Genomic DNA, 113,012 nt, shown 5'->3' on the forward strand with positions numbered 1-113,012 from the left:
GCGGCGGTGGTCAAGGATCACACGCCCCCGCCCGCGCCGAAGGCCTCCGAGTTCACCGTGGCCCGGACCATCGACAGCGAGGACTACGTCCTGCCGCCGGCCGACCTGCTCATCGAGGGCGAGCCGGCCAAGGCGGGGACCAGCGCCAACGACGCCATGATCGACGCGATCACGGGGGTCATGGAGCAGTTCAAGATCGACGCCGCCGTCACCGGGTACACCCGTGGCCCGACCGTGACCCGGTACGAGCTCGAGCTCGGCCCCGGCGTCAAGGTCGAGAAGGTCACCCAGCTGCACCGCAACATCTCCTACGCCGTCGCGACGGACAACGTGCGCCTGCTCGCGCCGATCCCCGGCAAGTCCGCCGTGGGCATCGAGGTGCCCAACACGGACCGCGAGATGGTCCGCCTGGCCGACGTGCTGGCGTCCGACAACACGCGCCGGGACACGCACCCGCTGGTCATCGGCCTCGGCAAGGACATCGAGGGCGAGATGGTCAACGCCAACCTCGCGAAGATGCCGCACCTGCTCGTCGCCGGTTCGACGGGCTCCGGCAAGTCCAGCTTCGTCAACTCGATGCTGGTCTCGCTGCTCGCCCGCGCCACCCCGGACGAGGTGCGGATGATCCTCATCGACCCGAAGATGGTCGAGCTGACGCCCTACGAGGGCATCCCGCACCTGATCACGCCCATCATCACCGATCCCAAGAAGGCCGCCGCCGCGCTGGCCTGGCTGGTCGAGGAGATGGAGCAGCGGTACAAGGACATGCAGGCCTCGCGCGTGCGGCACATCGACGACTTCAACCGCAAGGTCCGCTCGGGCGAGATCACGACGCCGCTCGGGTCCGAGCGCGTGTACCGGCCGTACCCGTACATCGTCGCCATCGTCGACGAGCTCGCCGACCTGATGATGACCGCCCCGCGCGACGTCGAGGAGGCGATCGTCCGGATCACGCAGAAGGCGCGCGCCGCCGGCATCCACCTCGTGCTCGCCACGCAGCGGCCGTCCGTCGACGTCGTGACCGGCCTGATCAAGACCAACGTGCCCTCGCGCCTGGCCTTCGCGACCAGCTCGCTGACCGACTCGCGGGTGATCCTCGACCAGCCGGGCGCCGAGAAGCTCATCGGTATGGGCGATGCGCTGTTCCTGCCGATGGGCGGCAAGACCACCCGTATGCAGGGCGCGTTCATCACCGACGAGGAGATCGCCTCGGTCGTCGAGTTCGTGCGCACCCAGGCGGAGCCGGAGTACGCCAACGGCGTCACCGAGACCAAGGTCGAGAAGAAGGACGTCGACCCGGACATCGGCGACGATCTGGACGTCTTCCTGCAGGCCGTCGAGCTGGTGGTGTCCTCGCAGTTCGGCTCGACGTCGATGCTGCAGCGCAAGCTGCGCGTGGGCTTCGCGAAGGCCGGCCGCCTGATGGATCTGATGGAGACCCGCGACATCGTCGGCCCGTCGGAGGGGTCGAAGGCGCGCGACGTCCTGGTCACCCCCGACGAGCTGCCAGGCCTGCTGATGGTGCTGCGGGGCGGCGACGCCTCCGCTTCGGAGGCGGACGAACCGGACTTCTGATAGAGTTCCGCGTGCATGTGTGAGGGGAGTATCCCGCTCGCGGCGTGAACGTCAACACGGTGGATCGACATCCACCCGGGCGCGCCGGACCCGCAGGTCGGGTCGGGAGAGACCTCCGGATCTGTACCGGAGGTGTATGCAATGCACGTTTCTGCGCTCGTCTGGATCGTCTCGATCGTGGTCGTCCTCGGGCTCTTCGTCTTCGACTTCTTCAGCCACGTGCGGACCCCGCACGAACCGACGCTCAAGGAATCGGGCCTGTGGACCGTCGTCTACGTCTCGCTGGCCGTGGTCTTCGGCTTCGGCGTGTGGGCGGTGTCGGGATCGAAGTACGGCGGGGAGTTCTTCGCCGGCTTCGTCACCGAGAAGGCGTTGTCGGTGGACAACCTCTTCGTCTTCGTCATCATCATGGCGAAGTTCGCGGTGCCCCGGATCTACCAGCAGAAGGTGCTGCTGATCGGCATCGTCATCGCGCTGGTGCTGCGCGGGTTGTTCATCGCCGTCGGCGCCGCCGCGATCTCGACGTTCAGCTGGGTGTTCTACCTGTTCGGCGTGTTCCTCCTGTACACCGCGATCAAGCTGGTCAAGGAGGCCGCGCACGATCCGGTCGAGGCCGAGGAGGAGCGCGAGAGCCGGCTGGTCCGGTTGTTCAAGCGCGTGGTGCCCACCTCGGACGAGTACGACGGTGACCGGCTCCTCACCCGGGTGAACGGCAAGCGGCTCGCGACGCCGATGCTGATGGCGCTCCTCGTGATCGGCTTCACCGACATCCTCTTCGCCCTCGACTCCATCCCCGCGATCTACGGCCTCACGCAGGAGCCGTACCTGGTGTTCATGGCGAACGCCTTCGCGCTCATGGGTCTGCGGCAGCTGTTCTTCCTCATCGGCGGCCTGCTCGACCGTCTGGTGTACCTGTCCTACGGTCTGTCGATCGTGCTCGGCTTCATCGGCGTCAAGCTGGTGCTGCACGCGCTGCACGAGAACACGCTGCCGTTCATCAACGGTGGCGCGCACGTCGCGGTCCCCGAGGTCTCGATCGCGGTGTCGCTGAGCGTCATCATCGGCGTCCTCGTGATCACCACCGTCGCGTCGCTGATCAAGTCGAAGCGCGACGAGCAGAAGGAACTGGCGAACGGAGGCTGACGTCGCGCCCTCCCGCCGGACGGGCTCGGGCCCGGGATCCGGCTGACCCGTTCGATCGTGTGCCGTTGACCACACGGTCTCAGGCGCAGGAGTGCGGGCTGTCGAACCGCGCGATCGATCATCGCCTGGCGAGTGAGCGGTGGACCTCGGTCGGGCGCGGGGTCTTCCTATCCACCGAGCACGAGTTCTCCGACGAGGCCCGGTTCCGCGCGTCGGTGCTGGTCACCGGTGAAATCGCCGACCGCGAGGCGGCGCTGTGGTGGCACGGTCTGGTCGCCGACTCACCGCAGTCGTGGACCGTGACGGTGCCGAGGAACCGGCGGGGCGTGCCCAGGTTCATCGCGCCGCTCTCGGCGCACCGGCGGGACCTGCTCGACGAGGACATCGAGGTCGTCCGGGGCGTCCGCGTGACCAGGCGGCCCTTGACCCTCCTCGATGTCGTCCCCGTGGTGCCCGATGCGTCCACGATTCTCGATCGCGCGCTCCAGACCGGGGAGGTCGTGCCGTCGGCGCTACGTGCCGCGCTGGACCGCAACGCCGGCCGCACCGGAATGGCCGAGGCGAGGCGGATCGTTGAGGTCGTCGAATCCGATACCGAGTCCGAGGCCGAGCGCCGGTTTGCCGCGCTGCTGCGCATCGAGGGCATCACGGGCTGGGAGACCCAGCTCACGATCGGCCGCTACCGCGCCGACTTCACCTGGCCCGAGGAACGCCTGGTGGTCGAGGTGGACGGTTGGGCCTTCCACAAGGACGCGGTGAGGTTCCAGCGCGACCACGACAAGCGCAACGACTTCGCCCGACGCGGCCTCACTGTGCTGGCGTTCACGTGGCACGACGTGGTGAACGACGCGGTGTCGACGATCGAGTCGGTGGTCGGCGTGCTCAGCGAGCGCCGGGGCGCGGCGTCCTGACCCGCGGGCACGGGTGGTGCGCGCTGCGCGCACCGATGGTGACGGAGGGAAACCTGTAGCGCGCAGAGCCGCGGATTCGGCGTACCGATAGGCTGATCGACGTGAGTACAACGGACGGCGTGCAGCAACCCGCGAGCACACCTGTCCCCAACGTCAACGTCGCGAACGGTCTGACGGTGCTTCGGATCGTACTCGTTCCCGTCTTCCTCGCGGCGCTGTTCGTCGGCGGCGGTCATTCGACCACGTGGCGCTGGGTGGCCTTCGGGATCTTCGCCGTCGCGATGGTCACCGACCGTGTGGACGGCCAGATCGCCCGCCGCTACGGCCTGATCACGGACTTCGGCAAGCTGATGGACCCCATCGCGGACAAGGCCCTCACCGGTGCCGCCTTCGTGGGACTGTCGGTACTGGCGGAGTTGCCGTGGTGGATCACGATCGTGATCCTGGCCCGCGAATTCGGCATCACCGCCTTCCGCTTCGCCGTGATCCGCGACGGGGTGATCCCCGCCAGCCGCGGCGGAAAGCTCAAGACGCTGGTGCAGACCATCGCGATCGGCCTCTACCTGATGCCACTGCCGTCGTGGATGGACCTGCCCAGCCGGATCATGATGGGCGCGGCCGTCGTCGTCACCGTCGCGACCGGTGTCGACTATCTGGTGAGCTGGTGGCGTGGCCGCAAGTGACGCCGAGCGCCTGGTCGCCGCGCTCGCGGAGCGCGGTGAGACGGTCGCGTCCGCGGAGTCGCTCACGGCCGGCCTGTTCGCCGCGACGATCGCCGACGTCCCCGGCGCCAGCGCCGTCCTGCGCGGCGGGCTGATCGTCTACGCGACCGACCTCAAGGTGAGCCTGGCGGGCGTTCCGTCGGACGAGCTCGAGCGCAACGGCCCCGTCCACCCCGACACCGCTCGCGCCCTCGCCGACGGTGCGCGGGCGCGCTGCGGCGCCGACTGGGGAGTCGGCCTCACCGGCGTGGCCGGGCCGGCCGAACAGGACGGCGTGCCGGTCGGCACCGTCCACCTGGGGATATCCGGGCCGGCCGGCACGTCGGTGAGCACTCTGCGGCTCGACGGTGACCGTGCCGCGGTCCGCAAGGGCGCCGTGGAGGCGGCGCTGCGGGGGCTCGCCGCGCGGGTTTCGGCGAATCGGGAACCATCCGGGCTGCTGCCGCGTTGACTGAACAGATACCACGACGGAGGTGAGCATGGCCCTACTGCTTCGCGAGGCGATCGGCGAGAACCTGCGCAAGACCCGGGTGCGCCAGAGCCGCACGCTGCGGGACGTGTCCTCGGCCGCTCAGGTCAGCCTCGGCTACCTGTCGGAGGTCGAGCGCGGCCAGAAGGAGGCGTCCAGCGAACTGCTGGCCGCGATCTGCGGCGCCCTGGCGGTCGAGGTGGCCGATGTGGTCGCCCAGGCCAGCGTGTCGATGCGCCCGATCCCCACCGTGGTGATCCCGGCGCCGGCGCTCGCCGCGGCCTGACCCCGAGACGGGGGATCCGCGGGCCGGGGATTTCCCTGAACCCGCGGCCCGGGGCGGCGCAACGGGCCCGTTTCCCGATAGATTGGTCACTACGAGTCCGGCGTCGCCGGGCGGCCGGACGCGGATCCGGAGACGAAACGTATCGAGGCGGAGGAGAAACTGACGATGGCTAACCCGTTCGTCAAGGGATGGCGCTACCTGATGGCCCTGTTCAACGCGAAGATCGACGAGAACGCCGATCCCAAGGTGCAGATCCAGCAGGCCATCGAGGACGCGCAGCGCCAGCACCAGGCCCTCTCGCAGCAGGCCGCCGCGGTCATCGGCAACCAGCGCCAGCTGGAGATGAAGCTGAACCGTCAGCTGGCCGAGGTCGAGAAGCTCTCCGCGAACACCCGCCAGGCCGTGCAACTGGCCGACCAGGCCGCCGCGGCCGGTGATGTCTCCAAGGCCACCGAGTACACCAACGCCGCCGAGGCCTTCGCCGCCCAGCTGGTCACCGCCGAGCAGAGCGTCGAGGACCTCAAGGGCCTGCACGATCAGTCGCTGCAGGCCGCGGGCCAGGCCAAGCGCGCCGTCGAGCAGAACGCGATGCAGCTGCAGCAGAAGCTCGCGGAGCGCACCAAGCTGCTCAGCCAGCTCGAGCAGGCCAAGATGCAGGAGCAGGTGTCGGCCTCGCTCAACCAGATGGGGCAGCTCGCCGCGCCCGGCAACACCCCCAACCTGGACGAGGTGCGCGAGAAGATCGAGCGCCGCTACGCCAACGCCCTCGGCTCCACCGAGCTGGCGCAGAACTCGGTGCAGGGACGCATGATGGAGGTCCAGCAGGCCACCGTGCAGATGGCGGGCCACTCGCGGCTCGAGCAGATCCGCGCATCGATGCAGGCCAACGGCCAGATCCAGGGTGCTCCCGCGGCGCCGCAGGCCGCGCCCGCCCCGCAGACCCCGCAGCAGGCGCCGAACCCCGGCCAGCACTGACCCCCAGGGCAGGACCACGAGCTCGGGGCAGGACCACAAGAAGGAACCATGACCGATCAGCGAGGCCGCTACCGCACCGACTTCTCGGCGGTGGCGGCCTCTGCCGGTCGGATGGCGGCGTCCGCCATCACGGCGGCCTCGACCGCCATGGAGTCCGCCGCCCGCGCCGCCGACGAGGCACGCGACAGAGCCGCCCGCCGCAAGGACCCGAAGGCGGCACATCAGCGCTCCCTCAAGCAGGCGCGCTACGCCGTCAACAGCTGGGCCGCCACGACGTCCACGTCCGCCGTCGTCGCCGTCGGGGGATTCGCCGCGGCAGCACCCGTAGTCGGCGGTACCGCGACCGCGGTCACCGCGCTCGTCGCGGTCCCGGCGGGCTACGCCGTGCGCAAGTTCCGCCGCCTGCGGCGCACCCCACCGCCACCTCGCACGTACGCCCGGCGCGCCGTTCCCGCGCGCTCGTCGGCCCTGCACGAGCCGGTGCGTGCCCTCGCCGAGGCCGAGCAGGAGTTCCTGGCGTTGATGGCCGTGCTGTCCCGGTCGGGCGCGCTCCCGCCGGAGGCGCTCAGCGAACTCGATGACGACGCCGAGTCCTCGGCCGACGCGATCGTCGCCTACGCCGAACAACTCGCCGACCTGGAGCGCGTCGTCGTCGGCGGCGGGAGCTCCGCGGCCTACCTGCGCGCGACCTTCGAGGAGGGCCGGGACAGCCTCGACGAGGGCGTCGCCGCCTATCGCGAGATGGTCGCCTCCGCCGCCACGACGGTGGCCGCGGCGCGCCGCTCCCTCGGCTCGCCCGCCCGGTTCGACGAACTCAGCTTCGCGACCCCACGCCTGCAGGAGACGGCCGAGCGGCTCCGCGCGTGGGCCTACGGCATCGCCGCGCTCCCGCCCGTGCCGGATCCGCGCACCTGGTGACCCGGCCTCCGGGTTAACCCCCAATTCTCCCTGAAACCGCAGTTCAGAGCGTGACTTCCGCGCGCTGCCGGGGCCAGTATGGAAGGCGGAAGACCATCACGAACCCCTCGAAAGGTGCACCGCAATGTTCTGGAAGATCCTCGGCGCCATCGTCGTCATCTGGCTCGCCCTGATGGTGGCTTCGGCGATCATCAAGTCCCTGTTCCCGCTCGCCGTCATCGCGCTCGTGATCATCGGTATCGTCACCGTGGTCAAGTGGCTGAGCTCGGGGAAGAAGACCCCCAACACGTTCTAGGAGTGCGGGTGCGCGTAGCGATCGTCGCTGGATCCGAGGCCGGGCACGCACTGCCCGGCCTCGCCCTTGCGCACCGACTGCGGGACGCCGGACACGAACCCGTCGTCTTCACCGGCCGGAAATGGGGCGCGATCGGCGAGCGCTACGGCATCGACACCCGCGAGCTCCCGGGCCTCGCCGCCCGGCCCGGTGACGACGACGGCGACGCCGGATCGAAGATCCACGGCCGCGCCGCGTACATCGCCACGCAGGTCCTGCCGGACATCCGGTCCGTGCGCCCCGACCTCGTCGTCGCCGACATCCTCACACCCGGCGGCGGGATGGCCGCCGAACTGCTCGGCGTGCCCTGGCTCGAACTCAGCCCGCACCCGCTGTACCTGCCGTCGAAGGGCCTCCCACCGATCGGCGCGGGCCTCGCGCCCGCGGAGACACCGCGCGAGCTGTTCCGCGACGCGGTGCTCCGCGCCTTCACCGCCCGCGACCTGCGCAACGGTCGCCGGCAGCGCGAGGCCGCCCGGGTCGGCATCGGGCTCCCGCCCCGGGACCGCGGACCGGCCGGGCGGCTCGTCGCCACCATCCCCGCCCTCGAATTACCGCGCCCCGACTGGCCTGCGCGCACGCACCTCGTCGGCCCGCTGACCCTGGAACCGACCGACGAGCCGTGCCCCGTGCCCCCCGGCGGCGGCCCGCTGGTGATGGTGGCACCGTCGACCGCGGCGACGGGGGAGCAGAACCTCGCCGAGGTCGCCATCGACGGGCTCCGGGGCGCAGGGGTGCGAGTGGCGATCAGCGGCCTCACCCCGCCCGTCTTCGACGGTGACCCGTGGGTCGCCAGCGGATTCGGCCGGCAGGACCGGCTCGTCGAGCGGGCCGACGCCGTCGTCTGCGGCGGCGGCCACGGGATGCTCACCAAGGCGCTTACGGCCGGTAGGCCCGTCGTCGTCGTGCCCGGCGGCGGCGACCAGTGGGAACTCGCCAACCGCGTCGCACGGCAGGGGAGCGGCGTGCTCGTGCGGCCCGCGACCCCCGGCGCGATCCGGGCCGCCGTGCGCCGGGTGCTCGACGAGCCCGGTTTCGCCCGCGCCGCGCGCGCAGCCGCCGACGGTGCGCACCGCGTCGCCGACCCCGTGCTCGTCTGCGAGGCCTATCGGTAACCTGGTGCGGTGCGCCTCACCGACTTCCGCGAACTGCTCTACGCCGAGTTCGGCACCCTGCGGGGCGATACCCTGATGCGCGATCACCGGCTCGGCGACTTCGGTGTCACCGGTGATGAGGCCATCGAGTCCGGTGTCGACCCGCGGGACGTCTGGCGGGCTCTGTGTTCCGAGTTCGACGTCCCCCGGTCTCGCTGGTAGCCGGGCCCGGTCATGCCGGGGTCGGCCCCGGCGACCACAGGCCGGACCGGGTGATCTCCGTCCGAACCAGCTGTGCCGGCGGCGCGTCGACGTACGGCACGTAGCGCTCCAGCGCGCCCCATTCCCGGCCCCAGTCGTGGTTCAGGTAGGTCGGCACCGTCTGCGCCTGGGCGAGCAGCAGTGCCCAGCCCAGCGGCCCGCCGGCGCTGCCGCCCTGCCAGGTGGTGGTGGCCGCGGCCGCGAGGTCGCGTTCGGGCAGGATCCGCCACTTCGGCAGCTCCGCCACGCCGCCGTTCTCGCGCCACTGCCGCTGGCAGGGGAAGCCGATGCCGGCACCCCAGTCGACCAGCGTCGGATCGTCACCGAGCAACTGCTGCAGGGTCTCGAGCTTCGGGGCGCGCGGCGGCGTGTACGCGACCCAGGTGCTCTCCGACGGTGCCGTGATCGTCGCTCGCACGCGCACGGCGCTCGCCCCCGCCGGCACCGCCTCGGCGGGTACACGGAGGTTGCGCCATGCCGGCGCCGGGCCGATGTCGATCGGCGTGACCGCCCCGTTCGGGGTGATCGTGCCCTGGCCGGTGCCGAACTCGAGCTGCAGGTCGCCGGGGCCGAAGCGGCCGGCGACGCTGATCGTCAGCAGCCGGTCGATCCCGCCGGCGGGCAGGGCGTACCAGCTCGAGACGGCCCGCGCGGAGTGCTGCGGGCCCGTCTGCCGACTGCCGACCACCGGCACCCGCGCCGGGTCGAGACCGAAGGGCAGGGCGGCGGTGGAGCCGTTGACACCGGGGACCTCGAGCGTGCCGCCGCCGGTGCCTCCCGTGTTCGACGGGGTGTTGTCGGCGTCACCCGTGCGCACCAGGTCGGCGGCGCCGCGCGAGGACGACGTGAGGCTGCCGGCGATGCCGTTGGGGGTGAAGTTCGCGTTCGACTCCCCGACGAGCGGATCGCGTGCGGCGCCGATCGGGGTGAGCACGCCGGCGTTCGCGTCCCGTTCGACGAGGACCTCGTCGGCCATGCCGCAGGGGTGGCCGGCGAGCGAGCGCAGGTTCTGCTGTCCGTAAGAGTAGGCGGGTCGCTGGATCAGGATCGACGCGACGTTCGTGGCACCGATCATCGCGATGATCAGCGTCGCGACCAGGGTGATCGGCGTGGCGAAGCCGGGGAGCCGGCGCGCGATGGACGGGATCCGCGGCGCCCACCCGGTCACGTGCACCACGAGCGCCGCGAGCAGCAGCACGACGGTGATCGCGCCGAAGACGGTCGCGATCTTCACGCCCGCCACGGTCGGCTCGGCGCCGCCCCAGGGGATCCCGAAGTTGCCGGGGTAGAACCAGCCGTTGGTGCTCTCGAAGGCGAGCGTCGCGCAGCCGGCGACCGCGGCGAGTGCGAGGAGCCGGAACTGCGGGCGCCGGATGGTGCGCGGCCCCACGGCCACGACCGCGATCGCCGCGACCATCGCGCCGAGCGTGGCGAAGGCGCCGAAATGGTGGGTCCACTTCGTCGGGTTGAAGGCCATGACCATGAGGGAGACGCCGATCGCGGCGACCACGCGACGTGCCGGCCCGGTCGCGATTCCGGGGATCCGGCGGCGCCACAGCAGCAGCGTCGCCACGATCGCGGCCCCGAGGAAGAGCGCGAGCATCGCGAACCGCCGGGCGACCGAGCCGTTCGGGTTCTGCTGGAAGAGGGCCTCGTACCGGATGATCTCGCGGTGCCAGGCCTCGCTCGGCCCGACGTCGCCGAGCAGCTTCGTCGACTGCAGCATCTCGACGAGGCCGTGGTCGGCGAAGACGAGGAAGAGCACGGACGCGCCGGCCGCCGCGAGCGTGAGGAGCGTGGCGGCGTAGCCGTTGGCCCGGACGTGCGCGATCACCGCCCGCCACAGCGGCGCGGCCGCGACCAGGAAGACCACGAAGGCGAAGCTGCCCGTCGGTGCCGCGGAGAGCGTGAGGCCCGCCACGACGAGCCCGACCGCCGCGGGCGCGAGACGCCGGGTCGCGATGGTGCGCTCCACGAGGCACCAGGTGACGACGGTGCCGACCGCCACGATCGGCTCGGGCCGCAGACCGGGGTTGTAGGTGAGCCAGAACAGGGTGAACACCGCCGCCATCGCCCACAGCGCCCGCGCGTAGTCCCGCGGCGCGCGCCGACGGCTCAGCCCGAGGCGCGGCAGCACCTCGCGGGAGAGCAGGAACCAGGCGAGGATGCCGGAGAGCAGTGCAGGCAGGCGCAGCCAGGGGCTCGCGACACTGAGGTCGGCCATCCACGAGACCACGTAGAAGGGCATGCCGAAGGGTGCGTAGGGCGCGTCGTAGTACCGGAAGACCTCCGGCATGTATCCGGAGGACGGCGCGGCCTTGATCATCCCCAGGATGTAGCCGTCGTCCGAGGTGGGCGCCCCGACGATGTGCCAGGCCAGCAGGCTGCCGACGACGGCGGCGTCCGCCAGGCTCAGGTGCAGCCAGCGCCGGGGCAGGAGGGCGCCCTTGCGCCGCCCGTCGGCACGGTCCAGCAGTGCCAGCGCGAGCAGGGAGACGAGCACGCAGGCCGTCCCGACGAGGATCGCGATCCCCTTGAGCACCGAGGGCGACGAGGTGTACCGCGAGTCGACCGCGATCGTCACCTTCGGTGCGGGACCCCGGAGGTCCGCCGGCAGGTCGGAGTAGACACCCACCACCTGCGGGCGCAGGTCCCGGCGCACGTCGCCCTCGCCGGCGATGCCGGTGGCGGTCGCGAAGGCGTGGTCGGCGTCGATCGCGATCCGCAGCTCCCCGCAGCGCGCCAGCTCGGCGCGGGGCACGGCGTACACCAGCTCGCCGCGCGAGCGGACCGTCAGCGCATCCCCGTCGACGGTGACGTACAGTCCGGCCGTGCGCGCCCGGTCCCCGGCGGGCGGGGGCGTCGTGGCGGCGAGCACCGTCTGCCTGTCCGACGGTGCCGCCGCGGCGACCGTGCACGGGACGGTGGCTTCGACATCGAGCGGCTTGTACATCGTGAGCGGGGCGGTGACCGGGGCCAGCGAACCGGACTGCGGCCAGTCGATCGTCACGGCGGTCTGCTTGATCGGCAGCAGCGGCGTCGCCAGCGCGAGCACCAGGCCGAGCAGGCCGGCGACGACGGCGACGATCCGGGCGATTCGGAGTTCCACGATCACCGAGGGTATCGGCCCGGTCCGGCAGGTCCGGACGGCGCGCGGCGCGTCGTCCGAGACGGCCGTGAAATGTGCCGCGCCGGCGGCTATGCTGTGACCACCGACACAGCCCGCGCCGGTTCCGCCACCCCTGGAGCAGCGCACGAGAGAAAGCACGGTGGTTTCAGTGACCCTTGACGCCAATTCGGATCTTCACCAGGGCCGGCACGATGCGGATCCCCGCGGCGGGCGGCCCGCCGCGATCGAATCCTTCTCCCTGGACGATCGGTACACGCGCGAAGAGGGCACGGTCTACCTGACGGGCATTCAGGCCCTGGTGCGCATGGTCCGCGACCGGGCGCGCCTCGATCGCCGGCAGAACCTCTCGACGGGCTCGTTCATCTCCGGTTACGAGGGCTCGCCGCTCGCGGGCTACGACCTGGAGATCGCCAAGCGCACGAAGTACCTCAAGGACTTCGACATCGTGCACCGGCCCGGCCTCAACGAGGAGCTGGCCGCCACGTCGGTGATGGGCTCGCAGATCGCCGCCCAGGTCGCGCACCTCGACCGCGGGCTCGACGGCGTGACCGGCTACTGGTACGGCAAGGCCCCCGGCCTCGACCGCGCGACGGACGCGCTGCGGCACGCCAACATGATCGGCACCCATCCCACGGGCGGCGCCGTGGCCCTCGTCGGGGACGACCCGGGGGCCAAGAGTTCGACGGTGCCGTGCGCCTCGGAGATGGCGCTGGCCGATCTCTACATGCCGATCCTCTACCCGGCCGATTCGCAGGACATCCTCGACCTCGGCGTGCACGCCGCGATCATGTCGCGCGTCTCCGGCCTGTGGACCTCGCTGAAGATCTCGGCCCACGTGGCGGACGGCGCCTCCACCGCCGACGTGCACCCCGACCGGATCCTGCCGGTCTACGGCGATCTCGGCACCAGCCCGCACGTCCCGTCGGGCCGGCTGCTCGGCGCCAAGCTGATGGAGCTCGAGCAGAACCAGCTCACCATCCGCATGCCGCGCGCCACGGAGTACGCCCGGATCAACCGGCTCAACCGGATCACGGTGCGCTCCGGCGACGACCGGATCGGCATCGTCTGCGCGGGCAAGACCTACCTCGACGTGCGCGAGTCGCTGCGGCTGATCGGCATCGAGGACGCAGACCTGAACGGCCTCGGCATCCGGATCCTCAAGATGGGCATGGTCTACCCGTTCGAGCGGCAGATCCTGCACGAGTTCATCGACGGGCTCGACGAGGTGATCGTGGTCGAGGAGAAGCGCGACTTCCTCGAGACGATGATGCGCGACATCCTGTTCCGGCACCCGGGGGCGCCGAACATCGTCGGCAAGACCAACGAGGACGGCTCCACGCTGTTCTCCCGCTTCGGTGAGCTCGACGTGGACTCGGTCTCCCGCGGTCTCGCCTCCCGGTTGGCCCGCGTGCACCAGGTCGCCGCCGCGAAGGACTGGCTGGACCGCAAGGCGCAGGTGCGCACCCGGATCGAGTTGCCGCTCGCCGCGCGCAGCCCGTACTTCTGCTCGGGTTGCCCGCACAACACGTCCACGAAGGTCGCCGACGACACACTGGTCGGCGCCGGCATCGGCTGCCACGCCATGGTGCTGCTCATGGACCCGCAGCAGGTCGGCGACGTCACCGGCGTCAGCCAGATGGGCGGCGAGGGCGCGCAGTGGATCGGCATGGCCCCGTTCGTCACCGAGAAGCACTTCGTGCAGAACATCGGCGACGGCACGTTCATGCACTCGGGTTCGCTCGCGCTGCGCCAGTCGGTGGCCTCGGGCGAGCGGATCACCTACAAGCTGCTCTTCAACGGCACCGTCGCGATGACGGGCGGCCAGGATCCGGTCGGCGAGATGACGCTCCCGCAGATCTGCACCCTGCTGCTCGCCGAGCGCGTGACCAAGGTGGTGGTGACCTCCGACGATCCCAAGCGCACGAAGGCGCTCGGCCTGCCGAAGGGCGTCGAGGTCCGCGACCGCGCGGACACGCTCGACGTGCAGCGGGAGCTGGCCGAGGTGCCCGGAGTCACCGTGCTGGTGCACGATCAGCACTGCGCCGCGGAGAAGCGCCGCAAGCGCAAGCGCGGCAAGTACCCCGTGCCGAACCAGCGCGTGGTCATCAACGAGCGCATCTGTGAGGGCTGCGGCGACTGCGGCCAGAAGAGCAACTGCCTGTCGGTGCACCCCGTCGAGACGGAGTTCGGCCGCAAGACCCGCATCGACCAGAGTTCCTGCAACCTCGACTTCTCCTGCCTCAAGGGCGACTGCCCGTCGTTCGTGACGGTCACGCCGGGCGAGGTCGGCAGGGTTCGCAAGTCCGTGCCGGACATCACGGCCGAGTCGGTCCCGCAGCCGAAGAAGGCGCGGCGCGAGGCCGACGGCATGGCCATCCGGGTGACCGGTATCGGCGGCACCGGCGTGGTCACCGTCTCGCAGATCCTGGCGACGGCCACCGTGCTCGACGGTCACTCGGCGCGCACCGTCGACATGACCGGCATGGCCCAGAAGGGCGGCGCCGTGGTCTCGGACATCAAGGTCTCGGCCGGCTACGTCGACCAGGCCGCGAAGGTCGCCTCGGGGGATTGCGACGTCTACCTGTCCTGCGACAGCCTCGTCGGCGTCGACCCGGCGAATCTCAAGGTGGCCTCGCCCGAGCGCACCACGTCCATCGTCTCGACCACCGAGGTGCCCACGGGACAGATGGTGATCGACACCTCGGTGGGCTACCCCGATGCACGGAGCATCCACGAGGCGATCGACCGGGCCTCGCTGCGTACCGTCTACCTGGATCCGGGCGAGCTGACGCTGCAGCTCTTCGGGGACGAGCAGTACGCCAACATGCTCATGGTCGGTGCCGCGTTCCAGACCGGTGCGCTGCCGATCAGTTCCACGTCGATCGAGCGGGCCATCGAACTCAACGGCGTGGCCGTCGAGAAGAACCTGCAGGCGTTCCGCCGCGGCCGCCAGTCGGTCTCGGATCCCGCCGGCGTCAAGGCCGCGATCGACGCGCTGCACCCGGTGCCCGGGCCTGCGCCGGTCAGCGCGTTCGCCAAGGGCCTCGTCGCCCGGCTCGACGGTGCCTCGCCCGAGCTGGCGCGGCAGGTCGGCATCCGCGTCGACGAGCTCGTCGCCTACCAGGACGCCGCCTACGCGCAGCGCTACCTCGACGATGTGGCCCGGGTTCACCGCGCCGAGAAGTCATGGGGTTCGGAGGATCTCACGGCTGCCGTCGCGCACAACCTGCACAAGCTCATGGCCTACAAGGACGAGTACGAGGTCGCGCGGCTGACCCAGGACGCCGGCTTCGCGGCGCAGGTGGCCGACGAGTTCGGCGCCGACGCGAAGAAGGCGATCCGCCTGCACCCGCCGACGCTGCGTGAGATGGGCCTGAAGAACAAGCTCGCGCTGGGCGAGTGGGTCAACCCGGGGATGAAGACGCTGGCGCGGATGAAGCGCCTGCGCGGCACCAGGCTCGACCTGTTCGGCATGACCGGGATGCGCCGCATGGAGCGCTCGCTCATCGCCGAGTACCGGGCGCTGGTGGGCCTGATGATCGCCGCCGCGGAGGGCGGCCGGGTGACGGAGGAGCAGCGCGAGCAGGTGGTCGCGCTGGCCGAGCTGCCGGACATGGTCCGCGGCTACGAGTCCGTCAAGGAGGGCAACGTGGAGAAGTACCGCGCCGCGGTGCAGGCGCAGTTGGAGAAGCTGGGCTGGTAGACCCCGTCCCGGGTTCGACGGTGGCCGTCCCTCACTCGGAGGGGCGGCCACCGCGTGGTGTGAGTTGCCCGCAGGCCATGGCGACGAGCGCGAGGGCGAAGCCGGCGAGCTGGAGCGGGCTGAGCGCCTCGCCCGCGACCAGGGCGCCGATCGCGGCCGCGACCAGGGGAGACAGCAGTCCCAGCAGCGCGGTGGCGGTCACGGGGAGCCGGCGGATCGCGGCGAACCACACCGAGTACGCGAGCAGCGCCCCGGCGAGCCCGAGCCAGGCGTAGCCGAGGACGGCGGCACCGTCGATGCCCGACGGGATGCCGTCGACGACGAGGGCCGGCACCAGCAGGACCAGCCCGCCGGCGGTCAGCTGCCATCCGGCCAGGCCCACCGCCGAGACGCCCTCGGGTCGGCCCCACTTCTTCGTGAGCACGACGCCGGTGCCCATCGACACCGCCCCGCCGAGCCCGGCAAGCACGCCGACGGGATCGAGCGCGGCACTCGGTCCCAGGACGACCATCGCCACCGCGGCCACGCCGACCAGGCCCCACCCCACCCGCCACAGCGAGAGCCGCTCGCCGAGGATCCCCACGGCGAGAACGGCCACGACCACCGGCTGAGTGGCGCCCAGCGTGGCGGCGACGCCGCCCGGCAGGTGCTGCGCGGCGATGAACAGCAGGGGGAAGAACGCCCCGAGGTTCAGCGTGCCGAGGACCAGGCTCTTGAACCACCACGCCCCGTGCGGCAGCCTACGGGCGATGAGCAGCGCGACGAGACCCGCGGGGAGCGCACGCATCAGGGCCGCGAAGAACGGATGGCCCTCCGGGAGGAGCCGGGTGGTCACGATGTAGGTCGTGCCCCAGACGATCGGGGCGAGGGCGGCGAGCGAGGTCCAGGCGATGCGCTGGGCGTCCATTGCGGACCCGTCCGCGGGCGAGCCCGCAGCTGAGGGACGAGCGGGGGTGGTGGTCATGGAATCATCGTGCGCGCCGCCGATGAATGAGTCCAAGACATGTTTTTCATCGCATCCATGCTCTGAGATCATCGATCTATGGAGCTGCAGCAGATGCGGTACGTGGTCGCGATCGCCGAGGAGGGGAGTTTCACCCGGGCGGCGCAGCGCTGCTTCGTGGTGCAGTCGGCGCTGAGCCACCGGATCAAGGCCCTCGAGCGGGAACTCGGCGTCGAGCTGTTCGCCCGCACCAGCCGCCGCGTCGAGCTCACGGCCGCGGGCGAGGCGTTCCTCGTCGCCGCCCGCGCGAGCCTCGAGGCGGCGGATCGCGCCGTCGCCGAGGCGGTCTCCGCGACCGGGCGGATCCACGGCACCGTCACCCTCGGCCTCATCCCGACGGTGACCGCCGTCGACGTCCCCGCAGCACTGCGGACGTTCCGGGCGCTGCACCCGCAGGTGCGGATCCGGATGCGGGGCGGTGGCAGCGACGACTTCCTCGCCGCGATCGCCCAGCGCGAGATGGACATCGCCGTGCTCGGCCTGCCCGGCGACACCCCGCCCCGGGGCGTCGCCTCACGGACGCTGGTCCGCGCGCGCCACGTCGCCGTCGTGGGGGCGGGGCACCGTCTGGCCGCCCGACGGCGCCTGCGGCTGGAGGACCTCGCCGACGAGACCTTCGTCGACTTCCCGGCGGCGACGCCGGGCCGGGCCCAGTCCGACCTCGCCTACGCCGCGGCGGGATTGCGGCGGGAGGTGATGTTCGAGGCGATGGACGTTCCGATGATCCTCGAGCTGATCCGGCAGGGGCTCGCCGTCGCGCTGCTCCCGCCCGGCGTCGTGCCCGACGGTGCCGGCACGGGCCTGCGCACGATCCCTGTCACCGGCGGGCCGGTGCGGACAGAGTACCTGGCCTGGAGCGCGTTCAACCCGAGCCCCGCGGCGTCCGCGCTCCTGCAGCACCTCGGCGGGTGACGACGGTGCCGGCCGGCTCCTACCGCCTGCCCCGGCGGTAGGGATCGGGGACGCCGGTGGTGTAGAGCATCTCGTGCTGGTCGGACCCGGAGACCACGGGCAGGCGGCCGAGCTTGCGCTCGACCTGGTGGCCCTGGTGCGCCAGCGGCACCGTCGTCCGGCTGTGCCGCGCGATGCGCACCGGGGTGCCGCGGACGTACACCTCGAGGGCGTCCGCCTCGCCGTCGGTGATCTCGAAGGCGATCTCGTCGCGCGTCAGGGTCACCGTCAGCCGGGTGTCGCGGAGGCGGATCCGCCAGGTGAGCGACTCCCAGTCGGCGGGAAGACGCGGGTCGAAGGAGATGTCGCCGCCGTTGTCGCGCATGCCGCCGAAGCCGTAGACGAGGCTGTTCCAGACGCCGCCCGCGGACGCGACGTGCACCCCGTCGGAGGCGTTGCGGTGCAGGTCGGCCATGTCCACGAACAGGCTCGCGAGGAAGTAGTCCCGGGCCAGATCGAGGTAGCCGACCTCCGCGGCGATGATCGACTGGACCACGGCCGAGAGCGACGAGTCGCCGGTGGTGATCGGGTCGTAGTACTCGAAGTCGGCGAGCTTCTCCTCGGCGGTGAACTCGTCGTTCTGCAGGAACAGCGCGGCCACGACGTCGGCCTGCTTGAGCACCTGGAACCGGTAGATCACCAGCGGGTGGTAGTGCAGCAGCAGGGGGTGCTTGTCGGGGGGCGTGGCCGCGAGATCCCATACCTCGCGCTCGAGGAAGTGCTGGTCCTGCGGGTGCACCTTGAGTCGCGGGTCGTACGGGATGTAGATGCCGCGGGCGATGTGCGCCCACTCCTCGACCTCCTCGGGGAGCAGGTCCAGCCGGTCGACCATCCGCTGGTAGGCCTGCGGATCGTGGTCGGCGATGTACCGGGTCCAGTACGCGGCGTCGCGGAGGTTCGCCTTCGCCATGACGTTGGTGAACAGGTTGTTGTTGACGACGGTCGTGTACTCGTCGGGGCCGGTCACACCGTGGATGTGGTACTGGCTCTCGCCGCCGTTGCCGCTGTGCAGCCAGAATCCGAGATCGGCCCACATGCGCGCCGTCTCGACCAGGACGTCGATGCCCTCGTGCACCATGAAGTCCACGTCACCCGACGCGTGGACGTACTTGACCAGGGCGTACGTGACGTCGGCGTCGATGTGGTACTGCGCGGTGCCGGCGGCGTAGTAGGCGGACGCCTCCTCGCCGTTGATGGTGCGCCACGGGTACAGAGCGCCGCGCTGCGCGAGGTCGCGCGCCCGCTGGCGGGCCGTCGGGAGCATCTGGTAGCGGAAGCGCATGAGGCCGCGGGCGGCGTGCGGAGCGGTGTACGTGAGGAAGGGCATCACGTAGATCTCGCTGTCCCAGAAGAAGTGGCCCTCGTAGCCGGACCCCGTCACGCCCTTCGCGGGAACGCCGCCCTGGCCGACCCGCGCGGTCGCCTGCGCCAGCTGGAAGAGGTTCCACCGGATCGCCTGCTGCACGGCGGGCTGCCCGGTCACCTCGACGTCGGAATCGGCCCAGAACTTCTCGAGCCAGGCGCGCTGTTCGGTGAAGGCCGACTCGACGCCGTGGTCGCGCAGCCGGGTCAGGGTCCGGTCGCAGCGGTCGATCAGCTCGCGGACGGGGACCCCGCGCGACGTGTGGTAGGCGACCGCCTTCGTGATGCGGATGGGGACGCCCTCGCGCGCGACGATGCGGTAGATCTTCTTCGCCCGGTCCGGTTCCGCGCGGTCGAGTTCCTCGTAGGAGTTCTCGGTCTCGATGGTGTGATCGACGGCCACCGCGAGCGTCATGCCCGACGACGCCGTCCGGTAGCCCAGGACGATCCGGTCGTGGTCCGCCGAGTGCTCCTGCGGCTCGAGCACGCGCTCGGAGAAGTCGCTGGCCCTGCGCGGGTCCACGCCCTCGCCCATCGCGGCCGCGCGCACGTAGTACTCGTCGCGCCCGTCCTGCCGGTTGAGCACCTGCGAGGAGATCGCGATCGGCGCGTCGCCCGAGAGCATCGTCACTTCGAAGGTCATGACCGCCAGGTGACGCTGCGTCAGGGAGACCATCCGGCGGCTGGTCACCCGGACCTTCTTCCCCGACGGGGTGCGCCAGATCAGGTCCCGCGTGAGGACGCCGTCGGCGAAGTCCAGCGTGCGGCTGTAGGTCTCGAGGTCGGCCACCGACAGCAGCAGCGGCTCGTCGTCGATGTAGAGCTTGATGGTCTTGGCGTCCGGGACGTTGACGATGGTCTGCCCCACCCGGGCGAATCCGAACGCCTCCTCGGCGTGCCGGATGGGCCAGGTCTCGTGGAAGCCGTTGATGTACGTGCCGTGCGCGTGGGTCTCGCGCCCCTCCTCGACGTTGCCGCGCATGCCCAGGTAGCCGTTACCGACGGCGAAGACCGTTTCGGTGACCCCGAGGTCGTCGGGGCTGTACCAGTCCTCGGTCAGCCGCCACTCGTCGACGGGAAAGCGGGTGCGGTCGAGAGCAGTGGTCGCGTCGACCGGGTTCTGCGTAGTCACTGCACGAGGTTAACCGCTTCCGGGCCGCATCGAGCGGTTCCGCGGTGTCCGTCAGATCATCTGCTCGAGATCGGTCACCACGATGTCGGCCCCGGCGGCCTCGAGGGCGTCGGCACCCACCCCGCGGTCGACGCCCACGACCAGCCCGAAGTCACCGGCCCGGCCGGCCGCCACCCCCGACGTGGCGTCCTCGAGGACCACGGCGCGGTCCTTCGGGACGCCCAGCCGCTCGGCCGCCGCGAGGAAGGTGTCGGGTGCGGGCTTGCCCGGCAGGCCCTCGCGGGCCGCCAGCGCGCCGTCGATCACGATGGTGAACCGGTCCGCCAGTCCCGCGGCGGCGAGCACCGCGGGGGCGTTGCGCGACGAGGAGACCACGGCGACCCCGGTGCCCCGCTCGGCGAGCGCGTCGAGCAGGCGGACCGAGCCCGGGTAGGCCTGGACGCCGTCCGTGCTGAGGATGCGGGTGAACTCCGCGTTCTTCCGGTTGCCGAGTCCGCAGACGGTCTCGGCGTCCGGGGAGTCGTCCGGCGTGCCCTCGGCCAGCGTGATGCCCCGGGCAGCGAGGAACGAGCGCACCCCGTCGTACCGGGGCTTGCCGTCGACGTAGGCGAAGTAGTCCGCGTCGGTGTACTTCTCGGCGATGCCCCGGGCGGCGAGGTAGTCGTTGAACAGCCGGTCCCAGGCCCGCATGTGCACGTCGGCGGTGGGGGTGAGGACCCCGTCGAGGTCGAAGAGTGCGGCGTCGTAATCGTTCCAGTCCACGGACGCCAGACTAGGGCAGCGCGGCGGCGCGCGGGCGATGTCGCGCAGGCATCGGGGGAGCGCGGGCCCCGGATCGACCGTTGCGGCGTGTCGCGCGTTCGATACCCGTTTCGAACGCAGGTTCGCCTATAGTCGACGGTGTTCGACGTGAAAGTGAGCCGGTGAGAGCGCGCCCGACCGCGGGTGCGAAAACTTGTCAGTGGGTCCCTCTAGCGTCCGTAGCAACAGTAGAACCCAGCGCCGGCGGCTCTTCCCAGTCCCGGCCTTCAAGGACGGAGAGTCCCATGGCACCTGCACCCGCGGATCGCGATAAGGCCCTCGAGCTGGCGCTCGCACAGATCGACAAGAACTACGGCAAGGGCTCGGTCATGCGCCTCGGGGACGAGGTGCGCCAGCCCATCGCGGTGATCCCCACCGGCTCCATCGCGCTGGACGTGGCGCTCGGCATCGGCGGCCTCCCGCGTGGCCGCGTCATCGAGATCTACGGCCCGGAGTCCTCGGGTAAGACCACGGTGGCGCTGCACGCCGTCGCGGAGGCGCAGGCCAACGGCGGCATCGCCGCGTTCATCGACGCGGAGCACGCGCTCGATCCCGATTACGCCGCCAAGCTGGGTGTCGATACCGATGCGCTGCTCGTCTCCCAGCCGGATACGGGCGAGCAGGCGCTGGAGATCGCGGACATGCTGATCCGTTCCGGCGCTCTCGACATCATCGTCATCGACTCGGTGGCCGCGCTGGTCCCCAAGGCCGAGATCGAGGGCGAGATGGGCGATAGCCACGTCGGCCTGCAGGCCCGCCTCATGAGCCAGGCGCTCCGCAAGATGACGGGCGCGCTCAACAACTCGGGCACCACCGCCATCTTCATCAACCAGCTGCGCGAGAAGATCGGCGTCATGTTCGGCTCGCCCGAGACCACCACGGGCGGTAAGGCGCTGAAGTTCTACTCGTCGGTCCGTCTGGACGTGCGGCGTATCGAGACCCTCAAGGACGGCTCGGACGCCGTCGGCAACCGCACCCGGGTGAAGGTCGTCAAGAACAAGGTCTCGCCGCCCTTCAAGCAGGCCGAGTTCGACATCATCTACGGCCAGGGCATCAGCCGCGAGGGCTCCATCATCGACATGGGCGTGGCCGAGGGCTTCATCCGCAAGTCCGGCTCCTGGTACACCTACGACGGTGACCAGCTGGGCCAGGGCAAGGAGAACGCCCGCAAGTACCTGCTCGAGAATCCGGACGTCCGCGACGAGATCGAGAAGCGGATCAAGGAGAAGCTCGGCGTGGGGGCCGATGTGACGGCGGACGCCGACGAGATCGCCCCGGCGCCCGTCGACTTCTAGTCCGCGATGGCCGACTACGCGGACGACGAGGTCGTCTCGCGGAGTCGTCGGCGTGGCCGCCGGCCGCGCGACGGTGACGCGGAACCTCAGCAGCAGGTCGAGCAGGATCCGGCGAAGCGCGAAGCGCTGGCCCGGGACCTGATCTACCGCGCGCTCGGCATGCGGGATCATTCGCGTGCCGAGCTGCGGGCCAAGCTCGCCAGGCGCGGCTTCGACGAGGAGCTCACCGAGCGGATGCTCGACAAGTTCGTCGCCGCCGGCCTCATCGACGATGCCGCATTCGCGCAGCGCTGGGTCCAGTCCCGGCACGAGTTCTCGGGCCGGGGCCGGCGCGCCCTGGCGCAGGAGCTGCGGACGAAGGGCGTAGGGGAGTCGGAGGCCGCCGCAGCTCTCGACACGGTCAGTCGCGAGGACGAACGCGACCGTGCCGTCGAGCTGGTCGAGCGCAAGCTCGCCCGCGTGGAGATCCCGGAGGACCGCACGGAGCGCGACAAGCTCACGAAGCGGCTCGTCGGGATGCTGGGTCGCCGCGGCTACCACCCGTCGCTCGCCCTGTCCGTCGTCCTCGACGCCGTACGTGCGAAGACGGAGCACCACTAGGTATCGTCGGTGACATGACTGCCGGAACGGCCTCGGGCCACACACGGACGGGCGATCCGGCGAACGGTTGACGGCGCGGTCTCCGCCGTTCGGAAATCAGGCGCTCATACCCCGATTCCGAACCCGAAGGAGATTCCATGCCCGCACGCTTCAACCACACCATCATCGCGGCGAACGATCGCGCCGCATCCGCTGCGTTCTATCGCGACCTGCTCGAGGCGAGCGACGCCCCGTCCTGGGGACCGTTCACCAACCTGCTCATCGACGGCGGAGTTCTGCTCCAGTTCGCGGAACCTCCCGTGGACGAGATCCAGATGCAGCACTACGCGTTCCTCGTGGACGACGACCACTTCGACCGCGCGTACGCGCTGATCTGCGATCGCGGGATCGATCACGCCGCGGACCCGTTCTGGGAGCGGCGCGGCGAGATCAACCACGGGCACGGAGGCCGCGGCGTCTACGTCTTCGATCCCGCCGGCCACGGCATCGAGCTGCTCACCCGCCCGTACCTGTGAGGATCACCGTGCGGTGCAGGGCGAGCCCGTCGTGGCGAGGAAGGTGAGGTCGCCGATCCGGGCGAGAGCCTCGGCCGCACCCCCGTCCCGCTCGAGGGTGCGCGTGGCCTCGGCGTCGCCGACGGCGCGACGCAGCGATTTCTCCCACTCGCCGGTCTCGAGCATCTGCCGTAGTGCGGCGTTGACGGCGTCGCGGGCCGCGGTGTCGTCCTTCCCCAGACCGATGCCGTAGCGCTCGACGGCGAAGGGCGAGCCCGCGGTCCGCAGCTTCCCGTCGACGCACTTGTCCTTGGGCACCGTCATATCGACCAGCCGGAACGCCGACGGGCGCTGGGCGACGAATCCGGCCAGGATCACCTCGTCCGTGGTGACCGCGTCGACGCTCTTACGAGCGAGGGCGTCGACGCAGGCGGAGTAGGTGTCGAACTCCGTCAGCCGCACCCCCGGCAGCATCGCCTTCACCGCGCGCGCAGAGGTCGAGCCCGTCACCGAGCACAGGCTCCGGTCCCGCGCGAGATCGGAGACCGTACTGATCGCCGACTCGTCACGCCGCACCAGGAGGCCCTGCCGGGTCACCAGGTAGGGACCGGCGAAGCCGACCTCGCTCGCGCGGGGGCCGTCGATCGAATAGGACGCCACCACCGCGTCCACCTCGCCGTTGTCGATGAGTTGTTCGCGCTGCGAGGTCGGAGTCTCCCGCCAGGTGATCTTCGGCTCGGCCTTGCCGCGGGCCGCGGCCACCGTCCGCACCACGTACCGGGCCACGTCCGCGTCGAACCCGGAGAGATCACCGTCGGGCCCGCGCAGCCCGAGCCCGGGCTGATCGACCTTGACACCGATGAGGACGGCACCGTCGTCGATCGACCGCAGCAGGTTCCGCGGCGACGGCCCCGAGCACGCGCAGAGCGCGGCCGTGAGCACCGTGATCAGTGCCAGGGCCGCGCCCGCGCGGGACGAGGGGAACACGGCGGTCAGTCGCCGTAGTCCTGCCGCAGATCCTTGTGTTTCGGGTCCGGGCGGGTCGTCTCCAGCACCTCCTTGGTCATCAGCCCGGGCTCGGGAAGCGGTTGCGGAGCGTCGATGATCAGCTTCTTCTTGCGGCCCTCGCGCAGGTTCTTCTCGATGTTCGATGCCAGCGCCGACAGGCCGAAGTTGATCAGGATCATGATGACGGCCACCACGATGAGCGAGGGGATCACGTTGCCCCACTCGTTGCCCGCCTGGATGCCGGACTTCACGACCTCGATGTAGCCGATCTGGTAGCCCAGGGCGCTGTCCTTGAGCGCGATCACCATCTGCGAGATCAGGGCGGGCAGCATCGCGGCCACGGCCTGCGGGAGGAGGATCAGGCGCATGGTCTGCGACTTGCGCAGGCCCAGGGCCTTGGCCGCCTCGAACTGGCCGTTCGGCAGCGAGTTGATGCCGGAGCGCAGGATCTCCGCGATCACCGAGCCGTTGTACAGGGTGAGGCCGAAGACCACCGCGAAGAAGGCGATGTAGTCCGAGGTGAACACCTTGTAGACGCCGAAGACGATGTACAGGAAGTAGATCAGGATCAGCACGGGGATCGCACGGAAGAACTCGACGATCGCGCCCGTCGCCCAGCGCACCGAGCGGTGGTCGGACAGGCGACCGATGCCGAGGAGGGCGCCCATGATCATCGCGAGGACGATCGAGGCCAATGCGGCCTTGAAGGTGCCCCACAGGCCCGGGAGGATGTACGTCCCCCAGTAGTTCTTGTCGACGAAGGGCTCGAGCTTCTCCTGATCGAACTGGCCGTTGCCGGCGAATGCCGTGATCACGCAGGCGAACAGGGCCACCAGCACCACGATGAAGGCGACGGCGATGATGTTGTTGCGCACCCGGGCCTTGGGACCCGGCGCGTCGTAGAGGACGGTCGAGGTGGACTTGCTGCTCATCGCTTCACCGCCAGTCGCTTGGCGAAGTAGCCGAAGACGGCTCCCTCGAGGAGTGTGATCACCATGAAGCACGCCGCGAAGACGATGAAGATCGGGATCAGCTGGTCGCTGTGCAATTCGAGCTGTTCCTTCATCAGCAGGGCCGCCTCACCGACGCCGATGATCGACGCGATCGTGGTGTTCTTCGTCAGCGCGATGAGCACGCTGCCCATCGGCGCGATCACCGCGCGGCCGGCCTGCGGCAGCACGATGAGCTTGAAGACCTGCATGAACGACAGGCCCAGCGAGCGCGCCGCCTCGGCCTGGCCCAGCGGCACGGTGTTGAAGCCCGACCGCAGCGTCTCGCAGACGAAGGTGGCCGTGTAGGCGACGAAGCCGACCACCGCGAGCCAGAAGTTGTTGTTCGCGGTGAAGTTCGCGTTGTTCGCGGCCAGGGCGAAGCCCATGTTCTGGTAGAGGCCGAGCGAGAGGAACAGGATGATCAGCGTCAGCGGCGTGTTGCGGACGATGTTGACGTACGAGGTGCCGAACACCCGCATCGCCGGCACGGGGGAGACGCGCATGCCCGCGAGGACCGTGCCCCAGATCGTCGCACCGATCGCGGAGAAGAAGGTGAGCTTGATGGTCACCCAGAACGCCGGCCACAGCTGTGGCCCGAGGTCTTGCCACATACTCACGCACCTGCCTTCGCGCACCACGTCTGCGGATCGGTCTGCGGCACCGTCACCGTCTTATTGTCCGGCCCCTTCAACGGGATCGCCTTCGGGAGCAACCACGTCTGGTCCCCGGGGAGCGCCACGAGGGTGGCCTTCGGCTTACCGCCGTCGACGGGGCGTCCCTGGTCGATCATGGTGGTGGCGTAGTCGCCGAGGTTCGTGCGCAGCGCCTGGAAGAGCGCGTTGTCGGGGTGGGCGTAGGTCAGCCCGGTGAACTTCGCGACCACGTCCGACGGAACCACGCAGGTGGGCGAGGCGGGGGCCGCCTCGGCGTCGTACGTCGCCGCGCCCGCGTCGCCGAGCATCATCTGCCGCAGCGCGCGATTCGCCTCACGGAGCGAGGCGCTGTCCTTCTTCCGGATGCCGATGCCGTACCGCTCCACCGAGAACGGATCGCCCTTCTTCTTCTCCGTACCGTTCGGCAGCGTGGTGTCCTTCGGGTAGTTCATGGGCACGATGTCGAATTCACCGGGGTACTTCGCCTGGAAGCCGGCGAGGATCGTCGCGTCGGTGGTCAGCGCGTCGATCACGCCGCGGCGCACGCCCTCGACGCACGAGGCGTAGCCGTCGTACTGCTGCAGCTGCACGTTCGGCAGAGCCGCCTTGACGTTGATCGCCGACGACGAGCCCGACACCGAGCACAGCCTGCGGCCCGAGTTGAGATCCTCGAGGTTCCGGATCGGGTTCGCGCTCTTCTTGCTGACCAGCAGCGCCTGGTAGGTGGTCAGGTACGGTCCGGCGAAGTCGACCTTCTTGAGGCGGGCGGCGGTGATCGAGTAGGTGGCCGCGATCATGTCGACCTCGCCGTTCTCGATCATGCGCTCGCGCAACGCGGACGGGGTCTCCTTCCACGTGATCTTCGGCTCGGCCCAGCCGTTGTTCTTGGCGATCTGCTTGACCACGAACTCGGAGACGTCCACGTCCGAGCCGCTGTGCGACTTGTCCGGGTTGCGGTTGGCGAGGCCCGGCTGATCGTATTTCGTGCCGAGGACGACGCTGCCGTTCCGGATCGAATCGAGCAGGCTGCGCGGGGTGTCCGTACCGCACGCGGAGAGCAGGGGGACGGTGACCACGGTGGCGGCCAGCGCGGCGAAGAGGCCGCGCCACCGCCGGGTTCGGGTGCTCTGCGGTGACGTCATCAGTGCCCCAGGATCTTGCCGAGGAAGTCCTTGGCGCGGTTCGATTTCGGTGCGGTGAAGAAGGACTCGGGATCGGTGTCCTCGACGACCTCACCGTCCGCCAAGAAGAGGATGCGGTCGGCGGCCTTGCGGGCGAAGCCCATCTCGTGGGTCACACAGACCATCGTCATGCCGTCCTTGGCGAGGCCGACCATCACGTCGAGCACCTCGTTGACCATCTCCGGGTCGAGCGCCGAGGTCGGCTCGTCGAAGAGCATGACCTTGGGATCCATGGCGAGAGCGCGGGCGATGGCGACGCGCTGCTGCTGCCCACCGGAGAGCTGCGCCGGGTACTTGTCCTTCTGGGCGACGATGCCCACCCGGTCGAGCAGCTCGAGCGCGCGCTTCTCGGCCTCGGCCTTGTTCTTCTTGCGCACCTTGATCGGACCGAGGGTCACGTTGTCGAGGATGGTCTTGTGCGCGAAGAGGTTGAACGATTGGAAGACCATGCCGACCTCGGCGCGCAGGTTCGCGAGCCCGCGCCCCTCCTCGGGCAGCAGGGCACCGTCGATCTTGATCGAACCCGAGTCGATGGGCTCGAGCCGGTTGATCGTGCGGCACAGGGTCGACTTGCCCGAGCCCGAGGGGCCGAGCATCACGACGACCTGTCCCTTGGGGACGGTGAGGTTGATGTTCTTGAGCACATGGAGGTCGCCGAAGTGCTTCTCCACTGCATCGATCTCGATCATCGGAGCGGCACCTGTGGGCTCGTTCACGGGACTGGTCATTATCCGAGCCTAGGAGTTCCTGCGTTTCGCCCGCGTTAACTCGGGCGGATTGGTACCGGAAATCTGTGAAGTCACCGCGAGTGTGCCCGTCTCGGTCGGTGTCATACTGGCGGCATGGTCGTCACCGCGGAGCAGCAGTTGGCCCTTGAGCGCGAGATACTTCCGCTCGGAGGCGAACGACTCGTGCCGCGGGAGGTCGTCGCGCGGGACGACTCGGACCCCGACGGTGACGCTGTCCTGGTGTCCGTCCGGCTCGAAGCCGACGACGCGGACGACGGGTGGGATCGGGAAGAGTTCTGGCGGATCCGTGTCGCGGCGCGAAGGATCGCCGATGCGGTGTTCGGGGCGAGTGGTCAGGTGCGTGTCGTCTACGAGCCGTACCGCACTGCGGACGACGCACCACCGGTCGCCGATGGCGGCAAGCACTGATGGCGCGGCGCTTCATCCAGAGCGAGGAGTTGCTGACGCTCGCGGATGAACTGGCGGGCCGCGATGACGGTCGAGGCAGACCCCGGACGGTCGCGCTGCGCCGGTCGACGAGCACGGCCTACTACGCGGTGTTCCACAGGCTGACGCAGCACACAGTGCAGAGACTTCTCGGAGACGGCCGCTGGACCGACACGCATGCGGCTGTTGCGCGGTGGATGACGCACACCGATCTCGCGGCGCTTGCCAAGGCAGCGACGGGTGTCGGTGGGGGCGGGGCGCTCGGAATCGCGTTGGGCGTAGTGGATGAGCGGCTCGGGCGGGTGGGGCAGCTGTTCGTGGATCTCCAGGATCGGCGTCATCAGGCCGACTACGACGACCTGTTCGAGATCGACAAGGCGTCCGCACTGACGTCCGTGGACGATGCGCGCCAGGCCGTCGCCCTCGCCGACGCGCTGTACTCCGAGAAGGAGGGCAGTTATCAGCGGTTCCTCGGACTTGCGGTCGGTGGAGCCAAGATCGCCAAGAGGCGATAGAGATCGCGGCGATTTGCATACCCTCGATACCCTGGTGAGGTGATCGAAGCCGCCCCTACCGTCCGAACGTACGAGGTCCGCACCTACGGGTGTCAGATGAACGTGCACGATTCCGAGCGTCTCTCGGGTCTGCTCGAGGACGCCGGCTACGTGCGTGCGGACGGCGGCGAGCAGGCGGATCTGGTGGTCTTCAACACCTGCGCGGTCCGGGAGAACGCCGACAACAAGCTCTACGGCAACCTCAGTCACCTCGCGCCGGTGAAGAAGGAGCGGCCGGGCATGCAGATCGCCGTCGGCGGCTGCCTCGCGCAGAAGGACCGCGGCACCGTCGTCAAGAAGGCGCCGTGGGTCGACGTCGTCTTCGGCACCCACAACATCGGATCGCTCCCGGCCCTGCTCGAGCGCGCGCGGCACAACCGCAAGGCCGAGGTCGAGATCAAGGAGGCGCTCGACGCCTTCCCGTCGACGCTGCCCGCCCGCCGGGAGAGCGCCTACGCGGGATGGGTCTCCATCTCGGTCGGCTGCAACAACACCTGCACCTTCTGCATCGTGCCGAGCCTGCGCGGCAAGGAGGTCGACCGCCGGCCGGGCGACATCCTCGCCGAGGTGCAGGCCCTCGTCGACCAGGGCGTCTCGGAGGTCACGCTGCTCGGCCAGAACGTCAACGCCTACGGCGTGAACTTCGCCGATCCCGAGCTGCCGCGGGACCGGGGCGCCTTCGCCGACCTGTTGCGCGCGTGCGGTCGGATCGAGGGCCTCGAGCGGGTGCGGTTCACCAGCCCGCACCCGGCGGAGTTCACCGACGACGTCATCGACGCCATGGCGGAGACCCCGAACATCTGCCCGCAGCTGCACATGCCCCTGCAGTCGGGCTCCGACCGGGTGCTCAAGGAGATGCGCCGCAGTTACCGCAGCGCCAAGTTCCTGGGCATCCTCGATCGCGTCCGTGCGAAGATCCCGCACGCCGCGATCACCACCGACATCATCGTCGGCTTCCCGGGCGAGACCGAGGAGGACTTCCAGGCCACCCTCGACGTGGTCGAGAAGGCGCGGTTCTCCAGCGCCTTCACCTTCCAGTACTCGATCCGGCCCGGCACGCCCGCGGCGGACCTGCCGGAGCAGCTGCCGAAGAAGGTCGTGCAGGAGCGGTACGACCGGCTCATCGCCCTGCAGGAGCGGATCACGCTCGAGGAGAACCAGAAGCAGGTCGGGCGCACCGTCGAACTGCTCGTCGCGCTCGGCGAGGGCCGCAAGGACGCCGAGACCAAGCGCATGTCGGGCCGCGCGCGCGACGGCCGGCTCGTGCACTTCGCCGGCGGCGATGGCATCCGGCCCGGCGACGTCGTCGAGGTGGAGATCACCGGCGCCGCGCCGCACCATCTCGTCGCCGACGGTGGCGTCCTCCGCCACCGCAGGACTCGCGCGGGCGACAACGTCGAGGCGTCGATCACGCCGGTCACGGCTCCCGTCGGGGTGGGCCTGGGCCTGCCGCCCGTGGGGCGCCCGGAGGCGGCCTCCGCACCCGCGCCGACGGGGTGCTCGACCTGCTGACCGGACCTACGACGACCTGTAGGAGACAACCCCGCCCGCGGGGTGGACAATGGAGGCCATGAACGCCGACAGCGAGAACCCCCGGAGCGCCGAAGATCTGGAGAGCCTGCGCACGCAGGTCGAGTCGGTCGAGCGCAAGCTCGCCGGAGAGTTCCAGGTCGGCCCGCGCATCCTGGTGGCGGCGATCGCGGTGGTCGCGGTCATCGGCTCGCTCGCCCTCCCGCACACGGGCTCGGTCACCGGCATCGAGATCGTCACCGGCGATCCGCGCATCAACGGCAGCTCACTGGTCATCGTCTCGAAGATCTTCGTCTGGCTCGAGGTGTTGTTCGGCGTCCTCGCCTCCGGTGCGGCGCTGCTGACCCGCCGCTGGGCCCTGTCCGTGATCGCGGGCGCGGGCTGCGGTGTCGCCTTCGTCTTCGGGCTGCTGTCGGTGTGGTCGCGGCAGACGACCGGCCTGCACGGCGAGCCGCCCACGGGTGCCGGGGTCGGCCTCTACCTGGGCTGGCTCGCGATGATCGTGCTGGCGGTCGTGTGGATCAAGACGATCTGGGCGCGCACGCCCTTCCAACTCGCCGCCGAGCAGGACCGCCGCGACGCGGCCTCGCAGTGGGACGATTTCGCGCGGTCCCACCGGATCGGCAACCAGCCGCAGCGCCCGCACCGCCCCACCGACGAGTAGGTCGACGCGGCTACCGGTGCTCGATCGCGCCCTCGGCCGCGTCCGCCCACTCGCGCCACTGCTGCGCCTGCTCGCGCAGCCGCACGGCGTCCTTGGTCTTGCCCGCGGCCTCGGCCTTCTCGGCCTGCTCCTCGAACTGCGCGACGCGGTCGCGGAACTGCGCGGCGCGCGCGGCGGCCTCCGGGTCGGTGCGGCGCCACTGGGTCTCGTCCGCGGCCTTGACCTTCTTCTCCAGCGCGCGGATCCCGGCCTCCAGTGAGCCCATCTGCTCGCGCGGGACCTTGCCGATCGCCTCCCACTTGTCCTGCAGCTCCCGCAGCGCCGTCTTCTGCGCCGCGAGGCTCTGCGCGGAGTCGATGCGCGGGGTGTACTCGTCGAGCAGCGCCTGCTTGGCCCTGCCGTTCTCGGCGAACTCGGCGTCCCGCTCGCCGGCCGCCGCGTTGCGGGCGGCGAAGAACTCGTCCTGGATGCCCTTGAACCGGGCCCACAGCGCGTCATCGGTGTCGCGCGGGGCGCGGCCGGCGGCCTTCCACTTCGCGAGCAGATCCCGGAACTTCGCCGAGGTCTCGCCCCATGAGGTGTCGTCCTTGAGCTTCTCCGCCTCGGCGATCAGCTCCTCCTTGCGCGCCTTCGCGCCGGCGCGCTCGCGGTCGAGTTCGGCGAAGTGCGCGCCGCGGCGCTTGTTGAAGGCATCGCGGGCCTTGGAGTAGCGCTTCCACAGCGCATCGTCGGTCTTGCGGTCGACGCCCTTGATCGTCTTCCACTCGTCGAGCAGCGCGCGCATCCGGTCACCCGCGGTCTTCCACTGGGTCGCCTCTGCCGCGATCTGCTCGGCCTCCGCGGCGAGCGCCTCCTTGCGGGCGATGCCCTCCGAGCGGCTGCGCTCGCGGTCCGCCTGCGCCGTCACGATGGCGGTGTCCGCGCCGGTCAGCAGCGCACCGACACGCGCGGCGAGGGCGTCGAGGTCGCCCACGACCGCCGCGGTGGGCAGCGCGTCCGCGATCTGCTGGGCCGCCGTCCGGACCTTCTTCGGGTCGCTGGTGCCGCTCGCCAGGCGCTCCTCGAGCACCTCGACCTCGGTGGCGAGCTCGTCGTACTTGCGGCCGTAGTGCGCGAGGCCCTCGGCGCCCTCACCGGCCTGCCACGAGCCGACGGCGCGCTCGCCGCCGGAGGTGATGACGTAGACGGTGCCGTCGTCGTCGACCCGGCCGTGCTTGGTCGGATCGGAGGCGGGCCGGGCTCGGGGCGGGGTGTGGGCCGCCGCGGCGGGAGTCTGCGGCCGCGGCACACCGGGCCGGGGGCCGGGATGCGGCTTGGGGCCGGGCCGCGCGCCCGGGACGGGCTTCGGTGCGGCGCCCTCGATCGGCGTGCTCTCGGCGATCGGGTCGTTCTCGGCCACTTCGGTCTCCCCTTCGTCTGCGCCGCGCGTCACGGCTGCCGGTCGTCACGGACCCGCGCAACGGCACGGACCCGGATCCATTCAAGCACTCCGCGGGCTCCCTGGCGCGATCGATTAGCGTTCTTCTCGTGCACCCGTCTCCGTCCGACCACCGGCCCGTCGCCGTGATCCCCGGCGCCCCGCTGCTCGTTCCCGAGCTGGTGGGCGCCCCGGGCGACCCCGACGCCGACCGCGTCCGGGAAGCGGTGCTCGCCGCGGGCACCTGGCTCGGGGCGCGGGCGCGCACCTGGCGTGTCGTCGCGCCCGTCCCGCTGACCAGGCCCGACGGTGCCGCCGCCGGCACCTTCGCCGGTTTCGGAGCGGACGTGATCGTGACGACGGGGCCGGGAGCACCGTCGAACGACCTGCCGCCCAGCGCCGCCTGGCCGGTCCCGCTGCTGGTCGCAGCCTGGGTGCGAGGCGCCGCTGCGCCGTCGGTCCGCCTCGTCGACGGTGACGACGAGGCCGAGGGGCTGCTTTTCGTTCTCGACGGCCCGAACACCCTTACCGCCCGCGCGCCCGGCGGACACCGGCCCGAGGACGTCGCCGTCTTCGACGCCCAGGTCGCCGCCGTCTCCGCGGGCGGTCCGGCGGACGGGCTCGACGACGCCTGGCGCGCGGCCGCCGCGGCCTGCGCGGGCGGCCCCGTCGACGTGCTGTACCGCGACGCCCCGTTCGGCGTCGGGTACCTCGTGGCGACCGCGGGAGCGCCGTGACCGTCCGTCCCATCGCCGTCGTCGGGCCCACCGCGACCGGTAAGTCCGACCTCGCGCTCGATCTCGCCGAGCGGCTCGGTGGCGAGATCGTCAACATCGACGCGATGCAGATGTACCGCGGCATGGACATCGGCACCGCGAAGCTCCCGGTCGCCGAGCGCCGCGGCATCCCGCACCACCAGCTCGACGTCCTCGAGGTCACCGAGACCGCCACCGTCGCCGCCTACCAGGAGCGGGCCCGCGCCGATGTCGAGTCGTTGCTCGCCGCCGGGCGGACCCCGGTCATCGTCGGCGGCTCGATGATGTACTTCCAGGCCCTGCTCGACGAGTGGCGCTTCCCCGCGACCGATCCCGACGTGCGCGCCCGGTTCGAGGAGCGACTCGCCGAGATCGGCCCGCTCGCCCTGCACCGCGAGCTCGCCGCCCTCGACCCCGCGGCCGGCGCGAAGATCCTGACCACCGACGGCCGGCGCATCGTCCGGGCGCTCGAGGTCGTGACGATCACCGGCGAGCCCTTCGCCGCGTCGGCGCCCGGCATCGGCCCGGCGCGCTGGGACACCGCGATCGTCGCCGTCGACCGCGAGACCGCGGAGCTCGACGCCCGGATCGCGCTGCGTACGCGCCTGATGTTCGACTCCGGCCTCGCCGACGAGGTCCGCGCCCTCGAGGCGCGCGGCCTCCGCGAGGGCGTGACCGCCTCGCGCGCGATCGGGTACGCGCAGGTCCTCGCGGCCTTCGACGGGGAGTACGACCTCGAGCAGGCCCGGGAGCTGACCTTCATCGGCACGCGCCGGTACGTCCGGCGGCAGCGCTCCTGGTTCCGGCGCGACCCGCGCGTCGTCTGGCTCGACGGTGCCGCCCCCGGTCTCGTCGGCGCGGCGCTCGCCGCGCACGCCGCCCCGGCGTGGCGCCCGTAGACTGGCCGGTATGAAGGCTCAGGTGACGGCGGTGGACTTCCTCAAGGGCCACGGTACGGAGAACGACTTCGTGATCCTGCCGGATCCGGGCGTCGACCTCGACCTCACGCCGGAGCTGGTGGCCGCGCTGTGCGATCGTCGTGCCGGGATCGGTGCCGACGGGGTGCTCCGCGTCGCTCGCGCGGGGGATCTGCTCGACGCGGGCGTCCTCGACGCGCTGCCCGACGGCGTGCGCCGCGAGGACTGGTTCATGGACTACCGCAACTCGGACGGGTCGATCGCCGAGATGTGCGGTAACGGTGTTCGCGTCTTCGCGCACTTCCTGGCCGCGTCCGCGCTGGTCGCGGGCGAGGAGTTCACGGTCGGCTCCCGCGCCGGCGCCAAGCCCGTCCGGGTGCACCACGCCGATCCCGAGACCGCCGAGGTCTCCGTGTCCATGGGCGTCCCGCGGGTCTTCGGCACCTCGTCCGCGGGCGTCGACGGGCGCGATCTCGCCGGCATCGCGGTCGACGTCGGCAATCCGCACATCGCGTGCGTCGTGCCGGGCCTTACCGCGCAGGATCTCGCCGCGCTCGACGTGGCGAGCGCACCGACCTTCGACCGCGGGCTCTTCCCGCACGGCACGAACGTCGAGGTCCTGACCCCGCTCGTCGACGGTGCGGTGCACATGCGCGTGCACGAGCGCGGCTCCGGCGAGACGCGGTCCTGCGGGACCGGCACCGTCGCCGCCGCGGTCGCCGCGCTGCGCTCCGCCGGCCTGGAGACCGGCACGGTCGACGTGCACGTGCCGGGCGGGGTGGTCACCGTCACCGTCGGCGCCGACGGTGCCGTGCTCCGCGGCCCCAGCCGCATCGTCGCCTCCGGCACCGCGCGCCTCTCCGCGCTCTGAGCGGTTTCGCCACGAGAAAACTCGCGTGACCCGCAGCGCCGCGACGTGCGAGAATGGGTCGCATATGACACAGACAGATACCTGGGAACCGACGGATCCGCATCAGCCGAACGCACCGGGCCCGCTCGCTCCGCTCCCGGCGCCCACCATCGGTGAACTCCAGCTCCAGGAGCGCTCCTCGCTCCGCCGCGTCGTCGGCCTCTCCACCGAACTCGAGGACGTCACCGAGGTCGAGTACCGCCAGCTGCGGCTCGAACAGGTCGTGCTGGTCGGGGTGTGGACCACCGGCTCCGCCGCGCAGGCCGACGCCTCGCTCGCCGAGCTCAAGGCCCTGGCCGAGACGGCCGGTTCGGCGGTGCTCGACGGCGTGATCCAGCGTCGCGACCGGCCGGATCCCGCCACCTACATCGGCTCGGGCAAGGCGCACGAGCTGCGGGAGATCGTCCTGGCGACCGGCGCCGACACCGTGATCTGCGACGGTGAGCTCACCCCCGCCCAGCTGAACGCGCTGGAGAAGGTGGTGAAGGTCAAGGTGATCGACCGCACCGCCCTCATCCTCGACATCTTCGCGCAGCACGCCACCTCCCGCGAGGGCAAGGCGCAGGTCAGCCTCGCGCAGATGGAGTACATGCTGCCCCGGCTGCGCGGCTGGGGCGAGGCCCTCTCGCGGCAGGCCGGCGGTCGCGCCGGCAGCAACGGCGGCGTGGGCCTGCGCGGCCCCGGTGAGACGAAGATCGAGACCGACCGCCGGCGGATCCGTGAGCGGATGGCGAAACTGCGCCGCGAGATCAAGGGCATGAAGCAGGCCCGCGACACCAAGCGCGGCGCGCGCCGCCGATCCGGCGTGCCCGCGGTGGCCATCGCCGGGTACACGAACGCGGGGAAGTCGAGCCTGCTCAACGCGCTCACCGACGCCGGTGTGCTGGTGCAGAACGCGCTCTTCGCCACGCTCGATCCGACCACCCGGCAGGGCACCCTGACCGACGGTCGCGACGTGGTTCTCACCGACACCGTCGGTTTCGTGCGGCACCTGCCCACCCAGCTCGTCGAGGCCTTCCGGTCGACGCTGGAGGAGGTCGTCGACGCGGATCTCCTGCTGCACGTCGTGGACGGCAGCGACGTGATGCCGCAGCGCCAGATCGACGCGGTGCGCGAGGTGCTCCGCGAGGTCGCGGGGGAGCGGGAGGCGTCCCTGCCGCGGGAGCTGCTGGTGGTCAACAAGATCGACGCCGCCGACCCGGTGGTCCTCGCCCAGCTGCGGGTCGCGCTGCCGGAGGCGGTCTTCGTCTCGGCGCACTCCGGCGAGGGCGTCGACGAGCTGCTCGAGCGGATGACGCAGCTGATCACCGTCGGAGACCTCGAGGTCACGGCGCTCCTGCCGTACGACCGAGGCGACCTGGTCGCCCGGATCCACGCCGAGGGCACGATCCTGGACGCCGACCACGTGGCCGAGGGGACGAGGATCACCGCGCGCGTGCCGGGGGCGCTGGCGGGGCTGCTGGCGCAGTACGGGGTCTAGGAGCGCACAATCGTCGCATGAGTGCACCGGTGACCACGCCCCTCCTGTCCGTGGTGGCGCGCGCGGCGCTCGCGCTGCTCCTCGGGCTCGTCGTGGGCGGCCTCGTCGGCGCGTTCGTGGACGGCACCCTCGGCGTCCTCGTCGGGATCGGCGCTGCTGCGGCGGCCTTCGTCGCGATGGGATGGGCGATCCTGTGGCCCCTCGATGCCGCGTCGACCCGGGCCACGGTGCAGCGGGAGAACTTCCGCCCGCGCGTCGCGGAGGTCGTGGTCGCGGTGATCGCGCTGAGCGGCCTGGTCGCGATCGTGGCGCTGCTCATCACGGGCAAGTCGGGGCATCGGGACGCCGGCGCGGCGGCCGCGCTGTTCGCGGCGTTCGCGGTGTGGGCCGCCCTGCACCTGACCTATTCGACGCAGTACGCGGCCCAGTACTACGGCGACCCCGGTGACGAGGCGGGCGGGATCGACTGGAACGGTCCGGCGGCACCCACGTACCGGGACTTCTTCTACTTCAGCTACAACCTGGGGATGACCTACCAGGTGTCGGACACCTCGGTCTCCTCGCCGGCGATCCGCAGCGTGGTACTGCGGCACTGCCTGCTCTCGTACGTCTTCGGGACGCTCATTCTCGCGACCGCGATCAACCTGGTCGTGGGCATCGTCTCCGGTTAGCCCGAGCCGGTCGCGCCGTCGAGGAGCAGTTCCACGAGCGCGGCGGCCTTGTCGGGCTGGGGCGGGGTGCCGATGATCATGTCGGACCACAGGAAGGACTCGGCGAGCCGCACGATCGCGTACGCGAGGTCCGCACGCGTGACGCCGTGGGCACCGTCGGGCGGGGGAACGGCGAGGTCACCGAGCCAGCCCTGCACCCACGTGACGAGCCGGGCCTGGACGACGCTGCCGCCGGACTGCAGCACTCGCATGGCGAACTCCGGTTCGTCGGCGGCGAACGCGGCGAGCGGCGGATACTCCCGGACCTCGTGCGCCAGGCGGGTGAAGGACCGCAGGAAGGCGGCGCGATCGCGACTCGGCTCGTCGGCCTCGACCCGGGTGATCGCCTGCGCGATGCCGAGCCAGATGGCCTCTCCGACCACCTGTTCCCGCCCGTCGAACCACCGGTAGAGCGTGGCCCTGCCGACGCCGCTCGCCTTCGCCAGCTGTCCCAGATCGATCCGCCGCCCCGCGCGGAACCAGTGCGCGGCGCGGCGGATCACCTCGATCTGCTTGTCGCCGTGCTCCGGATGAGACATACTCGTATTTTGTCTCGCCAGTGCGAGGGTGTCAACGAGCGGAGGACCCGGATGGACGTGACGTTCACAGCGGCGGAGGAGGCGTTCCGCGAGGAGGTGCGGCAGTTCCTGGACACGCACCTCACCGACGATCTGCGCGCCGCCGGCGACCTCGCCACCAGTGTCTACTCCGAGCACGAGGCGAGCCTGGCCTGGCAGGCGATCCTGCACGAGCGCGGCTGGGCGGCGCCCGCGTGGCCCGTGGAATGGGGCGGCTGCGACTGGACAGTCGCGCAGCACTACATCTTCGCTCGGGAGTCCGTGCTGGCCGGCGCACCGTTCCTCTCGCCGATGGGGATCCGGATGGTGGCGCACGCGATCATCCGGTTCGGGACGGAGGAGCAGAAGCGGTTCTTCCTGCCCGGCATCCTCGACGCCTCGGTCTTCTTCTGTCAGGGCTACTCCGAGCCCGAGTCGGGATCGGACCTGGCGTCGCTGTCGATGCGTGCCGAGTCCGACGGGGACGATCTGGTCCTGACCGGTTCGAAGATCTGGACCACCCACGCGCGGGAGGCGAACTGGATGTTCGCCCTGGTCCGCACGTCGAAGCAGGAGCGCAAGCAGCAGGGCATCACCTTCCTGCTGGTGGACATGACGGCGCCCGGCATCGAGATCCAGCCGCTGGTCATGGCCTCCGGCGAGGAGGTGCAGAACGTCGTCTTCTTCGACCACGTGCGGGTGCCGAAGGCCAACGTGCTCGGCAGGATCGACGACGGCTGGACCGTCGCGAAGTACCTCCTCGAGTTCGAGCGCGGCGGCGGCGCATCGGCGCCGTGGCTGCAGGTGTCGCTCGACCGTCTCGCCGAACGGGCGGCGACGGTGCCGGGCCGGGCGGGCCGCCCCCTGTCCGAGGACGACGACTTCCGGCTGCGGCTGGCCGAGCTGCAGGCGCGCGTGGACGTGCTGGAGATCCTCGAGCACCGCTCGCTCGCCGTGCTCGCCGCCGGGGGCAATCCCGGGCCGGCGGCATCGATGCTCAAGATCCTGGGAACCGAACTGAGCCAGGCGGTCACGGAGTTCATCCACCTCAGCGCGGGCCCGCGCGGCCGGGTCTACCAGCCGCACGTCACCCGCCCGGGCGGACCCGTGGTCGACTACCTCCCGCCGGCCGACGGCGCGCACAGCGGTGACCCGTGGCAGGCCGTGGCGCCGCTGCGCTATTTCAACGATCGTGCGGGCTCGATCTACGCGGGCTCCAACGAGATCCAACGGAACATCCTGGCGAAAGCGGTATTGGGGCTGTAGATGGACTTCACACTCACCGACGAACAGACGATGCTGCGCGACGCCGTGCGGTCCTACCTCGCCGGACGCTATCCGCTGGCGCCGTCGCGGAGCGCCGCGCGCTCGGCGGAGCGCTGGCAGCCGTCCGTCTGGGAGGCCTTCGCCTCCGAGCTGGGCATTCTCGCCGCGCTGGTGCCCGAATCACTGGGCGGGCTGGGCGGCGGGCCCGAGGAGATGATGGTGATCGCCGAGGCGCTCGGCGGAGCGCTCGTGGTCGAGCCGTACATCGGCACCGCCGTCGTGGGTGCCGCCCTGCTCCGCGAATCGGGCGGCCCGGTCGCCGACGGGCTGCTGGCGTCCATCGCCGAGGGCGGCGCGCGGATCGCCTTCGCCCTGACCGAACCCGAGTCGGGACGCGAGAGCTGGGACGTCCGGATGCGGGCGCTATCCGACGGTGACGGCTACCTCCTGTCCGGGGCGAAGATCGTGGTCGCCGACCTGCCCCTGGCGACGCACCTGATCGTGGCCGCACGCACCGGCGGCGACCGACTCGATCGCGACGGCCTCTCACTCTTCCTCATCGAGTTCGACCCGCAGTCCCCGCCCGCCGGGATGAGCGCGCACTACTTCCGCACGATCGACGATCACCACACCGGCGACCTGGTGCTGCGCGACGTCCGGGTGCCGGCCGCCGCGCTGCTCGGCGCCGAGGGCGGAGCGTGGGAGGTGATCGAACGCGCCCTCGACGACGGTGCCGCCGCCGTGTGCAGCGAGGCGGTCGGGATCATGCGGCGTGTGGTAGCTGAGACCGTCGAGTACGCCAAACAACGCCGGCAGTTCGGTGTGCCGATCGGTTCGTTCCAGGCGCTGCAGCACCGCATGGTGGACATGTCGCTCGAACTCGAACAGGCCGTGGCGGCGACCTATCTCGCGATCCTCCACCTGGACGCCGATCCGCAGGTACGGCGGAGGGCCGTCTCCGCGGCGAAGATCACGATCGCGCGGGCGGCGCGATTCGTGGGCCAGAACGCCGTGCAACTGCACGGTGGTATGGGCATGACGGAGGAACTCGCGATCGGTCACTGCTTCAAGCGGCTCACCGCGATCGAGACCGAGTTCGGTTCCGCGACGGACCACCTGCGCAGATACGCGGACGTCAGATCCGGCGCATGACCGTCACGACCTTGCCGAGGATCACCGCGTCGTTGCCGTGGATCGGGTCGAACGCCGGGTTGTGCGGCATCAGCCAGATGTCGCGCCCGGTGCGGCGGAAGGTCTTGACCGTGGCCTCGCCGTCGAGCATCGCGGCAACGATGTCGCCGTTCTCCGCCACGGACTGCTGCCGTACGACCACCCAGTCACCGTCACAGATCGCGGCATCGGTCATCGACTCGCCCACCACCTTGAGCAGGAAGAGCGAGCCCTCGCCCACGAGCTCGCGGGGGAGGGGGAAGATCTCCTCGACCGCCTCCTCGGCGAGGATCGGCCCGCCGGCGGCGATCCGCCCGAGGACCGGGACGAAGGCGGGTTCCGGCATCCGGTCCTCGTCCTCCATGACCTTCTGAATGACCTGAGCGGTGCGCTCCTCGGCGCCCTGGACGTTCACGGCGCGGGGGCGGTTCGGGTCGCGGTGCAGAAAGCCGAGGCGCTCCAGCGTGCGGAGCTGATGGGCGACCGACGACGTGGACGTGAGCCCCACCTCGTCACCGATCTCGCGGATGCTGGGCGGGTACCCGCGCTCGCGCACGGAACGGCGGATCACTTCGAGGACCTGCTTCTGGCGGCGGGTGAGGTGATCCTCGGAGACGTTGCCCTGCGCATCGCGGAAGCGCTTGTCCCGGTGCTGAACCTGTCGTTCTTCTGTCATGTGTCGCTCCTCACGCCCGTTCTGTTCCGCCTCCACTCTAGTCCAGCTCGGACGTGCTGACAAACATCTGTTCGAGAAATTTCTCCGCGTGTCTTCCGCTCGCCACGGGGGTGTGGTAGAAATCGAACAGAAGTTCTCTCGAACACCTGCACGCACTCCGGTGTGACTGGTGGGGCTGGATGGAAAAACTTGTCAGTCCCCTCCGATAGACCTGTGGTGAGCGAGAAGGAACCGCTACCGATGTCAGGAGAGACCATGACCGCGATCATCGATCGAGACGTCATCACCGCAGCACAGAACGATGGCGCCCCGGCGCCGGCACTCGTGCGGCACGGCTCCGCCGCTGCTGATCGTCGCGGCGCCACCCGTGCTCGCGGGGTCTCGCCCCGGCTCGCGCGCAGCCGTTCGTCGGAGTCCTCGGCCCTTTCGATCACCCCGTCGAACGGGAGTGCCGAGGGGCTTGTTCGAACGGTGCCGGCGGCCGTCCGGGTGACGGGCGCGCGCGGATCCGCTCGGCGCACCGTCGAACGTCCGGGCGTGCGTTCGGCGGCTCGGCGCGCACCGCTCGGCGCCTCGCGGGTCGGGGGCTGCGCCCGCCGCACCCCGGGTCCGTCGATCGCCGCGTGCGTGCTGTTCGCCGCCGGGGTCTTCGCCGCGCTGCTGGTGCTCTTCGGCGGGGCTCCGCAGGCGGAGCCGGCACCGGCGGGCGCCGCGCAGCCCGCGCTGACGTCGGTCGTCACGGTGCGCTCCGGCCAGAGCCTCGAGCAGATCGCCCGCGAGATCGCCCCCGGGCGGGCGCCCGCCGCGGTGATCGCCGAGATCAGCGAGATCAACGGCCTGCAGGACGGCCGTGTCCACCCGGGCCAGACCCTGGTCACGCCGCGGTACTGACCGATCATCAGCGAAGGAGATGCGACGATGACCACCCTCATCTCGATAGTGGATTCCCGGCAGCGCGGGCGCTCGGCCCACCTCGGCAACGTGCTGCCGTTCCCGTCCCGCGTATCCTCAAGGGCGAGATCGCGGGGCGCGGCGGTGGCAGGGGCCACCGTGCTGCAGCTGCCCCGCCGGACGTCCGAGCGCAGCCGCGCGGGAGGTGGACCCATGTACTGCCCGTTCTGCAAGAACGAGGACACGCGTGTGGTCGATTCACGTGTCTTCGACGACGGCCAGGGCATCCGCCGGCGCCGCTCCTGCAATGCGTGCGGTCGCCGCTTCACCACCGTCGAGAGCGCCGTCATGGCCGTCGTCAAGCGCAACGGCGTCACCGAGCCCTTCAGCCGGGAGAAGGTGGTCAAGGGCGTGCGCCGCGCGTGCCAGGGTCGCGATGTGGCCGAGGACGATCTGCACAAGCTCGCGCAGCAGGTCGAGGAGGCCATCCGGGCCACCGGCGTGGCCGAGGTCCCGGCCAACGAGGTCGGTCTCGCGATCCTCGGCCCGCTCCGGGATCTCGACGAGGTCGCCTACCTGCGCTTCGCCTCGGTGTACCAGGGCTTCTCGTCCATCGAGGACTTCGAGGCCGCGATCCGCGATCTGCGTGCCCGCGCCGCCGCGGCGGACCCCACCGACGCGGCGTAGCTGGCACTGTTCCTCGGCCGAGGGCCCTCAGCCGAGGGCGGCGATCGCGCCCAGCACCTTCTTCTCGGAGACGGAGCCGACCGTCCCCAGTGACTGCGCGAACAGGCTCACGCGGAGTTCCTCGATGAGCCAGTGCACCTGCTCCAGCGCGGCGTCCCGGCGGTGTTCGGGGAGGGTGTCCAGCTTCGAGGTGAGGGCGGCGTAGACCCGGTCGAGCGTCGCCATCCCGCGATCGTCCCGGTCGATCGAGCCGGGCAGCGCCGCCCACCGTGCCGCCGCTGCGGCGGCGTACCTCGGGAGGTGCTGCAGATGCACGCCGGGCGTCGCGGCGACGAAACCCGGGAACAGGAGGGCGTCCAGCTGCTCCGCGATGTCCTCCGCCGCGTCTCGCATCGCAGGCGGCGCCGAGGCGATCGCGCCGCGGACCTCCGTCACGGTGGCCACGGCGGTCGCCACGTGCGCGAAGTCCTGCTGCAGCTCGGCGCCGAGCCCCGCCCGCACCGTCGCGGCGAGGGCGGCGAACTCGTCCGGAGTCCACGCCAGGCCCGCGCGGGCGCGCAGATCGGTGATCGCGCGGCGCCGGCAGTCGGCCAGGAGGTCCATCGGCGTCGCGTAGGGGCTCTGCGAGAGCGCGAGCCGCTCCCGCTGTCCGACGGACTGGAGGACCGATTTGTGCGCCGCCGGAAGGACGTTCGCCAGCAGCACGTCCAACGCGGCGCCCATGAGCGCCCGCTGCTCCGCCTCGGCGGCCACCACCTTCACGCCGGCCCGGTCACCGTCGGGATAGAGCGTGCCGAATCCGGTGACCCGGCTGCCCCGCACCTCGGTGTCGACGGTGCGCGGCACATCGCCGAGTGTCTCCGCCGTCCACTGCTTCGCCGGCGCCCGTTCGTAGGCGCCGGCCCGCGAGGAGAGGTCCCGCTGCACGGCCGCGCCGAGCTTGCGCTTGAGCGCGTCCAGGTCCTTGCCGGAGCCGAGGACCCGCCCGTCGTCGCCGATCACCGTGAATGTCACGCGCAGGTGATCCGGGACGGCGGCGGGGGAGAAGTCGCCCCCACGGATCACCGTGCCGGACAGCTGCGTGAGCTCGCGCGCCAATCCCTCGGTGAGCGGCTCGGCGCGAGGCGTCAGCCGCGCGAGCGCGGCCGCGGCGAAGTCCGGCGCGGGCACGACCTCGCGGCGCAGCTGCTTGGGCAGCGACTTGATGAGCGCGACCGCCAGTTCCTCCCGCATGGCGGGGACGAGCCACTCGAAGCCGTCCGCGCGCACCGTCGCGAGGTCCTTCACCGGGATCCGCGCGGTCACGCCGTCGTCCGCCGCGCCCGGCTCGAACCGGTACTTCAGCGGCATCTCGATGCGGCCCTGCAACCACGTCGTCGGATAGGCCTCGGCCGTCACCTCGGCGGCACCGTCGGAGAGTAGATCGTCCTCGGTGAAGTCGAGGAGGGCGGGATCGGTGCGCGAGGCCTTTTTCCACCAGGAGTCGAAGTGCCGCGCCGAGACGATGCCCTCCGGCACCCGGCGGTCGTAGAAGTCGAACAGGCCGTCCTCGTCGACGACGATGTCGCGGCGGCGCGCCTTGTCCTCGAGGTACTCCGCGTCGTCGAGGAGTGCCCGGTTGCGGGCGAAGAAGGGATGCCGCGTGCGCCATTCGCCCTGCACGAGCGCGTGCCGGATGAACAGCTCCCGGGCGACGACGGGATCGATCCGCCCGTAGTTCACCGTGCGATCGGCGACCAGCGGCACACCGAAGAGCGTCACCCGCTCCTTCGCCAGCACGGCCTCCCGTTTGGTGGACCAGTGCGGCTCGGAGTAGTGGTGCTTCGCGAGCGGCCCCGCCAGCTTCTCCGCCCACTCCGGCTCGATCTTCGCGACGGTCCGCGCGAACAGCCGCGAGGTCTCCACGAGCTCGCCGGCCATGACGAACCGCGGCGGCTTCTTCGCCAGCGCCGAGCCGGGGAAGACGAGGAACTTCGCATTGCGGGCGCCCAGGAACTCCCTGCCGTCCGGCTCGCGCAGCCCGATCTGGGAGAGCAGCCCGGCCAGCATCGCCTGGTGGATCTTCTCGGGCGACGGTGCGGGCTCCCGGCCCAGCGATTCGACCTTCCAGCCCAGGTCCCGGCAGATCTGCCGGAGCTGCCCCTGCAGGTCCTGCCATTCGCGGATCCGCACGTAGTGCAGGAACTCCCGCTGGCACTCGCGGCGGAAGGCGCTCGAGCTGAGCTCGGCCCGGCGGTCGCCGAGGTGGCGCCACAGGTTGAGGTAGGAGAGGAAGTCCGAGGTGGGGTCGGCGAACCGGGCGTGCATCTGATCGGCGGCCTGACGGTGCTCGGCCGGCCGCTCGCGCACGTCCTGGATCGACAGGCCCGCGACGATGACGAGGACCTCGGGCAGCACGCCGAATTCGCGGGCCGCGACCAGCATCCGCGCCATTCTGGGGTCCACGGGAAGGTCCGCGAGCTGGCGGCCGACGGCGGTGAGCCGTTTGTGGCCCTCCTTGGCGTCTTCGAGAGCACCGAGTTCCTCGAGCAGGGCGGTGCCGTCGCGGACGGCGCGCTCGTCGGGAGGCTGCACGAACGGGAAGGCGGAGACCTCGCCGAGTTCGAGGGCCGTCATGGACAGGATGACCGAGGCCAGGTTGGTGCGCAGGATCTCGGGATCGGTGTAGACGGGCCGCGCGTCGAAGTCGTCCTCGGAGTAGAGGCGGATCGCGATGCCGTCGGAGGTGCGGCCGCAGCGCCCGGACCGCTGCTGTGCCGACGCCTGCGAGATCGGCTCGATCGGCAGTCGCTGCACCTTCGTGCGCAGCGAGTACCTGGAGATGCGTGCGGTGCCCGTGTCCACGACGTACTTGATGCCCGGCACCGTGAGTGAGGTCTCCGCGACGTTGGTGGACAGGACGATCCGGCGCCCCGTATGCGGTGCGAAGACGCGGTGCTGCTCGGCGGAGGACAAGCGGGCGTAGAGCGGCAGGATCTCCGTTCCGGGCTTGACGTGCGCGGCCAGTGCCTCGGCGGCGTCGCGGATCTCGCGCTCGCCGGAGAGGAAGACCAGCACGTCGCCGGGGGCCTCCCGGGAGAGCTCGTCGACCGCATGCACGATGCCGGTCACCTGGTCGAGCGGCTCGGTGTCGTCGGTCATCTCGTCGAGCGGCCGGTACCGGATCTCCACCGGGTAGGTGCGGCCGCTGACCTCGATGACGGGGGCGGGGGCACCGTCGGGCTTCGCGAAGTGGGCCGCGAACCGCTCCGGCTCGATGGTCGCCGAGGTGACGATCACCTTGAGATCGGGCCGGCGGGGGAGGATCTGCCGCAGGTAGCCGAGGAGGAAGTCGATGTTGAGGCTGCGCTCGTGCGCCTCGTCGATGATGATCGTGTCGTAGTCGCGCAGCAGCCGGTCGCGCGTGAGTTCGCGGAGCAGGATGCCGTCGGTCATGAGCTTGACCGAGGTCTTCGGCGAGACCCTGTCGGTGAACCGGACCGCGTACCCGACGGCCTCGCCCAGCTCCGTCTTCGTCTCCTCGGCGATGCGTTCGGCGACGCTGCGCGCGGCGAGCCGCCGGGGCTGGGTGTGGCCGATCATCCCGCGTACGCCACGGCCGAGTTCGAGGCAGATCTTGGGCAGCTGGGTGGTCTTCCCCGAGCCGGTCTCGCCGGCCAGGATGATCACCTGGTTCTCGGCGATGGCCTTGGCGATCTCCTCGCGCCGTGCGCTGACGGGCAGGTTCTCGGGGTAGACGATCGCCGGCACGGCGTCGCGGCGCTCGGCGAAGCGTCCCCGCGCGGTCTCGATCTCGCGGGCCAGCTTCGGCAGGTCGGACGGCTTTGCGCGCCCCAGTCGGGCACGCAGGCGCGTCTCGTCCCGGAGGGTGAGCGCGGGGTCGGCGTCCGTGCCGAGCGCGGCGTACAGATCGCGCTTCGTGGAAGGGAGGAGCTGTCCGTCGTCTGCGTCCCTTCGTACGGCGCGCGCCTGCTGCTCAGTCATTTGCTCTATTTTATGCCTATGAGCGGACAGGGACCCACGACCTCATCGGCACTCTGGCACGGCTTCGCCGACATGGGCGCCGTGCAGCGCGACGGCGCCTTCGTCTTCGCCCGCGGCGAGGGCGCGTACGTCTTCGACACCGACGGCAACCGGTACCTGGATGCGACCGCCGGACTGTGGTTCGCCAACGTCGGCCACGGCCGGGCGGAGGTCGCTGACGCGGTGCGCGACCAGCTGCTCCAGGTGGCGCACGTCACCGGCTTCGGCGATGCCGCGACCGACACGACGGTGGCGCTGGCGAACCGCCTGCAGTCGATCGCCCCCGTGCCGGACAGCAAGATCTTCTTCACCTCCGGCGGCTCCGACTCGGTCGACTCCGCGATCAAACTCGCCCGCCGGTACTGGCAGGAGAAGGGGCGACCGGGGAAGAAGCTGATCGTCGGGCGGTCCAACGCCTACCACGGCATGCACGTGGGCGGCACCTCGCTCGGCGGCATCCCGGTGAACGCCGAAGGCTACGGCGGGGTGCTCTTCGACGACACGGCGACCATCGCCTGGGACGACGCGAAGGAACTACTGGGCCTCATCGAGCGCGTCGGCGCGGACTCGATCGCCGCGTTCGTCGCCGAACCCGTGATCGGTGCCGGCGGCATCCTGCCTCCGCCCGAGGGATATCTGCGCGAGGTGCGCGAGATCTGCCGCGAGCACGACGTCCTGTTCATCGCCGACGAGGTGATCACCGGCTTCGGGCGGATCGGCGGCGCATGGTTCGCGTCCAGCCGGTTCGATCTGCAGCCCGACCTGATGACCACGGCGAAGGGGCTCACCAGCGGCTACGTCCCGATGGGGGCGCTCTTCGTCGCCCCGCAAGTCGCTGAGCCCTTCTACGCCGGCGGCGTCTGGTGGCGCCACGGCTACACCTACGGCGGCCACGCTGCGGCCGCGGCGGCGTCGATGGCGGTTCTCGACATCATGGAGCGGGAGAACCTCGTGGTCGAGGCGTTGCGTCTCGAAGGAACGCTCCTGCGCGAGCTGTCCGCGCTCGGCGATCATCCGAAGGTCAAGGAGGTGCGCGGCGGCGTCGGCGCGGTCGCCGGCGTGCAGTTGCACGAGCCCGCGGAGGCCATGGCGATGGTGAAGAAGCTCCGGGCGCAGGGCGTCTCGGGGCGCGCCGCCGGCCTCGGCACGCTGCAGTACTCCCCGGCGCTGGTCGCGACCGACGATCAGATCGCCGAGATCGCGGCGGCGACGCGACGGGCCCTCGACGCCTGACGGCGCGGCGCGGCACCGCCGCCGCGCCGGGCCCGGGCGGGCCGGGGGCGGGGCCCGGCACCGTCGGGCCTGCCGGGTTGCACGGGGTTGCACGGCGATTGTGAACGATTCGTACCCGTGCGTAATGTGGTCCATGCCACACTTTCGGGCGTGAACGAAGACGAAACGGCAGCGGTCTACCGACGCGCCTACGACAGCAAGGAATTCCACGAGCTCCGCCGCAGGCTGGCGCTGTTCGTGATCCCGATCTCCGTGGCCTTCCTGCTCTGGTACGTCCTGTACGTGCTGCTGGCCACCTACGCGCACGAGTTCATGAGCCACAAGCTCGTCGGCAACATCAACGTGGCCCTGGTGATGGGTCTGGGGCAGTTCGTGACCACGTTCGCGATCACCTGGGCGTACGTCCGGTTCGCGAACAACACGGTCGACCCGATGTCCACGGGCCTGCGTGAGCACATCGAGGGCGAGCTCAAGGCCGGGGAGGCGGGCCGGTGACCGATCTCCTCGCCTGGGAACCGGGCACGATCACGGTCGGCCAGCAGGTCGGCTCCACCGCTCTGAACATCCTCGTCTTCATCCTGTTCATCGGCGTCACCATGGGCCTGGTCATCAAGGCCAGCCGCACCACGAAGAAGGCCACCGACTTCTACACCGGCGGCGCCACGTTCACGGGCCCGCAGAACGGCTTCGCCATCGCCGGCGACTACCTCTCGGCCGCCAGCTTCCTCGGCATCTGCGGCGCCATCGCGGTCCAGGGCTACGACGGCTTCCTGTACTCGATCGGCTTCCTCGTCGCCTGGCTGGTCGCGCTCCTGCTGGTCGCCGAGCGGCTGCGCAACGTCGGCAAGTTCACCATGGCCGACGTGCTCAGCTTCCGGCTGAAGCAGCGGCCGGTGCGGATGGCGGCCGCGCTCGCGACGCTCACCGTTTCGCTGTTCTACCTGATCGCGCAGATGGCCGGCGCGGGCGGCCTCGTTTCGCTGCTGCTCAACATCAAGGGCACCACCGGACAGGCGATCGTCGTCGCCGTGGTCGGCGTCCTGATGATCCTGTACGTGCTGGTGGGTGGCATGAAGGGCACCACCTACGTGCAGATGGTCAAGGCCGTGCTGCTCGTCGGCGGCGCGCTCCTGATGACGCTGATGGTGCTGGCCGCGGTCAAGGGCAACTTCTCGGACCTGCTGCAGAAGGCCATCGACGGCAGCAAGTCGGGCGAGAAGATCATCGAGCCGGGCCTCAAGTACGGCAAGACCGAGACCACGAAGCTCGACTTCCTCTCGCTGGCGCTCGCGCTGGTGCTGGGCACGGCGGGCCTGCCGCACGTGCTGATGCGCTTCTACACCGTGCCCACGGCCAAGGAGGCGCGCCGCTCGGTCACCTGGGCGATCGGACTCATCGGTGCCTTCTACATCTTCACGCTCGTGCTGGGCTTCGGCGCGGCGGCGTACGTCGGCGCCGACGTGATCGCCAAGGCCCCGGGCGGGGTGAACTCGGCGGCACCGCTGCTGGCGTTCTCGCTCGGCGGCACGATCCTCATGGCGGTCATCTCCGCGGTCGCCTTCGCGACCATCCTGGCCGTCGTGGCCGGCCTCGCGATCACCGCGTCCGCCAGCCTCGCGCACGACATCTACAACGGCGTGATCAAGCACGGCAAGGCGTCCGAGGAGGCACAGGTACGCGTCTCGCGGATCACCGTCGTCGTGATCGGCATCGCGTCGATCATCCTCGGCATCGGGGCGATGGGGCAGAACATCGCCTTCCTCGTGGCGCTGGCCTTCGCCGTCGCGGCGTCGGCCAACCTCCCGACGATCCTGTTCTCGCTGTTCTGGCGGAAGTTCAACACCACCGGAGCGGTCCTGTCGATGTACGGCGGCCTGATCTCGGCGATCGTCCTGATCGTCTTCTCGCCGGCCGTCTCGGGCAAGCCGACGTCGATGTTCAAGTCCCTGGACTTCCACTGGTTCCCGCTCGAGAACCCCGGCCTGGTGTCCATCCCGATCGGTTTCGGCCTCGCGATCCTCGGCACGCTCCTCGGCAAGCCGGATGCGGATCTGGCCGACAAGGCGGTCGAGATGGAGGTCCGCTCGCTCACCGGTGTCGGTGTCGAGAAGGCCATCGACCACTAGCCTCCCGCGGACGGGCACCGTCGTTCCCGGTCAGAGCGGGACGACCTCGCTGCCCGCCACCTCGTCCGTGCGCAGGGTGACGTCGAGGGCGGCGATGCGGCCGTCCTCGGTGAAGGTCACGTCGCCGAGCAGCAGGTATCCGGGCGCGCCGGGCAGCCGCACGGTGTAGCCGAGCACCCCGTCGACCAGCGCGACCAGCGCGGTCTTGGCCTTGAACAGGAAGGCCTCCGCGATCGCGGGCGCGCCGGTCAGGACCGACGACGGTGCGTCGTCGGTGTGCGTGCGGAAGACCGCGTCGGGATCGAGCAGGGCGACGAGGGCCGTGAAGTCGCCGTCGCGCGACGCGGCGAGGAAGGCGCGCACGGCGTCCGTGCGGGCCGCGTCCGGACGGGGCGCGCCCGCCACCCGGCGGCGGGCGCGGCTGGCGAGCTGGCGCGTGGCGGCGGGACTCCTGCCGAGGATCGTCGCGACATCGTCGAAGGGGACGGCGAAGACGTCGTGCAGGACGAAGGCCACCCGCTCGGCGGGGGCGAGGTCGTCGAGCACCGCGCCCATCGCGGCGCCCACGGATTCCGCGAGCTGGGCGTGCGCGTCGGGCGACGGTGCGGTGTCGACGGGCTCCACCTCGTCGAGGGGCGTGGTGTCGCGCCGCGCACGCAGCCGGTCCAGGCAGATCCGCGAGACCACCGTGGTCAGCCACGCGGTCGGGTTGTCGACGGTGCCGTCGCCGCCGGCCCGGTCGGCGCGCAGCCACGCCTCCTGCACCGCGTCCTCGGCGTCGGTGGGTGAGCCGAGCATCCGCGTGGCCACCGCGAGCAGCCGGGGGCGGGCGCTGATGAAGTCGTCCAGGTCCATGTGTCACATCCTCCGTCGGTGATCCGTCAACACCATGACGGGGCGCCCGCCCCGAGTGTGACCGACCGAAGGAGACTCCCATGACCGCACGGATGACGAACCCCGCCTTCGCCCTGCCCGGGGCGATGGACGCGCTGACGAAGCTCGGCGAGGCGGTGGCGGCCTCGGGCCTCTCACCGGAGCTGCTGGAGCTGGTCAACATGCGCGCCAGTCAGCTCAACAGCTGCAGCACCTGCCTCGACGGGCACTGGCGGATGGCGCGGAGGCACGGTGCGTCCGACGACAAGCTCTTCGCCGTCGGTGCGTGGCGGCACACGCCCTACTTCTCCGAGGCCGAGCGGATCGCGCTGGAGTTGACGGAGCAGCTCACGGCGCTCGCCGGCAACCCCGACGCGGTGCCCGACGAGCTGTGGGACGCCGCCGCCGACGAGTTCGACGCCGTCCAGCTGGCCGCGCTCGTCCTCGCCGTCGGACAGATCAACCTCTGGAACCGGGTGAACCACGCGACCCGTCAGGAGGCGGGCTCCTGGCGTCCCTGACGCGGGCGGGCTCGCGGCGGTGCCCCACGGGGGCACCGCCGCCGGGTCCTAGACTCATAGGCATGTCCGATCAGCCCTATCAGCCGACCCTCGCGCAGCTGCGTGCTTTCGTCGCAGTGGCACGCACGCGCCACTTCGGCACCGCGGCCACCTCGCTGGGGGTGAGCCAGCCGTCGCTGTCGCAGGCACTGGCGGCGCTCGAGGCGGGGCTCGGTGTGCAGCTCGTCGAGCGCAGCACTCGCAAGGTGCTCATCACCGAGGCCGGGACGGCGCTCCTGGAGCAGGCGACCGGCATCGTCGCGTCGGCCGCGGAGCTGGTCAGTTCGGCAGCGGGCCTTACCGGTGAGCTGCGCGGGACGCTGCGCCTGGGGATGATCCCGACGGTCGCGCCCTATCGGCTGCCGCGCCTCCTACCGCAGTTGCGCGCGGAGGTCGCCGATCTCCAGGTCACCGTCGTCGAGGATCAGACGGCCCGGCTGCTCGAGGCCCTGCGATCCGGCCGGATCGACGCGGCCTTCCTGGCCCTGCCGGTGCTCAGTGCGTCCATCGCCGAGATCCCGCTGTACGACGAGGAGTTCGTCCTCGTCGTACCGCCCGGCCACCCGCTCGCCGGCCGCGACGATCTCACCGCGGACGATCTCGCGGGCCTTCCGTTGCTCCTCCTCGACGAGGGGCACTGCCTGCGCGATCAGGCCCTCGACCTCTGTCGACAGGCGGAGGCCGGGGCCGGAGTGATGGGCGATACCCGCGCCGCCTCGCTCGCCACCATCGTGCAGTGCGTCTCGGGCGGCCTCGGCGTGACCTTGCTGCCCGAGCCCGCGGTCACCGTCGAACTGCGCGGTACCGACCTGGCGACGGCGCGGTTCGCGGCGCCCGCCCCGGGCCGCCGGATCGGCCTGGCCTATCGGGCCTCGAGCGCGAAGACCGAGGGCTTCACCCGCCTCGCCGAGATCGCCCGCGCCGCCGCCGACGTGCCCGTGACCAGCACGTAGTCGTAGGCCGCGGACTAGACTGGCGCCATGCACGAAGCGACCCGACCGCACCTCCTGTCGTTGGAGGAGTGGAGTGCCTTGGGGGAGGACTCGACGTCGCACACGGAGCTGCAGGAGGGGGTGCTGCTCGTGTCGCCGAAGCCGAGGCCGGAGCATCAGCGCGCAGGGGGAAGGCTGTTCGCGGTGTTGGACGATGCTGCGCCGGCGTCCTTCGACGTCTTTCCGGAGGTCGATCTCATCGTGGAGGCGCGCCCGCCGGCCACGGTCCGGGCCCCGGATGTCGTGGTGATGCGACGAGACGCTGTACGGCCTTTCACAGCTTCCGATGCGATCCTCGTCGTCGAGGTCCTCTCGCCCGGGACTCGCGGCGTGGACCTGGTGATGAAGCGGTACGAGTACGCCGGTGCGGGGATCCCGCACTACTGGATCGTCGACCTCGCGGGTGACGACGTCACCCTGGAGGTGCTCACGCTGGTGGACGGCGTGTACGAATCGCATTCGTACACGGGAACGTTCGAGGCCACGGCACCGTTCCCGGTTCGGGTAGACCTCGCGGCGCTCCGCTAGAGGCGGCCGGTCATGCGGTAGCGAATCGGTCGCCGGAGGCTAGCCTGGGGGCATGTCCTCCTCGCGCACCGTCCTCGTTCTCATGGATTTCCAGAAGGGCATCGTCGACGGTGCGGGGCGCGCCGGCGCCGCGGCCGTGGCGTCGGCGGAACGCGCCCTGTCGGCGGCGCGGGACCGGGGCGTCCCCGTCGTGCACGTGCGGGTGGCCTTCCGGCCCGGCTATCCCGAGATCGCGCCGACGAACCGGGCTTTCGCGATGATCCGCGAGGCCGGCGACTCCATGACCGAGGCGTCCGCACTCACCGCGATCGTTCCCGAGGTGGCACCGCTGCCGGGGGAGCCGGTGGTGACCAAGCGGCGGTTCAGCGCGTTCAGCGGCAGCGATCTCGACGTGGTCCTGCGGGGGCTGCAGGCGGATCACCTGGTACTCGCGGGGATCTCGACCAGCGGTGTCGTCCTTTCGACGGTGCGCTACGCCGGAGATCTGGACTACGGCCTCACCGTGCTCTTCGACGCCTGTGCCGATCACGATCCCGAGGTGCACCGGGTGCTCATGCGCAAGGTCTTCCCGCGCCAGGCCGAGGTGGTCACCGTCGACGAGTGGATCGCCGGACAGGCGTGAGCTCAGCGGCGGGTCCGCTTGGCGGGCTTGCCCTTCGACGGGCTCGCCTTCTTCCCGGAGGCGGCCCGCGCCGCCTGCTTCGCGAGGGTCTTCTCCCGCGCCGTGCGCTTCGGTGCGGCTTCGGCCTGCCCGCGGGAGGAGCCGGCCCTGCGCCCGCGGACGATGCCGATGAATTCGGCGACGTTCTCGGGCTGTTCGCCCTCGGGGAGGGCCAGCGCGACGGGGGCGGCGGGCGCATCGACGACGGGCCGGTAGGTGAGATCGCGCCGATGGTGCAGCCGGGCGAGGGACTGCGGGACGAGGAGGATGCCGAGGCCGGCCGCCACGAGTTCGACTGCGGCCTCGGTGGTCTCGGGCCGGTGATCGATCGGCGAGCCGGGCGCCGCGGACCAGTGCAGGGCATCGTCGAGGGGCAGGATCGTCGGTTCGTCGGCGAGATCCGTCGTGGAGAGCTCGTCCGCGGCCGCCGCGTGGTGATCCTTCGGCACGACCGCGACGACCTGCTCCTCGTACAGGGCGATGGTCGAGAGCCCCGTCGTCTCGGCGGGCAGGCGCAGCAGGGCCAGATCGACGGTGCCCTCGCGCACCGCGTCCGCCGCCCCGGCCGCGGTGACGGGGACCAGCTCGAGCCGGACGTCCGGATGACGCTCCTCCCAGACCCGCGCCCACTTGGCCGGCGTGGCGCCGGGGACGTAGCCGAGGCGCAGGGGGAGCGGGAGCGAGGAGGTCACTCCTGGAGGTTACCGATAGGCTGGCGGTCATGAGCAGGCAGAACACGCAGTCCATGAAACCGGCGACCGCTGCGAAGAAGCTGGACGTGTATCTGCCCGCGACGCCGCACGAGTTCCAGGACGCGCCGATCACCCGCGCGGAGCTCGCAGCGCTGCAGGCGGATCCGCCGCAGTGGCTGAGGGATCTGCGGAAGAACGGTCCGCACCCGAAGAACCTCGTCGCCGCCAAGCTCGGGGTCTCGATCTCCGGCCTGGCGCGGGGCGGCGTCGAGCAGGCCCTGACCACCGAGCAGATCGAGAAGATCATCGCGGAGAACCCCGAGTGGCTGGTCGCCGAGCGGGCCGCCTATCAGGTGGTGCTCCGCGAGGAGCGCCGGGTGAAGTCCCTGCACGCCGAGCGCGCGAAGCGCACCTGAGACGCGGCGCTCCTCCGGTCCGGAGAACTGCGCGAATCGGGTGTCCCGCCGTGCGATACTCGGCCTCGTGACAGAGGAAAGAGTGTGCACGGCAGCGGAATCGGGTGTCGCGGAGGTCGTCGCGAGGCGGGCGGGGGAGACGCCGGACCTGCCCTTTCTGCTCACCGATGACGGTGAGTTCACCTACGCCGACATCGACCGCGGCGCCCGGGAGGTGGCGCAGGCGCTGCTGGCGGCGGGGATCGGTCCGGGGGACCGGGTGGCGGTCGCGGCTCCGAACTGCGTCGAGTGGATCCTGCTCTGGCTGGGGACGGCCCGCATCGGCGCGATCCTCGTGACCCTCAACGTGGTCTACCGCGAGCAGGAGTTCGAGTACATGCTCGGGCAATCGGGTGCGCGGCTGCTGGTGTGCTCGGCGCAGGCACGGGGGCACGACTTCGTCGCGATGCTGTCGGCCATGCGCGAGCGCCTCCCCGGTGTCGGCCGGTTCGTCTTCCTGGGCGACGGCGACCTCTCCGCACTGCCCGGTGCCGTCTCGTGGCGCGACTTCCTCGCGGCCCGCGAGGGCGCCGCGCTGCCGAACGCGGCCGTCGGTTCCACCCCCGCGGTCATCCTCTACACGTCCGGCACCACCGGGACGCCGAAGGGCGCGGTGCTCACCCACGGCAGCGTCCTGGCCTCGGCCACCGGGCAGGCTGAGCGCTTCGCCCTCGACGCGGACGACGTCATCCTCGGGCACATGCCGCTCAACCACGTCGGCGGGCTCACCTGCACGATCGCGGCGGCCGCCGTCGTCGGTGCGGCCGTGGCCCTGCTGCCGGGCTTCCACCCCGAGCAGAGCCTCGATGCCGCTGCCGCGCGGGCCGCGACCGTGGTGGTGGGCGTGCCCACCATGTACACGCTGATGCTCGCTGCGATCGCCGACCGGGACCTGTCGGCGGTCCGCCTGTGCGTCGTCGGCGGCGCGAACCTGGAGCCGTCGCTGGCCGAACGGATGCGGGCGCAGTTCCCCGGCGCGCGGATCGCCAATCTGTACGGCGCCTCCGAGTCGTCCGGCGCGTGCGTCATCTCCGCCGAGACCGACGGTCCGGACCTGCTCGCGACGACCATCGGCACGCCCCTGTCGGGTGTCGACGTGCGGGTGGCCGGGCCCGACGGTGCGCCCCTGCCGCCGGGCGAGGACGGCGAGCTCCAGGTGCGCGGCCCGTCGGTGGCGGCCGGCTACTGGGACCTGCCGGACGCCACCGCCGCGGTGTTCGGCGCGGACGGCTGGCTGGCGACCGGGGACGTCGCGACGCTCTCGTCGGACGGTCACATCACCCTGCGCGGCCGCCTGAAGGAGATGTACGTGCGCGGCGGTTACAACGTCTACCCCGCCGAGATCGAGAACTTCATCGCGAGCCGGCCGGGCGTGGCGATGGTCGCCGTGATCGGGGTCCCCGACCCGGTCTACGGCGAGACGGGGCGCGCGTTCGTCGTGCCCCGGGCCGGCGCTGAGGTCGCGCCCGAGGAGATCCGGTCGGCGTGCCGCGCCGCGTTCGCCGCGTACAAGGTGCCCGACGAGGTGGTGGTCGTCGATGCGCTGCCGCTCACCCCCGCGGGCAAGATCCGCAAGGCCGTGCTGTCGACGGGAGCGGTCTGACGGACGTCCTCCGGTGAACCCGGCTCGGTGCCGCGCTCTCATGTGTACGCTGTACACATGAGAGCGGGTCGCCGCCCGCACCGTCCGAGCCGAGCACGAGGTGCACCATGACCGAACGTTTCTCCTCCACCCGTCGTTTCGCAGCGTCGCCCGAGCGGGTCTTCGCCGCGCTGTGCGATCCGAACACGCACCAGCACGCCGAGCCCACCGACTGGGTCCGCGATCCGATCGACACCGCGCCGATCGACCACGCGGGGCAGGTCTTCGCCATGAACATGTATCTCGACCTCGCGGGCGGCGACTACGTCATCGAGAACACCGTCAACATCTTCGACCGGGACCGGAGCATCGGCTGGCTTCCGGGAACCAGCCGGGAGGGGACGTGGCAGGCCGGCGGCTGGTGGTGGCGGTACGACCTGGCACCGTCGGGCGACGGTACCGATGTGACCCTGACCTACGACTGGACGGACACGCCCCAGGAGTTCCGCGACCAGGTGCCCATGCCGCCCTTCCCGCCGGAGTACCTCGACCGGTCGCTGGAAGCCCTCGACCGGCACATCACCGGCTGAGCCGGCCCGCACTCAGCCGGAGATCACCTCGACGTCCACCAGTACGACGTCGCCGCGCTCGTCGGAGGCGGGCAGGTCGACGACAGCCGTGATCGCCCAGCCGTGGTCACCGTCGGGATCGGCGATCGTCTGCCGGACGCGCCAGGCCCGGGGCATCGACGTGTCGAGCGAGAACAGCTGCGGCCCACGGGCATCCGGGCCCGTATTGATGTCGTCGTACTCCTCGTAATAGTCGTCGAAGGCGGCGTACCAGTCGACCCCCGGATCCATCGCGTCGAGCAGGTCGTACTCCTCCTCGGCGACCAACTGCACCCTGCGGAACATCGCGTTGCGCACCATGACGGCGAAGGCGCGCTCGTCGGAGGTGAGCGAGGTGGACCGGCCGATCTCCGGCGCGGAGGCGTGCGCCTTCACCGGATCCGGCGAGGTCATCTCCTCCCACTCGTCCACCAGCGAGCTGTCCACGTACCGCACCAGGGCGCCGAGCCAGGCGATGTAGTCGTCGAGTTCGGGCGTGCGCGCGGCCTCCGGGACCGTGTGCCGCAGCGTCTTGAAGGCGTCCGAGAGGTAGCGCAGCACCGCGCCCTCGGACCGGCCGAGCTGGTACTTCGAGACCAGGTCGTTGAAGGTCATCGCCCGCTCGATCATCTCGCGCACCACGGACTTCGGCGAGAGCTCGAACTGGGTGACCCAGGCGTGCCCCGCGGCGTAGGTGGCGAACGCCGGAACGAGCAGGTCCTCCAGCGGTTTCGGGTATGTCACGTCCTCGAGCAGTGCCATCCGCTCGTCGTAGTCGATGCCGTCGGCCTTCATCTCCGCGACCGCCGCTCCGCGCGCCGCGTTCTGCTGTGCCCGCAGCACCGGCCGCGGGTCGTCGAGCACCGATTCGATCACCGAGATCACGTCGAGGGCGTAGTCGGGGGACTCCGGGTCGAGCAGTTCCAGGGCCGCCAGCGCGAACGGCGCGAGGGGCTGGTTCAGCGCGAAATCGGGCTGCAGGTCGACGGTCAGCCGCACGTGCCGGCCGTCCTCGTCGGGCTCGTCCAGCCTCTCCACGACCCCGCCGGACTCCAATCCGCGGAAGAGCGTGATCGCGGTGCGGATGTGCCGCAGCTGGTTCCGCCGCGACTCGTGGTTGTCCTCGAGCAGGTGCCGCATCGACTCGAAACAGTTGCGCGGCCGCGCGATCACGTTGAGCAGCATCGAATTGGTCACCGAGAAGCGGGAGGTCAGCGGCTCCGGATCGGCGGCGACCAGCTTCTCGAAGGTCGCCTTCCCCCAGGACACGAATCCCTCCGGCGGTTTGCGGCGCTGCACCCGCTTGAGCTTGGCCGGATCGCCGCCGGCCTTCGCCTCCCGACGTGCGTTCTCGATCTCGTGCTCGGGCGCGGCCACGACGACGGTGCCCATCGTGTCGAACCCGGCTCGCCCCGCGCGGCCCGCGATCTGGTGGAACTCCCGCGCGCGCAGGTGGCGCGTGCGGTTACCGTCGAACTTGGTCAGCCCCGTCAGGTAGACGGTGCGGATGGGCACGTTGATGCCGACGCCGAGGGTGTCGGTGCCGCAGATCACCTTGAGCAGGCCGTCCTGCGCGAGCTTCTCGACGAGCCGGCGATACCGGGGCAGCATCCCGGCGTGATGCACGCCGACGCCGGAGCGGATCAGTCGCGAGAGCGTCTTGCCGAAGCCGGTGGTGAACTGGAAATCGCCGATCGCCGCCGCGATCGCGGCCTTGTCCTCCTTGCTCGCCAGGGGCAGGGACATCAGCGCCTGCGCCCGCTCCGCGGCGGCCTGCTGGGTGAAGTGCACGACGTACACGGGGGACTGGTGCGTGGTGACCAGCTCGACGATCTGATCCTGGATCTGCATCGTCGAATAGGAGAAATGCAGCGGAACGGGCCGCTCCGCGCCGGCGACGAGCACCGTCTCCCGGCCGGTACGGCGGGCCAGGTCCTCCTCGAAGAAGGAGGTGTCGCCGAGCGTCGCGGACATGAGCACGAACTGCGCGTGCGGCAGCTCGATCAGTGGTACCTGCCAGGCCCAGCCGCGGTCGGGCTCGGAGTAGTAGTGGAACTCGTCCATGACCACCTGGGCGATGTCCGAGTCCGCGCCCTCGCGCAGGGCGAGGTTCGCGACGATCTCCGCGGTCGCGCAGACGATCGGGGCGCCGGCGTTGACCGCCGCGTCGCCGGTCACCATGCCGACGTTCTCCGTGCCGAAGACCTCGCACAGGGCGAAGAACTTCTCGCTGACGAGGGCCTTGATCGGCGCGGTGTAGTAGGTGCGGCGACCCTGCGTGAGCGCGGCGAACTGGGCGCCCATCGCCACCATCGACTTACCGGAACCCGTGGGCGTGGCCACGATGACGTTGGCGCCGGAGCAGGCCGCGATCAGTGCCTCCTCCTGCGCCGGGTACAGCGTGATGCCGCGGTCGGCGGTCCAGTCGGCGAAGGCCTCGAAGACCGCGTCCGCCGTCGGGTCGGCCGGGAGCAGGTCGGTGAGGTTCACTCACTTGATCCTACGGACCGCCATCGCGGCTGTTCAGCCCAGCTCCTGAACCGGGGCGATGACGGTCGCGCCCGCCGCTGCGCGCAGGCCGTCGCGCAGGTGCGACCGTGGCAGCCGGGCGGGCTCCGTCGAGGTGAGGAAGTCCGTGAGAAGTGCCAGGAACTCGTCCGGGGCCTCCGTCATCGGGAAGTGGCCGACACCGTCGAAGATCTCCACGCGCGCGGCGGGAAGGGCTTCGCGCAGGAGCTCCGCGTGCGACGCGGGGATGATCGAATCGTCCGCCCCCCATGCGACGAGGGTCGGCACCACGGCGGTGAGGTAGCAGCGATCGCGCATGGTCACGACCTGTCCGCGCAGGTCCACGACGGAGCGGAGGGTTCGAGCGAAGGCGTGCGGCGAGGCGGTGTTCGGCATCCGGTCCAGGGCTCGGCGCAGCTGTGCCGCGTCGGGCCGGACCGGGTTGGGCACGGCCGCGGCGGCGAGCAGCGCGGTCTGCAGCACCTGTCGGGCACCGGGCAGGGCCGTGAGGGCCACGATCTGTTCGGCGAAGGGGAGCGACAGCAGGCGCAGTAGCGGGGCGACGTGGTGGTCGACGCCGCCGGGCGCCACGAAGGTGAGGCGGTCGACCATGTCCGGGTACTGGTAGGCGAACTGGCCGGCGACGCCGCCGCCCAGCGAGTGACCGACGAGGGAGACGCGGTCGATCCCCAGGTAACACAGCAGGTCGCGGACGCCGTTGGCGAACGCCGCGATGGAGTAGTCGGCGCGCGGCCGGTCGGAGAGCCCGTGGCCCAGCAGGTCCGGCGCGATCACGGTGAACCGGTCCGTCAGCCGCGTCATCACCGGATCCCAGACCAGGGAGTTGTCGCCGATGCCGTGCAGGAGCAGCACCGCGGGGCCGCTGCCGCCGATTCGGTACGCCCTGCGGTGCCCATGAATCGTGGCGAAGCACAGTTCGGGTGCGTAGGGGCGTGCACGGAACGGAAGGACTTCGGGGCTCATCACGACCTCCTCGCAGCGGCGACTCTGCGCAGAAGTATGTCCGCGCCCGGTTACGGACGCCGGCGCGCGCGGTTACGCGGGGGTTTCGGCCCCGGCCGGCACGATCACGGGCTCGATCTCGGGGTCGAGCGCGATATCGAGGTCGACGTCGCGGCGCAGTGCCGTCTGCAGGTCGTCCCGCGTCAGCCGCGCGGGCTCGGTCTCCGTGAGGAAGGCGCGCAGGACCCGCACGAACCGGTCCGGATCGGTGCGGAACGGGAAGTGTCCGGCACCGTCGAAGACCTCCAGGCGGGAGGAGGGGAGCGCCGCGTGCAACAGGTGGGCGTGCTCGACGGGGATGATCGGATCGTCGGCGCCCCACACCACCAGCACCGGCACCGAATCGGCGAGGTACGTGCGATCGAGCATCGTCACGATCTGGCCCCACGGGTCGACCACCGCGCGCAGGGTGCGCGCGAAGGCGCGCGGCGTGCCCGCGTGCGGCATCCCGGCGAGGACCCGGGCGCACTCCGCGTTGTCCACGAAGATCCTGGCCGGCACCCTGCCGAGGAGACCGAGCGCGGCACTGGCCGCCGGCAGCACGCCGGGGATCGCCAGTGAGCGGATCGCGATCTCCGACAGGGGCAGCGAGACGGCACGGAGCACCGGCGACACCGACCGGGTCACGCCGCCCGTATTGACGAAGACCAGGCGCTCGACCATCTCCGGGAACTGGTAGGTGAACTGCCCGGCGATGCCGCCGCCCAGCGAATGCCCCACCAGCGTGGCCCGGTCGATGCCGAGATAGAGCAGCAGGTCCCGCATCGCGTTCGCGAACGCCGGAAGGGAGTAGTCGGCGCGCGGACGGTCCGAACCGCCGTGCCCGAGCAGGTCCGGCGCGATCACCGTGTAGTCCCGCGCGAGCTGCTCGAACAGCGGCTCGAAGGTCGAGGAGTTGTCGGCCATGCCATGGATCAGGAGCAGGGCGGGACCGCTACCGCCGATGCGGTAGGCGCGACGATGCCCGTGGACCAGGGCGGTCCGACGGCGGACCAGGGTCACGACCAGGAGCCGTTCTCGCCCTCGTCGCCGGCCTGCTCGGCCAGGAACGCCTCGAACTCGCTGGCCAGATCGTCGCCGGTGGGGATGGCCTCGCCGTCCGCGATGAGCAGTTCGCGGGGCTGCGCGGTGGCCTCGTCGTACTGCTGCTCCAGGGTCTCGACCACCGTCGAGATCTCGGCGCTCAGGGAGACCTGCGCGTCGATCTGCTCGCGCAGCTGTGCGGCGGCGGCCGGGAGCTCGCCGTCGGGGAGTTGCAGTCCGACGGTGGAGCGGAGCGCGCCCAGCATGCCGAGGACGGCCTCGGGGTAGTCGTTCTGCGCCAGGTAGTGCGGGACCTGCACCGACAGTCCGAGTGTGTCGTACCCCTTGTCCGCGAGGCTCAGCTCCAGCATGCCCGCGGCGCTGCCGGGCAGGCGCATCGTGGCACCGCCCCAGGAGCGGAGCTCGCTGCGCAGTTCGGGCTTGTTCCCGTGCGCGGTCACCGGCACGGGGCGGGTGTGGGGGACCGCCATGGGGATGGCGTGCAGGCCGACGACGGTGCGCACGCCGAACCGCTCGGCGAGGCCCGCGACCGCGCTGACGAAGCCCTTCCAGCGCAGGTCGGGCTCGGCGCCGGCGAGGAGGAGGAAGGGCCGACCTGCGGAATCGCGGACGGCGTAGAGGTTCAGTTCCGGCTCGCTGACGCCCGTGAAGCCGTCCTCGAAGGTCATCGCCGGGCGGCGGGAGCGGTAGTCGATCAGCTCATCGACGTCGAAGGACGCGACGAGCTCGGCGCTCAGGTTGTCCTTGAGGTGCTCGCGCAGAAGACGCAGTGTGTGTCCCGCATCGGCGTAGCCGTCGAGCGCGTGGATGAGTACGGGGCCGTTGCCGTCGGTGTCGGACACCGAGGGGCCCGGGAACTCCAGTTCGTACATATGGGACTGCTCGTCCATGCGCTACTCCTTCACCGTGCTTCCCACCGCGGGGAGCCACCAGTTTTCCACGTGGAACAACCTCACGTACATCGTGTCGATTCCTCCGGGCCGCGTGTTTCCGCTCACGGCGGAATCGCGGCGGCGAGGAAGGACGCGGCGACGATCAGGACACGTGCACCGTGGGGCGGCGCTTGGCGTCGTGCTCGGCCTGGCGGAGCACTTCGTGGCACACCGCGGCGACCTCGCCGGATCCCTCCACGAGGTACTTGCCCATGTTGAGCACGGGGTTCATCTCGGACCACTGGAAGTAGACCTCCGGCACCACACCTGTCTCGTCGCGGATGTAGAGGAGCACGGCGGCGATGGTGTTCGCGATGCTGCCGGAGCGGACCTTGAGCAGGCGATAGCCGAACTTCTCGATGCCGCGGACCTCCAGGTCCTCCTCGAAGTCCGAGGAGTCGCGCGGCCAGACCTCGAGCAGGATGACCCGGGAGCGGCCGGGGATGTGGCCGAACTTGCGCTCGGCGCGGACCTTGTCGCGGTACTCCTTCTTGGTGTCCACGTCGGGCTCGTGGGAGACGATCCGAATGGCGTGCTGGGCGGCGGCGTCGTCGCGGATGAACTCGAGCGCCTTGTCGTCGAAGGTGATCGACGAGGCGCGCAGTTCGAAGGAGCGCCGCACGCGGGAGCCGATGGAGACCACGGCGATGGCGAGGATGAACAGCGCGGCGATCCGGACGCCGTCGGGGCGCTCGATGATGTTGTCGATCGTGGTGTACACGAAGACCGCGGAGATCAGCCCGAAGGCCCAGGTGGCCGTGGCCTGCCGCTTCCGGCGCGCGGAGATCGTCACGGCGATCGCGGCGGACGTCATGAGCACCAGGACGCCGGTGGCGTAGGCGCCGCCCTGGGCGTTCACGTCGGCCTCGAAGATGAGCACGATCACCAGGGCGATCACCGTGAGCACCACGACCAGGGGCCGGACCGCGGAGGCCCAGCGCGGAGCCATGCCGTACCGGGGCAGGTACCGGGGCACCAGGTTGAGCAGGCCGGCCATGGCCGACGCGCCGGCGAACCAGAGGATCGCCACCGTCGAGACGTCGTAGACGGTGCCGAAGCCGTTGCCGAGGTACTCGTGTGCGAGCCACGCCAGGGCGCGACCGTTGGCGCCGCCGCCGGGCTCGAACTCCTTGGCGGGGATGAGCACCGTGGTCGCGAAGCTCGAGGTGGCGAGCAGGACACTCATGATCACGGCGGCGGTCGTCAGCAGGCGTCCCGTGTCGCGGATCCGCTTCGCCGGGTACTCGGGGGGATCGTTCGGATCGCCCTTGATCTGGGGCATCACGGCGACACCGGTCTCGAAACCCGATAGCCCCAGCGCCAGTTTCGGGAAGACGATCAGCGCCACGGCGATCACCATGAGCGGGTTCGAATGCTGCGTCCAGAGCATGTCCTGCCAGTCCAGGACCTTCTGCGGACGCTCGGCCACGTGCCACAGGGAGACACCGATGACGACCACGTTGAGCGCCAGGTAGACCGTCACCAGGACCACGGCCGTCCCGATCGCCTCCCGGAAGCCCTTGAGGAAGATCACGCCCAACAGCAGCACCAGGCCCAGCGTGATCGGGATGTTCGCGCCGTGGAAGAAAGACGGGACCAGGGGATTCTCGACGATGTGCTCGGCGGCGTCCGACGACGACAGGGTGATGGTGATGATGAAGTCGGTGGCCGCGAAGCCGAGCAGCACGAGGACGAAGAGCTTCCCGCCCCACCACGGCAGGAGTCGCTCGAACATGGCCAGTGAGCCGGAGCCGTTGAAGCTCTCGCGCGAGACGCGCTTGTACACGGGCAGCGCACCGAACAGCGTCAGCGCGATGAGTACCAGCGTGGCGATGGGGGAGATGACGCCCGCGGCGATGAACGCGATAGCGGGCTGGTAGCCGAGGGTCGAGAAGTAGTCGACGCCGGTCAGGCACATGACTTTCCACCACGGCTGCGGATGCTCGGCATCGGTCGCGTGGGGTCCGACGTGGGTGCCGGCCCGCTCAGACATGCCGCTGAGGAACCAGTCGCGGGTGCGGTCCGAGAACCGCGGTAAGCCGATCACGCGGTTCACAGTAGCCCTCGGCGGTCCCGACCGTCGGCCACCCGCCCGGCGGTGTCCGGTAACGACCGTTCCTGTGGATGACGCGCGGCGCGGAGAAGGTTTCGTAACGAAAGTGGGGACGGTCCGCGCTGACGGGGCGTCGCCGTCGGGCCGCTCCACCAGCATGGCGGACATGACGAAACAACACACGGATCCCGCCCTGACCATCGACTCCGTCAGCGACCTGATCATCGCTGTCCCCGCCCTCCTGGGGTTCTATCCGACGAGGTCGGTGGTCCTGCTGGCCCACGACGAAGTGACGGGCAGGATCGGCGCGACCGCCCGCACAGACCTGTCGCTGACCGGTTCCGACGCCCTTCGGAAGGACGCGCGGACGCATCTGTCCGAGGCGGTCCGGATCCTGCGCAATCAGGGCGCCGACCGCCTGTTCTGCCTCATCATCGATGATCGCCCACTGGTCCGCGCCGTACCCGCGGTCCTCCGCACCCTCGAGGAGGCGGGACGCGCGCTGATCGCCGCCGAGCCCGATCTCGAGATCATCGACCTGGTGCTCGTGGACCGGATCGCGGAGGGGCAGCGGTGGGTGTGCCGGCACGGTGAGAGCGGGGTGCTGCCGGACCCGGGTTCCTCGCCGCTGATGGTCGCGGCGGTGATCGAGGGTCGTGTCATCCACGAGTCCCGGACGGAGCTGACCGCCCTGCTCGCGGAGGAGGGGCCCGGCATCGTCGCGGACCGGTGCCGGGACGCCGCGGCGTACGAGGCCGACGGCGATCCGTGCGAGCTGCTCGCGGCTGTGGTCGGCGCGGTGACCGCGCACCGCCCGGGCGGCCTGTCCGACGCCGATGTCGCCCTGCTGGGTGGTGCGCTCCTCGACATCCAGGTCCGGGACGCGGCGATGGCGCTCGGGCTCACCGTCATGGCCGACGAGGCGCGCCTCCTGTTCGCCGAGCTCGCGCGGCGCCTGCGCGGCACGCCGCGCGCGGCCGCCGCCACCCTCGTCGCGGCCTCCGGGTACTTGCGCGGAGACGGGCCGCTCACCGGTATCGCGCTCGACGCCGCGCTCAGTGCGGACCGGCACTACCGTGGCGCCAGGCTCCTCGCGGAGGCGTTGGGCGCCGGTATGCATCCCGGGGAGCTATGCGCCACCGCGGAGATCGGGGCCGCGATCGCGCGCCGGCTCGGGGTGGAGCTCCCGCCGCGCGACGCCGACTACCCGCTCGCGGGATGAGCGTCTCAGGAACGGCGTGCGGCGTGTGCGCGGTCGCCGAGGGCCAGGGTGAACTCCCACGCATCCGCGACGATCTCGCGCAGGTCCGTCTTCTGCGGGCGCCAGCCCAGCACGTCGATCGCGCGCTGCGACGAGGCGACCAGCACCGCGGGATCGCCCGCGCGCCGCTCGGCGGCGGTCTCGGGGATCTCGCGCCCCGTCACCTCACGGCAGGTGTCGATCACCTGGCGCACCGAGAATCCCGCTCCCGAACCGAGATTGAAGATCTCATGGGTCCCCGGCCGCGCGTGGTCGAGCGCCAGCAGATGCGCCTCGGCGAGGTCCCGCACGTGCACGTAGTCGCGGACCGCGGTGCCGTCCGCGGTGGGGTAATCCGAGCCGAAGACGGCGATGTCGCCGCGCTGACCCAGCGCCGTCTGCAGGACGAGCGGGATCAGGTGGGTCTCGATCTCGCGGTTCTCGCCCAGGCCCGCGTAGCTGCCCGCGACATTGAAGTAGCGCAGCGACACCGCTGCCAGACCGTACGCGGTGGCGTAGGAGCTGATCGCTGCATCGATCGCGAGCTTCGTCGCGCCGTAGGTGTTGGTGGGCGCCGTGCGCGCGCTCTCGGTGATCGGAACGACCTCCGGCTCACCGTAGGTGGCGGCGGTGGACGAGAAGACCAGGCGCGGGACACCGGCCGCGAGCATCGCATCGAGCAGGGTGAGCGTGCTGACCACGTTGCCCTGCCAGTACTTGTGCGGATGCGAAACCGATTCACCCACCAGGGATTTGGCGGCGAAATGCAGGACCCCGTCGAAATCGCCGTCGGCGAGCAGCGGGCGCGCCGCCTGGGCCACGTCGCCCTCGACGAAGGTCGCGCCCGCCGGAACGGCGTCCCGGTTGCCCGTACTCAGGTCGTCGAGAACCGTGACCTCGTGGCCGCGTTCGAGCAGTACCTGTGTGCACACGCTGCCCACGTAGCCGGCACCGCCGGTGACCACCAGACGCATCGGCTAGACCGCCTCGACGAAGACCGCGTGGGCCATCTCGTCGGGAAGCTCGAAGTCCTCGTGCCCCGCGGCGGAGATGACCACGCCGCCGCGCTGCACCGTCACGGCGATGCGGGCGTCGGGGACCACACCCGCGGTGCGGAACCGCGCGATGAGATCGGAGTCGGCCTGCACGTGCTCCGCCAGCCGCTTGATCACCACGGCGGTGGGGCCGCCCTGTGGGAGGTCGGTCAGGCGTGCGGGCCGCGCGGGCTCACCGCTGACGACGACCCCGAGTTCCTCGAGGCCGGGGATCGGGTTGCCGTAGGGCGAGGTGGTGGGATTGCCCAGCACGTCCAGCAGGCGGCGCTCCACGTCCTCACTCATCACGTGTTCCCACCGGCAGGCCTCCGCGTGCACGTTCTCCCACTGCAGGCCGATGACGTCCACCAGGAGCCGCTCCGCGAGCCGATGCTTGCGCATCACGGCGATCGCCAGCTGCCGGCCCTTGTCGCTGAGCTCGAGGTGACGATCTCCCGCGACCCGGACCAGGCCGTCGCGTTCCATCCGCTGCACCGTCTGGGAGACGGTGGGACCACTCTGCTCGAGACGCTCCGCGATCCGCGCCCGAAGGGGGACGACGCCCTCCTCCTCGAGCTCGTAGATGGTCCGCAGGTACATCTCGGTGGTGTCCACCAGATCGTTCACGTGTCCAGCTCCTTATCGTCACCGTCGAGCTTAACCGAGACGGGCGACGGTCCCCGGTACTTAAGGTTACCTAACTTGGCCGCGGCTCGGTGGCCCAACGACTAAGGTCGTGGTCCATGGCACGGTTCCCCGACTCCCAGGTGGTCTGGGATCCTTCGGTCCTCGATTACCACTTCTCGCACTCGCACCCGATGGACCCCGTCCGACTCCGCCTGACCATGGAACTCGCGCGGATGCTCGGCGTTCTCGACGGGGTCGAGACGGTGAGTCCCGGGGCGTTCGACCCGCTCGAACTCGGCCGCGCCCATACCGACGACTACCTGGCGGCGGTACGCGTCGCCGGCTCGGGTCGCTCCCGGATCGATCTCACGGGCTACGGGCTCGGCAACGACGACAATCCGATCTTCCTGCGGATGCACGAGGCCGCGGCGAGCCTCGTCGGCTCGACCCTCACCGGCGCCCAGGCGATCGCCTCCGGCACCACCACCCGCGCCGTCAACATCGCGGGCGGCATGCATCACGCGATGCGCTCGCACGCCTCAGGGTTCTGCATCTACAACGACGCCGCGATCGCGATCTCGTGGCTGCTCGACAACGGCTTCGACCGGATCGCCTACATCGACATCGACGCCCACCACGGCGACGGCGTGCAGGCTCAGTTCTGGAACGACCCGAGGGTCCTCACCGTCTCGATGCACGAGGACCCGCAGCACCTGTGGCCCAATACCGGCTACCCGACGGAACTCGGTGGGCCCGAGGCCCGGGGTACGGCCGTCAACATCCCCGTGCCCGCCTTCTGCCCCGACGGCTTGTGGTTACGTGCCTTCCACGCGGTCGTGCCGTCCGTCGTCCGGGAGTTCCGGCCCCAGCTCATCCTGAGCCAGTGCGGCTGCGATTCCCACGCCACGGATCCGCTGACCGATCTGGCGCTCACCGTCGACGGACAGCGCGCCGCGATCCTCGCGATGCGCGACCTGGCCGACGAGCTCTGCGACGGCCGGTGGCTCGCCGTCGGCGGCGGCGGCTATCAACTCGTGCACGTCGTGCCCCGCGCCTGGACCCATCTCATCGGCGCCGTCGTCGGCGTCGACATCGACCCCGCCACGCCGATTCCGCAGGAGTGGAAGGACCTCGCCGCGAGCCTGCCCGCCGACCAGGTCGGCATGGTCGACGCCCTGCCGGCGACCATGGGCGAGGGCGGCGACACCACCTTCACGCGCTGGGAGCCCTCGTCCTACGACCCCACGACCGAGCCGATGGACGCCGCCGCCGACCGGTTCATCGCCCGCGCCCGCTCCGCTGTGTTTCCCCTTCACGGACTCGACCCGGAGGACCCTCGTGACTGACGCGACCCCCCACCCGTCGGGTCCCTCCACCGACCCGTTCCCGGCGCCGAGCGTGCAGGCACCGTCGGGCCCCTACGAGTTCCCCGTGCACTGGGTCGCGGACGTCCTCGCCTCGGACGGCGGCGTCGTGCACCTGCGGCCCGTGGTGCCGGACGACGCCGACGCGATGGTCGAGTTCCATGCAGGGCTCTCCGAGCGGACCCGCTACCTGCGCTACTTCGGGCCGTACCCCGTGATGCCGCCGCGCGATGTCGCGCGGATGACGACGGTCGACCACGAGCAGCGCGTCTGCCTGCTCGCGATCCTCGCCGGCAAGATCATCGCCGTCGGCCTCTACGAGGGTCTCGCCGACGCCGGCAAGCCGACATCGGCGGAGGTCGCCTTCGTCGTCGCCGACGAACACCAGGGTCGCGGCCTCGGCCCGATCCTCCTCGAACACCTCGCCGGCGCCGCGGCCGAGAACGGCTTCCACCGGTTCGAGGCGGAGGTCCTCGCCGAGAACCGGTACATGGTCAACGTCTTCAAGGCGGCGGGCTACGAACTGCGCCGCAGTTTCGACGGCAGCGTCGTGCACGTCGAGTTCGGGATCGACCCGACCGAGGCGCTGGTCGCCGTGCGCAACGCCCGCGAACTGGCGTCGGAGGCGCGCAGCGTGAGCAATGCGCTGCGCCCCACCTCGATCGCGGTGATCGGCGCCTCGGCCACCCACGGCAAGGTCGGCCACGCGGTGCTGCGCAACATCATCGCCGGGGACTTCGCGGGCCCCGTCTACCCGGTGCACCCGGAGCGCCGCTCCGTGGCCGGCATCCGCGCCTACGAGTCGGTGCGCGACATCCCCGACCAGGTGGACCTCGCCGTCGTCGCCGTGCCCGCCGACAACATGGACCAGGTGCTCGACGACTGCCTCGCCAAGGAGGTACGGACGCTGCTGGTCGTCTCGTCCGGCTTCTCCGACGCGGGCGGCCGGGGCAAGGAGTCCGAGCGGCGACTGCTCAAAGCCGTTCGCTCGCACGGGATGCGGCTGATCGGACCCAATGCGCTCGGCGTGATCAACACCGATCGTGACGTGCGGATCAACGCGACGCTGGCGCCCGTCGTGCCCGGTCGCGGCAACGTCGGCTTCTTCTGTCAGTCCGGCGCGCTCGGCATCGCGATCCTGGACACCGCGGCCAAACGCGGCGTGGGCCTGACGACCTTCGTCTCCGCCGGTAACCGCGCCGACGTCTCCGGCAACGACGTGCTGCAGTACTGGGACACCGACGACGCCACCGAGGTCGTGCTGCTCTACCTCGAGAGCTTCGGTAACCCCCGCAAGTTCGGGCGGATCGCCCAGCGCGTCTCCCGGCGCAAGCCGATCGTCGCCGTGCACCGCGGCGGGGTCGACGCGGACCGCCGCCGGCGCGGCTCGGAGGCGCTCTTCGAGAACTCGGGTGTGGTCCAGGTCGATTCGATTCCCGAGCTGTTCGACTGTGCCACCTTCTTCAGCTACCAGCCGCTCCCGGCGGGGCCGCGGGTCGCTGTGATCGGCAATTCGACGGCGCTCGGCGTGCTCGCGACTCACACGGGGATCCGGGCGGGCCTCGACGTCGCGCAGCCGGTGGACCTCGGGGCGGCCGCGACTCCCGAGGAGTTCGGCGCGGCGATCGACGCGGCCCTCGTCGACGACGGGGTGGACGCGATCATCGCGGTCTTCGTGCCGCCGGTGGAGGCCCAGCCCGAGGCGCACGCGGCCGTGCTGCTCGAGGCCTCGCGCAAGCAGATCAAGCCGATCGTCTCCACCTTCCTCGCCTTCGACGGCGTGGCCGAGATCCTCGCGGTCACCGACGAGCACGGCGTCCGAGTGCGCGGCTCCGTCCCCTCCTACCCGGAACCGGAGCGCGCCGCGCGGGTGCTCGCGCACGGTTGGCGCTACGCGCAGTGGCGCGCCCGCCCCGTCTCCGACACCGCGCGGCCCGACCGCACGGACGTGGAGACGGCGCGGACCCGGGTGCGGGAATGGCTGCCCGCGAGCGAGTCCGAGACGGGCCCCGTCACCCTGAGCTTCGCGCAGAGCGCGGAACTGCTGGGGCTCTACGGGATCGGCGTCGTGGCCTTCGATGTCGCCTCCACCCCGGAGGAGGCCGTCGCTGCCGCCGACCGCCTCGGCTACCCCGTGGCGGTCAAGGCGATGGGGGAGCGGTGGCGGCTGCGCGCCGACCTCGCGGCGGTGCGCCTGGACCTCGCCGGCCCCCAGGCCGTGGCCGACGCCTTCGCCGAGCTCGCGCTGACCACGGGGGAGTCCACCCTGCACGTGCAGCGCATGGCGGCCAAGGGGATCGGCTGCGCGGTGGGCTACGAGAACGATCCGCGGATCGGCCCGCTGCTGTCCTTCGGGCTCAGCGGCGCGGTGCCCGAACTCCTCGGCGACCGCGCGTACCGCCTGCTGCCGCTGACGAACGCCGCCGCGGCCGATCTCGTGACCGCCACCCGGTCGGCCCCGCTGCTCGACGGTTTCGCCGGCGAATCGGGGGTGGACCGGGCCGCGCTCACCGATCTGGTGACCCGCCTCGCGGCGCTCGCCTACGAGGTGCCCGAGATCGTCTCGATCGACTGCCAACCCATCCTCGCCACCACCGACGGTGCCTCGGTGCTGTCCGCGGTGATCCGGATCGGCCACGCCAGTGACGTGCTCGCCCAACAAGCGGAACCGCGCCGGCTGTAGCAGCCGACGCGGTTCCTACCGTGGTGGTTTCTAGCTCGCGTACGCGCGCAGCCGGTCGGCGCGCTCGCCGTTGCGGAGCTTGCTCATGACCTCGCGCTCGATCTGGCGGACGCGCTCGCGGGAGAGCCCGAAGAGCTTGCCGATCTGATCGAGGGTGCGGGGCTGGCCGTCGTCGAGGCCGTAGCGCAGGCGGATGACCTGCTGCTCGCGCTCGTCGAGCGTGGCGAGCACCGACCGCACGTCGCTGTGCATGAGCCGCGAGATGACGGCGGACTCGGCGGAGGCGGCTTCGGCGTCCTCGATGAAGTCGCCCAGCGGCGCCTCCTCGTCGGACCCGACGGGCATGTCGAGGCTCACCGGATCCCGGGAGTGGTCCATGAGGTCGGCGATCTTCTCCGCCGGGATGCCCGACTCCTCCGCCAGCTCCGCGTCGGTGGCCTCGCGGCCCAGTTGCTGGTGCAGCTCACGCCGGATGCGGGCCAGCTTGTTCACCTGCTCCACGAGGTGGACGGGCAGGCGGATGGTGCGGGACTGGTCGGCCATGCCGCGCGTGATGGCCTGGCGGATCCACCAGGTGGCGTAGGTCGAGAACTTGAAGCCCTTGGCGTAGTCGAACTTCTCCATGGCGCGGATCAGTCCGAGGTTGCCCTCCTGGATCAGGTCCAGCAGCGGCATCCCGCGCCCGGTGTAGCGCTTGGCGAGGGAGACGACGAGGCGCAGGTTGGCCTCCAGTAGGTGCTGGCGGGCGGCCTGCCCGTCCCGGACCACGAACGCCAGGTCACGCTTCTTCGACGCCGCCATCCGCTTCTTCGTCTCCAGCAGGTGCTGCGCGTACAGACCGGCCTCGATCCGCTTGGCCAGATCGACCTCGTCCTCCGCAGACAGCAGGGCGGTGCGACCGATGCCGTTCAGGTACACGCGCACCAGGTCCGCGGCGGGACTCTGGGCGTCGAGATCGGCCTCGGTCAGCGGGGGCCGCACCCGATCAGCGGGGCGGGCTGCGGTGCTAGCGGTGTTGACGCGGTGTGCCATGTGGCTGCCTCCTGTTCGCCGGTACATGAGGTTCAACGGACGGCGGGCCCGCAGAGTTCCCGAGCCCGGATCCCCTGACCTGCGCAAACCCGGAGGAGGTCTGAGAAGTTGCTTAGAGGAAGGTTACGAATCCGTGCCGGTGGAGATCCGCGAGCAAGCGCCGGGCGGATTCGGCCAGTCCGTCGACGCCCGTGGCCGCCTCCAGCAGGATCACGAGGTCCTCGGTGGGGAGTTCGCCGCGGCAGCCCGCGAGCAGGCGGGCACCGGCGTCGTCGAGCTCGTGGCTCCAGCGCGGGCCCGACATCCGGGTGACGCGCACCGCCACCTCGTCCCAGCCCTCCTCGCCGGCCACCGATACGCGCTCGAGCGCGACGTCGTCGCCCAGTAGCGGACGGGCGGCGTCGAGGTCCGCCTCGCGCAGCCACGCCATCCGCGCGAAGTGCGCGGGCACCTCGTCGCCGAGCGGATCGTCGAACGGGTGGGCGAGTTCCTCGCAGACCACCTCGGACGGCCCGTCGATCGCCCGGAGCAGCACGAAACCGAAGCCGATGCCCGTGACGCCGGCGTCCGCGAGGTGTGCGAGCCAGCGGTCCGACTTCGCGCGGCCCTCGCCGAGGCGCGGGTCCAGCCCCTCGTCGCGCAGCCAGGTCCCGACGTACAGCGCGGGATCCGCGACGTCGCGCTGCAGCACCCAGGCCGCGACACCCTCGTCGGGCAGCCACGACGCGACCCGGGCCTGCCAGGACTCGTCCTCGCGGTGCACCCAGGAGGCGAGCAGCGCGGCCGTACCGCCCGGTGCCAGGTGCGACGGTGCGCCGCGCACCACCAGCTCCGACGCCCCGTCGAGGTCGAGCCCGGAGTCGCGATAGGTGTGGTCGACCCGGCCCTCGCCCACCACGAACGGCGGGTTGGCCAGCACCAGATCGAACCGGCGGCCGGCGACGGGCGCGAACCAGTCGCCCGTCAGCACCTCCACGTCCACGCCGTTGAGCGCCGCGGACGCGGTGGCGAAGCCCGCGGCGCGCTCGCTCACGTCGGTGGCCGTCACCGCGTCCGCGAACCGGGTGGCAGCGCACGCGTGCACACCGCAGCCCGTTCCGAGGTCGAGGACGGTGCCGACGGGTTCGCGCGGGGTGGCGCGCAGCAGCGACTGCGAGGCGTGCCCCACGCCCAGCACGTGTTCCCGGTGCTGCGGGTGCGGCCGCATGAGGCCGTCCAGGTCGGAGAGGAACCACTGCGGGCCGTCCGGCAGGTCCAGGGGCCGCAGGCTCAGCGCGGCGCGCACCCGCGCCGGATCCTCCGGGTCGGGCTCGAGCAGGCCGGCCGCGATCGCCTCGTCGACGGTGACGGGCGCGAGGGCACCGTCGACCTGCGGACGCGGGACCGGCGCGGCGGCGAGGAACAGGCGGATCAGCACGTCGAGCGGTGCGGCGCTCGATGCGGCGGCCTCGACGGGGCCGGGCTCGCCGCGCGAGAGGCAGCCGTAGGCCGCGCCCAGGCGGTCGGCGACGACGGCCTCCGAGAAGTCGGCGGCGGCCAGCACGGGACCGAGCCGACGGCACAGCGGTGCCAGGCCGGGGGAGAGGAGCACGGCGCGGACGCTACTCGCCGCGGGCGACGACGGTGGTGATCGGGTGCCGCTGCAGGGCCAGGCGGTCGAGCTTGCGGCGGGTGAACCGGTCCGGCTCGCCCTTGCGCTTGCGCGGCCGGTCGTTGGCGCGGATCACGGCGATCCACGGAATCGGGATGGACCCCGCGAGCACGGCCAGCGCGATCATCCAGTTGCCGGTCGCGGAGTAGATCCATGCCGAGATGACGAGGGCGGGAATCCGGATCGCCATGATCATCAGGTACCGGCGGACCCGCCGCCGGTGCTGCTCCTCGTACGAGTCCTCCGCATCGGTGATGAGGTAGGTGTTCTCATCCTGGTTTCCCACACTTCGATCGTCCCACTGCGGCTGGCAGAATGAAAGTCATGAGTACGAAGACCCTGGAGAAGCCGGATGTCGATGTCGATGCGGATACCGGCAACGACGACGACAGTCCCAAGTTCTTCCACTACGTGCGGAAGAACAAGATCGCCGAGTCCGCCGTGATGGGCAACTTCGTCGTCGCGCTGTGCGGCGAGACCTTCCCCGTCACGAAGTCGGCCAAGCCGGGCTCGCCGGTGTGCCCGGACTGCAAGAAGATCTACGACCGCATGAAGAAGTAGCCGCTCAGCGCGGCTCCACCTCGCGCGGTGGACGGCCGGGCGCCACGCGCGGGACGCCCGCCTCCACGGTGCGCCGTGCCGGGACGTCGGTCTCGACGGTGCGCCTGGTCGCCTCCGCCCGAGGCGCCGCGGTTCTCGGCGCGTCGGGCGCGGAGGCCGCGACCGTCCGGTCGGCGTCGGGTCGCTGGCGCCGCCGGATCGGGTCGGTCGCGCGGCGCAGGCCCTCGGCGGCGGCCTTGCCGGGGTCGGAGTTGCCCGCCTCCTTGATCTGCTCGACGACCCAGTCGCGCAGCTGGTCGGTGCGGATCTCCCGCGCCGGCCAGCGGTCCTGCAGCGCGGCGTTGAACTCGGCCCCGACCATCACCGCGAAGCCGAGGAAGAAGGTGAAGAGCAGGAAGGCGATCGGCGTGGCGAGCGCGCCGTAGGAGATGCCGCGGCCGGACGCGATGAAGGACAGGTAGACGCGCAGGCCCGTCGACGCCACGAGGAAGATGAGCGCTGCGAGCGCCGCGCCCGGCAGGTGCCGGTACCAGGGCAGCGGCCGCGGGAGGGCCTGCCGGTAGAGCAGCGCCAGGCCGCTGACCAGCATGAGTACGACGAAGGGCAGGTACCCGATGTCGATGAGCTGCCCGACCGCCGGGTGCCAGGACGCGGGGATGTAGGTCACGATGAAGCTGGGCCCCAGCGCCACCAGCGGCAGCGTGAAGACGGCGATCACTAGGAACTCCATGTAGAGCAGCAGCGCGAAGAACCGCTGGTGCACGGCGCCTCGGACCGTGTGCTGATCGTGGGCCATGCTGATCGAGTCCACGTACGACGACAGCGCCGAGGAGCCGGCCCACAGGGCGATGATGAAGCCCACCGAGACGACGTCGCCGCGGCCCTGCTGCAGCACCCCGTCGACCATGGGCCGGATGATCTCGTCCACCACGTTGGGGGTGAAGACGCGCAACGCGAAGGAGATCAGCCGGTCGTGGATGACCCCGATGGTGTCGGGGCCGAACCAGTTCGCCACATAGCCGATGAGTCCCATCAGCGCGAGTAGCAGGGGGGCCAGCGAGAGCGTGGTCCAGAACGCGGCCTGGGCGCTGTGACCGACGATCGAGTCGTCCCAGGACTTGACCACGGTGCGCCACAGGACGTGCGGCAACCCCTTCACCACGGCCCACGCGCGCGACGGGAAGGAGGTACGGGCGGGCCGATCCAGGTCCTGGGTGTGCGGACCCGGATCGAGCGGTCCGGCGTTCTTCGCCGGGCCCGGTTGCCGGTCTCCCGGCGTGCCGTCTGCGTCGTCCATCACGTCCAGTCTTGCGCACCGGGGCCGATCACGCCGGAACTCGGACCACCGCGTGTTGCGCGTAGACTGCTTCCCGGGCTCTTCGATCGGCCCGCCCACGGCGCCGCCCGCGCCGGGTGGGCCCTGTCTCGTGCTTAGGGGGTGCTTTTCTCGATGGCGGTTTCACTTCGTGTCTGGCAGCGCCGTGCGCTCACGAAGTACCTGACCGCGAAGCCGCAGGACTTCCTCGCCGTCGCGACGCCGGGCGCCGGCAAGACGACCTTCGCGCTGCGCGTGGCCTCCGAACTGCTCGCCGACCGCACCGTCGAACGGGTGACGGTGGTCGCGCCGACCGAGCACCTGAAGTACCAGTGGGCCGAGGCCGCGGCCCGCAACGGTATCAACCTCGACCCGAACTTCAGTAACTCCACCGGCTCGACGTCGTCGGACTTCGACGGTGTGGTGATCACCTACGCGCAGGTGGGCATGCACCCGTACAAGCACCACGCGCGCACCTCGGCCTACAAGACCCTGGTGATCCTCGACGAGATCCACCACGCCGGTGACGCGAAGAGCTGGGGCGAGGGCGTACGCGAGGCCTTCGACGGTGCCACCCGCCGGCTGGCGCTCACGGGTACCCCGTTCCGCAGCGACGACAATCCGATCCCGTTCGTCACCTACGAGCCCGAGGCGGGTGGTGGCCAGCGGTCGAAGGCGGACCACGTCTACGGCTACTCCGACGCGCTCGCCGACGGGGTCGTGCGCCCCGTCGTCTTCCTCGCCTACTCGGGCCAGGCCAGCTGGCGCACCAGCGCGGGGGAGGAGTTCACCGCGCGCCTCGGCGAGCCCCTGAGCAAGGAACAGACGGCCCGCGCCTGGCGCACGGCGCTCGACCCGCACGGCGACTGGATCCCGGCCGTGCTGCAGGCCGCCGACACTCGGCTGGACCAGCTGCGGCGCGCGATGCCGGACGCCGGCGGCCTGGTGATCGCCACCGACCAGTCCACCGCCCGCGACTACGCCGAGCTGCTCGAGGAGATCAGCGGCGAGAAGGTCACGGTCGTGCTCTCCGACGATCCGACCGCCTCGAAGCGGATCTCCGCGTTCTCCGAGGGCACCGACAAGTGGATGGTCGCCGTCCGCATGGTGTCGGAAGGCGTCGACGTGCCGCGCCTGGCCGTCGGCGTGTACGCGACCAGCGCCTCGACGCCGCTGTTCTTCGCGCAGGCGATCGGGCGTTTCGTGCGACTGCGGGTCCCCGGCGAGACCGCGAGCGTCTTCCTGCCGTCCGTGCCGGTGCTGCTCGACCTCGCCGCGAAGCTCGAGGAACAGCGCGACCACGTGCTCGGCAAGCCGCACCGCGAGTCGGACGGGCTCGAGGACGCGCTGCTCATCGACGCCAACAAGCAGAAGGACGAGCCGGGCGAGGAGGAGAAGGCGTTCGTCTCGCTGCACGCCGACGCCGAGCTCGACCAGCTCATCTACGACGGTTCCTCGTACGGCACCGCGACCTTCGCCGGCAGCGAGGAGGAGGCCGACTACCTCGGCCTGCCCGGCCTGCTCGACGCGGAGCAGATGCGGGCGCTGCTGCAGCAACGGCAGAAGGACCAGGTGGCCGTGCGGTCGACCGCGCCGGAGCGGCCGGCTCCGCCGCCGGAGGTCGAGGAGCGGGCCACCGCCGGCGCGCAGCTCTCGGCGCTGCGCCGCGAACTCAACTCGCTCGTTGCGATGCATCACCACCGCACCGGCAAGCCGCACGGCGTGGTGCACAACGAGCTGCGCAGCAAGCTGGGCGGGCCGGTCACGGCGATGGCGAGCGCCGATCAGCTGCGGGAGCGGATCGCCGCGCTGCGCACCTGGAAGTGAGCGATACGACGACGGCGCCGCGCACCCGGAAGTAGGGCGGGTGCGCGGCGCCGTGGTCGATTCGAGCCGGCCGATACGAGCTAGACGGAGGCGGGTGCCCCCAGGATCGCGGCGCCCTGCGACTCCAGCTCGTCCCGGTGCTCGGTGAAGTGATGCCCGCAGAAGAGCAGCTCGAACCCCGAGGGGAGAACCGCACGGACCTGCGCGGCCGCCGAGCAACGATCGCACCGGTCGGACGCCGTCAGGGGAGCGAAGGCATCGCCCGCGGGGGCCTCAGAAGTGACTGTGTTCGTCATGATTCCTCCGTTCCTCATGAATCTTCTCTACATCTGTCTATACGTTCGAGGCTACCCATTTGTTCCACCGCATCCGGGATGTCGGCGCCGTGTTCTCGCAGGGTGAACACGGCGGGCGGCGGGAGGACGGGGCCGTCGACGTCGCTAGGGTATGGCGCGTGACACAGCTGATGATCCCCGCGATGTTCGTGATCGGGGCGATCAGCCAGTACATCGGTGCATCGCTGGGCGTCGGCCTGTTCGAGCAGCTCTCGCCCGTCGCGGTGGCCTGGCTGCGCGGCGCCGGGGCCGGCCTGATCCTGCTGGTGGCGCTCCGGCCGTGGCGCCGGGACTGGTCGCGGGCGCGGCTGCGCGCCGCCGCCCTGTTCGGCACCGTGACCATCGCCATGAACATGGCCTTCTACGAGGCGATCGACCACATCGACCTCGGCACGGCCGTCGCCATCGAGTTCCTGGGCCCGATCACGGTGGCCGTGGTCGGCTCGCGCCGCCTCGTCGACCTGCTCGCCGCCGCCGCCGCGCTCGCCGGGGTGGTGTGCGTCGCGGGCGTCAACCTCGACGGCGCCGGGATCGGGTCCGACGGTGCGCTGGGCGTCGTCTTCGCACTGCTCGCGGCGGCCCTGTGGGCCGGGTACATCGTGCTCGGCAAGCGCGTCGCCGACGCCGGCGGCGGCATCGAGGGGCTCGGCGTCGGCCTGGCGGCCGGTGCCCTGGTGCTGGCGCTGCCCGGCCTCGGGCCGGATCTCGTCGCCCGGTCCGAGGCCTTCCTGCGCTGGGAGGTGTGGGTGCTCGGCGTGGGCCTCGGCCTGCTCAGCTCCGTGATCCCGTACGCGCTGGACCAGGTGGTGCTCACCCGGGTCGGGCGCGAGCGGTTCGCTCTCCTGCTCGCGCTGCTGCCCGTGACCGCCACCGGCGTCGGCGCGGTGATGCTGGACCAGCGGCCCGGATGGCTCGAGGCGGTGGGGATCGCCCTCGTCGTCACCGCGATCGCGCTGACCTCCCGTCGCGCGCCCGCGCCCGACACGGGTGGTTAGCCTCGCACAGCTTCCCGGTGTGGATCGGGTTAGATTCGAGTATGCACACCGGTGATGGACAGTCCTGCACGCATCCGCCCCGCCCCGACCGCGACCCGTTCGGTGCCCCCACCGGCGGGGTCGATCGCCGACGGTTCCTCGCCGGCTTCGGCGTCCTCGCGGGCACCGCGGTGCTCGCGGCGTGCGGGGTCCCCGGGCCGGGCGGGACACCGTCGACCTCGGTACGGCCCTCGCGGCCCCTGACGGGCCCCGACCTGAGCGGCGCGGCGCCGGGCGTGCGGGTGCAGGACGACCTGTTCCGGCACGTCAACGGCGGGTGGGCCGACGGCTACACGATCCTGCCGGACAAGGCGTCCTTCGACACCTTCACCGACCTGTCGGACCGTGCGCTGGACCAGCTCAGGGCGATCATCGAGGGCATCAAGGATCCGCGTGCCCGCAGTGACGAGGCGAAGATCCGCGACGTGTACGACTCCTTCATGGACACCGCGCGGATCGACAGTGAGGGCGCGGACCCGATCAAGCCGGACCTCGAGGCGATCGACAGGGCGGTGGACAGGGCGGCGCTGCTCGACGTGATCGGCGAGCACCAGAAGCAGGGCGTGAGCGGTCTCGTCGGCTTCTACGTGGATACGGACCAGAAGGACTCGTCGAAGTACGTGCTGAGCCTCGTGCAGTCGGGCATCGGCCTGCCCGACGAGGCGTACTACCGCGACCCGAAGTACGCCGCGGTCCGCGACAAGTACCGTGTCTACCTCGAGAAGACGGCCTCGCTCGCCGGCCTCACCGACCCGCCGGGCGTCGCGGCCCGCGTGCTGGCCTTCGAGACCGCGGTCGCGAAGGGGCACTGGGACCGCGTCCGCTCGCGGGACGCGACCGCCACCTACAACCCGTACCCGTGGGCGGACCTGGCGAAGCTCGCGCCCGGCTACGACTGGGACCGCTGGCGCGACGCCGTGGGCATCAAGGCCGACTCCGCGAAGAACATCGTGGTCGCACAGCCGAGCTTCCTCACCGCGGTCGCGAAGCTGTGGGCGGACACCGATCTGAACACCCTCAAGGATCACGCGCGGATCCAGGTGATCCGCGCGTACGCGGCGTACCTGTCCGCGCCCTTCGTCACGGCGAACTTCGAGTTCTACTCGAAGACCCTGCGAGGCGTCGAACAGCAGCGTGAACGCTGGAAGCGCGGCGTGGGGGCCGTCGAGGGCGCCCTCGGTGACGCGCTGGGCAAGCAGTACGTCGCGAAGCACTTCCCCGCGGATGCCAAGCAGCAGGCGGAGCAACTGGTGAAGAACCTGCTCAGCGCCTACCGCGCCAGCTTCCAGGACCTCGCCTGGATGACGCCCACCACCCGGCGGGCCGCGACCGCCAAGCTCGAGAAGATCCGCACCAAGATCGGCTACCCCGACCACTGGCGCGACTACTCCGGCCTGAAGACCGACGGGAAGTCGATCGTCGCCAACGTCCGTGCCTCCGGTGAGTTCGAGAACGACTACCAGCTGGCCAAGCTCGGCAAGCCCGTGGACAAGGGCGAGTGGCTGATGACGCCGCAGACGGTGAACGCCTACTACAACCCGGGCATGAACGAGATCGTCTTCCCGGCGGCGATCCTGCAGGCGCCCTTCTTCTCACCCGATGCGCAGGCCGCGGTCAACTACGGCGGCATCGGCGCGGTGATCGGGCACGAGATCGGTCACGCCTTCGACGATCAGGGCGCGAAGTACGACGGTGACGGCAACCTCAAGGACTGGTGGGAGCCGGCCGACCGGGCGGAGTTCGACAAGCGGACCAAGGCCCTCATCGCGCAGTACGACGTGCTGGTCCCCGCGGGCCTGCCGCCGACGGACCGGGTGAACGGCGGCCTCACCGTGGGGGAGAACCTCGCGGACCTCGGCGGCCTGTCGATCGCCATCGCCGCGTACCGGATCGCCGTCGCGAACCGGGACGCCGGAACCGAGGGGGCCGCGCGGGCGAGCGGCGCACCGTCGGCGAGTGCCTCGCCGAGCGCGGCCGCGACCGCCGGACCGGATCTGACGCCGCTGTTCCTGAGCTGGGGCCGGATCTGGCGGAGCAAGATGCGGGAGGCGGCCATGATCCAGGCATTGGCCACGGATCCGCACGCGCCCAACCAGTTCCGGTCCAATCAGGTGGTCAGGAACGTGAGCGCCTTCGCGGACACCTTCGGGGTGAAGCCGGGCGACGGGGAGTGGCTCGACCCGAAGGATCGCGTCACGGTCTGGTGACGCCCGCCCCGCCGGGCCGTGCGGCCCGGCGGGAGCGGTGGTCGGTCTACAGGCCCATGTCCTTGGCGATGATGCTCTTCATCACCTCGGAGGTGCCGCCGTAGATGCGGCTGACGCGGTTGTCGGCGTAGAGGCGGGCGATGGGGTATTCGTTGATGTAGCCGTAGCCGCCGTGCAGCTGCAGGCAGCGGTCGATCACCTCGGACGCGGCTTCGGTGCAGAAGAGCTTGAGCGAGGCGGCGTCGGCGGCGGTGAGTTCGCCGGCGTCGTGCAGTTCGAGGCCGCGGTCGACGCTCGATTCCATGGCGTCGACCTTGGCCTTGCAGGCGGCGAGTTCGAACTTGGTGTTCTGGAACGAGGCGACGGATTTGCCGAAGACGGTGCGGTCCTGCGTGTACGCCTGGGCGAACCGCACGGCGGCCGCGGCCTGGGCGTAGGTGCCGACGGCGATCGAGAGGCGCTCCTGCGGCAGGTTCTGGCCGAGGTAGGAAAAGCCCTTGTTCTCCTCGCCGAGGAGGTCCTCGACGGGGACCTTGACGTCGGTGAAGGAGAGCTCGGCCGTGTCGGAGGTGCGCAGGCCGATCTTGTCGAGCTTGCGGCCGACGGCGTAGCCGTCGAGGGTGGTGTCGACGACGAACAGGGAGATGCCGTGGCGGCGGTCCTCGGGGGTCGACGGTGCGGTGCGCGCGCAGACGATGACGCGGTCGGCGTTGACGCCGCCGGTGATGAAGGTCTTGGCGCCGTTGAGGACGTAGTGGGTGCCGTCCTCCGAGAGTTTGGCGGTGGTCTTCATGCCGGCGAGGTCGGACCCGGTCCCGGGCTCGGTCATCGCGATGGCGAACATCAGCTCGCCCGCGGCCATGCCGGGCAGCCAACGCTGCTTCTGCTCCTCGGTGCCGAGGCTCGTCAGGTAGGGCAGGCACAGTGCGATGTGCACGCTGGAGCCGCCGAAGGAGACGCCCGCGCGGGCCAGTTCCTCGCTGATCACGGCCTGGTACTTGAAGGACTCGATGCCGGCGCCGCCGTACTCCTCGGGCACCTCGATGCCGAAGACGCCCAGCTCGCCGAGCTTGAGGTAGAAGTCCTTCGGCACGATGCCGTTGGCGTACCACTCGTCGTAGTGCGGGACGACCTCCGCCTCGATGAACGAGCGGAGAGTGTCGCGGAAGGCCTCGTGATCGGCGTTGTAGACGGTACGACGCATGATTTCTCCTCGGTTTCTATTTCTGGGTCTGGGACGGGGCCGCACCGACGGTGCGCAGGGCCAGGTCGGCGTAGAAGTCGCTGATCGTCTCGGGGGTGATCTCGCCGCCGTCGTGGTACCAGCGGCCGATGTCGATGCCGCTGGAGAGGACGGCGATCGTCGCCATCCGCGGATCGGGGGTGTCGAAGGAGCCGTCCGCGACGCCGGCGTCCACGATCGCCCGGATGCGCCGGGTGATCTCCCGGCGCAGCATGCCGATCTCGACGCGGTGCTCCTCGGTGAGGGCGTCGAGCTCGTAGTTCACCACGCGCACGCTGGTGTGCGCGCTGGCGTGGTGCTGGGCGAACGCGCCCATGGCGGCGGCGAGGCGCTCGGCGGGGGAGGCGGAGGGATCGTCGACCGCGTCGATCGAGTCGATGATCCGTTGGTGCCCGATCTTCGAGAGCTGATGCAGCAGTTGCTCTTTGGACTTGTAGTGCACGTACACGGCCGCCGGGCTCATGCCCGCGGCCGCGGCGATGTCCCGTGTCGTGGTGCCGTGGAAGCCGCGCTCGGCGAAGGCCGCCGCGGCGGCCGCCAACAGGCGCGCGCGGGTGGCGTCCGCGCGGGACGGTGCTTCGGGCTCGGTCATCGGCTTCCCCTCCGGCCGGCCACCGCGGCCGGTGACTCTAGTGTGAACGGAACCACAGGGCCCGGCCGATTGACGACCGGGTCTCAGTGGTGCAGAGTAGATGGTACACCGCTAAGCGAGCGCTTAGTTAGTTATGTTCACCTCGGAGGTCAATCCCATGCCCGAAGCCGTCATCGTCTCCACCGCCCGCTCGCCCATCGGGCGCGCAGCGAAGGGCTCGCTCAAGGACGTCCGACCGGATGACCTCTCGGTCCAGATGGTGCAGGCCGCGCTGGCCAAGGTGCCGGGCCTCGATCCCCGCGAGATCGACGACCTGGTGTTCGGCTGCGGCCAGCCCGCGGGCGAGTCGGGCTTCAACATCGCCCGCGTGATCGCCGTCCAGGCCGGCCTGGACCACCTGCCGGGCGTGACGGTCAACCGCTACTGCAGCTCGAGCCTGCAGACCACGCGGATGGCCTTCCATGCCATCAAGGCGGGGGAGGGTGAGGTCTTCGTCTCCGGCGGTGTCGAGACCGTGAGCCGCTACCTCAAGGGCAATGCGGACGGCCTGCCCGACACCAAGAACCCGCTCTTCGCCGACGCCGAGGCCCGCACCGCGACCTTCGCCGGTGGCGGCCAGACCTGGGTCGACCCGCGCGAGAACGGTCTCCTGCCCGACATCTACATCGCGATGGGCCAGACCGCGGAGAACGTCGCGCAGTTCAAGAACGTGAGCCGGCGGGATCAGGACGAGTGGGGCGTGCGCAGCCAGAACCGCGCCGAGGCGGCCATCGCCTCCGGGTTCTGGGCCAAGGACATCACCCCGGTCACGCTCGGCGACGGCACCGTCGTCTCCCAGGACGACGGTCCGCGCGCCGGCGTCACCTACGAGGGCATCGCCGACCTCAAGCCGGTCTTCCGGCCGGACGGCACCGTCACGGCCGGCAACTGCTGCCCGCTCAACGACGGTGCCGCCGCCGTGGTGATCATGTCCGACGAGAAGGCCAAGGCCCTCGGCCTGACGCCGCTCGCCCGCATCGTCTCCACCGGCGTGACGGGTCTGTCGCCCGAGATCATGGGCCTCGGGCCCGTCGAGGCGTCGAAGCAGGCCCTGCAGCGCGCGGGCCTGTCGATCGGCGACATCGATCTCATGGAGGTCAACGAGGCCTTCGCGGCGCAGGTCATCCCGTCGGTGCGCGACCTGGGCATCGACGAGGACAAGGTCAACGTCAACGGCGGTGCGATCGCCGTCGGTCACCCCTTCGGTATGACGGGTGCGCGCATCACCAGCACCCTGATCAACTCGCTGCAGTGGCACGACAAGCAGTTCGGCCTCGAGACCATGTGCGTCGGCGGCGGTCAGGGCATGGCGATGATCATCGAGCGGCTCAGCTGAGCCTGCCTCTGACGATGGTTTCCGGGCGGCCCGCACGTGTCCCACGTGCGGGCCGCTCCGTGGTTCGGGGGCCGCGCCGAGCCCGGATTCAGTAGTGTGACAAGAGTCACAGCGCTGCAGGCGCCGGAGCGGTCGTCACCGGGTGGGATGTGTCCTAGACTACAAAATAAGCGAGCGCTTAGTCAGTTTGAACGGAAGGTATGCACATGACCCGATTCGCCGGGAAGACCGCGATCGTCACGGGGGCCAGCCGGGGTATCGGCCTGGCCATCGCGCAGCGGCTGGTGGCCGACGGCGCGAAGGTCGTCATCACGGCGCGTAAGCAGGAGGCGCTCGACGCCGCGGTCGCCGAGCTGGGCGGTCCCGAGATCGCCGTCGCCGTCGCCGGTTCGGGTGACGACGAGGCGCACCAGGACCAGGTGATCGCCACCGCGATCGAGACCTTCGGCGGCGCCGACTTCTTCGTCAACAACACGGGCATCAACCCCGTCTACGGCCCGCTGATGGAGCTCGATCCCGCGGCCGCGCGCAAGATCTTCGAGGTCAACGTCCTCTCGACCCTGTCCTGGGTGCAGAAGGTCAACGCCGCGTGGCAGCGCGAGCACGGCGGCGCGATCGTCAACGTCGCCTCCGTCGCCGGCCTGCGGCCCGCGCCCGGCATCGCCTTCTACGGCGTGTCCAAGGCCGCGGTCATCCACCTCACGGAGGAGCTCGCGGTCGAGCTGGGCCCGAACATCCGCGTCAACGCGGTCGCGCCCGCCGTCGTCAAGACCCGGTTCGCCACCGCCCTCTACGAGGGTCGGGAGGAGCAGGTCTCCGCGGCGTACCCGCTCAAGCGGCTCGGTGTGCCCGAGGACATCGGCTCCGTGGTCGCCTTCCTGCTCTCCGACGACGCGGCCTGGCTGACCGGCCAGACGCTCACCGTCGACGGCGGCGTCCTGCTCACAGGCGGGGTGTAGCCCATGGCACCCTTCGATCCGAACGGCCGCGGCGTCGTCGTCACCGGCGCCGGGAACGGCATCGGCGCGGCCCTCGCCCGTGAGCTGGGCTCGCGCGGGGCGCGCGTCGTCGTCGCGGACATCGACGCCGACGGTGCCGCCCGCGTCGCCGCCGAGATCGTCGCCGCCGGCGGCACCGCCGTGGCCGCGCCCGGCGACGCCGCGTCCGAGGACGGCGTTGCGGCTCTGGTCGAGACGGCGCGCCGGGAGCTCGGCGCGATCGACGCCTGGTACGCCAACGCCGGCGTCGACCGGGGACGCGGTCTCGAGGCGCCCGAGGTGGACTGGGACGTCTCGCTGCAGGTCAACGTGATGGCGCACGTGCGGGCCGCGCGCCTGCTCGTGCCGGAGTGGGCCGAGCAGGGCGGCGGCAGGTTCGTGGTGACCGCGTCCGCGGCGGGCCTGCTCACGATGCTGGGCGCCCCGGCCTACTCGGTGACCAAGCACGCGGCGGTCGCCTTCGCCGAGTGGCTCTCGGTGACCTACCGCCACCGCGGTGTCGTGGTCCAGGCGATCTGCCCGCAGGGCGTGCGGACCGGGATGCTCGAGCGGTCCGGCGAGCTCGAGGAACTGCTGAGTCATGACACCGCTCTCACCCCCGAGCAGGTCGCGGTGCAGGCCGTCGACGCGCTCGCCGGCGACGACTTCCTGATCCTCCCGCACCCCGAGGTGGCGGGCTACTACACGACCCGTGCGACCGCCACCGACAAGTGGCTGCACGGCATGAACAAGCTCCAGCAGCGGCTGGAAGAGAAGGAGCGTACGCGATGAGGGCATGGCAGGTACCCGAGCTGGGCGAGCCGCGCGCGGTGCTGCGCGAGGCCGATCTCCCGGTCCCGGATCCCGCGCCCGGCCAGGTCGTCGTCCGCACGCTCGCGACGGCGGCGAACTTCCCCGACGTGCTGATGTGCCGCGGCCTCTACCAGGTCAAGCCCGACCTTCCGTTCACCCCCGGTGTCGAACTGTGCGGCGAGGTCGTCGCGGCCGGCGAGGGCGCCGAGCGGTTCGCGGTCGGTGACCGCGTGCTGGGCGGCGCCGCGCTGCCGGCCGGCGGGTTCGCCGAGTACGCCGTCCTGAACGCGGCGCAGACCTTCGCCGCACCGGCGTCGCTCGACGACGCGCAGGCGTCCTCGCTGTACATCGGATACCAGACCGGCTGGTTCGGGCTGCACCGGCGCGCACACCTGCGGGCGGGCGAGACCCTGCTCGTGCACGCCGCGGCCGGCGGCGTCGGCAGCGCGGCCATCCAGCTCGGCAGGGCCGCGGGCGCCAGGGTCATCGGCGTCGTGGGCGGCGAGGCCAAGGCGGAGGTCGCCCGCGCGCTGGGCGCCGACGTGGTGGTCGACCGGCACACCGAGGATTTCGTGGAGGTGGTCAAGGCGGAGACCGGCGGCCGCGGCGCCGACGTGATCTACGACCCGGTCGGTGGCGACACCTACAAGCGCTCCACCAAGTGCATCGCCTTCGAGGGCCGGATCCTCGTGGTCGGCTTCGCCGGCGGCACGATCCAGGAGGTGGCCCTGAACCACGCCCTGATCAAGAACTACTCGATCGTGGGCCTGCACTGGGGCCTGTACAACAGCTTCGACCCCGCCGCGGTGCAGCAGTGCCACGACGACCTCACCGCCCTCGCCGACCGGGGCCTGGTCAATCCGCTCGTGAGCGAGCGCCTCTCGTTCGACGAGGTGCCGGACGGCCTGCAGCGCCTCGCCGACGGCACTACCGTGGGCCGCGTGGTCTACCAGGCGGACCGGTGACGGCGGCACCGTCGGGCACCGCGGGGCGAGCGGTGGATGCCGTGCTGTTCGACTACGGCGGGGTCCTCACGGAACCGATGCGGCACAGCATCGAGGCGTGGATCGCCGACGAGGGCATCGACCCCGCGAGCTTCACCGCCACGCTCAAGGCCTGGCTCGGCCGCGACGCGGCGGCGGGCAGCCCCATCCACCGCCTCGAGACCGGTGAGCTGCCGGAGGCCGAGTTCGACGCGGAGTTCGCCGCGGCGCTGCGCACCGTCTCCGGTGCGCCGGTCGATCCCGACGGGGTGCTGCGCCGCATGTTCGCCCGGATCCAGGAGGACCCGGCGATGTGGGAGCTCGCCGAGGACCTGCGCGCCGCGGGCGTGCCCGTGGCCATCGTCTCCAACAGCTGGGGCGGTGGAAACCTCTATCCCCGTGAGCGACTCGCCGCGCTGTTCGCGCCGGTGATCATCTCGGAGGAGGTGGGGCTCCGCAAGCCGGATCCCGCCATCTTCACCCTGGCGCTCGACGCCCTGGGCGTCCCGCCGGAGCGCGCCGCGTTCATCGATGACGCGACGCCCAATATCGACGGTGCCGCCGCGCTCGGCATCCGCGCCGTCCATCACACCGATCCCGTCACCACCCGGGCGGCCCTGGCGGAGCTCGTCCCCGCCCTCGCCCGGAGCACGTCCCCACAGAAGGAGTTCTCATGACCCAGCGCATCGCCATCGTGACCGGAGCCGCCCGCGGCATCGGTGCCGAGGTGGCCGCCCGCCTCGCCGCCGACGGTCACGCCGTCGCCGTCCTCGACCTCGACGAGGCCGCCTGCCAGCAGGTCGCCGACCGGATCACCGCCGCCGGCGGCCGGGCGATCGGCGTGGGCGTGGACGTGGCCGACGAGGAGAAGGTGACCGCGGCCGTGACCCGCGTCGCCGAGGAGCTCGGCCCGCCCACCATCCTGGTCAACAACGCGGGCATCATCCGCGACAACCTGCTCTTCAAGATGACCGTCTCCGACTGGGATTCGGTGATGGGCGTGCACCTGCGCGGCGCCTTCCTGATGTCGCGCGAGGTGCAGAAGTACCAGACCAAGGAGGGCTGGGGCCGCATCGTCAACCTGTCGTCGACCTCCGCGCTCGGCAACCGCGGCCAGGCCAACTACTCGGCCGCCAAGGCCGGCATGCAGGGCTTCACCAAGACCCTCGCGCTCGAGCTGGGCCGGTTCGGCGTCACCGCCAACGCGATCGCCCCCGGTTTCATCGCCACGGACATGACCGCCGCCACCGCCGAGCGCATGGGCATCACGTTCGAGGACTTCAAGACCGCCGCGGCCAAGGAGATCCCGGTGCAGCGCGTCGGCGCACCCGCCGACATCGCACACGCGGCCAGCTTCTTCGCCAGCGAGGGTGCCGGATTCGTCTCCGGCCAGGTCATCTACGTCGCCGGCGGACCGAAGGACTAGGAGAAGATCATGCGGGTACTCAACGGACTCGAAGAACTGCGCGCCGCGGTCGGCGAGCACCTCGGCTACAGCGACTGGGTCGAGATCGACCAGCAGCGCATCGACCAGTTCGCCGAGGCGACGGGTGACCACCAGTGGATCCACGTCGACCCCGAGCGCGCCGCGGCCGGCCCGTTCGGCTCGACCATCGCGCACGGCTATCTCACCCTGTCGCTGATCCCGATGCTGGTGTGGCAGGTCTACACCGTCGAGGGCACGAAGATGGGGGTGAACTACGGCTGCAACAAGGTTCGTTTCCCGTCGCCCGTCCCCGTGGGCTCGCGGGTGCGCGCCGGCGTCGAGCTGATCTCGGTCGAGCCCGGCGGCGGCGGACAGCAGGTGGTGGCGAAGGTGACCATCGAGCGCGAGGGCGCGGATCGTCCGTCCTGCGTGGCCGAGACGGTCTCCGTGGTGGTCTTCTGATGACCGAGCAGCACCCGGGCCTCGACCTCGAGGTCCTCGGCGCCTGGCTCCCGCAACACGTGCAGGGCGCGGGTTCGGACCTGGAGGCCGTCCTCATCGCGGGCGGCAAGTCCAACCTCACCTACCGCATCTCCGACGGTGCCTCGTCCTGGATCCTGCGCCGCCCGCCCGTCGGGAAGCTGCTGGCGACGGCGCACGACATGAGCCGGGAGTACCGGATGATGTCGGCGCTCGGCGGCACCGCGGTGCCGGTGCCGGTGATGTACGCCTTCTGCGACGATCCCGAGGTCCTCGGCGCGCCGTTCTACGTCATGAGCGAGATCGACGGCGTGCCGTACCGCCGCGCGAGCGAGCTGGTGGCCCTCGGAGCGGACCGCACCCGGACGATCTCGGAGCGCCTCGTGGACACGCTGGTCGACCTGCACCACGTCGATCCGGCGAGCGTCGGCCTCGCGGACTACGGCCGGCCCGAGGGATTCCTCGGACGGCAGGTGCAGCGCTGGCGCAAGCAGTTCGCCGCGGCGCACACCCGCGACCTGCCCAAGGTCGACGAACTGTTCGCCGCCCTCGAAGCCAGGGTCCCCGCGGACGCCGCGCCCGGGATCGTGCACGGCGACTACCGGCTCGACAACGTGCTGGTCTCGCCGCAGGACGAGCCCGCCGCCGTCGTCGACTGGGAGCTCGCGACCATCGGCGACTCGCTCACCGACCTCGCGTTGATGCTGGTCTACGGCCGCCTCGCGAAGGTCTCGGCCGGCACCGTCAGCGACGTGAGCGAGGCCCCCGGGTTCCTCACCGAGCAGCAGATCATCGACCGCTACGCCGCCGGGTCGAGCCGCGACCTGGGCGACTTCGGCTTCTACCTCGCCCTCGCCTGCTTCAAGCTCGCCGGCATCGTCGAGGGCATCCACTACCGCTACGTCAACGGCCAGACCGTGGGCGCCGGCTTCGCCGACGCCGGCGCCGCCGTGGACCCGCTGCTCGACGCCGGCATCTCGGCACTCAAGGAGAACTGACATGGAATTCGCGTACGACGCCAGGACCACCGAGTTGATCGGGCAGGTCAACGACTTCATGGACAGCCACGTCTACCCGGCGGAGGAGACCTTCCACCGCCAGCTGGGCGAGCTGGACGACCGCTGGGCCTGGGACAGCGCCCCGGTGCTGCAGGAGCTCCGCGCCGAGGCGCGCAGCCGCGGCTTCTGGAACTTCTTCCTCCCGGGGGAGAACGGCGCGGGCCTGACCAACCTGCAGTACGCCCCGCTCGCCGAGATCACCGGCCGCAGCCTGCATCTCGCGCCCCCGGTGTTCAACTGCGCCGCCCCCGACACGGGGAACATGGAGGTGCTCAACGAGTTCGGCACCGCCGAGCAGAAGGAGCGGTGGCTCACGCCGCTGCTGAACGGCGAGATCCGCTCGGCCTTCGCGATGACCGAGCCCGACGTCGCCAGCTCCGACGCCACCAACATCGGCCTGTCGATCGTCCGGGACGGTGACGACTACGTCATCAACGGCCGCAAGTGGTGGATCACCGGCGCGATGAACCCGAACTGCAAGATCTTCATCGTCATGGGCAAGACCGCGCCCGATGCCGAGCGCCACCGCCAGCAGTCGCAGATCCTCGTCCCGCGCGACACCCCCGGCCTGGAGGTCCTCCGCGGCATGGAGGTCTTCGGCTACGACGATCACAGCCACGGCGGCCACGCCGAGCTGCGCTTCACCGATGTCCGCGTCCCCGCGAGCAATCTGATCGGCGGCGAGGGCGACGGCTTCGCCATCGCGCAGGCCCGTCTCGGGCCCGGCCGCATCCACCACTGCATGCGCTCGATCGGCGTCGCCGAGCGCGCGATCGAGATGATGTGCGAGCGGGTCTCGGGCCGTACCGCCTTCGGCAAGCCGCTCTCGGAGCAGGGCGTGATCCGGGACTGGATCGCCGAGTCCCGGGTGCGGATCGAGCAGCTGCGCCTGCTGGTCCTCAAGACGGCGTGGCTGATGGACACCGTGGGCAACCGCGGTGCGCACACCGAGATCCAGGCGATCAAGATCGCCACCCCGCAGACGGTGCAGTGGATCCTCGACAAGGCCATCCAGTCGCACGGCGCGGGCGGCCTCTCGCAGGACTTCTCGCTGGCCGAGGCCTACGCCGGCATCCGCACCCTGCGGTTCGCCGACGGTCCCGACGAGGTGCACAAGAACTCCCTGGCGCGGGCGGAGCTCAAGCGCGTCGCCGCGAAGAAGGCCCGATGACGACGGCCGACGAACTCGCTCAGCGCGTCGACGACTTCCTCGCGGCGCACCCGCCGGCGCAGACGGACCCGCTCGAGTTCCTGCGGGCGCGCTACGACGCGGGACTGGCCTGGGTCGCCTACCCGGAGGGTCGCGGCGGTCTGGGGCTGTCGCGGTCCCTGCAGCAGGCGGTCGACGCGCGGTTCGCCGCCGCGGGCGCCCCCGACAACCGCAGCCACGTCAACGGGATCGGGCTCGGGATGGCCGCCCCGACGATCCTGTCGTTCGGTACGGAGGAGCAGATCGACCGGTTCCTGCGCCCGCTGTGGACGGGCGAGGAGATCTGGTGCCAGCTGTTCAGCGAGCCGGGCGCGGGATCGGACCTCGCGGGTCTGGCGACCCGCGCGGTCCGCGACGGCGACGACTGGATCGTCACCGGGCAGAAGGTGTGGACCTCGGGCGCGCACAACGCGCAGTGGGCGATCCTCGTCGCCCGCACCGATCCCGACCTGCCGAAGCACAAGGGCCTGACGTACTTCCTGTGCGACATGTCCGATCCGGGCGTCGACGTGCGCCCCCTGCGCCAGATCACCGGCGAGGCCGAGTTCAACGAGGTCTTCCTCGAGGGCGTGCGGATCCCCGACGCCCACCGCCTGGGTGCGGTCGGACAGGGCTGGCAGGTCGCGAACGCCACGCTCAACAACGAGCGGGTCGCGATCGGCGGCCGCGCGGCGCAGCGCGAGGAGGGCATGATCGGCGTCGTCGCGAAGACCTGGCGGGAGCGGCCCGAGCTGCGCACGCCGGAACTGCACGACGATCTGCTGCGGCTGTGGGTTGACAGCGAGGTCGCGCGGGTCACTGCGCAACGGCTCGGCCAGAAGCTCGCCTCCGGCCAGCCGGGTCCCGAGGGCGCCGCGATGAAGCTGTCGTTCGCGCGACTGAACCAGAAGCTGTCCGGGCTCGAACTCGAACTGCTCGCCGAAGACGGCCTGCGGTACGGCGATTGGACGATGGTCCGCCCGGACCGGGTCGACTTCTACGGCCGCGACGCCGGCTACCGCTACCTGCGGGCGAAGGGCAATTCGATCGAGGGCGGCACCTCCGAGATCCTCAAGAACATCGTGGCGGAGCGCGTGCTGGGCCTGCCGCCGGAGCACCGGGTCGACAAGGACCTGCCGTGGAAGGACGTGCCGAAGTGAGTTTCACCCCCGCACTGCTGTTGACCGACGTCGAGGAGGACCTGCGGGCCGCCGTGCACGACCTGGTGGGGCGGCGCACGGCACCGTCGGACCTGATCGCCGCCTACGACGGCGTTCCCGCGCCCGGCATCGACGCCGAGCTCGCCGAGATGGGCGTCGCGGGCCTGCTGGTGCCGGAGGAGCACGGCGGTGCCGGTGCCGGCGCGGCCGTGGCGGGCGTCGTCGCCGAGGAGCTCGGGTACGCCTGCGCCGCCGGCGATTTCCTCACCTCCGCGGGCATCGCGGCCGCCACGGCGCTCGCCGCCGGCGCGCACGACCTCGCCGCGGCCCTCGCGTCCGGCGAGAAGTCCGCCGCGCTCGCGGTGCCCTTCTCGGTGGATCCGCACGGGCCCGTGCCCACCGTCCCCGTCGCCGACGGTGCCCTCACCGGCACCGTCCGGTCCGTGGCGGGCGCGATCGGGGCGGACGTGCTCCTCGTCCCGGCCTCCGACGGCGCCCTCTACGCCGTGGACGCCGGTGCGGCGCAGGTGGTTCCGGTGTCCTCGCTGGACATGACGCGGCAGGTCGCCGACGTGACCTTCGACGGCGCGGCGGGCACGGTCCTCACCACCGACGCCGCCGCCGCGCTCCGCGCGGGGCTGCTCACCGGTGCTGCGCTGCTCGCCGCGGAACAGGCGGGGGTGGCGCGCTGGTGCGTGTCCACGACCGTCGCGTACCTCAAGGATCGCAAGCAGTTCGGCCGGGTGGTGGGTGGCTTCCAGGCGCTCAAGCACCGTCTCGCCGAGTTGTACGCGGATGCGGAATCCGCTGCGGCGGCGGCCCGGTCGGCCACCGTCACGCTCGCGGAGCTCGGTCCCGAGGATCCGGAGAGCGTCATCGCGGTCGCCGTCGCGGCGGCCTACTGCTCGGACCTCGCGGTGCGGGCGGCCGAGGAGGCCGTGCAGCTGCACGGCGGCATCGGGATGACGTGGGAGGCGCCGGTGCACCTGTACCTCAAGCGCGCCAAGGCCGATCAGATCGGTCTCGGCGCCCCCGGGCGGCACCGCGCCGCGCTGGCGGGGCTGATCGACCTCCCCGCCTGACCCACCCTCTGACACCCGTCACCGTCGGAAGAAGGAATCATGAGTGCCGTCCACACCGTCACCGGAGACGTCGACGCCGCCGACATCGGCGTCACGCTGATGCACGAACACATCTTCGTGCTGACCCCGGACATCCAGCAGAACTATCCCGAGGACTTCGGTGACGAGGACGCACGGGCCGATGACGCCGTCGCCCAACTGCAGAAGGCGTACGACGCCGGCGTGCGCACCATCGTCGACCCGACGGTGGTCGGCCTCGGCCGCTACATCCCGCGCATCCAGCGGATCGCCGAGCGCACGCCGGTGAAGATCGTTGCGGCGACCGGCGTTTACACCTACCGGGACGTGCCCCGGTACTTCATGTACCGGGGCCCGGCGCTCACGGCGATGACGGGGATCGACTTCCCGGATCCCATGGCGGAGATGTTCATCCGCGACATCGAGGAGGGCATCGCCGACACCGGCGTGAAGGCGGGCATGCTCAAGTGCGCGATCGACGAGCACGGCCTGACCGAGGGCGTCGAACGGGTGATGCGTGCCGTCGCCAAGGCGCACAACGCCACCGGGGTGCCGATCACCGTGCACACGCACCCGGGTTCGCAGACGGGACTGCTGGTCAAGCGGGTGATGTGCGACGAGGAGGGCGTCGATCCCGCGCGGATCGTGCTGGGCCACAGCGGCGATTCGACCGACGTCGAGCACCTCTCGGCGCTCGCCGACGCCGGCTTCACCCTGGGCTTCGACCGGTTCGGCATCAACCTCGAGACCACCTTCGAGGCGCGGAACGAGACACTGATCGAGATGGTGCGCCGCGGCTACACCGAGAAGATCGTGCTGTCGCAGGACGCCTCCTGCTACATCGACTGGATCGACCCGAACGTCAAGGCGGGCATGCTGCAGTGGCACTACACCCATGTCTTCGAGGACGTCTTCCCGTACGTCCTCGAACGCGGGGTGACGCAGCAGCAGATCGACACGATGCTCGTCGACGTGCCGCGTCGCGTGCTGGCGGGGGAGTGATCACATGTCGTTCAACCTGGCGGTGATGCTCCGCGAGTCCGCGTCCGCGAACCCGGGCGCACCCATGCTGTTCGCCGGCGACACCGAGCTGAGCTACCGCGCCGTCGACGTCGAATCCGGCCGGCTCGCAGCCGGACTGCTCGCGGCCGGGCTCGGCGCGGGCGACAAGGTGGCGGTACAGCTGCCGAACCTGCCGCAGTTCGTGATCGCCTACTTCGGCATCCTCAAGGCGGGCATGACCATGGTCCCGCTCAACCCCCTGTTCACCGCCCGTGAGGTGGAGTACCACCTCACGGACAGCGATGCGCGCCTGCTCATCACGTCCACCTTCTCGCTCGACGGTGCCCGCGCCGGCGCCGCCGCGGCGGGAGTGACGGACGTCGTGGTCGTGGGCGAGGCACCGTCGGGGACGCGGGATTTCGGCACACTCCTCGGCGAGGACACGGGGGAGATCCACCCGACGAGCTCGGACGACACCGCGGTGCTGCTCTACACGTCCGGCACCACCGGGCGGCCGAAGGGCGCCGAACTCACGCACTTCGAGCTCTACATGAACTGCACCATCGCGCCGCAGCTGTTCGGGATGCACGACGACGACGTGGCGCTCGGCGCGCTGCCGCTGTTCCACGTCTTCGGCCTGTCCAGCGTGCTCAACGCCGCGGTCCGGTACGGCGGCTCGGTCGCGCTGGTGCCGCGGTTCGAGGCGGAGGCGGTCGTCGACGTGATCGCGCGCCGCCGCGTCACCGTGCTCTCGGGCGTGCCGACGATGTACGTGGCGCTGCTCGGCGTGGACCTCGCGGGCCGCGACGTCTCCAGCCTGCGGGCCGCCGTCTCGGGCGGTGCGTCGATCCCCGGCGGCGTGATCCGCGCCTTCGAGGAGAAGTTCCCGGGGCTGGCGATCCTCGAGGGCTACGGCCTCTCGGAGACCGCCTCGACCGCCACCTTCAACATCAGCGCCGAGCAGCGCAAGGTCCTCTCCATCGGCAAGCCCATCTGGGGCGTGCAGATGCGGGCCGTCGGTACCGACGGTGCCGAGCTCCCGCCCGGTGAGGACAACATCGGCGAGATCGTGGTGCGCGGGCACAACGTGATGAAGGGCTACTACAAGCGGCCGGAGGCCACCGCCGAGGCGGTGCGCAACGGCTGGCTGCATACGGGCGACCTGGGGTACCGCGACGAGGACGGCTACTTCTTCATCGTCGACCGGCTCAAGGACCTCATCGTGCGCGGCGGCTACAACGTCTATCCGCGCGAGGTGGAGGAGGTGCTCTACGCGCATCCGGACGTCGTCGAGGCGGCCGTGGTCGGCCGTCCGGACGACCGGCTGGGCGAGGAGGTCGTGGCGCACGTGGTGCTGCGTCCCGGCTCGACCCTCGACGAGGAGGGGCTCGCCGCGCACGCGAAGGAGCACCTCGCCGCGTACAAGTACCCGCGGGCCTACTACCTGCGGCCCGAGCTCCCCAAGGGCGCGACCGGCAAGATCCTCAAGCGGGAGCTGCGCGCCGAATAGGCCTGCGCCCGACCCACGACGGAGCCCCGCCGACCGCGGCGGGGCTCCGTCGTCGCGCCGGGCGAGGGGCGTCTCAGCCGGTGACCCGCTCGACGAAGGCGATGAGCTCGGCCGCCACGTCGTCGCGGGTCTCGGGCTCGTTGTGCACCTCGTGGCGCACCCCGGGGTAGACCCGGGTGCGGACGTCGGGGTGTCCGGACGCGACGAGGGCGTTCGCCACGTGGTAGGCGCCCTCGCCGTAGTTGGTGACGGGGTCCTGGTCGCCCGCGAGGACCAGGACCGGTGTCTCCGGCCGGAGCGCCGCGTAGAAGGCCTCGCCGTTCGCGGCGTCGTACAGCTCGATGAAGCCGCGGAGGAAGCGCGTCGACAGCGGCGCGCCGAAGTTGTTGAACGGGTCGACCGCGTGATCCCGGACGACGTCCGCGTCCCGGGCGACCCAGTCCGTCGGCCCCGCACCCGCGCCGAAGCGAGAGACGAAGCCGGCGAAGAGTTCCCCCACGTAGTGCTCGGGCGCCGGGCCGTCCTGGTCCGGCTCGGCCGCGAGCGCCGCGCGGTCCACACCGCCGTCGAGCCCGGCGATCTGCGCGGCGATCCCGCACAGCACCAATCCGGCGATGCCGTCCGGCGCCGCGGTGGCGAGTCCGCGGGCGATCATCGACCCCATCGAGTGCCCGAAGACGACGTAGGGCAGGTCCGGGTGCAGCTCCTGGACCTTCGCCCGGAGCGCTGCGGAGTCGGCGACGAGGACGTGGGCCGCGTCCTCGCCCGCGTCGCCCCAGACGCCGGAGGCCATCGCGGTCGCGCCGTGTCCGGCGTGGTCCTCCGCGGCCACGACGAAGCCGGCGTCGAGGAGCGCGGCCACCAGTCGTAGGTAGCGGCGGGAGTGTTCGCCGAGGCCGTGGATCACCTGGACGATCGCGCGGGGCTCGCGGACCGGCGTGTGGATCCAGGCGTGGACGGTGTCGCGGCCGTTGGCGGACGGGAAGTCGGGTTCGAGGAGTGCCATGTGCTCTTTGTACGGGATCGGTGCCGTCACCGGCGCAGAACCGGTCCGACGATCCGGAAATACACCCTCATCTGCGTAAGCGAACGCTTAGGAGTTCTCGCTCGGGAGTTGACATGAACGTCAACGTCAAGCATTCTATGTGTTCAGAGTCACAACCATCACGGAAGGCGATCCATGACACAGACCAGCGAGCCCGGTGCTGCGGCACCGGTGAAGAAGTCGCACGGCAAACTGCTCACCGCGGGGCTGATCAGCAGCTCGATCGAGTGGTACGACTTCTTCGTCTACGGCACCGCCGCGGCCCTGGTGTTCGACAAGGTCTTCTTCCCGGGCCTGTCATCGCTGATGGGCACGCTGATGGCCTTCGCCACGTTCTCGGTGGGCTTCGTCGCCCGCCCGCTGGGCGGCATCCTCGCGGGGCACTTCGGTGACAAGATCGGCCGCAAGCCGATGCTCATCTGGTGCCTGACCGCGATGGGCCTGGCCACCTTCCTCATCGGCTGCCTGCCGACGGCCGACGCCATCGGCTCGCTCGCGCCCATCCTCCTGGTCTCGCTGCGGTTCGTGCAGGGTCTCGCGTGCGGCGGCCAGTGGGGCGGCGTGGTGCTGCTGCTGACCGAGTCCGCCGGCCCCAAGAAGCGCGGCTTCGCCGGCACCTTCGGCCAGATGGGCGTCCCCCTCGGCCTGGTCCTCGGCAACGTCATGATGATCCTGATGAACTCCCTTCTCGACCCCGCCGCCTTCCTCAGCTGGGGCTGGCGCGTGCCGTTCTGGGCCAGCGCGATCCTGGTGCCGGTCGTGATGTACATCCACAACAAGATCGAGGACTCGCCGGAGTTCCTGGCGCTGCAGAAGGAGGTCGCGGCCAAGAACGCGGGCAAGCAGGCCGTCGCGGCCGCGCCGCTGTCGGAGGCGATCCGCAAGCACTGGGGCAAGATCCTGCTCGGTGCCGGCCTGCTGGCCGGAACCAACTCCGCCTTCTACGTCTCGATCGCCGGGTTCGTCAGCTACGGCAGCAAGAAGCCCTCGGCGGGCGGCCTCGGCATGAGCAGCAACTCGATCCTGATGTGCGTGATGGCCACGTCCGTGGTGATGCCGCTGGTGATCATGGCCGCCGGCGCCGTCTCCGACCGGGTCGGCCGCCGTCCGCTGATCCTCGTCGGCGCCGCCGTGCTCATCGCCTGGGCGTTCCCGTTCTTCTGGCTCGCCGAGACCACCAACGTGGGGCTGCTGCTGGTCGCGATGTTCGTCTCGAGCTTCGGGCAGGCGCTCACCTACGGCCCGCTGGCGGCCTTCATGGCGGAGCTGTTCGAGCCGCGGATCCGCTACTCGGGCGCCTCGCTGGCCTACCAGCTGGCCGCAGTCGGCGTCTCGGGTGTGGCGCCGCTGATCATGACGGCGATCATCGCGGAGACGCAGTCGAGCACGTTCGTCTCCGTCTACCTCGCGGCCATGGGCCTGATCACGCTGCTGAGCGCGTACTTCCTGAAGGAGACGAACGGCAAGGCGGTGCGCGAGGATCCGAACGCGGTCCCCGGAGTGGCGGCCACGGCGTGAGCCGGTGCCGGCGTCCTTGAAGCGTGGAACGAAGCCGAGCACACTCGTGAGCGTGACGGTCAGTCAATCGCAGGAGCGGGCCCGCGCGCACCGCAAGGACGCCGGCGCCGCCCGCCGGGAGGAACTCCTCCGGGCGGCGGCCGAGTGCTTCGACGACCTCGGCTACGCAGCCACCACGGTCGAGATCATCGCGGCCCGCGCGCAGACCTCGCGGCCCACCTTCTACGCCTACTTCCGGTCGAAGGACGAGATCCTCCTGGCCGTGGTGGACCGGGTCGCCACGGAGCTCGAGGCCACGCAGTCGCTCGACGGGATCGACACCACCGACCCGCGGGAGGTGATCGCCGCGACGATGCGGGCGTACGCCGACGGGGTGTTCGCGAACGGCGGCCTCGTCGCCCTCTTCGATGCGATGGCCCCGATCCGTGAGGACGTGGGGGAGATCTGGGACCGGCTGATGCGGCGCACGCACCGGCGGTACACCGCGTACCTGTCGGCGCTCGATCCCGGCACCGTCGACCTGTGCCTCGCCCCGGCGGACCTGGTCCGCATCCTCAACGACACCATCCACCACGGCGCCAAGCGCGTGGCCCGCGGCAGCGCGGCCGAGCGCGAGCGCTTCATCGCGGACCAGATCCGCGTTGCAGAGAGATTGATCGGCATCTGACGTGCCGGTCGGCGAAGGAGCCATCGTGACCGAGACCACCGACCGGGTGCTCGCCCTCGACGCCGCCGCTGCGGAGGTGAACGCCCTGCGTGCACGGAACTGGCCGGCGCAGGTTCCGCGCACCGTCGAATACCCCGCGGGGACACCGACGATGACCGCGCACCTGCGGCACTGGGCGCGGCAGCGTCCGGAGCAGGTCGCGATCGCCTTCTACGGGCGGGACGTGAGCTACGCCGAATTCGACGAGCTGTCCGACCGGTTCGCCGGCCTGCTGGCCTCCCTCGGCGTCCGGGCCGGCGACGCGGTCGGGGTGTACCTGGGGAACTGCCCGCAGTTCTCCATCGCCATGCTGGGCATTCTCAAGCTCGGCGCGGTGCACGTCCCGGTCAACCCGTTGCTCAAGGGGCGCGAGCTGCAGCACGAGTTGCAGGACGCGGAGGTCGGCGTGCTGCTCGCGCAGACCGACCTGCTGGACCTCGTGGAGTCGGTGCGCGCGGAGACGGCCGTGCACACCGTGCTCGCCACCGCCCTCGGGGACCTCCTGGCGGACACGGCGATCCCGGCCGACGTCCCGGTGCCCTTCGACACCGCGCCCGACCCGCGCAGCGACTGGCATCGCGTGCTCGGGGCGGACCGTGCCCCCGACCGGGAGGCGGATCCCGACGCCCTCGCCGCGCTCAACTACACCGGCGGTACCACCGGCCTGCCCAAGGGGTGCGAGCACACCCAGCGGCACATGGCCTACACGGCGGCGACCGCGACCCTGTCCGGTGGCGGACCGATCGGCGCCCCGGGGTCCGTCGGACTGAACTTCCTGCCCGTCTTCTGGATCGCCGGTGAGGATTTCGGCATCCTCAAGCCCCTGCTCAACGGCCAGACCGTCGTCCTCATGACGCGGTGGGACCCGACGGCCGCCGCCGCGCTCATCGCCCGGCACGGCGTCACCGACACCGTGGCCACCGTCGACAACTACGTCGAGATGATGGACCTACCGGGGTTCGACGGTGCCGCCTTCCGCTCGCTGATCAATCCGCTCGCGGTGTCCTTCGTGCTCAAGCTGACCCCCGAGCTGCGCGCCCGGTGGCGCGAGCTCACCGGCGGCGTGCTCCGCGAGGCCTCGTACGGGATGACCGAGACGCACACCGCCGACACCTTCACCCTCGGCTTCCAGGAGGACGACCGCGACCTCACGTCGGACCCCGTCTTCTGCGGGCTCCCCGTGCCCGGCACGGACATCCTGATCGTCGGCCCCGACGGTGCGCCCGTCCCGCTCGGCGAGACCGGGGAGATCGTGGTCCGCAGCGAGTCGATCCTCACCGCCTACCACCGGCGGCCCGAGGCGACCGCCGAGGCCGTGCGCGACGGCTGGCTGCACACCGGCGATGTCGGCAGGATCGACGAGTGGGGCGCCCTGCACTACCTCGCGCGCACGAAGGAGATGATCAAGGTCAACGGCATGTCCGTGTTCCCGTCGGAGGTCGAGGCGCTGCTCAAGGCCCACCCGGCGATCGGCTCGGTGTCGGTGGTGCCGCGCCCGGATCCGCGGAAGGGGCAGGTCCCGCTCGCCTTCGTCGTCTCCGCGGGGCCGGTGGAGGTCGACGAGCTGACGGCGTGGGCGCGGGAGAACATGGCGGGCTACAAGGTGCCCGATTTCGTGATCGTCGACGCGTTGCCGATGACGGCCACGGGCAAGGTGCGCAAGGGGGACCTGTTCGAGCGGGCCGCCCGGATCGCCGACGCGGCTCCGGGCGGGAACGCCGACGGGGCCGCGAACGACACAGCAGCTCGGATCACGGGCGAAGGGAACGACAAGTGAAGCTGCTCATCGCCAATCGCGGCGAGATCGCGCTCCGGATCATCCGCACCGCGCGGGAACTCGGAGTGCCGACGGTCGCGGTCTACGCCGCGGACGACGCGGACACCCCGCACGTCGCCGCCGCCGACGACGCGGTCGCGCTCGCGGGGTCCGGCCCTGCCGCGTACCTCGACCAGGACGCCGTGCTGGCGGCCGCCGCGAGCACCGGCGCGGACGCGGTGCACCCCGGCTACGGCTTCCTCGCGGAGAACGCCGATTTCGCCTCGGCCTGCGCGGCCGCCGGCCTCACCTTCGTGGGCCCGGACCCCGGCGTGCTGCGCACCTTCGGCGACAAGGCGGCCGCGCGGGCCGCGGCCGTCGCCGCGGGCGTGCCGGTACCGGCGGCCACGGACGGCGGGGTGGATCTGGCGACGGTGCGCGCCTTCGCCGCCGGCCGCCCGGCCGGAGTGATGATCAAGGCGGTCGCCGGCGGCGGCGGGCGCGGCATGCGCGCCGTGCTGCCCGGCCCCCGGTTCGACGAGGAACTCGAGTCCGCCTACCGTGCCTGCGTCTCCGAGGCGGAGCTGGGCTTCGGCGACGGCCGCGTCTTCGCGGAGGAGTTGCAGACCGGCGCCCGGCACATCGAGGTCCAGGTGATCGGCGACGGCGCCGCGGCGGTCGCCCTCGGCGACCGGGACTGCAGCGTGCAGCGCCGCAACCAGAAGCTCATCGAGGTGGCGCCCGCGCCGGCGCTCGACGACGGGCTGCGCGCGGAACTGCACGGTCACGCCGCGCGGCTGTGCGCCGCGGCCGGCTACCGGGGGCTCGCGACGGTCGAGTTCCTCGTGCGAGACGGTGCCGCTGTGTTCCTGGAGGTCAACCCCCGGATCCAGGTGGAGCACACCGTGACCGAGGAGGTCACCGGCGTCGACCTGGTCGCCGCGCAGCTCGCCCTCGCGGAGGGCGCGCCGCTGGGCGAACTCGGCCTGCCGCCCGCGATCGGCTGCCGCGACGGCGTCGTCGACGGTGCGCCCGCCGCGGCCCACGGGACCGCCGTGCAGGCGCGCGTCAACCTGGAGCAGCCCCAGCGCGACGGCACCGTCCTGCCCTCCGCCGGCACCCTCGCCGGCTACACCCCGCCGACCGGCCCCGGGGTCCGCGTGGACGATTACGGCCGGCCCGGCCTGACCACCTCCGCCCGCTACGACTCGCTGCTCGCCAAGGTGATAGTGCGGGCCGCCACCCCGGCTCGCGCCTTCGCGAAGGCCGATGCGGCGCTCGCGGAGTTCATGATCGAGGGGCCCGGGACCAACCTCGGGCTGCTGCGCGCCGTCCTCGCCGACCCCGAGTTCCGCTCGGGCCCCGTCGACACCGGATACCTCGCGCGCCGGATCGGCGACCTCCTCCCCGAGGCGGACGCGGCCGACGCGGCCGCCCCGCCCGTCGTGGACCTCGACGGGGACGTGCTCACCGCGACCTTGACCGGCACCGTCGTCGCCGTGGCGGAGGCGGGTGCCGCGGCCGAACCGGGCACCGCCCTGGTGGTGCTCGAGGCGATGAAGATGGAGCACGAGCAGGTCCTGGCGGTGCCCGTCACCGTCGGCGAGGTGCTGGTGCGGCCGGGGCAGACCGTGACCGCCGGGACCCCGCTGCTCACCTATCTCCCCGCCGGCGGCTCCGTGGCGGACGACGCCGGTTCGGACGCACTGGATCTCGACCGGTCCCGCGCGGACCTCGACGAGGTGCGCGAGCGGCACCGCGTGACCCTCGACGAGGGCCGGCCCGAGGCCGTCGCCAAGCGGCGGCGGATCGGCCGGCGCACGGCGCGGGAGAACATCGCCGACCTCGTGGACGAGGGCAGCTTCGCCGAGTACGGAGCGCTCCTCCTGCCGGCGCAGCGCGCCCGCCGGTCGGAGGAGGACCTGATCGCGACGGGCGCCGCGGACGGGCTGATCGGCGGCCTCGCGACCATCGGCGGCGCCGAGGCGATGGTGATCTCCTACGACTACACGGTCCTCGCCGGCACGCAGGGGTGGCGCAACCACGCCAAGACCGACCGGCTCATCGACGTGGCCGAGCGGCGCGGCGTGCCGATCGTGCTCTTCGCGGAGGGCGGCGGCGGCCGCCCCGGCGATACGGATCTGGACATCGTCGCGGGCCTGGATGTTCCGACCTTCCGGTCGCTCGGCGCGCTCCGCGGCCGCGTCCCGCTGATCGCCGTAGTCTCGGGCCGGTGCTTCGCCGGGAACGCCGCGCTCGCCGGCATCTGCGACGTGATCATCGCGACCCCCGACGCGAACATCGGCATGGGCGGTCCCGCGATGATCTCCGGCGGCGGGCTCGGTGAGTTCCGGCCCGAGGCGATCGGTCCGATCGACGTGCAGCGGCGCAACGGCGTCGTGCACGTCGTCGCCGACGACGAGGCCGACGCGGTGGACCGCGCCCGGCGGTACCTCGGCTACTTCACCGGCCCCGTCGAGACCTGGACCGCGCCCGACCCCCGGATCGCCCGCCACGTGGTCCCGGAGAACCGGTTGCGTGCGTACGACGTCCGGTCCGCGATCGCCGCGATCGTCGACGAGGATTCGACCCTGGAGCTGCGCCGCGACTACGGCGTGGGCGTGATCACCGCGCTGGTCCGGGTCGAGGGGAAGCCCTACGCGCTCATCGCGAACAGCACCCGGCACCTCGGCGGCGCGATCGACGCGGAGGGGGCCGACAAGCTCGCCGACTTCCTGGAACTCGCCCAGGCGCACGGTCTCCCGGTGATCTCGCTGTGCGACACACCGGGGTTCATGGTCGGACCGGAGGCGGAGGAGCAGGCGACCGTCCGGCGGTTCTCCCGGCTCTTCGTGCTCGGCGCGCGGCTCACGGTGCCCGTGGGAGTCTTCGTGCTGCGCAAGGGGTACGGACTCGGGGCGATGGCGATGACCGGGGGCAGCTTCCACGCCCCGCAGTTCACCGTCGCCTGGCCGACGGGCGAGATCGGCGGCATGGGCCTGGAGGGCGCCGTGCGGCTGGGCTTCAGCAAGGAGCTCGCCGCCGCGCCCGACGAGGCCGCCCGCGCGGAGCTGTTCGACCAGCTGCTCGCGCTGGCGTACCAGCGCGGCCGGGCCCTGCACGCCGCCACCACGTTCGAACTCGACGACGTGATCGACCCCGCCACCACCCGGAACTGGATCCGTACCCTCGCCCGGTGAGGGGACGAGGGTACGGATCCGCTGCGGGCCGTCCCATCGGGTGATGGTGGGACGGCCCGCGGTCAGCGCACCCGCCGGTAGAGGGCCTCGAGGGCGGTCACCAGCACGGCGGCGATCACCACGTGCATGAGCGAGAGCGTCGTCGTGGAGGCACCGTCGAAGTCCGCGGCGAGTGTTCCCGCGATGGTGCCCAACGACGCCGCCGCGCCGACGACGGCCGCGACGCGCAGGATCGGCGCCCACAGCTTCGAGAGCAGCACCGCGGCGGTCATGCCGACGGCGAGCGGCGCTACCGTCATCAGCACGACGCCGCCCGGCGCCACCGAGGCGCGGGCGCCGTCGGGATCGGTCATGGTGAAGTCGCCGCCGGCGGCGAGGCCGGCGAGCCACAGGACGAGGTTGGCGAGCAGCGCGAGGACGACGGTGCCGAGGACGGCGGTCGTGCGGTTGAGGCGGAAGGTCGACGGTGCGGGACTGTCGATGGCGGTCATGGTGTCTCCTGGAGTCGTTTTTCTGGAACGACTCCATCAGACAACCTGAAGTATTCTTGAGGTCAAGCCCGCAGGATGCTTCGGCGCGCGGAGCGGCGACGCAACCTCGGATCTACTCGGCCGCGCTGGGCCCGACCGGAACCGTCGTCAGCACCGATTCCAGCCCGGCGAAGTCGCTCGCGTTGCTCGTGAACAGGGGGAGCCCGTGGACGGACGCGATCGCTGCGATCATCAGATCGACCTTGCGCGGCTTCGGGCTGCGACCGGCGGCGGTGATCAAGGAGGCCATTGTTGTGAACCTTCGCGCTGCCGCGGAGTCGAACGGCAGGGCGTCGAACGTGTGCTCGACCTCCAGTTGCCGTTCGGTGCGCAGAGCGCGGGTCGGCGCGTCGGACGCCATGGCGACACCGAGTCCTAGTTCTGCGAGTGTGACGGTGCTGATCTTGACGATCACGGGTAGCTCGGACTCGTCGATGCGCTCGATGTCGATGAGGACGCAGGTGTCGAGCAGGCCGACGGCGTGCCGTGCGGTCGCGGCGCCGTCAGTCATCGAGGCGTTCCGCTCCGAACCCGGCATCGATCTCCGCTCGTTCCTCGGCCCCGGTCGCGGCGACCGCGAACCTGGCGAAACGGCGCTTCAGTTCTGTCGTGGTGACCTCGCGCGTTGCGCGGATCGGACGCAGCTCCCCGACCGGCCGCCCGTTGCGCGTGATGATGAAGGCATCACCCGCTTCGAGTGCATCCATCACGCCCGCGCTGCCGTTGCGCAGTTCCGCCTGGCTGATCGTCCTGGCCATGAGATCAGGATAGCGGGTGATGCTATAGGAGGCTATGCGCCGGAACCGGTCTGCGCGGCGATCACGGCGGCCTGGACGCGCGACTGGACGCCGAGCTTCATCAGCACGCGGGAGACGTGCGTCTTGACGGTCGCCTCGCCGATGTCGAGGCGTCGCGCGATCTGCTGGTTAGACAGGCCCTCGCCGAGGCCCGCGAGCACGTCGCGCTCGCGGTCGGTGAGCGCGCCGAGGTCGACGGGCGCGGGAGCGGCGCCGGGCCGGGGGAGCGCCGCGATCACCGCGCGGGTCACCTTCGGATCCAGCACGGCGTCGCCGGCGGCGACCGCGAGGACGGCGCGGATCAGCTCGTCGCCGCCGGCCGACTTGAGCAGGAAGCCGCTGGCGCCGGCGTTCAGCGCGCCGAGAACGTAGTCGTCCAGGTCGAAGGTGGTCAGCACGAGCACCGCGCAGTCGGTCTCGGCCACCACGGACGCCGTGGCAGCCAGCCCGTCCACCCGCGGCATGCGCACGTCCATCAGCACCACGTCCGGGCGCAGGGCGCGGGCCTGGCGCAGGGCGGCGGCACCGTCGGCGGCCTCGCCGACCACCCGGACCTCCCCGGTGGACTCCAGGAGCAGGCGCAGGCCGGCCCGGATCGCGGCGTGGTCGTCCGCCAGGACGACGGTGACGGTCACCGCGCCACCGCCACGGGGATCGTCGCGCGGACCTGCCAGAGGCCGCCGCACGGTCCCGCTGTCGCGGAGCCGCCGATGGACTCGGCGCGGAAGGCGATGTTGCGCAGCCCGTTGCCGGACCCCTCCGACCACCCCGCGCCGGGCAGGGGATTGGTGGCGATCATGGTCATCTCCTCCCGGTCCGACTCGACGACGACGTCCAGCGCGGCACCGGGGGCGTGTTTGGTGGCGTTCGTGATCACCTCACCGAGGATCCGCGTGAGCGCGGCCTCGACGGCGGTCGGCAGGGCACCGTCGGGCAGGCTGAGCCGGACGGAGACGCCGGCCGCCCCCGCGGTCTCGATGAGCGGCTCCAGGGAGGCGAGGGTCGTGCGCACCGCGGCGTCGTCGGGTGAGGTGAGCAGGTTGATCGTGGCCCGCATCTCCTCGAGCGCGGCCAGGCTGCCGGACCGGATCGACTGCAGGACCGCGGGATCGCGCGGCGTGCGCTGCGCCGCGTCGGCGAGGATGGCGACCGCCGAGAGGTGCCCGGCGACGGTGTCGTGCAGCTCCCGGGCCAGGCGCCGGCGCTCGTCCGCCAGCGCGGTGGCGCGCCGGGCCTCGCCCTCGTCCCGTTCCACCTCGGCGAGCCTGCGATAGGCCAGCACGGCCCGGCCGTAGCCGATCGGCGACCACGCGATCGCGGCCAGGACGAGCATCGCGTACATCCCGGCCTTCACCCCCGCGAGCGCGATCGCGCCGGCCACGAGCCCGACGGTCAGGACGAGCACGGTCCACGAGACCACGTCCCGCAGCCGGTCGGTCCCCGTCGCCACCGCGAGGTAGATCACGTCGGACAGGGCGATCCACAGCACCACCGACGGCCCGAACGGCAGATCCCAGGCGACCAGCGCCAGCATGAGCCCGAAGGCGACGGCCGGGCGGCGCCGCGCCAGCAACTGGATCGCGAGCGCGCCGCAGAGCAGCCCCGCCTTGACCTGCCAGGGGTAGAAGGCCTCCGTCTCGGTGCGGGCCGACCATCCGCCCGCCGCCCACAGCACCGCCCCCACCAGGCAGATCCCGACGGCCGGCACGGCGGCGTACTCCGACGACCACCTGCCCCGCACCGGTTTCATTCGCCCATTGCAGCACATCGGGGGCGCCGACGGGTCCCCCGAACGGGGGAGGGGCGGGCGCCGGCGGGGGGACGACGACCGGGCGCGTGCCCGGCACAGTGCAGGGCATGAGAGAGCTGAACAGTCCGGTGCTGTGGACCATCGCCGCCTGCGAGATCGGCTTCTGGGTGCTCGTCGTCGGCGGTCTCGCCCTGCGCTACGTCCTGCGGCTGCGTCGCGCCGCGACGGTGACGTTGGCACTCGTCCCGGTGCTGGACGTGGTCCTCATCGCCGCCGTCGCGGCCGACCTGTACCGGGGTGGCGAGGTCGGATTCGCCCACCGCCTCGCCGGGATCTACCTCGGGTGCACCGTCATGTTCGGGCACCGCATGATCGCCTGGGCGGACGAGCGCTTCGCGCACCGGTTCGCCGGCGGTCCCGCGCCGCGGACGGTGCCGAAGCTCGGTCCCGAGCGCACGCGCAAGGAGTGGGCCGACTTCTCCCGCTGGCTCGGCGCCGTCGCGATCGCGGGGGTCGTCACGCTGGGGCTGGGCTACACCGTGGCCGACGATGCGCAACGCGATGACCTGATGACCGGCTTCGGCACGCTCGGGGTGATCACCGTGATCTGGCTGGTCACCGGGCCGTTGTGGGTCGCGGGGCGAGGGGAGCGCGCGTCGGCCTGAGGCACTGTCGGTACCCCCCCCGGAACGAGACTGCTCCCCCGATCGCCGGGGCGATCGCGGGAGCAGCGGACGAAAAGCGGGACGCGCTCAGTCCAGGTAGTCGCGGAGGACCTGCGAGCGCGACGGGTGCCGCAGCTTGCTCATCGTCTTCGACTCGATCTGCCGGATGCGCTCGCGGGTGACGCCGTAGACCTGACCGATTTCGTCTAAAGTGCGCGGCTGGCCGTCGGTGAGGCCGAAGCGCAGGCGGACCACGCCGGCCTCGCGCTCGGAGAGGGTGTCGAGCACAGACTGGAGCTGGTCCTGCAGCAGGGTGAACGAGACCGCGTCCACCGCCACCACGGCCTCGGAGTCCTCGATGAAGTCGCCGAGCTGGCTGTCGCCCTCGTCGCCGATGGTCTGGTCCAGCGAGATGGGCTCACGCGCGTACTGCTGGATCTCCAGCACCTTCTCCGGCGTGATGTCCATCTCCTTGGCCAGCTCCTCCGGCGTGGGCTCGCGGCCCAGGTCCTGGAGCAGCTCGCGCTGGATGCGGCCGAGCTTGTTGATGACCTCGACCATGTGCACCGGGATGCGGATGGTGCGGGCCTGGTCGGCCATGGCGCGAGTGATCGCCTGGCGGATCCACCAGGTGGCGTACGTGGAGAACTTGTAGCCCTTGGTGTAGTCGAACTTCTCGACCGCGCGGATCAGGCCCAGGTTGCCCTCCTGGATCAGGTCCAGGAAGGCCATGCCGCGGCCGGTGTACCGCTTGGCCAGCGAGACCACGAGGCGCAGGTTGGCCTCGAGCAGGTGGTTCTTCGCCCGGTTGCCGTCGCGGGCGATCCAGTTCATGTCGCGCCGGATGCCGATCGCGGGCTTCTCGCCCCGCTCGAGCCAGCGGTTGATCTGCTGCTCGGCGAACAGGCCGGCCTCGATCCGCTTGGCGAGCTCGACCTCCTCCTCGGCGTTGAGCAGCGCGACCTTGCCGATCTGCTTGAGGTAGGCGCGCACCGAGTCGGCGGAGGCGGTGAGCTCGGCGTCCTTGCGGGCCTGCCGCAGCGCCTCGGACTCCTCCTCGTCCCAGACGAAGTCGCCGGACGCCTTGTCGGCCGCGGACGGCTCCTCGTCCTCCTCGTCCGCGGGCGCGGGCTTGGTGACGGCGCTCTTGGGCTGCGCGCCATCGGCCGCGTCGTCGGTGTCGTCCGCCTCGAGAGCGATGTCCTCGTCGGAGAGCTCGGTGGGATCGGGATCGCCGTCGAGGTCGGGATCGATCTCGTCCTCGGCGCCACCGTCGATGCCGGCCGCGGAGGCGTCCTTCTTGCCCGCGGCCTTCTTCGCGGTCCGCTTCGCCGGGCCGGCCGCCTTCTTGGCCGCCGCCTTCTTCGCGGGCGCCTTCTTGGCGGGTGCCTTCTTCGCCGCCGCCTTCTTGGCCGGGGCCTTCTTCGCGGGTGCCTTCTTGGCGGTGGTCTTCTTGGCGGGGGTCTCCGCCGAGGTGGCCGAACCGTCCACGCCGTCTGCCGACGGTGCGCTGGAGCTGGTCTGCGTCGCTGCCACTTACGCCCTTTCCTACTGTGCCTGCGTGCGTCGGAGGACTCCGCCACGGCGCGACAACAGCACCGTTCCCGCGCTGTACGGGGCGTCGGTGGTGGCTGCGGCGTCCGGGTGAGGAGGTCCGGCGTCTGGTCCGGCGTGTCGACGCCGGACCCCCATTGTAACGATTCGGCTGCTCCGCCCGCATTCACCTGCGGTCAAAGCGGGAGAACCGACCGGAATCAGTCGCGCCGCGAGGCCATCGCGGCGCCCACGATGCCCGCCGTGTTCAGCAGCTTCGCCGGGATGACGGGCGTCTTCACCTCCAGCAACGGCACCCACTTCTCCGACTTGCGGCTGATCCCGCCGCCGACGATGAACAGGTCCGGCCACAGCAGCTTCTCGTACTCGCGGAAGACGCGGCTGACCTGTCCCGCCCACTTCTCGTAGCTCCACTCGCGGCGTTCCTTCACCGAGCTCGCGGCGCGGTGCTCGGCCTCCTTGCCGTCGACTTCGAGATGACCGAACTCGGTGTTGGGCACGAGGGTTCCGCGGTGGATCAGGGCGGAGCCGATGCCGGTGCCCAGGGTCAGGAGCAGGATCACCCCGTCGAAGTCGCGTCCCGCGCCGTACCGGTCCTCCGCGAGCCCCGCCGCGTCGGCGTCGTTGAGCACCGTAACGGGCAGATCGAGAGTGGAGGTGAAGAGCTCGTTCGCGTCGGTGCCGATCCAGCCCGCGTCGATGTTCGCGGCGCTGCGCACCGTGCCGCTGGTCACCACCGCGGGCACCGTGATGCCGACGGGGCCCTCCCAGCCGAAGTGGCTGATCACCTCGCGGACGGCACCGGCGCACGCGCCCGGCGTGGACGGCTGGGGAGTGGGAACCTTGAAGCGCTCGCCGACCAGATCCCCGGTGTCCATGTCGACGACGCCGCCCTTGATCCCGCTGCCGCCGATATCGACGCCGAACCCCAGATTCTCCGCCATGTACTCGCTCCGCATCCCTCGAAGTGCCGGACGTCTCGTCCTGTTCCCGGGTGCCCCCGGCGCTGACAAACTACCGCGGATTGTGGTTCTGTGGAGGCCGTGCAACACAACCGGTGGGAGTTGTCCGAGATCGCCGTCGCCGTCGTCACGGAAGCCGCGCAGCGGGTGCTGGCCCGCCGGGCGGAGGTATTCGGAGCCAACGCATTCGACGGTGACCGCGGGACGTCCCCGGACGGGGTGAGCACGAAGTCGACGCCGACCGATCCCGTCACCGTCGTGGACACCGAGACCGAGCGTTTCGTGCGCGAGCGGCTCGCCGAACTCCGGCCGCAGGACACCGTGCTCGGTGAGGAGTTCGGCGGGGACCCGGGGGAGCCCGGCGCCGTCCGCTGGGTCGTCGATCCCATCGACGGCACCGTCAACTTCCTCTACGGCGTCCCGGCCTACGCAGTCTCCCTCGGCGCCCAGGTCGACGGCGTCTCCGTGGCGGGCGCCGTCGCGGACGTGGTGCAGGGGACGGTCTACGCCGCCGTGCGGGGCGGTGGGGCCCGCGAGATCTCCGCGGACGGCGCCGTCCGCGAGTTGCGCGCCAACCCGATCACGGATCCCGGTCTGGCGCTCGTGGCCACCGGATTCGGCTACGCGCGGGAGCGGCGGGAGAAACAGGGGCGGGTGCTCGCGCAGCTCCTGCCGGAGGTGCGCGATGTGCGGCGGATCGGCTCGGCCGCGCTCGACCTGTGCATGGTGGCCGCCGGACGCGCCGACGCCCACTACGAGCACGGGCTGAACGTGTGGGACTGGGCGGCGGGCGCGCTGATCGCGCAGGAGGCGGGCGCCGTGGTCATGGTGCCCGACATCGGCTCCACCGGCGCGGACGGCGCCCTGACGCTGGCGGTCGCGCCGGGTATCGCCGACCGGATGATCGCGCTGCTGCGCAGCGCCGGGGGCCTCGAGGCGCTCTAGATCCAGGTCACCGGTTGCAGGGTTGGCTGTGCACCGCGGCGACCAGCGCGGGGTTGGCCCCGCCGTCCGCGGCCCCCGCCGGGGCGGCGCGCAGGATGCGCAGGATCTCCTGCGCATCGGTGCCGGGCTCGAGGTCCGTGAAGAACGTCCCGAGGACCAGGTCGACGGAGTTGTCCCGCCGGCCGTCGTTGATGAGCTCCGCGCAGGGCGCGATCACCCACGCGGCCGCCGCCGCGGCCCGGCCCGAGTCGCCGAACCGCAGCTGCGCCTGGCACGCCATCTCCGGATACACCGTGTCGTTGCCGTAGGCGCCGGTCGGCGGAGTCGCGAAGCCGTAGTCGGTCAGCTTGTTCGACGTGGTCTCCGCGCGGCCCGCCTGACCTGAGGCGTTGAGCACGCGCACGGTCGACGCGGCCAGGGGCGCGGGCCGGACCGAGACGAGGTCGTCGGGGGAGACGATGTCGAACCGGCTCGGTGCCGGTGCGGGCGTGGTCGCACCGGCGCGCGCCGCAGCGCCGGCCGATGCGGGCGCCGCGGACGTCGCCGGGCCCGGGGGCGGGCAGGAGACGGGGGCCGCGGTCTCCTCCTGCGAGGACATCGCGCGGGCCCACGTCGCGACCGCGATCACGGCGAGGACGGCGATGACGATGAGGATCGGCAACGTGCTGCGTCGCCGGAAGGGTTCGCCGTTCCGGTCGAATCGCCGGCCGGCGCCGGTGAGCTGGGAGACCACGGCCCCGACTGTACGGGAGCGGGGCACGCGCAACGGGGAGGCGGCGCGGAGTCGCCGGGGAATCATCGGGGCATGCGGTGCGTTGGACGGGCAGCGAGTGGTGGAATCGGCAGCCGTCACGGAAAGACCGTGACATCGTCCTCCGAGTGAGTTACACTCTGGGCCGCTCGCGCGGGACTAACGCGCCCGGCGGTCTCGGAAACCCCGAGACCGGGGGCACGAGCAAGGATGGGGATGACACGGTATGGCAACTGATTACGACGCTCCACGGCGATCCGAGGCGGATGAGATCTCGGAGGATTCGCTCGAGGAGCTCAAGGCCCGTCGCAACGAGGGGCAGTCCGGCACGGTGGACGTGGACGAGGGCGAGACCGCCGAGTCCTTCGAACTCCCCGGTGCGGACCTCTCGGGCGAGGAGCTGAGCGTCCGTGTGGTGCCCAAGCAGGCTGACGAGTTCACTTGTACCAGCTGCTTCCTGGTGTACCACCGCAGCCGGCTCGCCGATCCCGACGGCAGCGAGCTGATCTGCATCGATTGCGCCTGACGGCGCCCCTCGTGCTCCGCGGCGACCCGCTCGGCTAACCGAGCGTGGTCGCGGCGGGGATGGACGCGAGCATCTTCTCCGGATGCCGCGTCGAGACCATCCAGTACGGGGTCGGATCCTCGGGATCGTCGAGGACCACGACGATCATCGTCTTGATCCAGCCCTTGTGGTAGAGGAATGCGGCGGGATCGAGCTGGCGACCCAGCGCGGCACTCTTCGCCTCGGCCGGAACGGCGGCCGCGCG

General features: G+C 71.0%; 105 protein-coding genes (2 of these 105 only partly in view). 66 read left to right on the plus strand and 39 right to left on the minus strand.

What is annotated here, in order from left to right; all coding sequences use genetic code 11:
* The 11 genes from AC21LY_RS17855 to AC21LY_RS17905 form a co-directional block, all read left to right on the plus strand.
* On the plus strand, positions 1-1,575 hold the 3' portion of the coding sequence (locus AC21LY_RS17855; RefSeq protein ID WP_489047904.1) for an FtsK/SpoIIIE family DNA translocase. The gene continues 1,077 nt to the left of window position 1, outside the view; 1,575 of the gene's 2,652 nt are visible here — the last part of the coding sequence; its start codon lies beyond the left edge, outside the window; it ends in the stop codon at positions 1,573-1,575.
* Positions 1,576-1,716: 141 nt separating this feature from the next.
* Positions 1,717-2,718 carry a TerC family protein gene (locus AC21LY_RS17860; RefSeq protein ID WP_489047905.1) on the plus strand — a complete coding sequence of 334 codons (1,002 nt, stop codon included), beginning with the start codon at positions 1,717-1,719 and terminating at the stop codon, positions 2,716-2,718.
* Positions 2,719-2,783: 65 nt separating this feature from the next.
* Positions 2,784-3,629, plus strand: coding sequence for a DUF559 domain-containing protein (locus tag AC21LY_RS17865; RefSeq protein WP_489047906.1), 846 nt, complete (start codon positions 2,784-2,786; stop codon positions 3,627-3,629).
* Positions 3,630-3,730: 101 nt separating this feature from the next.
* On the plus strand, positions 3,731-4,312 hold the full coding sequence (pgsA, locus tag AC21LY_RS17870) for a CDP-diacylglycerol--glycerol-3-phosphate 3-phosphatidyltransferase (RefSeq protein ID WP_489047907.1): 582 nt from the start codon (positions 3,731-3,733) through the stop codon (positions 4,310-4,312).
* The gene (locus AC21LY_RS17875; protein WP_489047908.1) at positions 4,299-4,802 is read left to right on the plus strand and encodes a CinA family protein; all 504 of its coding nucleotides are present in this window, start codon (positions 4,299-4,301) and stop codon (positions 4,800-4,802) included. The genes pgsA and AC21LY_RS17875 overlap by 14 nt, the downstream gene beginning before the upstream one ends.
* 28 nt (positions 4,803-4,830) lie before the next feature.
* Positions 4,831-5,106, plus strand: coding sequence for a helix-turn-helix domain-containing protein (locus AC21LY_RS17880; protein ID WP_489047909.1), 276 nt, complete (start codon positions 4,831-4,833; stop codon positions 5,104-5,106).
* A gap of 165 nt (positions 5,107-5,271) precedes the next feature.
* Positions 5,272-6,081, plus strand: coding sequence for a PspA/IM30 family protein (locus AC21LY_RS17885; RefSeq protein ID WP_489047910.1), 810 nt, complete (start codon positions 5,272-5,274; stop codon positions 6,079-6,081).
* Positions 6,082-6,129: 48 nt separating this feature from the next.
* Positions 6,130-6,999, plus strand: a complete 870-nt coding sequence (gene pspM, locus AC21LY_RS17890; RefSeq protein WP_489047911.1) for a phage shock envelope stress response protein PspM — start codon at positions 6,130-6,132, stop codon at positions 6,997-6,999.
* A 124-nt stretch (positions 7,000-7,123) separates the two neighbouring features.
* Positions 7,124-7,294 carry a hypothetical protein gene (locus tag AC21LY_RS17895; protein WP_489047912.1) on the plus strand — a complete coding sequence of 57 codons (171 nt, stop codon included), beginning with the start codon at positions 7,124-7,126 and terminating at the stop codon, positions 7,292-7,294.
* A gap of 8 nt (positions 7,295-7,302) precedes the next feature.
* Complete coding sequence (locus AC21LY_RS17900) at positions 7,303-8,448, plus strand: glycosyltransferase (protein WP_489047913.1); 1,146 nt, start codon at positions 7,303-7,305, stop codon at positions 8,446-8,448.
* A gap of 9 nt (positions 8,449-8,457) precedes the next feature.
* Complete coding sequence (locus AC21LY_RS17905) at positions 8,458-8,649, plus strand: DUF3046 domain-containing protein (protein WP_489047914.1); 192 nt, start codon at positions 8,458-8,460, stop codon at positions 8,647-8,649.
* A 10-nt stretch (positions 8,650-8,659) separates the two neighbouring features.
* On the opposite strand, the gene AC21LY_RS17910 is transcribed toward AC21LY_RS17905, so the two are convergent.
* Entirely contained in the window at positions 8,660-11,797 is a 3,138-nt protein-coding gene (locus AC21LY_RS17910) for an arabinosyltransferase domain-containing protein (protein ID WP_489047915.1), read from the minus strand.
* 169 nt (positions 11,798-11,966) lie between these two features.
* Here AC21LY_RS17910 and AC21LY_RS17915 point away from each other — a divergent pair, with 169 nt between their 5' ends.
* Positions 11,967-15,521 carry an indolepyruvate ferredoxin oxidoreductase family protein gene (locus tag AC21LY_RS17915; RefSeq protein ID WP_489047916.1) on the plus strand — a complete coding sequence of 1,185 codons (3,555 nt, stop codon included), beginning with the start codon at positions 11,967-11,969 and terminating at the stop codon, positions 15,519-15,521.
* A 31-nt stretch (positions 15,522-15,552) separates the two neighbouring features.
* Here AC21LY_RS17915 and AC21LY_RS17920 read toward each other — a convergent pair whose 3' ends face one another.
* Complete coding sequence (locus tag AC21LY_RS17920; RefSeq protein WP_489047917.1) at positions 15,553-16,485, minus strand: EamA family transporter; 933 nt, start codon at positions 16,483-16,485, stop codon at positions 15,553-15,555.
* A 78-nt stretch (positions 16,486-16,563) separates the two neighbouring features.
* Here AC21LY_RS17920 and AC21LY_RS17925 point away from each other — a divergent pair, with 78 nt between their 5' ends.
* The gene (locus AC21LY_RS17925; RefSeq protein ID WP_489047918.1) at positions 16,564-17,436 is read left to right on the plus strand and encodes a LysR family transcriptional regulator; all 873 of its coding nucleotides are present in this window, start codon (positions 16,564-16,566) and stop codon (positions 17,434-17,436) included.
* Positions 17,437-17,455: 19 nt separating this feature from the next.
* Here the strand turns inward: AC21LY_RS17925 and AC21LY_RS17930 are convergent, their stop codons facing one another.
* Together AC21LY_RS17930 and AC21LY_RS17935 are read right to left on the minus strand one after the other, a co-directional pair.
* A complete protein-coding gene (locus tag AC21LY_RS17930; RefSeq protein ID WP_489047919.1) occupies positions 17,456-19,969 on the minus strand; it encodes a glycoside hydrolase family 65 protein in 2,514 nt (837 codons plus the stop codon).
* A 51-nt stretch (positions 19,970-20,020) separates the two neighbouring features.
* A complete protein-coding gene (locus tag AC21LY_RS17935) occupies positions 20,021-20,731 on the minus strand; it encodes an HAD family hydrolase (RefSeq protein ID WP_489047920.1) in 711 nt (236 codons plus the stop codon).
* Positions 20,732-21,015: 284 nt separating this feature from the next.
* Between AC21LY_RS17935 and recA the strand changes: the two genes are divergently transcribed.
* From recA to AC21LY_RS17950, 3 genes are all read left to right on the plus strand, one after another.
* The gene (gene recA / locus AC21LY_RS17940) at positions 21,016-22,065 is read left to right on the plus strand and encodes a recombinase RecA (protein ID WP_489047921.1); all 1,050 of its coding nucleotides are present in this window, start codon (positions 21,016-21,018) and stop codon (positions 22,063-22,065) included.
* A 6-nt stretch (positions 22,066-22,071) separates the two neighbouring features.
* A complete protein-coding gene (locus tag AC21LY_RS17945) occupies positions 22,072-22,665 on the plus strand; it encodes a regulatory protein RecX (RefSeq protein WP_489047922.1) in 594 nt (197 codons plus the stop codon).
* 137 nt (positions 22,666-22,802) lie between these two features.
* Positions 22,803-23,180, plus strand: a complete 378-nt coding sequence (locus AC21LY_RS17950) for a VOC family protein (RefSeq protein ID WP_489047923.1) — start codon at positions 22,803-22,805, stop codon at positions 23,178-23,180.
* A 3-nt stretch (positions 23,181-23,183) separates the two neighbouring features.
* Here AC21LY_RS17950 and AC21LY_RS17955 read toward each other — a convergent pair whose 3' ends face one another.
* Genes AC21LY_RS17955 through AC21LY_RS17975 form a run of 5 tightly spaced genes read right to left on the minus strand, consistent with a single transcriptional unit; the run spans position 23,184 to position 27,682 of the window.
* On the minus strand, positions 23,184-24,146 hold the full coding sequence (locus tag AC21LY_RS17955; protein ID WP_489047924.1) for a glutamate ABC transporter substrate-binding protein: 963 nt from the start codon (positions 24,144-24,146) through the stop codon (positions 23,184-23,186).
* Between the two features lie 5 nt (positions 24,147-24,151).
* A complete protein-coding gene (locus AC21LY_RS17960) occupies positions 24,152-25,099 on the minus strand; it encodes an amino acid ABC transporter permease (RefSeq protein ID WP_489047925.1) in 948 nt (315 codons plus the stop codon).
* Positions 25,096-25,770 (minus strand): amino acid ABC transporter permease, encoded by a 675-nt coding sequence (locus tag AC21LY_RS17965; protein ID WP_489048040.1) that lies wholly within the window; start codon positions 25,768-25,770, stop codon positions 25,096-25,098. The genes AC21LY_RS17960 and AC21LY_RS17965 overlap by 4 nt, the downstream gene beginning before the upstream one ends.
* 2 nt (positions 25,771-25,772) lie before the next feature.
* Positions 25,773-26,954, minus strand: coding sequence for a transporter substrate-binding domain-containing protein (locus AC21LY_RS17970; protein WP_489047926.1), 1,182 nt, complete (start codon positions 26,952-26,954; stop codon positions 25,773-25,775).
* Positions 26,954-27,682, minus strand: a complete 729-nt coding sequence (locus AC21LY_RS17975; protein WP_489048041.1) for an amino acid ABC transporter ATP-binding protein — start codon at positions 27,680-27,682, stop codon at positions 26,954-26,956. Before AC21LY_RS17975 ends, AC21LY_RS17970 begins: the two co-directional genes overlap by 1 nt.
* A 153-nt stretch (positions 27,683-27,835) precedes the next feature.
* Here AC21LY_RS17975 and AC21LY_RS17980 point away from each other — a divergent pair, with 153 nt between their 5' ends.
* The 4 genes from AC21LY_RS17980 to AC21LY_RS17995 are packed head-to-tail and all read left to right on the plus strand — an operon-like array spanning position 27,836 to position 30,916.
* Entirely contained in the window at positions 27,836-28,150 is a 315-nt protein-coding gene (locus AC21LY_RS17980; protein ID WP_489047927.1) for a hypothetical protein, read from the plus strand.
* On the plus strand, positions 28,150-28,683 hold the full coding sequence (locus AC21LY_RS17985; RefSeq protein ID WP_489047928.1) for a hypothetical protein: 534 nt from the start codon (positions 28,150-28,152) through the stop codon (positions 28,681-28,683). The genes AC21LY_RS17980 and AC21LY_RS17985 overlap by 1 nt, the downstream gene beginning before the upstream one ends.
* Positions 28,684-28,722: 39 nt before the next feature.
* Positions 28,723-30,234 carry a tRNA (N6-isopentenyl adenosine(37)-C2)-methylthiotransferase MiaB gene (gene miaB / locus AC21LY_RS17990; RefSeq protein WP_489047929.1) on the plus strand — a complete coding sequence of 504 codons (1,512 nt, stop codon included), beginning with the start codon at positions 28,723-28,725 and terminating at the stop codon, positions 30,232-30,234.
* Between the two features lie 58 nt (positions 30,235-30,292).
* Positions 30,293-30,916, plus strand: a complete 624-nt coding sequence (locus AC21LY_RS17995; RefSeq protein ID WP_489047930.1) for an Rv2732c family membrane protein — start codon at positions 30,293-30,295, stop codon at positions 30,914-30,916.
* Between the two features lie 10 nt (positions 30,917-30,926).
* Here the strand turns inward: AC21LY_RS17995 and AC21LY_RS18000 are convergent, their stop codons facing one another.
* A complete protein-coding gene (locus tag AC21LY_RS18000; protein WP_489047931.1) occupies positions 30,927-32,315 on the minus strand; it encodes a DUF349 domain-containing protein in 1,389 nt (462 codons plus the stop codon).
* 128 nt (positions 32,316-32,443) lie between these two features.
* Here AC21LY_RS18000 and AC21LY_RS18005 point away from each other — a divergent pair, with 128 nt between their 5' ends.
* The 5 genes from AC21LY_RS18005 to AC21LY_RS18025 all read left to right on the plus strand — a co-directional run bounded on the left by AC21LY_RS18005 (position 32,444) and on the right by AC21LY_RS18025 (position 37,066).
* Complete coding sequence (locus AC21LY_RS18005) at positions 32,444-33,070, plus strand: class III extradiol ring-cleavage dioxygenase family protein (protein WP_489047932.1); 627 nt, start codon at positions 32,444-32,446, stop codon at positions 33,068-33,070.
* Entirely contained in the window at positions 33,067-33,987 is a 921-nt protein-coding gene (gene miaA, locus AC21LY_RS18010; RefSeq protein WP_489047933.1) for a tRNA (adenosine(37)-N6)-dimethylallyltransferase MiaA, read from the plus strand. Before AC21LY_RS18005 ends, miaA begins: the two co-directional genes overlap by 4 nt.
* A gap of 31 nt (positions 33,988-34,018) precedes the next feature.
* Positions 34,019-34,876 (plus strand): diaminopimelate epimerase, encoded by an 858-nt coding sequence (gene dapF / locus AC21LY_RS18015; protein ID WP_489048042.1) that lies wholly within the window; start codon positions 34,019-34,021, stop codon positions 34,874-34,876.
* A 64-nt stretch (positions 34,877-34,940) separates the two neighbouring features.
* Positions 34,941-36,395, plus strand: a complete 1,455-nt coding sequence (gene hflX, locus AC21LY_RS18020) for a GTPase HflX (RefSeq protein WP_489047934.1) — start codon at positions 34,941-34,943, stop codon at positions 36,393-36,395.
* A gap of 17 nt (positions 36,396-36,412) precedes the next feature.
* The gene (locus AC21LY_RS18025; RefSeq protein WP_489047935.1) at positions 36,413-37,066 is read left to right on the plus strand and encodes a DUF1345 domain-containing protein; all 654 of its coding nucleotides are present in this window, start codon (positions 36,413-36,415) and stop codon (positions 37,064-37,066) included.
* On the opposite strand, the gene AC21LY_RS18030 is transcribed toward AC21LY_RS18025, so the two are convergent.
* Positions 37,063-37,644, minus strand: coding sequence for a TetR/AcrR family transcriptional regulator (locus AC21LY_RS18030; protein WP_489047936.1), 582 nt, complete (start codon positions 37,642-37,644; stop codon positions 37,063-37,065). The genes AC21LY_RS18025 and AC21LY_RS18030 overlap by 4 nt on opposite strands.
* A 51-nt stretch (positions 37,645-37,695) precedes the next feature.
* Between AC21LY_RS18030 and AC21LY_RS18035 the strand changes: the two genes are divergently transcribed.
* Together AC21LY_RS18035 and AC21LY_RS18040 are read left to right on the plus strand one after the other, a co-directional pair.
* Positions 37,696-38,928 carry an acyl-CoA dehydrogenase family protein gene (locus AC21LY_RS18035; protein ID WP_489047937.1) on the plus strand — a complete coding sequence of 411 codons (1,233 nt, stop codon included), beginning with the start codon at positions 37,696-37,698 and terminating at the stop codon, positions 38,926-38,928.
* Positions 38,929-40,080 carry an acyl-CoA dehydrogenase family protein gene (locus AC21LY_RS18040; RefSeq protein WP_489047938.1) on the plus strand — a complete coding sequence of 384 codons (1,152 nt, stop codon included), beginning with the start codon at positions 38,929-38,931 and terminating at the stop codon, positions 40,078-40,080. It abuts the gene before it with no gap.
* Here the strand turns inward: AC21LY_RS18040 and lexA are convergent.
* Positions 40,064-40,774 carry a transcriptional repressor LexA gene (gene lexA / locus AC21LY_RS18045; protein WP_489047939.1) on the minus strand — a complete coding sequence of 237 codons (711 nt, stop codon included), beginning with the start codon at positions 40,772-40,774 and terminating at the stop codon, positions 40,064-40,066. The two genes, AC21LY_RS18040 and lexA, sit on opposite strands and share 17 nt — an antisense overlap.
* 255 nt (positions 40,775-41,029) lie before the next feature.
* Between lexA and AC21LY_RS18050 the strand changes: the two genes are divergently transcribed.
* Together AC21LY_RS18050 and nrdR are read left to right on the plus strand one after the other, a co-directional pair.
* Positions 41,030-41,665, plus strand: coding sequence for a LysM peptidoglycan-binding domain-containing protein (locus tag AC21LY_RS18050; protein WP_489047940.1), 636 nt, complete (start codon positions 41,030-41,032; stop codon positions 41,663-41,665).
* A gap of 213 nt (positions 41,666-41,878) precedes the next feature.
* Entirely contained in the window at positions 41,879-42,352 is a 474-nt protein-coding gene (gene nrdR / locus AC21LY_RS18055; protein WP_489048043.1) for a transcriptional regulator NrdR, read from the plus strand.
* A gap of 27 nt (positions 42,353-42,379) precedes the next feature.
* Here the strand turns inward: nrdR and hrpA are convergent, their stop codons facing one another.
* Positions 42,380-46,336, minus strand: coding sequence for an ATP-dependent RNA helicase HrpA (gene hrpA, locus AC21LY_RS18060; RefSeq protein WP_489047941.1), 3,957 nt, complete (start codon positions 46,334-46,336; stop codon positions 42,380-42,382).
* 18 nt (positions 46,337-46,354) lie between these two features.
* Here hrpA and AC21LY_RS18065 point away from each other — a divergent pair, with 18 nt between their 5' ends.
* The 3 genes from AC21LY_RS18065 to AC21LY_RS18075 all read left to right on the plus strand — a co-directional run bounded on the left by AC21LY_RS18065 (position 46,355) and on the right by AC21LY_RS18075 (position 49,734).
* The gene (locus tag AC21LY_RS18065; protein ID WP_489047942.1) at positions 46,355-47,608 is read left to right on the plus strand and encodes an aminotransferase family protein; all 1,254 of its coding nucleotides are present in this window, start codon (positions 46,355-46,357) and stop codon (positions 47,606-47,608) included.
* Between the two features lie 150 nt (positions 47,609-47,758).
* Positions 47,759-48,103: a DUF485 domain-containing protein gene (locus AC21LY_RS18070; RefSeq protein ID WP_489047943.1), complete on the plus strand. Its 345-nt coding sequence runs from the start codon at positions 47,759-47,761 to the stop codon at positions 48,101-48,103.
* A complete protein-coding gene (locus tag AC21LY_RS18075) occupies positions 48,100-49,734 on the plus strand; it encodes a solute symporter family protein (protein ID WP_489047944.1) in 1,635 nt (544 codons plus the stop codon). Before AC21LY_RS18070 ends, AC21LY_RS18075 begins: the two co-directional genes overlap by 4 nt.
* 30 nt (positions 49,735-49,764) lie before the next feature.
* Here AC21LY_RS18075 and AC21LY_RS18080 read toward each other — a convergent pair whose 3' ends face one another.
* Entirely contained in the window at positions 49,765-50,589 is an 825-nt protein-coding gene (locus tag AC21LY_RS18080) for a sigma-70 family RNA polymerase sigma factor (RefSeq protein WP_489047945.1), read from the minus strand.
* Between the two features lie 80 nt (positions 50,590-50,669).
* Between AC21LY_RS18080 and AC21LY_RS18085 the strand changes: the two genes are divergently transcribed.
* From AC21LY_RS18085 to AC21LY_RS18100, 4 genes are all read left to right on the plus strand, one after another.
* Positions 50,670-51,128, plus strand: a complete 459-nt coding sequence (locus AC21LY_RS18085; RefSeq protein WP_489047946.1) for a carboxymuconolactone decarboxylase family protein — start codon at positions 50,670-50,672, stop codon at positions 51,126-51,128.
* A 62-nt stretch (positions 51,129-51,190) separates the two neighbouring features.
* Positions 51,191-52,120, plus strand: coding sequence for a hydrogen peroxide-inducible genes activator (locus AC21LY_RS18090; RefSeq protein ID WP_489047947.1), 930 nt, complete (start codon positions 51,191-51,193; stop codon positions 52,118-52,120).
* 27 nt (positions 52,121-52,147) lie between these two features.
* Positions 52,148-52,687 (plus strand): Uma2 family endonuclease, encoded by a 540-nt coding sequence (locus tag AC21LY_RS18095; protein WP_489047948.1) that lies wholly within the window; start codon positions 52,148-52,150, stop codon positions 52,685-52,687.
* Between the two features lie 52 nt (positions 52,688-52,739).
* Complete coding sequence (locus AC21LY_RS18100) at positions 52,740-53,309, plus strand: cysteine hydrolase family protein (protein WP_489047949.1); 570 nt, start codon at positions 52,740-52,742, stop codon at positions 53,307-53,309.
* Positions 53,310-53,311: 2 nt separating this feature from the next.
* Here the strand turns inward: AC21LY_RS18100 and AC21LY_RS18105 are convergent, their stop codons facing one another.
* Complete coding sequence (locus AC21LY_RS18105; protein ID WP_489047950.1) at positions 53,312-54,040, minus strand: LysR family transcriptional regulator substrate-binding protein; 729 nt, start codon at positions 54,038-54,040, stop codon at positions 53,312-53,314.
* A 29-nt stretch (positions 54,041-54,069) separates the two neighbouring features.
* Between AC21LY_RS18105 and AC21LY_RS18110 the strand changes: the two genes are divergently transcribed.
* The 3 genes from AC21LY_RS18110 to AC21LY_RS18120 all read left to right on the plus strand — a co-directional run bounded on the left by AC21LY_RS18110 (position 54,070) and on the right by AC21LY_RS18120 (position 56,667).
* On the plus strand, positions 54,070-54,456 hold the full coding sequence (locus AC21LY_RS18110; RefSeq protein ID WP_489047951.1) for a DUF5997 family protein: 387 nt from the start codon (positions 54,070-54,072) through the stop codon (positions 54,454-54,456).
* Positions 54,457-54,523: 67 nt separating this feature from the next.
* Positions 54,524-56,098: a class I adenylate-forming enzyme family protein gene (locus tag AC21LY_RS18115; RefSeq protein ID WP_489047952.1), complete on the plus strand. Its 1,575-nt coding sequence runs from the start codon at positions 54,524-54,526 to the stop codon at positions 56,096-56,098.
* Between the two features lie 107 nt (positions 56,099-56,205).
* The gene (locus AC21LY_RS18120; protein WP_489047953.1) at positions 56,206-56,667 is read left to right on the plus strand and encodes an SRPBCC family protein; all 462 of its coding nucleotides are present in this window, start codon (positions 56,206-56,208) and stop codon (positions 56,665-56,667) included.
* Between the two features lie 12 nt (positions 56,668-56,679).
* Here AC21LY_RS18120 and AC21LY_RS18125 read toward each other — a convergent pair whose 3' ends face one another.
* The 5 genes from AC21LY_RS18125 to AC21LY_RS18145 form a co-directional block, all read right to left on the minus strand.
* The gene (locus tag AC21LY_RS18125) at positions 56,680-59,175 is read right to left on the minus strand and encodes a DEAD/DEAH box helicase (RefSeq protein ID WP_489047954.1); all 2,496 of its coding nucleotides are present in this window, start codon (positions 59,173-59,175) and stop codon (positions 56,680-56,682) included.
* Between the two features lie 33 nt (positions 59,176-59,208).
* Entirely contained in the window at positions 59,209-60,177 is a 969-nt protein-coding gene (locus AC21LY_RS18130; protein WP_489047955.1) for an alpha/beta fold hydrolase, read from the minus strand.
* Positions 60,178-60,249: 72 nt separating this feature from the next.
* On the minus strand, positions 60,250-61,218 hold the full coding sequence (locus tag AC21LY_RS18135) for an alpha/beta fold hydrolase (protein ID WP_489047956.1): 969 nt from the start codon (positions 61,216-61,218) through the stop codon (positions 60,250-60,252).
* A complete protein-coding gene (locus tag AC21LY_RS18140) occupies positions 61,215-62,150 on the minus strand; it encodes a proteasome assembly chaperone family protein (RefSeq protein WP_489047957.1) in 936 nt (311 codons plus the stop codon). The genes AC21LY_RS18135 and AC21LY_RS18140 overlap by 4 nt, the downstream gene beginning before the upstream one ends.
* A gap of 145 nt (positions 62,151-62,295) precedes the next feature.
* Complete coding sequence (locus AC21LY_RS18145; RefSeq protein WP_489048044.1) at positions 62,296-64,185, minus strand: APC family permease; 1,890 nt, start codon at positions 64,183-64,185, stop codon at positions 62,296-62,298.
* A gap of 226 nt (positions 64,186-64,411) precedes the next feature.
* On the opposite strand from AC21LY_RS18145, the gene AC21LY_RS18150 reads away from it, so the two are divergent.
* Positions 64,412-65,467 carry a DUF4192 domain-containing protein gene (locus tag AC21LY_RS18150; RefSeq protein ID WP_489047958.1) on the plus strand — a complete coding sequence of 352 codons (1,056 nt, stop codon included), beginning with the start codon at positions 64,412-64,414 and terminating at the stop codon, positions 65,465-65,467.
* Positions 65,468-65,472: 5 nt separating this feature from the next.
* Here the strand turns inward: AC21LY_RS18150 and galE are convergent, their stop codons facing one another.
* Complete coding sequence (gene galE / locus AC21LY_RS18155) at positions 65,473-66,459, minus strand: UDP-glucose 4-epimerase GalE (protein ID WP_489047959.1); 987 nt, start codon at positions 66,457-66,459, stop codon at positions 65,473-65,475.
* A 3-nt stretch (positions 66,460-66,462) separates the two neighbouring features.
* Positions 66,463-67,146, minus strand: a complete 684-nt coding sequence (locus AC21LY_RS18160; RefSeq protein ID WP_489047960.1) for an iron-dependent transcriptional repressor DtxR — start codon at positions 67,144-67,146, stop codon at positions 66,463-66,465.
* 116 nt (positions 67,147-67,262) lie between these two features.
* On the opposite strand from AC21LY_RS18160, the gene AC21LY_RS18165 reads away from it, so the two are divergent.
* Positions 67,263-68,492 (plus strand): acetoin utilization protein AcuC, encoded by a 1,230-nt coding sequence (locus tag AC21LY_RS18165; RefSeq protein WP_489047961.1) that lies wholly within the window; start codon positions 67,263-67,265, stop codon positions 68,490-68,492.
* Positions 68,485-71,193, plus strand: a complete 2,709-nt coding sequence (locus tag AC21LY_RS18170) for a bifunctional acetate--CoA ligase family protein/GNAT family N-acetyltransferase (protein ID WP_489047962.1) — start codon at positions 68,485-68,487, stop codon at positions 71,191-71,193. Before AC21LY_RS18165 ends, AC21LY_RS18170 begins: the two co-directional genes overlap by 8 nt.
* Positions 71,194-71,223: 30 nt before the next feature.
* Here the strand turns inward: AC21LY_RS18170 and AC21LY_RS18175 are convergent, their stop codons facing one another.
* From AC21LY_RS18175 to AC21LY_RS18185, 3 genes are all read right to left on the minus strand, one after another.
* Positions 71,224-72,225: a sigma-70 family RNA polymerase sigma factor gene (locus tag AC21LY_RS18175; RefSeq protein WP_489047963.1), complete on the minus strand. Its 1,002-nt coding sequence runs from the start codon at positions 72,223-72,225 to the stop codon at positions 71,224-71,226.
* Between the two features lie 112 nt (positions 72,226-72,337).
* Complete coding sequence (locus AC21LY_RS18180) at positions 72,338-73,816, minus strand: DUF7782 domain-containing protein (RefSeq protein ID WP_489047964.1); 1,479 nt, start codon at positions 73,814-73,816, stop codon at positions 72,338-72,340.
* A 10-nt stretch (positions 73,817-73,826) separates the two neighbouring features.
* Positions 73,827-74,162 (minus strand): DUF3099 domain-containing protein, encoded by a 336-nt coding sequence (locus AC21LY_RS18185; RefSeq protein WP_489047965.1) that lies wholly within the window; start codon positions 74,160-74,162, stop codon positions 73,827-73,829.
* A gap of 38 nt (positions 74,163-74,200) precedes the next feature.
* Between AC21LY_RS18185 and AC21LY_RS18190 the strand changes: the two genes are divergently transcribed.
* Positions 74,201-74,437 carry a DUF3039 domain-containing protein gene (locus tag AC21LY_RS18190; RefSeq protein WP_489047966.1) on the plus strand — a complete coding sequence of 79 codons (237 nt, stop codon included), beginning with the start codon at positions 74,201-74,203 and terminating at the stop codon, positions 74,435-74,437.
* 4 nt (positions 74,438-74,441) lie between these two features.
* On the opposite strand, the gene AC21LY_RS18195 is transcribed toward AC21LY_RS18190, so the two are convergent.
* On the minus strand, positions 74,442-75,734 hold the full coding sequence (locus AC21LY_RS18195; RefSeq protein WP_489047967.1) for a YihY/virulence factor BrkB family protein: 1,293 nt from the start codon (positions 75,732-75,734) through the stop codon (positions 74,442-74,444).
* A gap of 153 nt (positions 75,735-75,887) precedes the next feature.
* On the opposite strand from AC21LY_RS18195, the gene AC21LY_RS18200 reads away from it, so the two are divergent.
* Entirely contained in the window at positions 75,888-77,579 is a 1,692-nt protein-coding gene (locus AC21LY_RS18200) for a DEAD/DEAH box helicase (RefSeq protein ID WP_489047968.1), read from the plus strand.
* An 80-nt stretch (positions 77,580-77,659) separates the two neighbouring features.
* Here the strand turns inward: AC21LY_RS18200 and AC21LY_RS18205 are convergent, their stop codons facing one another.
* Positions 77,660-77,875 (minus strand): DUF7455 domain-containing protein, encoded by a 216-nt coding sequence (locus AC21LY_RS18205; protein WP_489047969.1) that lies wholly within the window; start codon positions 77,873-77,875, stop codon positions 77,660-77,662.
* A gap of 158 nt (positions 77,876-78,033) precedes the next feature.
* Here AC21LY_RS18205 and AC21LY_RS18210 point away from each other — a divergent pair, with 158 nt between their 5' ends.
* Positions 78,034-78,909 carry an EamA family transporter gene (locus AC21LY_RS18210; protein ID WP_489047970.1) on the plus strand — a complete coding sequence of 292 codons (876 nt, stop codon included), beginning with the start codon at positions 78,034-78,036 and terminating at the stop codon, positions 78,907-78,909.
* 41 nt (positions 78,910-78,950) lie between these two features.
* Positions 78,951-81,155 carry a M13 family metallopeptidase gene (locus AC21LY_RS18215; protein WP_489047971.1) on the plus strand — a complete coding sequence of 735 codons (2,205 nt, stop codon included), beginning with the start codon at positions 78,951-78,953 and terminating at the stop codon, positions 81,153-81,155.
* A 46-nt stretch (positions 81,156-81,201) separates the two neighbouring features.
* Here AC21LY_RS18215 and AC21LY_RS18220 read toward each other — a convergent pair whose 3' ends face one another.
* Together AC21LY_RS18220 and AC21LY_RS18225 are read right to left on the minus strand one after the other, a co-directional pair.
* Complete coding sequence (locus AC21LY_RS18220) at positions 81,202-82,359, minus strand: acyl-CoA dehydrogenase family protein (RefSeq protein ID WP_489047972.1); 1,158 nt, start codon at positions 82,357-82,359, stop codon at positions 81,202-81,204.
* 16 nt (positions 82,360-82,375) lie between these two features.
* Complete coding sequence (locus AC21LY_RS18225; protein ID WP_489047973.1) at positions 82,376-82,990, minus strand: TetR/AcrR family transcriptional regulator; 615 nt, start codon at positions 82,988-82,990, stop codon at positions 82,376-82,378.
* A 157-nt stretch (positions 82,991-83,147) separates the two neighbouring features.
* Between AC21LY_RS18225 and AC21LY_RS18230 the strand changes: the two genes are divergently transcribed.
* The 13 genes from AC21LY_RS18230 to AC21LY_RS18290 all read left to right on the plus strand — a co-directional run bounded on the left by AC21LY_RS18230 (position 83,148) and on the right by AC21LY_RS18290 (position 96,063).
* Positions 83,148-84,365 carry an acetyl-CoA C-acetyltransferase gene (locus tag AC21LY_RS18230; RefSeq protein WP_489047974.1) on the plus strand — a complete coding sequence of 406 codons (1,218 nt, stop codon included), beginning with the start codon at positions 83,148-83,150 and terminating at the stop codon, positions 84,363-84,365.
* Positions 84,366-84,571: 206 nt separating this feature from the next.
* Positions 84,572-85,324 (plus strand): SDR family oxidoreductase, encoded by a 753-nt coding sequence (locus AC21LY_RS18235; protein ID WP_489047975.1) that lies wholly within the window; start codon positions 84,572-84,574, stop codon positions 85,322-85,324.
* 3 nt (positions 85,325-85,327) lie between these two features.
* Positions 85,328-86,134: an SDR family NAD(P)-dependent oxidoreductase gene (locus tag AC21LY_RS18240; RefSeq protein WP_489047976.1), complete on the plus strand. Its 807-nt coding sequence runs from the start codon at positions 85,328-85,330 to the stop codon at positions 86,132-86,134.
* Positions 86,131-87,120: an NADPH:quinone oxidoreductase family protein gene (locus AC21LY_RS18245; RefSeq protein ID WP_489047977.1), complete on the plus strand. Its 990-nt coding sequence runs from the start codon at positions 86,131-86,133 to the stop codon at positions 87,118-87,120. The genes AC21LY_RS18240 and AC21LY_RS18245 overlap by 4 nt, the downstream gene beginning before the upstream one ends.
* The gene (locus tag AC21LY_RS18250) at positions 87,117-87,815 is read left to right on the plus strand and encodes an HAD family hydrolase (protein WP_489047978.1); all 699 of its coding nucleotides are present in this window, start codon (positions 87,117-87,119) and stop codon (positions 87,813-87,815) included. The genes AC21LY_RS18245 and AC21LY_RS18250 overlap by 4 nt, the downstream gene beginning before the upstream one ends.
* The gene (gene fabG / locus AC21LY_RS18255) at positions 87,812-88,564 is read left to right on the plus strand and encodes a 3-oxoacyl-ACP reductase FabG (RefSeq protein ID WP_489047979.1); all 753 of its coding nucleotides are present in this window, start codon (positions 87,812-87,814) and stop codon (positions 88,562-88,564) included. Before AC21LY_RS18250 ends, fabG begins: the two co-directional genes overlap by 4 nt.
* A 9-nt stretch (positions 88,565-88,573) precedes the next feature.
* Complete coding sequence (locus tag AC21LY_RS18260; RefSeq protein WP_489047980.1) at positions 88,574-89,026, plus strand: MaoC family dehydratase; 453 nt, start codon at positions 88,574-88,576, stop codon at positions 89,024-89,026.
* Complete coding sequence (locus tag AC21LY_RS18265; RefSeq protein WP_489047981.1) at positions 89,026-90,042, plus strand: phosphotransferase family protein; 1,017 nt, start codon at positions 89,026-89,028, stop codon at positions 90,040-90,042. Before AC21LY_RS18260 ends, AC21LY_RS18265 begins: the two co-directional genes overlap by 1 nt.
* 1 nt (position 90,043) lies before the next feature.
* The gene (locus AC21LY_RS18270) at positions 90,044-91,273 is read left to right on the plus strand and encodes an acyl-CoA dehydrogenase family protein (protein ID WP_489047982.1); all 1,230 of its coding nucleotides are present in this window, start codon (positions 90,044-90,046) and stop codon (positions 91,271-91,273) included.
* Positions 91,270-92,451, plus strand: a complete 1,182-nt coding sequence (locus tag AC21LY_RS18275; protein ID WP_489047983.1) for an acyl-CoA dehydrogenase family protein — start codon at positions 91,270-91,272, stop codon at positions 92,449-92,451. The genes AC21LY_RS18270 and AC21LY_RS18275 overlap by 4 nt, the downstream gene beginning before the upstream one ends.
* Positions 92,448-93,533: an acyl-CoA dehydrogenase family protein gene (locus AC21LY_RS18280; RefSeq protein ID WP_489047984.1), complete on the plus strand. Its 1,086-nt coding sequence runs from the start codon at positions 92,448-92,450 to the stop codon at positions 93,531-93,533. Before AC21LY_RS18275 ends, AC21LY_RS18280 begins: the two co-directional genes overlap by 4 nt.
* 39 nt (positions 93,534-93,572) lie before the next feature.
* Entirely contained in the window at positions 93,573-94,553 is a 981-nt protein-coding gene (locus tag AC21LY_RS18285) for a phosphotriesterase family protein (RefSeq protein WP_489047985.1), read from the plus strand.
* A gap of 4 nt (positions 94,554-94,557) precedes the next feature.
* Positions 94,558-96,063 carry a long-chain-fatty-acid--CoA ligase gene (locus AC21LY_RS18290; RefSeq protein WP_489047986.1) on the plus strand — a complete coding sequence of 502 codons (1,506 nt, stop codon included), beginning with the start codon at positions 94,558-94,560 and terminating at the stop codon, positions 96,061-96,063.
* Positions 96,064-96,136: 73 nt separating this feature from the next.
* Here the strand turns inward: AC21LY_RS18290 and AC21LY_RS18295 are convergent, their stop codons facing one another.
* The gene (locus tag AC21LY_RS18295; protein WP_489047987.1) at positions 96,137-97,069 is read right to left on the minus strand and encodes an alpha/beta fold hydrolase; all 933 of its coding nucleotides are present in this window, start codon (positions 97,067-97,069) and stop codon (positions 96,137-96,139) included.
* 174 nt (positions 97,070-97,243) lie between these two features.
* Between AC21LY_RS18295 and AC21LY_RS18300 the strand changes: the two genes are divergently transcribed.
* The 4 genes from AC21LY_RS18300 to AC21LY_RS18315 are packed head-to-tail and all read left to right on the plus strand — an operon-like array spanning position 97,244 to position 104,288.
* Positions 97,244-98,626 carry an MFS transporter gene (locus tag AC21LY_RS18300; protein WP_489047988.1) on the plus strand — a complete coding sequence of 461 codons (1,383 nt, stop codon included), beginning with the start codon at positions 97,244-97,246 and terminating at the stop codon, positions 98,624-98,626.
* Positions 98,627-98,678: 52 nt separating this feature from the next.
* Positions 98,679-99,293: a TetR/AcrR family transcriptional regulator gene (locus tag AC21LY_RS18305; protein WP_489047989.1), complete on the plus strand. Its 615-nt coding sequence runs from the start codon at positions 98,679-98,681 to the stop codon at positions 99,291-99,293.
* A 25-nt stretch (positions 99,294-99,318) separates the two neighbouring features.
* Positions 99,319-101,109, plus strand: a complete 1,791-nt coding sequence (locus AC21LY_RS18310; RefSeq protein WP_489047990.1) for an AMP-binding protein — start codon at positions 99,319-99,321, stop codon at positions 101,107-101,109.
* Positions 101,106-104,288 (plus strand): acetyl-CoA carboxylase family protein, encoded by a 3,183-nt coding sequence (locus tag AC21LY_RS18315; protein ID WP_489047991.1) that lies wholly within the window; start codon positions 101,106-101,108, stop codon positions 104,286-104,288. Before AC21LY_RS18310 ends, AC21LY_RS18315 begins: the two co-directional genes overlap by 4 nt.
* Positions 104,289-104,350: 62 nt before the next feature.
* Here the strand turns inward: AC21LY_RS18315 and AC21LY_RS18320 are convergent, their stop codons facing one another.
* From AC21LY_RS18320 to AC21LY_RS18340, 5 genes are all read right to left on the minus strand, one after another.
* Complete coding sequence (locus AC21LY_RS18320; RefSeq protein ID WP_489047992.1) at positions 104,351-104,779, minus strand: DUF6069 family protein; 429 nt, start codon at positions 104,777-104,779, stop codon at positions 104,351-104,353.
* A 112-nt stretch (positions 104,780-104,891) separates the two neighbouring features.
* A complete protein-coding gene (locus AC21LY_RS18325) occupies positions 104,892-105,329 on the minus strand; it encodes a type II toxin-antitoxin system VapC family toxin (protein ID WP_489047993.1) in 438 nt (145 codons plus the stop codon).
* Complete coding sequence (locus AC21LY_RS18330) at positions 105,322-105,576, minus strand: type II toxin-antitoxin system Phd/YefM family antitoxin (protein ID WP_489047994.1); 255 nt, start codon at positions 105,574-105,576, stop codon at positions 105,322-105,324. The genes AC21LY_RS18325 and AC21LY_RS18330 overlap by 8 nt, the downstream gene beginning before the upstream one ends.
* A gap of 32 nt (positions 105,577-105,608) precedes the next feature.
* Positions 105,609-106,250: a response regulator gene (locus AC21LY_RS18335; RefSeq protein WP_489047995.1), complete on the minus strand. Its 642-nt coding sequence runs from the start codon at positions 106,248-106,250 to the stop codon at positions 105,609-105,611.
* Positions 106,247-107,365 (minus strand): sensor histidine kinase, encoded by a 1,119-nt coding sequence (locus AC21LY_RS18340; protein WP_489047996.1) that lies wholly within the window; start codon positions 107,363-107,365, stop codon positions 106,247-106,249. Before AC21LY_RS18340 ends, AC21LY_RS18335 begins: the two co-directional genes overlap by 4 nt.
* 107 nt (positions 107,366-107,472) lie before the next feature.
* On the opposite strand from AC21LY_RS18340, the gene AC21LY_RS18345 reads away from it, so the two are divergent.
* Positions 107,473-108,030: a hypothetical protein gene (locus tag AC21LY_RS18345; protein WP_489047997.1), complete on the plus strand. Its 558-nt coding sequence runs from the start codon at positions 107,473-107,475 to the stop codon at positions 108,028-108,030.
* Between the two features lie 87 nt (positions 108,031-108,117).
* Here the strand turns inward: AC21LY_RS18345 and AC21LY_RS18350 are convergent, their stop codons facing one another.
* Entirely contained in the window at positions 108,118-109,566 is a 1,449-nt protein-coding gene (locus AC21LY_RS18350) for an RNA polymerase sigma factor (protein ID WP_489047998.1), read from the minus strand.
* 218 nt (positions 109,567-109,784) lie between these two features.
* Positions 109,785-110,528, minus strand: a complete 744-nt coding sequence (ppgK, locus tag AC21LY_RS18355) for a polyphosphate--glucose phosphotransferase (RefSeq protein ID WP_489047999.1) — start codon at positions 110,526-110,528, stop codon at positions 109,785-109,787.
* A 90-nt stretch (positions 110,529-110,618) separates the two neighbouring features.
* Between ppgK and AC21LY_RS18360 the strand changes: the two genes are divergently transcribed.
* Complete coding sequence (locus tag AC21LY_RS18360) at positions 110,619-111,491, plus strand: inositol monophosphatase family protein (protein WP_489048000.1); 873 nt, start codon at positions 110,619-110,621, stop codon at positions 111,489-111,491.
* Between the two features lie 7 nt (positions 111,492-111,498).
* Here AC21LY_RS18360 and cei read toward each other — a convergent pair whose 3' ends face one another.
* On the minus strand, positions 111,499-112,224 hold the full coding sequence (cei, locus tag AC21LY_RS18365) for an envelope integrity protein Cei (RefSeq protein WP_489048001.1): 726 nt from the start codon (positions 112,222-112,224) through the stop codon (positions 111,499-111,501).
* Positions 112,225-112,468: 244 nt separating this feature from the next.
* Between cei and AC21LY_RS18370 the strand changes: the two genes are divergently transcribed.
* Positions 112,469-112,768, plus strand: a complete 300-nt coding sequence (locus tag AC21LY_RS18370; protein ID WP_146432631.1) for a DUF4193 domain-containing protein — start codon at positions 112,469-112,471, stop codon at positions 112,766-112,768.
* A 34-nt stretch (positions 112,769-112,802) separates the two neighbouring features.
* Here AC21LY_RS18370 and AC21LY_RS18375 read toward each other — a convergent pair whose 3' ends face one another.
* Positions 112,803-113,012 carry the 3' end of a DUF3093 domain-containing protein gene (locus AC21LY_RS18375; RefSeq protein WP_489048002.1) on the minus strand. Its footprint extends 282 nt past the window's final position, so only the last 210 of its 492 coding nucleotides appear in the window; its start codon lies beyond the right edge, outside the window; its stop codon occupies positions 112,803-112,805.

It is taken from the genome of Tsukamurella sp. II2bb (genome assembly GCF_057815145.1).

Bases quoted from the DNA above. Each gene is read 5' to 3' on its own strand.
- AC21LY_RS17860 (WP_489047905.1), top strand. From the start codon at position 1,717: ATGCACGTTTCTGCGCTCGTCTGGATCGTCTCGATCGTGGTCGTCCTC.
- AC21LY_RS17880 (WP_489047909.1), top strand. From the start codon at position 4,831: ATGGCCCTACTGCTTCGCGAGGCGATCGGCGAGAACCTGCGCAAGACC.
- AC21LY_RS17885 (WP_489047910.1), top strand. From the start codon at position 5,272: ATGGCTAACCCGTTCGTCAAGGGATGGCGCTACCTGATGGCCCTGTTC.
- pspM (WP_489047911.1), top strand. From the start codon at position 6,130: ATGACCGATCAGCGAGGCCGCTACCGCACCGACTTCTCGGCGGTGGCG.
- AC21LY_RS17895 (WP_489047912.1), top strand. From the start codon at position 7,124: ATGTTCTGGAAGATCCTCGGCGCCATCGTCGTCATCTGGCTCGCCCTG.
- AC21LY_RS17920 (WP_489047917.1), bottom strand. From the start codon at position 16,485: ATGACCACCACCCCCGCTCGTCCCTCAGCTGCGGGCTCGCCCGCGGAC.
- AC21LY_RS17925 (WP_489047918.1), top strand. From the start codon at position 16,564: ATGGAGCTGCAGCAGATGCGGTACGTGGTCGCGATCGCCGAGGAGGGG.
- recA (WP_489047921.1), top strand. From the start codon at position 21,016: ATGGCACCTGCACCCGCGGATCGCGATAAGGCCCTCGAGCTGGCGCTC.
- AC21LY_RS17945 (WP_489047922.1), top strand. From the start codon at position 22,072: ATGGCCGACTACGCGGACGACGAGGTCGTCTCGCGGAGTCGTCGGCGT.
- AC21LY_RS17950 (WP_489047923.1), top strand. From the start codon at position 22,803: ATGCCCGCACGCTTCAACCACACCATCATCGCGGCGAACGATCGCGCC.
- AC21LY_RS17960 (WP_489047925.1), bottom strand. From the start codon at position 25,099: ATGAGCAGCAAGTCCACCTCGACCGTCCTCTACGACGCGCCGGGTCCC.
- AC21LY_RS17965 (WP_489048040.1), bottom strand. From the start codon at position 25,770: ATGTGGCAAGACCTCGGGCCACAGCTGTGGCCGGCGTTCTGGGTGACC.
- AC21LY_RS17970 (WP_489047926.1), bottom strand. From the start codon at position 26,954: ATGACGTCACCGCAGAGCACCCGAACCCGGCGGTGGCGCGGCCTCTTC.
- AC21LY_RS17975 (WP_489048041.1), bottom strand. From the start codon at position 27,682: ATGATCGAGATCGATGCAGTGGAGAAGCACTTCGGCGACCTCCATGTG.
- AC21LY_RS17980 (WP_489047927.1), top strand. From the start codon at position 27,836: ATGGTCGTCACCGCGGAGCAGCAGTTGGCCCTTGAGCGCGAGATACTT.
- AC21LY_RS17985 (WP_489047928.1), top strand. From the start codon at position 28,150: ATGGCGCGGCGCTTCATCCAGAGCGAGGAGTTGCTGACGCTCGCGGAT.
- AC21LY_RS17995 (WP_489047930.1), top strand. From the start codon at position 30,293: ATGAACGCCGACAGCGAGAACCCCCGGAGCGCCGAAGATCTGGAGAGC.
- hflX (WP_489047934.1), top strand. From the start codon at position 34,941: ATGACACAGACAGATACCTGGGAACCGACGGATCCGCATCAGCCGAAC.
- AC21LY_RS18025 (WP_489047935.1), top strand. From the start codon at position 36,413: ATGAGTGCACCGGTGACCACGCCCCTCCTGTCCGTGGTGGCGCGCGCG.
- AC21LY_RS18030 (WP_489047936.1), bottom strand. From the start codon at position 37,644: ATGTCTCATCCGGAGCACGGCGACAAGCAGATCGAGGTGATCCGCCGC.
- AC21LY_RS18035 (WP_489047937.1), top strand. From the start codon at position 37,696: ATGGACGTGACGTTCACAGCGGCGGAGGAGGCGTTCCGCGAGGAGGTG.
- AC21LY_RS18040 (WP_489047938.1), top strand. From the start codon at position 38,929: ATGGACTTCACACTCACCGACGAACAGACGATGCTGCGCGACGCCGTG.
- lexA (WP_489047939.1), bottom strand. From the start codon at position 40,774: ATGACAGAAGAACGACAGGTTCAGCACCGGGACAAGCGCTTCCGCGAT.
- AC21LY_RS18050 (WP_489047940.1), top strand. From the start codon at position 41,030: ATGACCGCGATCATCGATCGAGACGTCATCACCGCAGCACAGAACGAT.
- nrdR (WP_489048043.1), top strand. From the start codon at position 41,879: ATGTACTGCCCGTTCTGCAAGAACGAGGACACGCGTGTGGTCGATTCA.
- hrpA (WP_489047941.1), bottom strand. From the start codon at position 46,336: ATGACTGAGCAGCAGGCGCGCGCCGTACGAAGGGACGCAGACGACGGA.
- AC21LY_RS18065 (WP_489047942.1), top strand. From the start codon at position 46,355: ATGAGCGGACAGGGACCCACGACCTCATCGGCACTCTGGCACGGCTTC.
- AC21LY_RS18080 (WP_489047945.1), bottom strand. From the start codon at position 50,589: ATGGACCTGGACGACTTCATCAGCGCCCGCCCCCGGCTGCTCGCGGTG.
- AC21LY_RS18085 (WP_489047946.1), top strand. From the start codon at position 50,670: ATGACCGCACGGATGACGAACCCCGCCTTCGCCCTGCCCGGGGCGATG.
- AC21LY_RS18090 (WP_489047947.1), top strand. From the start codon at position 51,191: ATGTCCGATCAGCCCTATCAGCCGACCCTCGCGCAGCTGCGTGCTTTC.
- AC21LY_RS18095 (WP_489047948.1), top strand. From the start codon at position 52,148: ATGCACGAAGCGACCCGACCGCACCTCCTGTCGTTGGAGGAGTGGAGT.
- AC21LY_RS18100 (WP_489047949.1), top strand. From the start codon at position 52,740: ATGTCCTCCTCGCGCACCGTCCTCGTTCTCATGGATTTCCAGAAGGGC.
- AC21LY_RS18110 (WP_489047951.1), top strand. From the start codon at position 54,070: ATGAGCAGGCAGAACACGCAGTCCATGAAACCGGCGACCGCTGCGAAG.
- AC21LY_RS18120 (WP_489047953.1), top strand. From the start codon at position 56,206: ATGACCGAACGTTTCTCCTCCACCCGTCGTTTCGCAGCGTCGCCCGAG.
- AC21LY_RS18130 (WP_489047955.1), bottom strand. From the start codon at position 60,177: ATGAGCCCCGAAGTCCTTCCGTTCCGTGCACGCCCCTACGCACCCGAA.
- AC21LY_RS18140 (WP_489047957.1), bottom strand. From the start codon at position 62,150: ATGGACGAGCAGTCCCATATGTACGAACTGGAGTTCCCGGGCCCCTCG.
- AC21LY_RS18145 (WP_489048044.1), bottom strand. From the start codon at position 64,185: ATGTCTGAGCGGGCCGGCACCCACGTCGGACCCCACGCGACCGATGCC.
- AC21LY_RS18150 (WP_489047958.1), top strand. From the start codon at position 64,412: ATGACGAAACAACACACGGATCCCGCCCTGACCATCGACTCCGTCAGC.
- galE (WP_489047959.1), bottom strand. From the start codon at position 66,459: ATGCGTCTGGTGGTCACCGGCGGTGCCGGCTACGTGGGCAGCGTGTGC.
- AC21LY_RS18165 (WP_489047961.1), top strand. From the start codon at position 67,263: ATGGCACGGTTCCCCGACTCCCAGGTGGTCTGGGATCCTTCGGTCCTC.
- AC21LY_RS18175 (WP_489047963.1), bottom strand. From the start codon at position 72,225: ATGGCACACCGCGTCAACACCGCTAGCACCGCAGCCCGCCCCGCTGAT.
- AC21LY_RS18190 (WP_489047966.1), top strand. From the start codon at position 74,201: ATGAGTACGAAGACCCTGGAGAAGCCGGATGTCGATGTCGATGCGGAT.
- AC21LY_RS18195 (WP_489047967.1), bottom strand. From the start codon at position 75,734: ATGGACGACGCAGACGGCACGCCGGGAGACCGGCAACCGGGCCCGGCG.
- AC21LY_RS18200 (WP_489047968.1), top strand. From the start codon at position 75,888: ATGGCGGTTTCACTTCGTGTCTGGCAGCGCCGTGCGCTCACGAAGTAC.
- AC21LY_RS18205 (WP_489047969.1), bottom strand. From the start codon at position 77,875: ATGACGAACACAGTCACTTCTGAGGCCCCCGCGGGCGATGCCTTCGCT.
- AC21LY_RS18215 (WP_489047971.1), top strand. From the start codon at position 78,951: ATGCACACCGGTGATGGACAGTCCTGCACGCATCCGCCCCGCCCCGAC.
- AC21LY_RS18220 (WP_489047972.1), bottom strand. From the start codon at position 82,359: ATGCGTCGTACCGTCTACAACGCCGATCACGAGGCCTTCCGCGACACT.
- AC21LY_RS18225 (WP_489047973.1), bottom strand. From the start codon at position 82,990: ATGACCGAGCCCGAAGCACCGTCCCGCGCGGACGCCACCCGCGCGCGC.
- AC21LY_RS18230 (WP_489047974.1), top strand. From the start codon at position 83,148: ATGCCCGAAGCCGTCATCGTCTCCACCGCCCGCTCGCCCATCGGGCGC.
- AC21LY_RS18235 (WP_489047975.1), top strand. From the start codon at position 84,572: ATGACCCGATTCGCCGGGAAGACCGCGATCGTCACGGGGGCCAGCCGG.
- AC21LY_RS18240 (WP_489047976.1), top strand. From the start codon at position 85,328: ATGGCACCCTTCGATCCGAACGGCCGCGGCGTCGTCGTCACCGGCGCC.
- AC21LY_RS18245 (WP_489047977.1), top strand. From the start codon at position 86,131: ATGAGGGCATGGCAGGTACCCGAGCTGGGCGAGCCGCGCGCGGTGCTG.
- fabG (WP_489047979.1), top strand. From the start codon at position 87,812: ATGACCCAGCGCATCGCCATCGTGACCGGAGCCGCCCGCGGCATCGGT.
- AC21LY_RS18260 (WP_489047980.1), top strand. From the start codon at position 88,574: ATGCGGGTACTCAACGGACTCGAAGAACTGCGCGCCGCGGTCGGCGAG.
- AC21LY_RS18265 (WP_489047981.1), top strand. From the start codon at position 89,026: ATGACCGAGCAGCACCCGGGCCTCGACCTCGAGGTCCTCGGCGCCTGG.
- AC21LY_RS18270 (WP_489047982.1), top strand. From the start codon at position 90,044: ATGGAATTCGCGTACGACGCCAGGACCACCGAGTTGATCGGGCAGGTC.
- AC21LY_RS18275 (WP_489047983.1), top strand. From the start codon at position 91,270: ATGACGACGGCCGACGAACTCGCTCAGCGCGTCGACGACTTCCTCGCG.
- AC21LY_RS18285 (WP_489047985.1), top strand. From the start codon at position 93,573: ATGAGTGCCGTCCACACCGTCACCGGAGACGTCGACGCCGCCGACATC.
- AC21LY_RS18290 (WP_489047986.1), top strand. From the start codon at position 94,558: ATGTCGTTCAACCTGGCGGTGATGCTCCGCGAGTCCGCGTCCGCGAAC.
- AC21LY_RS18295 (WP_489047987.1), bottom strand. From the start codon at position 97,069: ATGGCACTCCTCGAACCCGACTTCCCGTCCGCCAACGGCCGCGACACC.
- AC21LY_RS18300 (WP_489047988.1), top strand. From the start codon at position 97,244: ATGACACAGACCAGCGAGCCCGGTGCTGCGGCACCGGTGAAGAAGTCG.
- AC21LY_RS18320 (WP_489047992.1), bottom strand. From the start codon at position 104,779: ATGACCGCCATCGACAGTCCCGCACCGTCGACCTTCCGCCTCAACCGC.
- AC21LY_RS18325 (WP_489047993.1), bottom strand. From the start codon at position 105,329: ATGACTGACGGCGCCGCGACCGCACGGCACGCCGTCGGCCTGCTCGAC.
- AC21LY_RS18330 (WP_489047994.1), bottom strand. From the start codon at position 105,576: ATGGCCAGGACGATCAGCCAGGCGGAACTGCGCAACGGCAGCGCGGGC.
- AC21LY_RS18340 (WP_489047996.1), bottom strand. From the start codon at position 107,365: ATGAAACCGGTGCGGGGCAGGTGGTCGTCGGAGTACGCCGCCGTGCCG.
- AC21LY_RS18345 (WP_489047997.1), top strand. From the start codon at position 107,473: ATGAGAGAGCTGAACAGTCCGGTGCTGTGGACCATCGCCGCCTGCGAG.
- ppgK (WP_489047999.1), bottom strand. From the start codon at position 110,528: ATGGCGGAGAATCTGGGGTTCGGCGTCGATATCGGCGGCAGCGGGATC.
- AC21LY_RS18370 (WP_146432631.1), top strand. From the start codon at position 112,469: ATGGCAACTGATTACGACGCTCCACGGCGATCCGAGGCGGATGAGATC.